The 115,343-nt window shown below is 37.9% G+C and carries 106 protein-coding genes and 4 pseudogenes (2 of these 110 running past the window's edge); 38 read left to right on the top strand and 72 right to left on the bottom strand.

From position 1 onward, the window contains the following. The 4 genes in view from ACYU0V_RS07375 to ACYU0V_RS07360 are tightly spaced (at most 18 nt apart) and all read right to left on the bottom strand, a layout consistent with a single transcriptional unit that may run on beyond the window. Positions 1–1,074, bottom strand: partial view of a molybdopterin-dependent oxidoreductase gene (locus tag ACYU0V_RS07375; protein WP_461849603.1) — the 5' portion only. Its footprint begins 1,707 nt before the window's first position; 1,074 of the gene's 2,781 nt are visible here — the first part of the coding sequence; the start codon lies at positions 1,072–1,074; its stop codon lies beyond the left edge, outside the window. A gap of 18 nt (positions 1,075–1,092) precedes the next feature. Next, positions 1,093–2,715 (bottom strand): nitrite reductase small subunit NirD, encoded by a 1,623-nt coding sequence (nirD, locus tag ACYU0V_RS07370; RefSeq protein WP_461849601.1) that lies wholly within the window; start codon positions 2,713–2,715, stop codon positions 1,093–1,095. A gap of 12 nt (positions 2,716–2,727) precedes the next feature. Next, positions 2,728–5,274 carry a nitrite reductase large subunit NirB gene (gene nirB, locus ACYU0V_RS07365; protein WP_461849600.1) on the bottom strand — a complete coding sequence of 849 codons (2,547 nt, stop codon included), beginning with the start codon at positions 5,272–5,274 and terminating at the stop codon, positions 2,728–2,730. Positions 5,275–5,285: 11 nt separating this feature from the next. Further along, the gene (locus tag ACYU0V_RS07360) at positions 5,286–5,627 is read right to left on the bottom strand and encodes a hypothetical protein (RefSeq protein ID WP_068557134.1); all 342 of its coding nucleotides are present in this window, start codon (positions 5,625–5,627) and stop codon (positions 5,286–5,288) included. A gap of 384 nt (positions 5,628–6,011) precedes the next feature. Between ACYU0V_RS07360 and ACYU0V_RS07355 the strand changes: the two genes are divergently transcribed. Both ACYU0V_RS07355 and ACYU0V_RS07350 read left to right on the top strand, forming a co-directional pair. Further along, complete coding sequence (locus ACYU0V_RS07355; protein ID WP_002115726.1) at positions 6,012–6,602, top strand: ANTAR domain-containing response regulator; 591 nt, start codon at positions 6,012–6,014, stop codon at positions 6,600–6,602. After that, on the top strand, positions 6,603–7,625 hold the full coding sequence (locus ACYU0V_RS07350) for an ABC transporter substrate-binding protein (protein ID WP_461849597.1): 1,023 nt from the start codon (positions 6,603–6,605) through the stop codon (positions 7,623–7,625). Between the two features lie 5 nt (positions 7,626–7,630). Here the strand turns inward: ACYU0V_RS07350 and ACYU0V_RS07345 are convergent, their stop codons facing one another. Then, the gene (locus ACYU0V_RS07345; RefSeq protein WP_101664809.1) at positions 7,631–7,717 is read right to left on the bottom strand and encodes a hypothetical protein; all 87 of its coding nucleotides are present in this window, start codon (positions 7,715–7,717) and stop codon (positions 7,631–7,633) included. Positions 7,718–8,418: 701 nt separating this feature from the next. Here ACYU0V_RS07345 and ACYU0V_RS07340 point away from each other — a divergent pair. Next, positions 8,419–10,608 carry a TonB-dependent receptor gene (locus ACYU0V_RS07340; protein ID WP_104074388.1) on the top strand — a complete coding sequence of 730 codons (2,190 nt, stop codon included), beginning with the start codon at positions 8,419–8,421 and terminating at the stop codon, positions 10,606–10,608. A 368-nt stretch (positions 10,609–10,976) separates the two neighbouring features. Here ACYU0V_RS07340 and ACYU0V_RS07335 read toward each other — a convergent pair whose 3' ends face one another. Genes ACYU0V_RS07335 through ACYU0V_RS07300 form a run of 8 tightly spaced genes read right to left on the bottom strand, consistent with a single transcriptional unit; the run spans position 10,977 to position 21,506 of the window. After that, positions 10,977–11,600 carry a GNAT family N-acetyltransferase gene (locus tag ACYU0V_RS07335; RefSeq protein WP_104074387.1) on the bottom strand — a complete coding sequence of 208 codons (624 nt, stop codon included), beginning with the start codon at positions 11,598–11,600 and terminating at the stop codon, positions 10,977–10,979. A gap of 21 nt (positions 11,601–11,621) precedes the next feature. After that, the gene (locus ACYU0V_RS07330) at positions 11,622–12,248 is read right to left on the bottom strand and encodes an RraA family protein (protein ID WP_104074386.1); all 627 of its coding nucleotides are present in this window, start codon (positions 12,246–12,248) and stop codon (positions 11,622–11,624) included. Beyond that, positions 12,233–13,111 carry a (2Fe-2S)-binding protein gene (locus ACYU0V_RS07325; protein ID WP_063099020.1) on the bottom strand — a complete coding sequence of 293 codons (879 nt, stop codon included), beginning with the start codon at positions 13,109–13,111 and terminating at the stop codon, positions 12,233–12,235. Before ACYU0V_RS07325 ends, ACYU0V_RS07330 begins: the two co-directional genes overlap by 16 nt. Beyond that, positions 13,089–14,999, bottom strand: a complete 1,911-nt coding sequence (locus tag ACYU0V_RS07320; protein WP_063099021.1) for an IucA/IucC family protein — start codon at positions 14,997–14,999, stop codon at positions 13,089–13,091. The genes ACYU0V_RS07325 and ACYU0V_RS07320 overlap by 23 nt, the downstream gene beginning before the upstream one ends. Before the next feature lie 12 nt (positions 15,000–15,011). Continuing rightward, positions 15,012–16,847 carry an IucA/IucC family protein gene (locus ACYU0V_RS07315; RefSeq protein WP_461849594.1) on the bottom strand — a complete coding sequence of 612 codons (1,836 nt, stop codon included), beginning with the start codon at positions 16,845–16,847 and terminating at the stop codon, positions 15,012–15,014. 11 nt (positions 16,848–16,858) lie between these two features. Next, entirely contained in the window at positions 16,859–18,310 is a 1,452-nt protein-coding gene (locus tag ACYU0V_RS07310; protein ID WP_104074384.1) for a DHA2 family efflux MFS transporter permease subunit, read from the bottom strand. 15 nt (positions 18,311–18,325) lie between these two features. Next, positions 18,326–19,723: a lysine N(6)-hydroxylase/L-ornithine N(5)-oxygenase family protein gene (locus ACYU0V_RS07305; protein WP_151283583.1), complete on the bottom strand. Its 1,398-nt coding sequence runs from the start codon at positions 19,721–19,723 to the stop codon at positions 18,326–18,328. After that, entirely contained in the window at positions 19,716–21,506 is a 1,791-nt protein-coding gene (locus ACYU0V_RS07300; protein ID WP_461849592.1) for an IucA/IucC family protein, read from the bottom strand. Before ACYU0V_RS07300 ends, ACYU0V_RS07305 begins: the two co-directional genes overlap by 8 nt. 265 nt (positions 21,507–21,771) lie before the next feature. On the opposite strand from ACYU0V_RS07300, the pseudogene ACYU0V_RS07295 reads away from it, so the two are divergent. The 6 genes and pseudogenes from ACYU0V_RS07295 to accC form a co-directional block, all read left to right on the top strand. Further along, positions 21,772–22,044 (top strand): annotated as a pseudogene (locus tag ACYU0V_RS07295) (HpcH/HpaI aldolase family protein); the annotation flags it as partial. Between the two features lie 154 nt (positions 22,045–22,198). Beyond that, positions 22,199–24,469 carry a TonB-dependent receptor gene (locus ACYU0V_RS07290; protein WP_461849591.1) on the top strand — a complete coding sequence of 757 codons (2,271 nt, stop codon included), beginning with the start codon at positions 22,199–22,201 and terminating at the stop codon, positions 24,467–24,469. A gap of 267 nt (positions 24,470–24,736) precedes the next feature. Next, positions 24,737–26,062: a Y-family DNA polymerase gene (locus ACYU0V_RS07285; protein ID WP_461849589.1), complete on the top strand. Its 1,326-nt coding sequence runs from the start codon at positions 24,737–24,739 to the stop codon at positions 26,060–26,062. A 235-nt stretch (positions 26,063–26,297) separates the two neighbouring features. Then, positions 26,298–26,753: a type II 3-dehydroquinate dehydratase gene (gene aroQ / locus ACYU0V_RS07280; RefSeq protein ID WP_461849587.1), complete on the top strand. Its 456-nt coding sequence runs from the start codon at positions 26,298–26,300 to the stop codon at positions 26,751–26,753. Between the two features lie 17 nt (positions 26,754–26,770). Then, positions 26,771–27,190: an acetyl-CoA carboxylase biotin carboxyl carrier protein gene (gene accB, locus ACYU0V_RS07275; protein WP_000354611.1), complete on the top strand. Its 420-nt coding sequence runs from the start codon at positions 26,771–26,773 to the stop codon at positions 27,188–27,190. A gap of 17 nt (positions 27,191–27,207) precedes the next feature. Continuing rightward, entirely contained in the window at positions 27,208–28,575 is a 1,368-nt protein-coding gene (gene accC, locus ACYU0V_RS07270; RefSeq protein WP_002115704.1) for an acetyl-CoA carboxylase biotin carboxylase subunit, read from the top strand. 47 nt (positions 28,576–28,622) lie between these two features. On the opposite strand, the gene ACYU0V_RS07265 is transcribed toward accC, so the two are convergent. The 6 genes from ACYU0V_RS07265 to ACYU0V_RS07240 all read right to left on the bottom strand — a co-directional run bounded on the left by ACYU0V_RS07265 (position 28,623) and on the right by ACYU0V_RS07240 (position 35,809). Next, positions 28,623–29,126 (bottom strand): hypothetical protein, encoded by a 504-nt coding sequence (locus ACYU0V_RS07265; RefSeq protein WP_002115710.1) that lies wholly within the window; start codon positions 29,124–29,126, stop codon positions 28,623–28,625. Positions 29,127–29,281: 155 nt separating this feature from the next. Then, positions 29,282–30,448 (bottom strand): MFS transporter, encoded by a 1,167-nt coding sequence (locus ACYU0V_RS07260; RefSeq protein ID WP_461849581.1) that lies wholly within the window; start codon positions 30,446–30,448, stop codon positions 29,282–29,284. Positions 30,449–31,020: 572 nt separating this feature from the next. Then, the gene (locus ACYU0V_RS07255; protein ID WP_461849580.1) at positions 31,021–32,049 is read right to left on the bottom strand and encodes a Csu type fimbrial protein; all 1,029 of its coding nucleotides are present in this window, start codon (positions 32,047–32,049) and stop codon (positions 31,021–31,023) included. Next, the gene (locus tag ACYU0V_RS07250; protein WP_461849915.1) at positions 32,040–34,448 is read right to left on the bottom strand and encodes a fimbria/pilus outer membrane usher protein; all 2,409 of its coding nucleotides are present in this window, start codon (positions 34,446–34,448) and stop codon (positions 32,040–32,042) included. Before ACYU0V_RS07250 ends, ACYU0V_RS07255 begins: the two co-directional genes overlap by 10 nt. A 40-nt stretch (positions 34,449–34,488) precedes the next feature. Continuing rightward, positions 34,489–35,196, bottom strand: coding sequence for a fimbrial biogenesis chaperone (locus tag ACYU0V_RS07245; protein ID WP_032063415.1), 708 nt, complete (start codon positions 35,194–35,196; stop codon positions 34,489–34,491). An 82-nt stretch (positions 35,197–35,278) separates the two neighbouring features. After that, positions 35,279–35,809, bottom strand: a complete 531-nt coding sequence (locus ACYU0V_RS07240; RefSeq protein ID WP_060466594.1) for a Csu type fimbrial protein — start codon at positions 35,807–35,809, stop codon at positions 35,279–35,281. A gap of 682 nt (positions 35,810–36,491) precedes the next feature. Between ACYU0V_RS07240 and ACYU0V_RS07235 the strand changes: the two genes are divergently transcribed. The 3 genes from ACYU0V_RS07235 (at position 36,492) to ACYU0V_RS07225 (ending at position 39,989) form a co-directional block, all read left to right on the top strand. Continuing rightward, positions 36,492–38,165 (top strand): FMN-binding glutamate synthase family protein, encoded by a 1,674-nt coding sequence (locus tag ACYU0V_RS07235; protein ID WP_461849579.1) that lies wholly within the window; start codon positions 36,492–36,494, stop codon positions 38,163–38,165. Between the two features lie 211 nt (positions 38,166–38,376). Continuing rightward, entirely contained in the window at positions 38,377–39,432 is a 1,056-nt protein-coding gene (locus tag ACYU0V_RS07230) for a linear amide C-N hydrolase (protein WP_174723368.1), read from the top strand. Between the two features lie 65 nt (positions 39,433–39,497). Beyond that, entirely contained in the window at positions 39,498–39,989 is a 492-nt protein-coding gene (locus tag ACYU0V_RS07225; RefSeq protein ID WP_174723370.1) for a hypothetical protein, read from the top strand. 56 nt (positions 39,990–40,045) lie between these two features. On the opposite strand, the gene ACYU0V_RS07220 is transcribed toward ACYU0V_RS07225, so the two are convergent. The 5 genes from ACYU0V_RS07220 to ACYU0V_RS07200 form a co-directional block, all read right to left on the bottom strand. Continuing rightward, a complete protein-coding gene (locus ACYU0V_RS07220) occupies positions 40,046–41,074 on the bottom strand; it encodes an alpha/beta hydrolase (RefSeq protein WP_002115207.1) in 1,029 nt (342 codons plus the stop codon). Next, the gene (locus tag ACYU0V_RS07215; protein WP_461849578.1) at positions 41,074–42,198 is read right to left on the bottom strand and encodes a YdcF family protein; all 1,125 of its coding nucleotides are present in this window, start codon (positions 42,196–42,198) and stop codon (positions 41,074–41,076) included. Before ACYU0V_RS07215 ends, ACYU0V_RS07220 begins: the two co-directional genes overlap by 1 nt. 4 nt (positions 42,199–42,202) lie before the next feature. After that, on the bottom strand, positions 42,203–43,237 hold the full coding sequence (gene murB / locus ACYU0V_RS07210) for a UDP-N-acetylmuramate dehydrogenase (RefSeq protein ID WP_461849577.1): 1,035 nt from the start codon (positions 43,235–43,237) through the stop codon (positions 42,203–42,205). 18 nt (positions 43,238–43,255) lie between these two features. After that, positions 43,256–43,759: a low molecular weight protein-tyrosine-phosphatase gene (locus tag ACYU0V_RS07205; protein WP_461849576.1), complete on the bottom strand. Its 504-nt coding sequence runs from the start codon at positions 43,757–43,759 to the stop codon at positions 43,256–43,258. Positions 43,760–44,016: 257 nt separating this feature from the next. Beyond that, positions 44,017–44,244, bottom strand: coding sequence for a tautomerase family protein (locus ACYU0V_RS07200; RefSeq protein ID WP_002115197.1), 228 nt, complete (start codon positions 44,242–44,244; stop codon positions 44,017–44,019). 62 nt (positions 44,245–44,306) lie between these two features. Between ACYU0V_RS07200 and ACYU0V_RS07195 the strand changes: the two genes are divergently transcribed. Further along, complete coding sequence (locus tag ACYU0V_RS07195; RefSeq protein ID WP_002115170.1) at positions 44,307–44,774, top strand: winged helix-turn-helix transcriptional regulator; 468 nt, start codon at positions 44,307–44,309, stop codon at positions 44,772–44,774. Between the two features lie 280 nt (positions 44,775–45,054). On the opposite strand, the gene ACYU0V_RS07190 is transcribed toward ACYU0V_RS07195, so the two are convergent. From ACYU0V_RS07190 to ACYU0V_RS07180, 3 genes are all read right to left on the bottom strand, one after another. Continuing rightward, positions 45,055–45,603, bottom strand: a complete 549-nt coding sequence (locus ACYU0V_RS07190) for a cysteine hydrolase family protein (RefSeq protein ID WP_461849574.1) — start codon at positions 45,601–45,603, stop codon at positions 45,055–45,057. A 231-nt stretch (positions 45,604–45,834) separates the two neighbouring features. Next, entirely contained in the window at positions 45,835–46,065 is a 231-nt protein-coding gene (locus ACYU0V_RS07185; RefSeq protein ID WP_069124276.1) for a hypothetical protein, read from the bottom strand. Between the two features lie 289 nt (positions 46,066–46,354). Beyond that, positions 46,355–46,684, bottom strand: coding sequence for a YcgJ family protein (locus ACYU0V_RS07180; protein WP_213032085.1), 330 nt, complete (start codon positions 46,682–46,684; stop codon positions 46,355–46,357). A gap of 340 nt (positions 46,685–47,024) precedes the next feature. Here ACYU0V_RS07180 and ACYU0V_RS07175 point away from each other — a divergent pair, with 340 nt between their 5' ends. Together ACYU0V_RS07175 and ACYU0V_RS07170 are read left to right on the top strand one after the other, a co-directional pair. Then, positions 47,025–48,182: an iron-containing alcohol dehydrogenase gene (locus ACYU0V_RS07175; protein ID WP_174723376.1), complete on the top strand. Its 1,158-nt coding sequence runs from the start codon at positions 47,025–47,027 to the stop codon at positions 48,180–48,182. Then, positions 48,182–48,616 carry an acyl-CoA thioesterase gene (locus ACYU0V_RS07170; RefSeq protein ID WP_039761880.1) on the top strand — a complete coding sequence of 145 codons (435 nt, stop codon included), beginning with the start codon at positions 48,182–48,184 and terminating at the stop codon, positions 48,614–48,616. Before ACYU0V_RS07175 ends, ACYU0V_RS07170 begins: the two co-directional genes overlap by 1 nt. Positions 48,617–48,664: 48 nt before the next feature. Here the strand turns inward: ACYU0V_RS07170 and ACYU0V_RS07165 are convergent, their stop codons facing one another. The 6 genes from ACYU0V_RS07165 to amvA form a co-directional block, all read right to left on the bottom strand. Continuing rightward, complete coding sequence (locus ACYU0V_RS07165) at positions 48,665–50,893, bottom strand: phosphocholine-specific phospholipase C (protein ID WP_461849572.1); 2,229 nt, start codon at positions 50,891–50,893, stop codon at positions 48,665–48,667. A 26-nt stretch (positions 50,894–50,919) separates the two neighbouring features. Then, the gene (locus tag ACYU0V_RS07160) at positions 50,920–51,072 is read right to left on the bottom strand and encodes a hypothetical protein (protein WP_417890558.1); all 153 of its coding nucleotides are present in this window, start codon (positions 51,070–51,072) and stop codon (positions 50,920–50,922) included. A gap of 145 nt (positions 51,073–51,217) precedes the next feature. Beyond that, the gene (locus tag ACYU0V_RS07155; protein ID WP_461849571.1) at positions 51,218–53,371 is read right to left on the bottom strand and encodes a DNA polymerase III subunit gamma/tau; all 2,154 of its coding nucleotides are present in this window, start codon (positions 53,369–53,371) and stop codon (positions 51,218–51,220) included. A gap of 123 nt (positions 53,372–53,494) precedes the next feature. Continuing rightward, the gene (gene cpaB / locus ACYU0V_RS07150; protein WP_000739695.1) at positions 53,495–54,109 is read right to left on the bottom strand and encodes a metalloprotease secretion chaperone CpaB; all 615 of its coding nucleotides are present in this window, start codon (positions 54,107–54,109) and stop codon (positions 53,495–53,497) included. Between the two features lie 22 nt (positions 54,110–54,131). Next, positions 54,132–55,913, bottom strand: coding sequence for a metalloendopeptidase CpaA (cpaA, locus tag ACYU0V_RS07145; protein WP_461849570.1), 1,782 nt, complete (start codon positions 55,911–55,913; stop codon positions 54,132–54,134). Positions 55,914–56,169: 256 nt separating this feature from the next. Further along, the gene (amvA, locus tag ACYU0V_RS07140; protein WP_461849568.1) at positions 56,170–57,648 is read right to left on the bottom strand and encodes a multidrug efflux MFS transporter AmvA; all 1,479 of its coding nucleotides are present in this window, start codon (positions 57,646–57,648) and stop codon (positions 56,170–56,172) included. Positions 57,649–57,773: 125 nt separating this feature from the next. Between amvA and ACYU0V_RS07135 the strand changes: the two genes are divergently transcribed. After that, entirely contained in the window at positions 57,774–58,352 is a 579-nt protein-coding gene (locus tag ACYU0V_RS07135) for a TetR family transcriptional regulator (RefSeq protein ID WP_262739983.1), read from the top strand. A 47-nt stretch (positions 58,353–58,399) separates the two neighbouring features. Here ACYU0V_RS07135 and ACYU0V_RS07130 read toward each other — a convergent pair whose 3' ends face one another. The 3 genes from ACYU0V_RS07130 to ACYU0V_RS07120 all read right to left on the bottom strand — a co-directional run bounded on the left by ACYU0V_RS07130 (position 58,400) and on the right by ACYU0V_RS07120 (position 62,051). Then, entirely contained in the window at positions 58,400–59,659 is a 1,260-nt protein-coding gene (locus tag ACYU0V_RS07130; RefSeq protein ID WP_461849566.1) for a serine hydrolase domain-containing protein, read from the bottom strand. A gap of 71 nt (positions 59,660–59,730) precedes the next feature. Then, complete coding sequence (locus ACYU0V_RS07125; RefSeq protein WP_202744449.1) at positions 59,731–60,585, bottom strand: MaoC family dehydratase; 855 nt, start codon at positions 60,583–60,585, stop codon at positions 59,731–59,733. Positions 60,586–60,659: 74 nt separating this feature from the next. After that, positions 60,660–62,051 carry a 3-oxoacyl-ACP reductase gene (locus tag ACYU0V_RS07120; protein ID WP_461849564.1) on the bottom strand — a complete coding sequence of 464 codons (1,392 nt, stop codon included), beginning with the start codon at positions 62,049–62,051 and terminating at the stop codon, positions 60,660–60,662. A 235-nt stretch (positions 62,052–62,286) separates the two neighbouring features. Between ACYU0V_RS07120 and ACYU0V_RS07115 the strand changes: the two genes are divergently transcribed. Then, on the top strand, positions 62,287–63,855 hold the full coding sequence (locus tag ACYU0V_RS07115; RefSeq protein ID WP_057062874.1) for an acetyl-CoA C-acetyltransferase: 1,569 nt from the start codon (positions 62,287–62,289) through the stop codon (positions 63,853–63,855). 64 nt (positions 63,856–63,919) lie between these two features. Here the strand turns inward: ACYU0V_RS07115 and aceI are convergent, their stop codons facing one another. Continuing rightward, entirely contained in the window at positions 63,920–64,354 is a 435-nt protein-coding gene (aceI, locus tag ACYU0V_RS07110) for a chlorhexidine efflux PACE transporter AceI (RefSeq protein WP_068562773.1), read from the bottom strand. 90 nt (positions 64,355–64,444) lie between these two features. On the opposite strand from aceI, the gene aceR reads away from it, so the two are divergent. The 3 genes from aceR to leuE all read left to right on the top strand — a co-directional run bounded on the left by aceR (position 64,445) and on the right by leuE (position 67,182). Continuing rightward, positions 64,445–65,338: an HTH-type transcriptional regulator AceR gene (gene aceR / locus ACYU0V_RS07105; protein WP_068556951.1), complete on the top strand. Its 894-nt coding sequence runs from the start codon at positions 64,445–64,447 to the stop codon at positions 65,336–65,338. A gap of 130 nt (positions 65,339–65,468) precedes the next feature. Next, positions 65,469–66,458, top strand: a complete 990-nt coding sequence (gene tal, locus ACYU0V_RS07100; RefSeq protein ID WP_017387331.1) for a transaldolase — start codon at positions 65,469–65,471, stop codon at positions 66,456–66,458. Between the two features lie 73 nt (positions 66,459–66,531). Further along, on the top strand, positions 66,532–67,182 hold the full coding sequence (gene leuE, locus ACYU0V_RS07095) for a leucine efflux protein LeuE (protein ID WP_461849561.1): 651 nt from the start codon (positions 66,532–66,534) through the stop codon (positions 67,180–67,182). A 53-nt stretch (positions 67,183–67,235) separates the two neighbouring features. On the opposite strand, the gene ACYU0V_RS07090 is transcribed toward leuE, so the two are convergent. Next, positions 67,236–67,709: an Lrp/AsnC family transcriptional regulator gene (locus ACYU0V_RS07090; protein ID WP_046813037.1), complete on the bottom strand. Its 474-nt coding sequence runs from the start codon at positions 67,707–67,709 to the stop codon at positions 67,236–67,238. A gap of 186 nt (positions 67,710–67,895) precedes the next feature. On the opposite strand from ACYU0V_RS07090, the gene ACYU0V_RS07085 reads away from it, so the two are divergent. Beyond that, positions 67,896–69,074, top strand: coding sequence for a benzoate/H(+) symporter BenE family transporter (locus tag ACYU0V_RS07085; protein ID WP_461849559.1), 1,179 nt, complete (start codon positions 67,896–67,898; stop codon positions 69,072–69,074). A 57-nt stretch (positions 69,075–69,131) separates the two neighbouring features. On the opposite strand, the gene ACYU0V_RS07080 is transcribed toward ACYU0V_RS07085, so the two are convergent. The 3 genes from ACYU0V_RS07080 to ACYU0V_RS07070 all read right to left on the bottom strand — a co-directional run bounded on the left by ACYU0V_RS07080 (position 69,132) and on the right by ACYU0V_RS07070 (position 70,417). Then, positions 69,132–69,575, bottom strand: a complete 444-nt coding sequence (locus ACYU0V_RS07080) for an RDD family protein (RefSeq protein ID WP_167563389.1) — start codon at positions 69,573–69,575, stop codon at positions 69,132–69,134. A gap of 265 nt (positions 69,576–69,840) precedes the next feature. Then, on the bottom strand, positions 69,841–70,014 hold the full coding sequence (locus ACYU0V_RS07075) for a hypothetical protein (protein ID WP_075384142.1): 174 nt from the start codon (positions 70,012–70,014) through the stop codon (positions 69,841–69,843). Positions 70,015–70,189: 175 nt separating this feature from the next. Further along, positions 70,190–70,417 (bottom strand): hypothetical protein, encoded by a 228-nt coding sequence (locus ACYU0V_RS07070; RefSeq protein ID WP_017480910.1) that lies wholly within the window; start codon positions 70,415–70,417, stop codon positions 70,190–70,192. Between the two features lie 289 nt (positions 70,418–70,706). Between ACYU0V_RS07070 and ACYU0V_RS07065 the strand changes: the two genes are divergently transcribed. Together ACYU0V_RS07065 and ACYU0V_RS07060 are read left to right on the top strand one after the other, a co-directional pair. Further along, entirely contained in the window at positions 70,707–71,150 is a 444-nt protein-coding gene (locus ACYU0V_RS07065; RefSeq protein ID WP_002115225.1) for a universal stress protein, read from the top strand. 260 nt (positions 71,151–71,410) lie between these two features. After that, on the top strand, positions 71,411–72,997 hold the full coding sequence (locus tag ACYU0V_RS07060) for an ATP-binding cassette domain-containing protein (protein WP_461849556.1): 1,587 nt from the start codon (positions 71,411–71,413) through the stop codon (positions 72,995–72,997). A 65-nt stretch (positions 72,998–73,062) separates the two neighbouring features. On the opposite strand, the gene ACYU0V_RS07055 is transcribed toward ACYU0V_RS07060, so the two are convergent. The 3 genes and pseudogenes from ACYU0V_RS07055 to ACYU0V_RS07045 form a co-directional block, all read right to left on the bottom strand. Next, positions 73,063–73,491, bottom strand: a complete 429-nt coding sequence (locus tag ACYU0V_RS07055) for a DNA breaking-rejoining protein (protein ID WP_461849554.1) — start codon at positions 73,489–73,491, stop codon at positions 73,063–73,065. Positions 73,492–73,528: 37 nt separating this feature from the next. Then, positions 73,529–73,615, bottom strand: a pseudogene (locus tag ACYU0V_RS07050) (hypothetical protein); the annotation flags it as partial. A 57-nt stretch (positions 73,616–73,672) separates the two neighbouring features. Then, a pseudogene (locus ACYU0V_RS07045) lies at positions 73,673–74,790 on the bottom strand (OmpW/AlkL family protein). A gap of 379 nt (positions 74,791–75,169) precedes the next feature. Between ACYU0V_RS07045 and ACYU0V_RS07040 the strand changes: the two are divergent. Then, positions 75,170–75,676, top strand: a complete 507-nt coding sequence (locus tag ACYU0V_RS07040) for a GNAT family N-acetyltransferase (protein WP_461849552.1) — start codon at positions 75,170–75,172, stop codon at positions 75,674–75,676. A gap of 90 nt (positions 75,677–75,766) precedes the next feature. On the opposite strand, the gene ACYU0V_RS07035 is transcribed toward ACYU0V_RS07040, so the two are convergent. From ACYU0V_RS07035 to ACYU0V_RS07020, 4 genes are all read right to left on the bottom strand, one after another. Then, positions 75,767–76,129: a NirD/YgiW/YdeI family stress tolerance protein gene (locus tag ACYU0V_RS07035; RefSeq protein WP_119685180.1), complete on the bottom strand. Its 363-nt coding sequence runs from the start codon at positions 76,127–76,129 to the stop codon at positions 75,767–75,769. 246 nt (positions 76,130–76,375) lie between these two features. Next, the gene (locus tag ACYU0V_RS07030; RefSeq protein ID WP_017398397.1) at positions 76,376–76,663 is read right to left on the bottom strand and encodes a hypothetical protein; all 288 of its coding nucleotides are present in this window, start codon (positions 76,661–76,663) and stop codon (positions 76,376–76,378) included. A 275-nt stretch (positions 76,664–76,938) separates the two neighbouring features. Then, on the bottom strand, positions 76,939–77,070 hold the full coding sequence (locus ACYU0V_RS07025; protein ID WP_002114618.1) for a hypothetical protein: 132 nt from the start codon (positions 77,068–77,070) through the stop codon (positions 76,939–76,941). Positions 77,071–77,259: 189 nt separating this feature from the next. Beyond that, positions 77,260–78,129: a LysR family transcriptional regulator gene (locus ACYU0V_RS07020; protein ID WP_005073761.1), complete on the bottom strand. Its 870-nt coding sequence runs from the start codon at positions 78,127–78,129 to the stop codon at positions 77,260–77,262. 223 nt (positions 78,130–78,352) lie between these two features. Here ACYU0V_RS07020 and ACYU0V_RS07015 point away from each other — a divergent pair, with 223 nt between their 5' ends. After that, on the top strand, positions 78,353–79,207 hold the full coding sequence (locus tag ACYU0V_RS07015) for a DMT family transporter (protein ID WP_461849549.1): 855 nt from the start codon (positions 78,353–78,355) through the stop codon (positions 79,205–79,207). Between the two features lie 56 nt (positions 79,208–79,263). Here the strand turns inward: ACYU0V_RS07015 and ACYU0V_RS07010 are convergent, their stop codons facing one another. The 10 genes from ACYU0V_RS07010 to ACYU0V_RS06965 all read right to left on the bottom strand — a co-directional run bounded on the left by ACYU0V_RS07010 (position 79,264) and on the right by ACYU0V_RS06965 (position 85,524). Beyond that, positions 79,264–79,527: a hypothetical protein gene (locus ACYU0V_RS07010; RefSeq protein ID WP_044103454.1), complete on the bottom strand. Its 264-nt coding sequence runs from the start codon at positions 79,525–79,527 to the stop codon at positions 79,264–79,266. 162 nt (positions 79,528–79,689) lie between these two features. Beyond that, entirely contained in the window at positions 79,690–80,796 is a 1,107-nt protein-coding gene (locus ACYU0V_RS07005; RefSeq protein WP_461849547.1) for a minor capsid protein, read from the bottom strand. A 183-nt stretch (positions 80,797–80,979) separates the two neighbouring features. Further along, on the bottom strand, positions 80,980–81,222 hold the full coding sequence (locus tag ACYU0V_RS07000; RefSeq protein ID WP_063099110.1) for a hypothetical protein: 243 nt from the start codon (positions 81,220–81,222) through the stop codon (positions 80,980–80,982). Positions 81,223–81,793: 571 nt separating this feature from the next. After that, the gene (locus ACYU0V_RS06995) at positions 81,794–82,366 is read right to left on the bottom strand and encodes a lysozyme (RefSeq protein WP_174725754.1); all 573 of its coding nucleotides are present in this window, start codon (positions 82,364–82,366) and stop codon (positions 81,794–81,796) included. A 16-nt stretch (positions 82,367–82,382) separates the two neighbouring features. After that, positions 82,383–82,892, bottom strand: coding sequence for a hotdog fold domain-containing protein (locus ACYU0V_RS06990; RefSeq protein WP_174725752.1), 510 nt, complete (start codon positions 82,890–82,892; stop codon positions 82,383–82,385). 183 nt (positions 82,893–83,075) lie between these two features. After that, complete coding sequence (locus tag ACYU0V_RS06985; RefSeq protein ID WP_002114613.1) at positions 83,076–83,276, bottom strand: hypothetical protein; 201 nt, start codon at positions 83,274–83,276, stop codon at positions 83,076–83,078. Positions 83,277–83,462: 186 nt separating this feature from the next. Beyond that, complete coding sequence (locus ACYU0V_RS06980) at positions 83,463–83,921, bottom strand: hypothetical protein (RefSeq protein WP_199112818.1); 459 nt, start codon at positions 83,919–83,921, stop codon at positions 83,463–83,465. A gap of 307 nt (positions 83,922–84,228) precedes the next feature. Further along, positions 84,229–84,498, bottom strand: a complete 270-nt coding sequence (locus ACYU0V_RS06975; protein WP_017386729.1) for a hypothetical protein — start codon at positions 84,496–84,498, stop codon at positions 84,229–84,231. 269 nt (positions 84,499–84,767) lie between these two features. Continuing rightward, on the bottom strand, positions 84,768–85,142 hold the full coding sequence (locus tag ACYU0V_RS06970; RefSeq protein WP_005068687.1) for a TonB C-terminal domain-containing protein: 375 nt from the start codon (positions 85,140–85,142) through the stop codon (positions 84,768–84,770). 151 nt (positions 85,143–85,293) lie between these two features. Next, a complete protein-coding gene (locus tag ACYU0V_RS06965) occupies positions 85,294–85,524 on the bottom strand; it encodes a hypothetical protein (RefSeq protein WP_005068685.1) in 231 nt (76 codons plus the stop codon). Between the two features lie 265 nt (positions 85,525–85,789). Here ACYU0V_RS06965 and ACYU0V_RS06960 point away from each other — a divergent pair, with 265 nt between their 5' ends. Both ACYU0V_RS06960 and ACYU0V_RS06955 read left to right on the top strand, forming a co-directional pair. Further along, positions 85,790–86,512, top strand: a complete 723-nt coding sequence (locus ACYU0V_RS06960) for a type 1 glutamine amidotransferase (protein ID WP_461849543.1) — start codon at positions 85,790–85,792, stop codon at positions 86,510–86,512. Positions 86,513–86,625: 113 nt separating this feature from the next. Beyond that, positions 86,626–87,141: a hypothetical protein gene (locus tag ACYU0V_RS06955; RefSeq protein ID WP_461849541.1), complete on the top strand. Its 516-nt coding sequence runs from the start codon at positions 86,626–86,628 to the stop codon at positions 87,139–87,141. A gap of 60 nt (positions 87,142–87,201) precedes the next feature. On the opposite strand, the pseudogene ACYU0V_RS06950 reads toward ACYU0V_RS06955, so the two are convergent. The 10 genes and pseudogenes from ACYU0V_RS06950 to pepN all read right to left on the bottom strand — a co-directional run. Then, positions 87,202–87,342, bottom strand: a pseudogene (locus ACYU0V_RS06950) (TetR/AcrR family transcriptional regulator); the annotation flags it as partial. A gap of 14 nt (positions 87,343–87,356) precedes the next feature. Then, positions 87,357–87,914: a chorismate mutase gene (locus ACYU0V_RS06945; protein WP_461849539.1), complete on the bottom strand. Its 558-nt coding sequence runs from the start codon at positions 87,912–87,914 to the stop codon at positions 87,357–87,359. 77 nt (positions 87,915–87,991) lie between these two features. Further along, positions 87,992–88,675, bottom strand: coding sequence for an SDR family NAD(P)-dependent oxidoreductase (locus tag ACYU0V_RS06940; RefSeq protein ID WP_461849537.1), 684 nt, complete (start codon positions 88,673–88,675; stop codon positions 87,992–87,994). A gap of 9 nt (positions 88,676–88,684) precedes the next feature. Then, positions 88,685–89,446, bottom strand: a complete 762-nt coding sequence (locus ACYU0V_RS06935; protein ID WP_461849535.1) for an SDR family NAD(P)-dependent oxidoreductase — start codon at positions 89,444–89,446, stop codon at positions 88,685–88,687. 7 nt (positions 89,447–89,453) lie between these two features. Beyond that, positions 89,454–90,140, bottom strand: a complete 687-nt coding sequence (locus tag ACYU0V_RS06930) for a glutathione S-transferase (RefSeq protein WP_461849534.1) — start codon at positions 90,138–90,140, stop codon at positions 89,454–89,456. Between the two features lie 226 nt (positions 90,141–90,366). Then, the gene (locus ACYU0V_RS06925) at positions 90,367–91,389 is read right to left on the bottom strand and encodes a Csu type fimbrial protein (protein WP_342063809.1); all 1,023 of its coding nucleotides are present in this window, start codon (positions 91,387–91,389) and stop codon (positions 90,367–90,369) included. Continuing rightward, the gene (locus ACYU0V_RS06920) at positions 91,380–93,839 is read right to left on the bottom strand and encodes a fimbria/pilus outer membrane usher protein (protein ID WP_461849532.1); all 2,460 of its coding nucleotides are present in this window, start codon (positions 93,837–93,839) and stop codon (positions 91,380–91,382) included. The genes ACYU0V_RS06925 and ACYU0V_RS06920 overlap by 10 nt, the downstream gene beginning before the upstream one ends. Positions 93,840–93,848: 9 nt before the next feature. Beyond that, positions 93,849–94,553: a fimbrial biogenesis chaperone gene (locus ACYU0V_RS06915; protein ID WP_032052243.1), complete on the bottom strand. Its 705-nt coding sequence runs from the start codon at positions 94,551–94,553 to the stop codon at positions 93,849–93,851. Positions 94,554–94,626: 73 nt separating this feature from the next. Further along, positions 94,627–95,157 carry a Csu type fimbrial protein gene (locus tag ACYU0V_RS06910; RefSeq protein ID WP_017385393.1) on the bottom strand — a complete coding sequence of 177 codons (531 nt, stop codon included), beginning with the start codon at positions 95,155–95,157 and terminating at the stop codon, positions 94,627–94,629. A 584-nt stretch (positions 95,158–95,741) separates the two neighbouring features. Further along, positions 95,742–98,348 (bottom strand): aminopeptidase N, encoded by a 2,607-nt coding sequence (gene pepN / locus ACYU0V_RS06905; protein WP_461849530.1) that lies wholly within the window; start codon positions 98,346–98,348, stop codon positions 95,742–95,744. 318 nt (positions 98,349–98,666) lie between these two features. Between pepN and ACYU0V_RS06900 the strand changes: the two genes are divergently transcribed. The 3 genes from ACYU0V_RS06900 to thiM all read left to right on the top strand — a co-directional run bounded on the left by ACYU0V_RS06900 (position 98,667) and on the right by thiM (position 101,096). Continuing rightward, positions 98,667–98,924 carry a hypothetical protein gene (locus tag ACYU0V_RS06900; protein WP_005068647.1) on the top strand — a complete coding sequence of 86 codons (258 nt, stop codon included), beginning with the start codon at positions 98,667–98,669 and terminating at the stop codon, positions 98,922–98,924. A gap of 151 nt (positions 98,925–99,075) precedes the next feature. Beyond that, positions 99,076–100,233: a hypothetical protein gene (locus tag ACYU0V_RS06895; RefSeq protein ID WP_005073708.1), complete on the top strand. Its 1,158-nt coding sequence runs from the start codon at positions 99,076–99,078 to the stop codon at positions 100,231–100,233. Positions 100,234–100,268: 35 nt separating this feature from the next. Beyond that, on the top strand, positions 100,269–101,096 hold the full coding sequence (gene thiM / locus ACYU0V_RS06890) for a hydroxyethylthiazole kinase (RefSeq protein WP_005068641.1): 828 nt from the start codon (positions 100,269–100,271) through the stop codon (positions 101,094–101,096). Positions 101,097–101,218: 122 nt separating this feature from the next. Here thiM and ACYU0V_RS06885 read toward each other — a convergent pair whose 3' ends face one another. Both ACYU0V_RS06885 and ACYU0V_RS06880 read right to left on the bottom strand, forming a co-directional pair. Next, positions 101,219–101,578 carry a 5-carboxymethyl-2-hydroxymuconate Delta-isomerase gene (locus tag ACYU0V_RS06885; protein ID WP_005068638.1) on the bottom strand — a complete coding sequence of 120 codons (360 nt, stop codon included), beginning with the start codon at positions 101,576–101,578 and terminating at the stop codon, positions 101,219–101,221. Positions 101,579–101,621: 43 nt separating this feature from the next. Further along, positions 101,622–103,334: an AAA family ATPase gene (locus tag ACYU0V_RS06880; protein WP_032004767.1), complete on the bottom strand. Its 1,713-nt coding sequence runs from the start codon at positions 103,332–103,334 to the stop codon at positions 101,622–101,624. A gap of 230 nt (positions 103,335–103,564) precedes the next feature. On the opposite strand from ACYU0V_RS06880, the gene mdh reads away from it, so the two are divergent. Further along, on the top strand, positions 103,565–104,737 hold the full coding sequence (mdh, locus tag ACYU0V_RS06875; RefSeq protein WP_005068634.1) for an iron-dependent methanol dehydrogenase: 1,173 nt from the start codon (positions 103,565–103,567) through the stop codon (positions 104,735–104,737). A 195-nt stretch (positions 104,738–104,932) separates the two neighbouring features. Further along, entirely contained in the window at positions 104,933–105,904 is a 972-nt protein-coding gene (locus tag ACYU0V_RS06870; RefSeq protein ID WP_461849528.1) for an alpha/beta hydrolase, read from the top strand. Here the strand turns inward: ACYU0V_RS06870 and ACYU0V_RS06865 are convergent. After that, positions 105,897–107,087, bottom strand: coding sequence for a helix-turn-helix domain-containing protein (locus tag ACYU0V_RS06865; RefSeq protein ID WP_086265955.1), 1,191 nt, complete (start codon positions 107,085–107,087; stop codon positions 105,897–105,899). The two genes, ACYU0V_RS06870 and ACYU0V_RS06865, sit on opposite strands and share 8 nt — an antisense overlap. Before the next feature lie 142 nt (positions 107,088–107,229). Between ACYU0V_RS06865 and exaC the strand changes: the two genes are divergently transcribed. The 6 genes from exaC (at position 107,230) to ACYU0V_RS06835 (ending at position 113,798) form a co-directional block, all read left to right on the top strand. After that, positions 107,230–108,741, top strand: coding sequence for an acetaldehyde dehydrogenase ExaC (exaC, locus tag ACYU0V_RS06860; protein WP_002119354.1), 1,512 nt, complete (start codon positions 107,230–107,232; stop codon positions 108,739–108,741). 220 nt (positions 108,742–108,961) lie between these two features. Beyond that, the gene (gene eat / locus ACYU0V_RS06855) at positions 108,962–110,398 is read left to right on the top strand and encodes an ethanolamine permease (RefSeq protein WP_461849525.1); all 1,437 of its coding nucleotides are present in this window, start codon (positions 108,962–108,964) and stop codon (positions 110,396–110,398) included. Positions 110,399–110,412: 14 nt separating this feature from the next. Beyond that, positions 110,413–111,798, top strand: a complete 1,386-nt coding sequence (locus ACYU0V_RS06850; protein WP_461849523.1) for an ethanolamine ammonia-lyase subunit EutB — start codon at positions 110,413–110,415, stop codon at positions 111,796–111,798. Between the two features lie 10 nt (positions 111,799–111,808). After that, positions 111,809–112,624 carry an ethanolamine ammonia-lyase subunit EutC gene (gene eutC / locus ACYU0V_RS06845; RefSeq protein ID WP_461849521.1) on the top strand — a complete coding sequence of 272 codons (816 nt, stop codon included), beginning with the start codon at positions 111,809–111,811 and terminating at the stop codon, positions 112,622–112,624. A 166-nt stretch (positions 112,625–112,790) separates the two neighbouring features. Next, a complete protein-coding gene (locus tag ACYU0V_RS06840) occupies positions 112,791–113,513 on the top strand; it encodes a glutamine amidotransferase (RefSeq protein ID WP_057062406.1) in 723 nt (240 codons plus the stop codon). A gap of 171 nt (positions 113,514–113,684) precedes the next feature. Beyond that, on the top strand, positions 113,685–113,798 hold the full coding sequence (locus tag ACYU0V_RS06835) for a hypothetical protein (RefSeq protein ID WP_227556118.1): 114 nt from the start codon (positions 113,685–113,687) through the stop codon (positions 113,796–113,798). A gap of 114 nt (positions 113,799–113,912) precedes the next feature. On the opposite strand, the gene ACYU0V_RS06830 is transcribed toward ACYU0V_RS06835, so the two are convergent. After that, positions 113,913–115,343: the 3' portion of a glutamine--tRNA ligase/YqeY domain fusion protein gene (locus tag ACYU0V_RS06830; protein WP_461849518.1), read on the bottom strand. 297 nt of this gene lie beyond the right edge of the window; the window shows 1,431 of its 1,728 coding nt (coding positions 298–1,728); its start codon lies off the right edge, out of view — the gene reads right to left on this strand; the stop codon is at positions 113,913–113,915.

The raw sequence follows: 115,343 nt of genomic DNA, 5'->3' as shown, positions 1-115,343 counted from the left end.
TTCTCGGCCACCCATGGCATTGGGCTGACCTGTCATCGAAAATGGTGCAGCGCCGAGCTTACCAATTTTGCCTGTTAGTAAATGACAATTAATAATACTGTTGGCCTTATTTACGCCCTGACTTGATTGATTCACACCCATTGAAAATAGCGTGATTACTTTTTCAGTCTGTGCAAATTTTTCAAAAAACTGCTGTAATTTATCGAGTGCAATACCTGTACGCTTTGCCACATATTCAATATCGGCTTCTGGCTGACTGCTTGCCAAAACTCCTTGCAAACCTTCGGTATAAGCATCAACAAAAGCCTGATCGGCATGACCATTTTGATATAAATATTGAAATAGACCGTTGAACAATGCGACATCTTGGCCCGGTAAAATCGGTAAATGTAAATCCGCTTGTTCACAGGTACTGGTAAAACGTGGGTCAATTACCACCACAAACATATCGGGATTGTGGCTTTTAGCCTGCATAATCCGCTGATACAGCACAGGATGGCACCATGCGGTATTGGAACCGACCAATACCACCATATCTGCATGTTCAAAATCTTCATAACTTGCAGGCACAATATCTTCACCGAAACTCCGTTTGTGACCTGCCACCGCAGATGACATGCAAAGGCGTGAGTTGGTATCAATATTTGCAGTACCCAAATAGCCTTTTACAAACTTATTCACCACATAATAGTCTTCAGTCAAAAGCTGACCTGAAACATAAAATGCAATGCTGTCACGACCATATTGATCGATACAAGATTGGAATTTATCAGCAATTTTATTGATTGCCGCATCCCATGTCGTTACCACTCGATCAGCTTTGCGCCCCATCATTGGTTGTAAAACACGTGTTTCTAACCCTAAAGTATCCGCAAGACGGCTACCTTTAATACATAAGCGTCCAAAGTTGGAAGGATGCTCAGCATCCCCCTCAACTTGCACCACAGGTCCTTGAGATTTTTGTTGGACGTTTACGCTAACACCACAACCTACACCACAATATGGACATGTTGTTTTAGTGTTTTTTGCAACATGATCGGAGCTATCGACTTCAACGCTTGGAATACTATTCATAACTGCTCCTTTCCCTATTTAGCCTGCATTTTTTAATGCAAAATCTCGACCAAATAGCAGTTTATTTCTGAATGAAGAAACAGGTGTTTGATCTGCAATTAACTCTGCATACCACATGCCATCTTCAGTATCACCAAACAGTACTGCACCGATTACCCGATCGCTTTGAATGATAATACGCTTATAAATCTGGCGTTTTTCATCGTTCAGGATAATGTCTTCATAATCATCTTTCGGTTCAAAATTACCAGCCGAGAATACATCGACACCACTGACTTTTAACTGAGTCGGCACAGTTGGTGCTTTAAAAGTTAAGCTGCCGTGCTCTGCTAAATGGGTCGCACAAATAAAAGCTTGCCCCCACAGTGGTTCAACCAAACCGAAAGTTTGACCACGGTGTTCAATACACTCACCTACCGCGTAAATACTTGGGTCAAATGTTTGCATGGTATCATTCACTAATACACCACGGTTACAACGTAATCCTGCACTTTGGGCCAAAGCAATATTCGGACGAATACCTACAGCAAATACCACAAGGTCTGCGTCTAAAACTGTGCCATCTTTCAACCGAATTTGCTTCACATGCCCATTTTCATCACCAATTAATGCTTCAGTATTGGCTTCGGTAATGATTTGAATGCCTTTTTGCTCAATGCTATGACGTAATAACTGGCTCGCACGACCATCAAGTTGACGTTCCATAATACGGTCCATCAAATGCAATACTGTGACATTCATACCGCGTTGTTTTAAACCATACGCCGCTTCTAAACCGAGTAAACCGCCACCAATCACCACTGCATTGGTTTTTGAATCGCAGTATTCAATCATGGTGTTGACGTCATAAATATCGCGGAAAGTTAACACACCCTTTAAGTCAACACCTTGAACTGGTGGAATAAATGGTGCCGAGCCTGTTGCCAGAATCAAACGATCATAATCAACTGTCCGACCTTTTTCGGTGTAAACCACTTTACGTGGGCGATCAATTTTTACGGCTTTATCACCGGCAATAAATTTAATGCCTTTATCGTCATACCACTTTGGTGGATGCAACATAATGTCTTCAATGGTTTTTTCACCCGATAAAACCGGAGACAACATAATACGGTTATAGTTCCCCCATGGTTCTTCACCAATCACCGTAACTTCATAACGGTCTGGCGCCATATCAAGTAAATCTTCTAGACAACGCATCCCTGCCAAACCATTCCCGATCAGCACCAGTTTAAGTTTGTCTTGTGATACACCTGTATTGGTAATATAAGTTTTTTGCGGCACCGCGTTGACCCAGACACGACCATCAACAATTTTGCTCGGATAAACTGCCAATTTTTGGTCTTTATCTTCTAAACAACGGCCCGTAGCTAAACTGAAATGTTGTTTATAGATTGGAGATGCAACGACGCGTTCGCCTTGTAAATCACCAATAATCCCACGGCTCATCACATTCGCTTGGCTAAACGGATCTTTATTGCTCAGTACATAAACACGTTTTTCATGCCCCACACGGAAGATTGCAACCGCTTGACTGCCCACTAGCGCTCCTGCACCAGTGTTTGGGGTTAAATCATCGAGTGCACACACATCAATCCATTGATCATCAGGAAGCATATTTTTGTCTTGTACAATATTCATATAAGTTCTCCTTTATGCTTCAACCATTGGAATACGGTCTTCTGAACGTTCAGCTTCAGTTAATGGGCGAATTTGACCACGTTCAGTTGTAAATTGAATGTGTGGATCGGCCTGTTCATTTGCTCCTGCGTTGATATACGTTTGGAAGCGTTTACGAACTTCAGGATTTTCCACCGCAGTACGCCATTCGTCTTGATATGTGCCAATGATGTGTTCCATACGGCGCTCAAGCTCGGCAGCCAAACCAAGTGAATCATCCACCACTACAGATTTAAGGTAATCTAAGCCGCCTTCCATGTTGTCGCGCCATACACTCGTACGTTGTAAACGGTCTGCTGTTTGGATGTAGAACATATAGAAACGGTCGATGTAACGGATGAGCGTTGCTTTATCAAGGTCAGATGCAAGTAACTCTGCATGACGTGGTTTCATACCACCGTTACCACATACATAAAGGTTCCAACCTTTTTCGGTCGCGATAATACCAACGTCTTTACCTTGCGCTTCCGCACACTCACGAGTACAGCCAGACACTGCCATTTTTAATTTATGCGGTGAACGTAAACCTTTGTAGCGGTTTTCAAGCTCAATCGCTAAACCAACTGAGTTGTCTACCCCGTAACGGCACCATGTGCTACCTACACAAGATTTCACGGTACGCAATGATTTACCGTAAGCATGACCAGACTCGAAGCCCGCAGCATTCAGCTCTTCCCAAATGAATGGAAGCTCGTGAACTTGCGCACCGAACATGTCAACACGTTGACCGCCAGTAATTTTGGTATACAAGTTATATTTCTTCGCAATTTGACCAATCGCGATTAAACCATCTGGAGTCACTTCACCACCAGCCATACGCGGTACAACCGAGTAAGAACCGTCTTTTTGGATATTACCCAAATAGTAGTCATTACTGTCTTGTAAGCCTGCATGGCTTGGCTCAAGGACGAAATCGTTCCAGCAAGATGCCAGAATATTTGCGGCAGCAGGTTTACATATATCGCATCCTAGACCATGACCATGTTGATGAATCAAATCATCAAAAGTTTTGATTTCATTGATACGAACCAAGTGATACAACTCTTGACGCGAGTACGGGAAGTGTTCGCAAATGTGGTTATTTACAGTTACACCTTGACGTTGTAACTCTGACTTCAACACTTGTGTCACTAATGGTGCACAGCCACCACAGGCTGTTGCTGCTTTGGTGCATTTCTTTAATGCACCTAAAGAGGTCGAACCATCGCTAATTGCTTGGCAGATGTCTGCTTTTGATACGTTGTTACATGAACAAATGGTTGCGCTGTCTGGAAGTAAATCTACACCGCTACCACCAGACTTACCTGCTGATTGTTCAAAACCAGGCATAATCAAGCTTTCAGGAACCTCAGGTAAAGCCAGACCGTTTAACATCATTTGTAAAAGATCGTTGTATTCTTTGGCATCACCCACCAAAACCGCACCCAGCAATTTGGTTTTATCTGCATTTACAACTATCTTTTTATAAACCAGTGCATGCTCATCTGCATAGAAATAGCTTAATGCACCCGGAGTCATGGCATGCGCATCACCTACAGAAGCAACGTCCACACCCATCAACTTCAACTTGGTGCTCATGTCTGCACCGGCGAAGCAATTACACTCTTCATCTAAAATGTGTTTTGCTGCAATACGCGCCATGTCATAGCCCGGTGCAACCAAACCATAAATTTTATTTTGCCAAAGCGCACATTCACCAATGGCATAAATATTGTTATCTGAAGTTTGGCAATAATCATTAATGACGATACCGCCACGCTCACCAATCGCCAAACCACTGTTACGCGCAAGTTCATCACGTGGACGGATCCCCGCAGAGAATAAAATGACATCTGCTTCAAGCTCGCTACCATCTGCAAATTTCATTACATGTGTAGTGCTGTTGCCACATTCGATAGATTGTGTCGCTTTTTGTGTATGAACTTTTACACCAAGGTCTTCAATTTTACGGCGTAAAACTTTACCGCCCAAATCATCAATTTGAACTGCCATTAAACGTGGCGCAAACTCAACAACATGTGTTTCTAAATCTAAATCACGTAAAGCTTTTGCAGCTTCAAGTCCAAGTAAACCACCACCAATGACTACGCCTGTTTTTGCATTAAGACTCGCTGCACGAATCGCGTCTAAGTCTTCAATGGTACGATAAACAAAACAGTTTTCGCGGTCATTGCCCGGAATGGGTGGAACGAATGCATACGAACCTGTTGCCAATACCAATTTGTCATAGCTGATGACATCACCATGATTGGTTGTAACTGTTTGCGCAGCTGTATCAATTGCTGTGGCTTTGGTGTTTAAACGTAAGTCAATGCCATGTGCATCAGCAAAGTCAAAACGAGCTAAAGATAAATCTTTTGCCGATTTCCCTGAGAAATATTCGGTTAAATGTACACGGTCATACGCGATACGAGGTTCTTCCGCGAGAATCGTGATTTCCAGTTCATCATCTGCTTTTTCTAAAATGGCTTCGATGAATTTGTGGCCCACCATACCATGACCAATCATTACCAATTTCATAGTGTTTCTCCTCAAATCACGTTGCTTTTAAGCTGCGTTATTGTGTTCTCAAATAGACATTGTTTTTTTGCCTTGTGTTCTACCGAGAAGCGAATCAATCTCACAAAGCATGTAGCTGCTTGGAATCCATTTTTCCCACTCGTTAATGACACCCAATGCACAGCAAAGTCATAAAAAGAAATAAAAAAAGCGAGCCCCCTCATAGAGAAGGCTCGCATCGCTGGAACTGAAAAATTAGATAATTCAGATGTAACTTTTTTATGCAATAAAAATAAAGACATGGCCTTCACTCCGACTGAACGTAAATTCTTTGTGTGCACAGTTGCACTCACAAATTCGATCAGAACGGACATCGTTGGCCGTCTTTAAAACTTATGGTCGTCTTCGACCTGTAATTAAGTAAGCATTTTGCATGCCAATTCTTATATAAATTTAATTTAAAAATTTTTTATTTTTAATTTCATATAGATATAATTTCGCCAGCTATCTTATAAAAATAATGTCTTATTCTATTTGCCCCATCGCTGTACACTTAAATGCTTAAGATAAAAATATGTCTTGCCACAAAATGAATCGTATTTTTGCACCAAGACTGACCACATTCATTCTTTAGCTTGCTGAAATGCCACTTAAACTGGATTTTTTGTTTAGTTTTGGATGGCACTAATCTTGCTTAAAACCTCATAACAAAAAACGCGTCGAATTGGCGCATTTTCTTAGCCTGATTTTCTGAACTTATGCCAAAACTCAAAATAGCCCTTATTGATGATGATCATGCGCGAGCAGACTATATAAGAAAAAGTCTGCTTGAAAATGATTTTGAAGTGGTCGCTTGCCTTACTTTGGACCATTTAAATATTTTTCGTCTCGAGCATTTACAAGCCGATGTGATCTTGCTCGATATGGATCATCCTCATCGTGACATTATTGAAAGTTGTGTGAGTAGCTATGACCTACCGACTGTCCTGTTTACTAAAAATTCAGATAAAGACACCATCAAACAAGCCATCGATGCGGGAGTAACGGCTTATATTGTAGATGGCATAGACCCTGCCCGTTTACATACCATTTTAGAAATCTCGATTGAGCAATATAAAAAGCACAAAAAACTCGAAGGTGATTTAAAAGAGGCTCAAACAAAACTGGCTGATCGTAAAGATGTTGAAAAGGCCAAAGTATTACTCATGCAACTGCATGGCTTACCTGAAGATACAGCTTTCCAACTTCTTAGAAAAAATGCCATGAGTCACCGTATAACGATTGGAGAAATGGCACGGCGGTTACTTGATGCCCAAAAATTACTCAACAATCAACTAAAGGATGAATAAATGAGCACATTAGAAAAGACTCAATTACAACTCGGCTATATTCCTTTGCTTGATTGTCTTGCATTGCTTTGGGCAAAACAAAGAGGCTTCTTTGAGGAAGTCGGTTTAGACGTCACTTTAGTTAAAGAAGCATCTTGGGCAAGTCTTCGAGACCGTCTTGCTTTTGGTCTATTAGATGCAGCGCATTGCTTATCTGCAATGTTACCTGCAGCGGCTGTAGGCACAGATCAAATTGGCACGCCACTGCAAACATCACTGGTTTTAAGTGAAAATCGTGCTTTCATTAGCTTAAGTCAAAAACTTACTCATCAACTTGCAATTCAAAAAAATGATACGGCCCAAGTAACAGCGCAAAAAGTGGCAAGCTATCTTGAACAAGGACATTCTCTTTCCTTAGCACATGTATTTAAGCATTCTATTCACCATTATTGTTTAAGAGAATGGCTCGCTTTAGCAAATCCTGAACTTGCACAATCTATCCAGCTTAAAACATTACCACCACCTTATATGGTCGAAGCATTAGACAAACATGTGATTGATGGTTTTTGTGTCGGAGAACCTTGGAATACTCAAGGCGAGCTTTTAGGCTTAAGTAAAATGATTTGCTCAAGTCAAAACATTATTCCACCTGTGGCTGATAAGGTTCTAGCCGTAACTCAAGAATGGGCTGAACAGCATCCACAAACACTGGTTGCACTCACCACGGCAATTATGAAAGCCCAACAAGAATTGAGTGAGTTAGACGATTTTGCTCCAATTTTAAAATTATTAGTCGAGTTTGGAATTGTGCGCTTCCATTGTTCAGAAGAAGTACATGTCGACAAATACTATATGATTCAGGATATTGTCCGTCATTTAGTAAAAGAAAGTGCTCTTCCAAAAGTTGAAGACTTTTATTGGCTGCTCGAGCAAATGCAAAAATGGGATGAACTTCAACTCGACCAAGCACAAATCACAAGCTTGGGTGCTCAATGCATTAATCTTGAGGCTTATGAACAAGCTAAACATCGCTATCGTTCATAACTTTTCTACTCATCAAATCGCCATAAAAAAAAGCTGTCTTTTATGACAAAGACAGCTTGAAAGACCCATAAGACAAAATGCGAAACACGCATTACTATACTTTTAGAATCAATCGATTCATTGAAAATATAGCGCTTATGGAAATGATCATATCTATCTAAGCGTATCATTTTCAGACATTTTCATATCAATAACTGCCACTTGATCAAAATCCCCCTCTTTCTTAATCATTCTTACAATTCAAACTAATAGCCAACATGTGCACCTCGTCCTGTTGACGTTGCTGTAAATTATTTGGCTTATGAATCGCAGTAGTTGCTGAGGTTTGCGGAAACTAAACAGCTTTGAACCATGCTCATGGCGATACTTATATCAGTAAAAAATTTGAATTATATAAATAATAAAAAAGCTGATGATAAGCGAAATTTAAATACTCAGCACCAGCTTTTAGCTAAAATCAATTAATAATTAAAAGTATGACTCAAACCAAAGGTATGCCCTTAGGTCCGCATACTAGATACTGGTGAAAAGGTAATTTCTGACTGCTGGCTATAAACCGTGTGATAGTCTTTATTCCACACGTTATAAATTCCAAAATCCACTCGCCCCTTATAAGCTGGAAAATTCACTAGGGCGTCCATAATCGCATAACCCTGTATTTTTAGGGGGGGCTTACCATGTTAAATAACCAATAAAGATTTTATATCCATAATAGTAATGACTACTATTTACATCTGTAATGATAATGAATACTATTTGCATCAATATTAATACTTACTAATTGGGTATAACAATGCGCTTGTCACACTTCAGTCTTTGCTTCCTTACAACAGCAATTTGTACCCATCTTTATGCCGATGATTCAATTAAAATAACTACTGAATCACAAAATGCTGAAGCTAAACTTCCGACAATTGTGATAACAGCGACACGTACACCCAAAAGCATTGCTGAAATTGCAGGAACAGTTCAGACCATTTCTGCTGATGAAATTGCGCAACAGGCTGGTCCAGGTCGTAAAGTTGCAGATGTTTTGACACAACTAGTTCCCTCTTTAGCACCAAGCAGTGGAACGAGTAGTAATTATGGTCAAACTATGCGTGGACGTAATGTACTGGTGATGATTGATGGCGTATCACAAACGGGTTCACGTGATGTAGCCCGTCAGTTGAATAGTATTAGCCCAAATATGATTGATCATATTGAGATAGTTTCAGGTGCGACCAGTATCTATGGTTCAGGTGCGACTGGCGGAATTATTAATATTATTACCAAACGTGCTGACAAGTCTAAGCCTGTTAGCTTTCAAACAAAATTAGGTGTGACATCGGCCGATAATTTCCGCAGTGACAGCCTGGCTTATCAAGTTGGCCAAACGGCTTCATTTTCAAATGATAAAGTCGACGGTTTTCTTGGCATAGACTATACCAATCGAGGTTCTCAATTTGATGGTAATGGAGATCGTATTTCATTAAGCCCTTGGCAGGGTAGCACTATGGATACTGACACTATTGATGTGAATGGTCGTGTAAACTTTAATTTAACAGATAATCAGACTCTTAGTTTTGGTACTCAGTACTATAAAGATGAACAAGATACAGAATATGGGCCTGATTATTCTTATTTGCTCACAAAAACAGATCCATCTTACAAAGCTGTCAAAGGTTGGAGCTTAGATAATCAGCCGTTTACTGAACGTTATGCTTTTAATACACAGTACCAAAATCAGGATTTCTTAGGTCAAGTTCTGAATGTGGAAGCGTACTATCGAAAGGAGAAGTCACGCTTTGTCCCTTATGGTTATTCAGCTGATGGTGTTAGTGTAAAGCAAAGTCAATCAAATGTGGATTATGCAGGTATTCGTTCAACTTTACAGTCTGATCTTATTGTTGCTGATCGTGATTTAAAACTAACTTATGGCTTAGACTATGACTGGGAAAAAGATCATCAGTGGGCAGACTACTATACACCAAGCAATAATGGTTTAGTTTATACCCCAACTGGAGAAAAACAAGGCTCAGGACCAGATACTGAAATTCAGAATATTGGTACCTTTATACAAGGGGACTATGCAGTAACAGATCAGCTTAATATTCAAGCTGGAGTGCGTTACCAATATGTTCAAGCGGACACAGACAGCTATTTAACTGCACGTAAGCCGTATACATTAATGGCTGCAGACTCTACAGATTCAGATAAATTCCTGTTTAACCTAGGTGCTGTCTATAAACTCACTGATGCTCAGCAAGTCTATGCTAACTTTTCACAAGGCTACAGTTATCCAGATGTGCAACGTGTATTACGTGATGTTGCAGCATATACCTTAACTACGTCTGGTATCGCTCCGATCACTGTGAATAGCTATGAACTAGGCTGGCGCTTGAACCAAGATAAAGGTTTAAATTTGGGCCTAACAGGTTTTTATAATACTTCTGATAAAGTCGTTCAATTTAACTCGGATCGTTCTGTAAATGTTGTTGATACCGACCAGCGAATTTATGGGGCTGAAGCAACAGTAAGTTACCCATTCATGGAAAATTATAAGGTAGGTGGGACTTTAGGTTATACAAGAGGCCAGTACAAGGATGGAGCCAATAATTGGCATGAGTTAAATGCTTTTGCAGTTTCACCAATGAAAGGTACGTTGTTTGCCGAATGGAATAATACGGCAGGCTATGGTGTACGTGCTCAAATGCTTGCGATCAAAGGAACTGATAAAGCTTATAAAGACGATCTAGAGTTAAAATCAGCTGGACTGAGTGATAGTAATAGCGCAGCAGAGATTAAAGGTTATACAACCATGGATGTATTAGCACATTTCCCTGTGGCGAAAGGTCGTGTGGACTTTGGTGTCTATAATCTATGGGGAAATCAATATAAAACTGTATTCGCTCAACAAGCAGCAGTAACCAATGCTAACTCATTGCTAGCAATCCCAGCCGAAGGTCGTACTTTTGTGCTAAGTTATACTATAAATTATTAAATTTAGAACTGGGAGGGACTGTTCTAAATTTTCTAAAATTAACGTAATATGCCTTATTATTTAATAAAAAGTCCAACCCTAGTGTCTGGACTTTTTTAATGATTTGTCACGTTTAACGGTTAATTATCAATCAATTTTTCACAATTTCATGTAGCCTCTCTTATTCTATTAGAGAGAAATACAGATATTAAAATTCGAATTTTTTAACAGTCTGAGTTAGGTTTTCCCAAAAAAACTTGCCCCTCATTCTTTAATTGATCATGGATTAAGATGGTATGTAGGAGCATATGATTATGAAAAATGATGCTATATATCAAACTGGTCCTGACTATTTGAGATAAAAAATTAAGTTGTTGATTTATTATATTTTACTGTACTCTCATTTCTGATTCATTTAGTCCATCACGTTGCCGATAACTTCCACAGCGTGAGTAAAATTCATTTCGATAACAATGATATAGAACTGCTGTTTTTTCTAACATCTTTATTTTTTTCTGCGCTTGGTAAGCGATATCTTCTGCAATATAGGCATAAGATTTTACATTTTCATCCGGTTCCCCCACAATTTTACTGGCAGCTGTATTTTCAAAAATAAAATAACTCATCATACGCATGACAGCTCTGAAATGCCCTTGCCCAAGCACATGTTTTTCACCAAATAAAATATGCCACCCAAGATCAGAGTCATCAGCATCATAATAAAGCGCCAGTCGATCGCGCTTGGCTTCATATATCTCAAGATAACCGACGTCTGTATGTTCAATCGTAATAATAAATAACCGCTGATGATCATCACAAATCATCTTTTCAAAATAAACTGCCAGTTCAAGCTCTGGTTTATTCAACTGCCATTGGGGAATCACATGAGGTTCATGCATCCATTTATACAATAATGGAAAATCCTGCGGAAGTTGCACGGCTCTTAATCCATAAGCTACTCCTCTTTCCTCGTAATGGAACTCATCCAACAGCTGTGAAGATAATGTCATCATAAATATTTACTCAATTCAATTTCATGCAGATACAGTAAAGTGGTAATAATCCTGTGCTGAATGTTCGCTAAAAAACTGATCCCGTTTCTGCCGTTCTTGGATTTCCATTTGCTGAAACTTCTCAAGATGATGACGGGCAATATCCGGACTCAAAATAAATACACCATCAGCATCTCCAACCATTAAGTCGCCAGGGGAAATACAGGTATCTCGCACCTTTATTTTCTGGTCAAACTCCACTACACACTCTCCCTGCTGACGTGTAGTCAGACAACTGACTGATGAAGCAAAAACGGGGACTTTCATGTTTCTTAAAGCAGTTACATCCGTTACAGCACCCAATATCACTACAGCGGCAAGCTGATGATATATGGCAGCGCGATGTCTCTGTTCTCCCCAACAGGCACGATGTTCCAACTGACGTGCATCAATGACCAGTACATCACCCGGTTGGCTGTTCAGCAAAGCCTGACGCAGTGCCATACCATTGACTGAATGCAATGTAGCCGTACGCACTCGGCCCACTGCATGCCCAATTTGGTTAATCGCATGAATCTGTGGTAAATGCCCTTGGTCCAATACATGACCAATGGTTGAACTGGCAATACCTGCATAGCTCTGGATTAAATTATTTAACTGGTCTTGCATGAGTATTTACCTCTGTGTTTATCCTGTCTCAGTAATGGACAGCTTGCACAATATTCTTTCTGTGCTTCAGGTAACTGAAAATAAAAGCAGCATTTTTTACGTTGGTAGGTGGTGGACGATTGCTGCCGACTCTGATCCAGTAAATAAAATGGGTTCTGTTTTAGACCCAGATCAGCTGCAGGTAAATCTATCAAAAACTGCCGTTGAAACTGGATACGACTGAGTAAGGCTTGGTTCCCTCCTTTTCTGTTCATCATGTCGTAAAATTGCAGAATCCGTAATGCAGTATTTTCCCACAACAAAAATTTCTGTACTTTCCCTATACGGGCGAGGACATCAAACAACTTTTGCAGGTCATCCAGCATGAATCGCACATATCCTTCAAAAGATTGCTGTTTTCTACTGATTCCATGCTGTAATTGAGGCAGATTAATCAGGTGCAGTGTTCTGTCCCAATACCAGTCAGGAGGCAATACTGTGGAAATACAAGATATTTCCCATGGCAAATCAATTTCCTCAGAAGTCACGGCATAAAAATATGGAAATAATAAAGGAACAGCCCAGTATTTAATGAACATGGATGTAGCGCAGGTTAAGTTCACTGCACCCACACGGGAACCAAAATCATTTAATGCTGTCAGACATGTAGAGGGATTTAGCAGATCTGTAAAACTCAGTATCTGCGGGCCCTCTACAGGCAGCACATCAAATTGAATATTCAGGCGTTCAGCCAGCAACTGCCTAAGTACTGGTATATCAGATTCTGTCATTTTAAAATCAGACCCAATATTCAATACTGTAATCTTTGACTGCACGCCTGAGTTTTCTCTATTCATGAAGTTAAAGAACACTCCTGAATACATTCGGCACAGTTCCCATACTGCTTGGCATACTTCCCACCCGATTATCTTGCTCAAGTAGGGGACGGATCAGTTGCTTATATGGCCACAACTCACTATCAAACAGGATAAGTTTTAATTCAGCGCGGGCTGTATCCGTAAATGGCACATCATCCAGTGCTTGCTGTAATTGCTGAGCCAATACGCGCCATAAATCCACCGAGTCAATCTGATAGAACTCTGCAACAGTTTCCAAGATACTCGCCAAATTGACCTGTATACCGAGTGTTTGCAGATAGAGAATCAAACTTTTCACACTGTCGTGATACAATGTAATACGAAAATCATGTGGACTCAGGTACTCCGGATCAGGCAGACCCTGCTGCTGCATCCACGGCTGATAAATACGGACAGAATCATGGTCACGGAGCATGAAACCAGCGAATTGCCCGTGTTCTAGTACAATACAAATATTTTGGCCATGAATTTCGCCCATCAGACCAAGACGGAACAGGCGCAAATTCACCTCAAAGAAATCACGGCATAATGCAGCAAAAGTATTGCAGATATGCTGTGGTGTGATCGTTAAATTCTGCCATTTTAGAATCAAATCAAATACACATCCCTGCCCATCCATCAGTTGCCCTAAGCTAGCCATAGGAATAATCTGATAAGGTGCTTGTAACAACTCAGCAGGAATTCTACGGCGCTGTGCAGCGAGATGCATCGGCCGTTCATTGAACAGCATTAAATTATCTGGCGTTAAATTATCCTGTTGGTCTGGAAGATATGCCCACCATTGATTTTCATCGCATAACCACAGACGTCTCTTCAGTACCTCATCTTTTTGCTTAGCAAGCTGCAATAATTGCTGATTTTTTTGCCCATTGATCATTTTTACAATCGGCAAAAAACGCAATGAACCCAAAGACTTAACTGCAAGTGGTAATTTTAGACTATCCTGTGGCTGTGTCACTGAAAGAAGACTTCTTAGTGACGAACTGGCGTACCAGCCGCTAGACTGGAACGCTAAAGGGATAATATCCTTATGGTGCAACTCTTCAGAAAATTTGTCGGACAGCACATGCTTGAACTGCCACGCATGTAGGGGAATTGCTAAATAGCTATCCCCCAGCGCTTTTTCATCGCACTCCTGTTTCAATATCAGGAACTGTTCCGCATTCAGAAAAATACGTGCAGGTTGCTGCCTGCTGATCTCAGTAATATCCTTCCCATAGACCAACTTTTCTTTATTTACTGCAACCCAGTGAACATTCATATCCTGAGCAAATTCAGGACTGAAATACTGATATTCATCGGGACTAAAACCGTCCTTTAATTTGGCCAGCGGATGATAGGGACGATCCCGCAAAGCAGCATACTGCTCAAGCTGTATAAATAAGTCTGCGGGATGCTGAGTTAACCATTCTGAGAAGGACAATTGATGTTGCTGAGACAATTCTGCATGCAACATTGCCTGTTTTAAATCTGCACGAAAATCTGCCAGTTTTGATGTATTAGCAGAGTTGAAGCAGTGTAATTGCTGCATGAAGTCAAATAGCTGCAATGCACTTAGTTTCTGAACATGATAATCCTGTGCTTCGTTCAAGCTAAGCTTACAGATTGATGCTCCAACATACATCTGCCAACGCTGTTTCAAACCCTGTTTCAGCGGTAGAATCAAACACTCAGTCTGTGCAGAATTAAATAAAACTGCAAAATGCTCTCCAGCTGTATAACTGTCAAAAATTGTTTCAAGTCCACGCTGAAACCTTTGTGTACATAGTCGTTGAGCCTCATCCTTTGTTAGGATCTCCGATTCTGAAATATATTGCTCAGCAAGTAGACTATTAACCAAATCCATCAATATCTCCTGCCCTGAAACGGCAGGTGAAAACACCATGGTATTCATTTATTTATCCCCCTAAACAGGCTGACGGAAATGGAACAGAGGGTTATTTACATAACGCATCTGTACATCACCATCACCGAATAAGCGACGGCGGGTTAGCGATTCAATACAATATTGCTCTGCAAAGACATCAAACACCGCATAGCGTGACTGGTGTTCAGGATATTGCTGCTGAAAATGATGAATAATATCTGCTGCTTTTTGCCAGAAGACCTGTTCACTAAAGCCAAGCTGCTGTTGTAGTGTTATCGCGATATCACTCAATGCAACAAAAAATAGACAAGCGCAACTAAAATCCCGCACCGCATTTAGGTCATCCGTGAGAATAAATGACATGCGATTAGCTTTCGCATGTTCCGCAGGTAATGCATGCAAGGCAGGAAAAGCTTCTGGATGGGTCAGATGATCAGGACTGAAGCGGACCCCATCATGAAAATCCTTTAAAATGATTCGTACTGGCCAGCCATTACGATGAACCAAAATAATATTTTGCCCATGCGATTCAGTTCCAATTCCTTCAGCAAAGAGTAAATATAGAATTGGCTGAATGACCACAGACAGCAATTGCCCAACCCATGCATCCACACCATACTGATCCAGCCAAGGTGCGATCAGTAACTTCCCATCCTTCTGGACATGACCAATTCCATTCAGAGGAATAGCATCTTCACCAGATTTTAGATACTGCTGAACACTTTCACGCCACAAACTGGCAATAGTTCCATATGCCTGTTTGGCATGTGATTTAGGTAGACGAGTGAAATCCACTGCTGAGGCATGTACTTCACCAAGAATATCAAAATCCAATTTTTGGGCAATTTCACTGTTCTTTTTTAAACCCTGTAGCCAATCTGTAATTAACGGCCCATTCATTGCTGTATGTGTCGCCAATATCCGTGAACTTGAGGTATTTGTCAGACTCATGGACAATTTGATATAAGGCTTTTCAGGATGTTGTAAATTGGTCAGTGTTCTCAGTGACTGCTGAGCAATATAGGCATATTCGCCTCGTCCCAAATAAACAATCTTCTGTTCAGCAATTTCCTTAAAGAACACATGCACAATAGTATTTTCCCATTGCCATGGATGAACGGGTAACCAAATATACTCATCTGCATTTTTTTGCTGACCCAAAACCTTTGTAAACTCTTTCTGATCCTGTTCAGTCAACTGCTGCTGCAGGAAATCATCCGCATTTAAATGACTGGATGCATTATGGGAAAATATGGACTGATGTACTGCAATCCATACCAGATGGATAGGTTGTGCATATTCCACCCCATATTTCAGATTATCCTGCAGATTAAAACCCACTCGGGATTTATAGCAAGGATGATAGGGATGACCATCCATCAGATAGGTTTCCAGCACATCATAACTATATTGTGCTGCTGGTAGTACATACTCATTCTGGCAGTGCTGAGACTGCACATCATGAATAAAAGTTCGCTTCAACTCACTGATAAAACCATCAATCTGGGCTGCCTGTGGAATACTTCGGATAACCTCATCAATGACTAAATTCAATTGTGCAACCGTTTTCTGTCCCTGATGATCCTCACGGATGACATCTGTAGCATTCATGCGTACTAGGCCAAAACTGAGATGTCGCTGTCCTGCAGCTATATAACGTACCGATTGCCTTTGTGAATTGATCACATCTATATAAAAAACACCATCCTCAAACTGGGCTGGAATCACCTCTTCATAAATCAATGCCTGTAGCAATTGTTTAATCACACGCTGTTCAACTTTTTTCATCGTGGCTTGATCAGGTTGCTGCCAAGCCAAAGTACTTGTATTCACAGAATGTGTGGTCGTGGAAAGTGCTGGATGTAAATTGCCCATTATTTTTACCTTTATTGATTTTGGACCAAAACGTCCGCTTGCTTTTGACTCGGAAACCTCCATGCCGCGGGTAATGCCAACAGCATTACGCCTGCACAGATCAAAAACAGTTCCCGTATCGCATGAATTTGAGCAATTGCGGGTTCTGGTAAATATGGAATATTGTGTGTACGAATTTGCAGATAGAGTGCAGCAACCACGACAGCAATTGCAGCGCAAATCCGGCGCAGTAAGTTATTAACAGCGGCTCCCTGAGTCACCAGTTCTTGATCTTCCAGACTATTTAATCCAGCTGTTGTCGCTGGCATATAGGACAAACCAAATCCCAGCCCGTGCAAGATCATACAAAACATCAGGGATATAACATGTGTACCTGGAATCAATGCCAAACCAGCGAATGCAGCAACAGTCAACAGAAGACCAAAACAAATTAATTGCCGGGCGCCATGTTGATCGAGATATTTACCCGCCCATTGACTACATAGACTGGTGGTCAGCGCACTACTCATCAGGATCAGCCCTGTCCACACTGGACTGAGCTTTAAAGTATTTTGTAACAGCAGTGGAATCAGGAGTAAGGTAATGAATAGTCCGATAGTATGTACAACTGAAATAATCACACTGTAGTTAAAACCACTACTGGTAAATAGTTGCCAGTCAATTAAAGCATTGGGCTTATTACGACTAAACCAGAAAAAGCCACAACATGCCGCAATGCCTGTACTGAACAACAATAGAAACTCAGACGTTTGGATGTCACTCAGCTGCTGGATTTTGCTCAAGCTGAGCAGCAACGCTACAATACCCACAGCAAGCAGTACAAAACCACTCCAGTCAAAACGAAGCAATTTCACATTAGTCTGCTGTGACGGCAACCACCTTAACCCCATCACTAATGCAAAGATCGCCAGCGGAACATTCAATAAAAATAACACCTGCCAGTTCCACCACACCAAAACCAGTGCACCCAGCATGGGTCCGCATGCCAAAGTCAGCATGATCATGGCACCCCATAACCCTGTAGCAGCACCCCGCTGCGCAGGCGGAGTTACCATAAATATAATTCCCAGAGACAATGGGATCATCAATCCACTTGAAAAGCCTTGTAAAGCACGAACCAGCAGTACAGTTCCAAAATGCCCTGCAAAAGCACCATACAGCGAGCTCAAACCAAAAACTGTCAGCGCAGTCAGATATACCTGACGTTTACCAAATCGCTGACTCAAATAACCTGTAAGCAATAGACTCAGGCTCATACTCAGCAGAAAAATAACCATGACCCAGCTAACTGCTGTTTCATTAATCTGAAAATCATGCATCAACTGAGGAATAGCGGGGTTAAAACTACTGTTGTTTATGCTGACGGTGCCAGTCCCCAACATCACACAGATCATCACCCAACGTTGTAACCCTGTAGATACAGGATTTTCTGCTTGCAACAGTGATTGTGGCTGTTCAGCCATCTCCTGTCCCCTGTGTTATTTGCTCATGACTTTTAAATACTGATCATCGGTTTTCCCAGAGGGACGCGGCATGACTGTATTTGTTCGGGAGTTATTTATCTTGAATTCAGTCGTCAAGGCATGACTATCCAGCTGAAAATCCTGAAAGCCTTGTTTCCCATCTACATCAAAATAGTTTTCTTTCAGAATCTGATTGGCAATCCGTGCGGAACGAAATGCACCCAAGCCCAGATCTGGAGTTCCAACGCCATGGTGTTGGAGACTGGTATTTTGTATATAGATCTCACCATCCCCTTGATACTGCAGTTGATGATGCTCACTAATTTTCCAGCGTTGCTGGGTATCTAATACAATCCCGTCCTTTAACTTATTCAGGAAAGTCTGTGCAGGATATTGATAACCCGTTGCTGCAATCACGGTACTTGCCCGAAGTTTCAACACCTGCTGTTGCTGAGTCTGTAAAAATTCAAGTTGAATATTATTCGGCCCATGTAACTGTGCATTCTCCAACTGATAGTTGCCGGCAATAGTCACATAGGTATCCGCTTGTCCAATACTACGGTGATAAAGGCGCTCATAGATTTCCTGAATAGTTCTGCTACTGATGCCCTTGTACAAGTGGGCCTGCGCAGTTGGCAAAGTATCTTTGAGAGCTTCTGGTAAATGGTAGAAATAACGCATGTAATCTGGACTGAAGCTTTCCAGACCCAATGGTGTATTTTCCATGGGTGAAAAACCTGCAGAGCGGGTCAACCAATACAAATGGAATTTGGGCTTACCTGTTTCTGATGAAATCTGCTGATCAAATAAATTAATAAAAATTTCCGCTGCAGACTGACCAGAGCCAATCAGTACCACATTGCCAGAAAGATTATCGGTACACTGCTGTAGATAGCTGGAAGAATGCAGACAAGATGCAGTTTGCTCTGAAATTGTTTGTAAGGGTTTGGGTAATCGCGGCACCGTTCCCACCCCCAATACCAGTTTACGGGTCTGATGAATGGACAATCGTCCACACTGTTCAGCAATCACCTGAAAACCGCCAGAGATTGGAGCAACGTCCACCACTCGATGACCAAAATGTAGATCATGCAACTGCTGCACCACCCACTGGCAATAATGGTTGTATTCTTTGCGCGGAATATACAAATTCTCACGAAAGTAAAACTTATAGAGGCGTTGCTGTGCCTTTAAATAGTTCAGAAAGCTATAAGGGCTTGTCGGCTCAACCAGACTGACCAAATCGGCCATAAAAGGGACCTGCAACATCGCACCTGGCAGCTGTAATCCTGCATGCCAGTCAAAATTTTCCCGTTTTTCAAAGAAACAATATTTCAATGAAGCATGCTGATTCACCAACGCAGCAAGACTTAGATTAAAGGGCCCCAGACCAACACCTATGAAATCAAGCATAGTCGGCCTCCTCAATGACTTGTCTAACATAGAGTGGATTTTTTAAATCAACATAGATTGATTGCTGAGAAATATCAGCTTGTAACTCATCCAGCTCATACAGACGTGTCATCATATTGCCTTTATAAGGAAAAGTTTCATGATGTAAAACAGTCTTTAATAAATTGCTTTCAGGATATTTCTGATAGGCCTGCAACAAGTAGGATTGCAGCATTTCTATTAATTGTTGCTCCTGAACGGCGCCAGTCATACCTATGGCATTAATCAGACCGAATAAGGTATTACCAATAAAGTAATAACGGAAACGTTCATCTACCAGTGACAATGGGCATACTGCCTGACCATCTGTTGCCAATGTCGGATAATGTTTCAAAATTTCTGTGGCAAGCTCACGGATATAGTAAAATCCTTGATTATCCCTAAACCATACTGTTTTAGGCATACCCTGTTCCAGTTCAATCAAGGTATTCTGTTGATGTGCTTCAAAAGCCATTCCATATTCATGATACAACTCCATCAACGGTAGAATGGTCATTTCCAGGAAGCGATCAAACCACAGCAAGGCAACTTGTGACTGAGATTGACCTGTTTGTTTTGAAATATCTGCAAAAATTTCACTGAAACGATTTTTTGCCAATATAGGATGATCCTGACACAATGAAGCAATACAAGTCACATCATCACTGACCTTAAATGGATTTTCACGCAAAATACAGATGGTTTCATCCAGCACTTGACCACCAAATTTCAATGCAATCCAAGCAGGATCACTCAAAGCCTGAAGGTTCGGATTTCGCTGCCTGAATTCACTTAGACAATCATCATGCCACAGTTGATAACTCAACAAACCACGGTGGCATTCCTTATACAGATTGACCCGAACTGAATTAGTCACAGCCACAGTCATTGATGCCTTGAACATCCAAGGTGATTGCTCACTGTACAGCGTACGCACTGAAGTTGTTGCTTTGACATCCCAGCCTAACGCGCCAAAATCAATCAATTTCTCTTCATGTAGAAGCTGTTGATACCAGTCCTTATCCTTTAGATAACGTGCCTGCCATGGATGTAAAGGCAACAAGGCATATTCAGAAAACTGAGCTATTTTTGCTCGGTGGAACGCATTGAAATATGGTTCTAAATCATGTTTGAACTGTGTAGGAATATCAATTTTATGTGCATTATCCGAAGCAATATGTTCTGGGTGCACATATAGAAATTGCATTTTGAAGGTATTCTGTGTTTCAGGTGAAAAAATCTTCCAGTCATCTTGTACAAAACCCTGTCGGCTTTTGGGTGAAGGATGCATGCTGTGGCCAAGTACCAATGCCTGTTCACTCTGAATAAAATTTTGCTGTTTTGCTATAATCTGATCAAAATTTGGTTCACGATGACTGAGAAATTGCTGCAGTGCTTTGTGACTCTGAATCCAACATTCCAGCAATGAAGATGCATCAAGCTGCTGAGCTTTGGATTGTTCAATTAAATTTTCCAGTAGATTTGACGCAATATTTACAGGACTAAGTGCCAAATATTGACCTTCCCGCTCGACCCACGGCAAGTCAGCAAAACGGTGCCGCCCTACCTGACTAAAATACTCAATCGGTGCATAAAGAAACCCATTGATTGCATGTAAAGGGATACTCAGTAAAACTTTGCCCTTACCTCTTTCTGTCAAATGAGGAGATTGTTCTGTTAAAGAGAGAAAACGTCCATGACCTGTTTCTTGTAAATATGAGTTCACTAAATGCTGCAAGGCAATTTTATTTGTGATTGATCTCATCAGGATTACTCTGTGGAGGGATAAATACCTACGGAGAATATCCATATTTAATTGCAAATACAAATGATAATTATTATTATTAATATTCAATAATAAAAAAATTACATTTTATCAGCAAATTTCAATTTTATTCGTAAATTAAAATCAAACATAATAAAAAGTTAAGCCTTAAATATCCTAAAATACTAATCAATATAAAATTGAATTAGATGAATTTATCTTAATTAAACGTGATATAAGTCACGGTTATTTTATGATTTTTAACAAAGGTATCGATATTATTCTTGAGGGTGCTGCCGACCTTTCTCAATCTATGGGACTGCCGTGGCAATCCAGTCATCCAAAAGTGAAAGAAAAAGTTCAAGAGATGTATGCTAAGACTAGAAATAGTCAAAAACATTTCTGTGCTATTCCTCGAAAGTCAGAGGATATTGCAGCGTGGAAACAACAATCCGTTCTGCTTTTTGTGCTTGGTGATGACCGTAGCATTATTCGTCGTGCCCATCAAAATCACCTAAATGCTTTTAAAGAAATCTAATCACTATTCAATTTTTTGGGGGAATAGACACCTACTCCCCTAATTCATTGAATAAATTTCAAATATATTATTTTTAAGCAATTAATCATATTGTTAATTACAATGATTCTCATTTATAATTCGCTCAATTTAAAATCACTCTCAGGGCGAGACAATGGGAAATAAGATAAAAAGTCACAAACTTTTTACCAGGAAGTCTGAAGTAAAAAATATCATTCCACTCCTTTCACTTGGTGGGGCCATCTTTCTCTCAAACTCGGCCTTTGCAGCCTCAACCTCTGAGACAACAGATGTTGAAAAAAAGCCTGAGGCACTTCCTACAATTACAATTACCGCTTCACGCGCAGATGAACTTTCTACTTCTGCCAAGCAAGTCACCAAACTAGATGAAAAACAAATTGAACTTTTAAGAAATGGTTCATCTGGCAGTATTGCAACTGTTTTAGCAAAAGCCGTACCGGGCCTATCAGACTCAAGCCGAACCATTACCGATTATGGTCAAACTTTACGTGGTCGTAATGCTCTCATCTTGGTCGATGGCGTTCCAATAAACCTGACACGCGACACATCAAGAGGACTTTCAGCAATTGACCCTGAAAGCATTGCCAACATTGAAGTGATTCGAGGCAGTAACGCAATTTATGGTGGCGGTGCTTCTGGCGGTATTATTTCAATTACTACGAAAGCGGCTGGTGGCGAACCTACAGCAAAAACAGTCGTTGGGCTTCAAACACCTTTAACAAATTTCCGTTCTAATGCTTTAAGTGGCGATATTCATCAATATTTCACAGGCAGCTTTAACGCTTTTGACTATGCGCTCGACTTTGGTTACCAACGTATTGGTAGTCCGTACGATGCAAGTGGTGACCGTGTTGCACCGGAACCAAGTCAAGGCGATTTATATGATGCCGATGCTTACAGCGTAGGTGGTAAACTTGGTTACCATATTGATGACAACCAATACCTACAGTTTGCTGCAAACTATTATAATGCCGAGCAAGACTCAGATTATGCATCTGACCCAAGCGTTAAGAATGCTCCTGCTGGAACTGTACCAGCAAAAGCCATTAAAGGCTTAAAGCTTAAAGACCAGACTAAAAACGAAAACCAAATCTACAATTTAACCTATAAACATAAGGACTTTTTTGGCAATAAGATTGATGCTCAAATTTATTACCGCGACTTCTTTACACGTTTTTCACCATTTGATGCACGAAAAAATCCGAATCGGGGTGGAAACGTAGATCAGATCTATCAAGAAAATAACATACTCGGTAGCCGTTTAACTGTTACCACACCACTTGAGTTTTTAGGTGATACATCCCTAGTTTGGGGTGGTGACTTTAGCCGTGAAAAAAGCGAAATGCCTTTAGATACTTTCAATCCTGATATTTATGACCAATCTGGTGGCCTAGATTTTGTAAAAACTGGTAAGCTCATTTATTTACCTGAACTTACCACACAAAGTGTTGGTGGCTTTGTACAGTTAAAACATCGCTTTAATGATCAATGGTCGGCTGAAGCAGGTACACGCTATGAAGATAGCTATGCCCAAATTGATAGTTTTATTCCATTATCACAATTTGATCCTAAAACACAATCATATAAGCCAAACCCTTATGTATATCAAGGTGGGAAAGTAAAAGCTGATGCATGGTTATACAATGCCAATTTGACTTTCTCTCCAAATGACCAGCACTCGATTTATGCATCGTTTAATCAAGGTTTCCAATTACCTGATGTGGGTGTGATTATTCGTAATGCAGATAATACTGATAAGAAAAAAAATTATGAATTATCATCTTCATTTTTAGAACCTGTAAAAGTTGATAACTATGAGTTGGGCTGGAAAGGGAACTTCAATAACTTTTCATCAAGCTTAGCAGTCTTCCACTCTACTTCTGATCTAGGCGCTGTGCAGTCTTTCAGCAATGGTCTGGCACTTACTAGAACCAAAGAAAAAGTTAGTGGTGTTGAAGCAACTTTTGACTATCTTGACGATGCTAATGTTTGGGGAACTGGTGGTAGTGTTACGTGGATGAAAGGTCGCGAAAAACCGCAAGATGGTGCTGAACAAGACATGACGGGCTTCCGTATTCCACCATTAAAACTCACAGGTTATATTTCTTATAGCCCAACGGAAACTTGGACCAACCGTCTACAAGCGACTTACTTCGGTTCAAAAGATTACCGTTTAAATGATGCTACTATCACTGGTCGTGCTGATGTAAAAACCTATACAACAGCAGATTTAATCAGTAGCTTTGCGCTTAACAAAAAAGACACTGTGACGATTGGTTTAGAGAATATGTTTAACCGCAAGTACTACCCTCTCTATAGCCAATTATTAAGATCTGGTACTAACACTAGCCATTTAGTAGCAAATGGTGCAACGCTGAAAGTTTCTTATAGCCATAAATGGTAATCAAAAACTGACATTCAATGTGTCACAAAAAGGAGATCAATACGGTCTCCTTTTTTTATTAAAAATATTAAATCCTTATCTATTTTTTCCATGGTTAACCTAAGTTAAACCCACAGAACCACCCTAGTATTCTGCTAAAAATTTTGTTAACTTGATTTTGTTACATATTCAAGATGCAACTTTTTCATCCAACACTTCCTCCCACTGTGTTTATGAAAACAATATCAATATGTAGTTTTACCAATATTCTTAATGGGGCAAATCATAATGGAAATCTCACACCGCGAAATTTACGCGCTCGTAGACATTAATAATTGTTATGTGAGTTGTGAGCGACTATTTAATCCCAAACTTATTGACCTACCAGTTGTAGTACTTTCTAATAACGACGGATGTGTTGTATCACGTAGTGAAGAAGCAAAAAATATGGGTATCAAAATGGGTATTCCATGGTATCAAATCGAACAAGAAGCTCTTCAAGCAGGTGTACACGTCTATTCAAGCAACTACACTTTGTATGCTGAAATGTCACGTCGCTTTTTTTCAGTTCTTGGTGAGTTTTTCTCGCCCGATGATTTAGAAGCTTATTCTATAGATGAATGTTTTATTCGCCTTACCCCTTACCTTCAATCTCTAGATATTCATTCTTATTGTGTCAAAGTCGTAGAAACCTTAGAAGAATGGTTAAGCTTACCCTGTTGTATTGGCATCGGATATTCAAAAACTCAAGCAAAATTAGCCAATCACTATGCTAAAAAAATTAGAAGCTTTAATAGAATTTGTAATTTCACCACTTTAGATCCTCTGCTTCTTGAAGACCTCATGCAACACACTTCAGTCAAAGAAGTCTGGGGAATTGGCTATCAATTAGTCAAACAATTACGGAGTTATGAGATTTATTCATGCTTAGACTTAACTTTTGCCAATGAGCATCATCTAGCAAAAGCTTTTTCTGTGGTTATGGCGCGTACCATTCGTGAGCTAAAAGGCCAATCCTGTATTCAACTCGACGATCCTGCAATTGTCACCAAACGAATTTTAGCATCACGTAGTTTTGCTCAAGCTTTGTCCAGCATTGAAATTATTAAGCAAGCACTTATTTTTCATCTCAACCGTGCTCATCGCCGTTTAATGAAACAAGAACAGCTCTGTGCCTGCGTTCAAGTCTTGCTTTATGAAAAAATAGATAAACCACCTTATAAAAAAGCATCTTCTCAAGCGATAGGCTTAAATTATGCAACAGATGATTTATGCATATTAACAAAAGCAGCCATGCAGCAAATTGATGTTTTATATAAAGAAAATAAAAAATATATAAAGATTGGAGTTTTATTTTGTGGTTTGCATCCTCGTCAACATCACATTGATGATTTATGGCAACCTCTTGAGTTGATTCAGCAAAGACAACAATTAATGCAAACGCTCAGCACAGTTCGTAACCGATTTGGCAGTCACTATTTACAAGTCGGTTATCATTCCCGTAATCCATCTTGGCACATGAAACAATGTCACCGTTCAAAAAATTATCTAACTCGATGGAATGAGCTATTAGTGATTGGAGAGAACTCTATAACCGTTACACAAAATACATGAACTGTTTTTGTCAATTCAGTTTAAAATAAGCTCCATTAAATTACTTGAAATTTTGTCATTTTTTAACATTGCTAAATCATCGCAAAATTTACAATATATAAGCCGAATTTGGTATACCCTTTCTGCGACGATGAAAACAAATTATAAAAAAATTGTAGAAACATATGCCATAATAAGCAAACTTTGCAGACATCTTGCAAAGAATATTTGCAACTTTAGAGCTGGAGCAATCTGAATGAGTTCGACCATTTTGGTGATTCATGGACCGAATTTGAATTTGCTGGGAAAACGCGAACCAGAAGTATATGGTCATCTTACCTTAGATGATATTAACCAACAACTTATTAGCCAAGCTCAACAAGCTTCAATCACATTAGATACTTTTCAAAGCAACTGGGAAGGTGCCATTGTTGATCGTATTCATCAAGCACAAACTGAAGGCGTAGAACTTATTATTATCAACCCTGCAGCCCTCACCCATACTTCAGTTGCTCTACGCGATGCCCTACTTGGCGTTGCCATTCCATTTATTGAAGTACATTTGTCGAATGTCCATACAAGAGAGACATTCAGACATCATTCTTATTTATCTGATAAAGCAATTGGCGTGATTTGTGGTTTAGGTGCAAAAGGCTATCGTTTTGCACTCAATTACGCTATTGAAAAAATTCAACCATCTAACCCAAACTAGTTTAGGAATAGTCGCCCATGGATATCCGCAAAATTAAGAAACTCATCGATTTAATGATTGAGTCTGACTTGCAAGCGATCGAAGTTAAAGAAGGTGATCAATCAATCGCTTTAACTCGTCGCAATCCTGTCGTTGCTGCGGCTGGTGTAGCACTTCCGGCTGCTCCTGTTGCAGAAGCACCAGTTGCAAAAACACCGCGTGGAGCAGTTGAAACTTCTCCAATGGTTGGCGTGTTCTACGCTGCTCCAAGCCCAGGTGAAGCACCATTTGTTAAAGTAGGCCAAACAGTATCTGCTGGTGAAACTTTGGGTATTATTGAAGCAATGAAAATCATGAACCCAATTGAAGCAACTCAAAGTGGCGTGATCGAAGAAATTTTAGTGAAAAATGGTGAAGTTATCCAATTCGGTCAACCTTTATTCCGTTATCGCGCGTAATTACCCCGGGGACGTCTATGTTGCAAAAAGTTTTAATTGCAAACCGTGGTGAAATCGCTTTACGTATTACCCGGGCTTGTAAAACATTAGGAATCAAGACTGTTGGTATCTATTCAGATGCCGACAAGGATTTGATGCATTTACGTTTTGTTGATGAAGCAGTATGTATTGGTCCGGGCGCAAGTAGTGATAGCTATTTAAATATCCCGGCAATTATTACTGCTGCAGAAATTACCGGTGCTGATGCTATTCACCCGGGTTATGGTTTCCTTTCAGAAAATGCTGAGTTTGCTGAAATTGTAGAAAGTTCAGGCTTTACTTTTATTGGTCCACGTCCAGAACATATCCGCCTTATGGGGAATAAAGTTTCTGCGATTGTTGCCATGAAAAAAGCTGGCGTACCTACTGTACCAGGTTGCGACCATGCAGTAACCATCCACAATGCCTTGGCAGAAGCGAAAGAAATCGGCTTCCCGCTTATTGTTAAAGCGGCTTCTGGTGGTGGTGGTCGTGGTATGCGTATTGTTGAGCGTGTAGATACACTACTTGAATCAGTTCAAGCAGCGCAGCGCGATGCAGAAATGTGGTTCGGTGATGATACCGTTTACATGGAACGCTTCTTACAAAAACCTCGCCATGTCGAAGTTCAAGTTCTTGGTGATGGTAATGGTCATGCAATTCACTTATATGACCGCGACTGTTCATTACAACGCCGCCATCAAAAAGTACTAGAAGAAGCACCTGCACCAAACCTACCAGAGCAAGCTCGAGCTGATATTTTAGAAGCTTGTGTTCATGCTTGTCAGTTGATGCAGTATCGTGGTGCTGGTACGTTTGAATTCTTATTTGAAGACGGTGAATTCTTCTTCATTGAAATGAATACTCGTGTTCAGGTAGAGCACCCTGTAACTGAAATGGTTACTGGTGTCGATATTATTGAACAACAGTTACGCATTGCTGGTGGCCTAGGACTAGAGCTTCAACAAGAAGATATCAAAGTTCAAGGACATGCAATTGAATGCCGTATCAATGCAGAAGATCCAACAACATTCTTACCTTCACCAGGTAAAATTGAAAGTTTCTATGCGCCAGGCGGCGCTGGTATTCGTTTAGATTCTCATATCTACCCAGAATACAGCATTCCACCTTACTATGACTCTATGATTGCTAAACTGATTTCTCATGGTAAAGACCGTGAAACTTCAATTGCTCGTATGCGTCAAGCGCTAGATGAAATGATCCTTACGGGAATTAAAACAAATATTCCTCTACATAAAGATCTTATTTTGCAAGATAAAAGCTTCTGCTCTCAAGCAATGGATATCCATTACCTTGAAAAACACTTGTTAAAGCAAGTCGAAGAAAAGAAAGCTGAAACTGCATAATAAAAAAAGCCTCTTATTTTTAAGAGGCTTTTTTTATATCTATAATTTTATGGTAATACCCGACGTAAAGTCGCAAAGCACTGCTCACCTTTAGCTGTTGAACAGAAATTGATTGTATGGTCGTTTTTCCATTGTACAAAATACTGTGAGACATCACCTGTTTGGTCTTGTTTCTGACCAGAGCAATCTACTTTATTATTGTCAAATTTAATTTGCATTACTAAAGCGGCTAGCTGCTCTTTAGGGTCATCAGATGGTTGATATTCATAGATACCATAAGACCATTCCTGACCGCTTTTGATCACTACATCATTACTACTACGAAAGTTATAATATTCCACACATTTCTTATTATTTGGAATTTCCATTCCCCACAATCCCATAATTTCAGGGCGCGTAACAATACGTATAGCATTAGGATTACTTGCAGTCCGAACGGGTTGTTCAGCTGGCTGTTGAGTAGCCGTTTCTGCCACAGCTAAACCAGAACAAGCCCACAATAATCCAATAATATAAATATTTTTCATAGATTTATTAATCATTAAACGCATGAAGTTAAGTTAGCATATTTTTTGACAAAATCACTGCTCCATAACCATATAAAAACAATATTTTTCAACTGTAACGTGTCACAACAAGTCATCAAACAATTTTATATTTACTTGCTTTTTTCAATATAAATTCTGTGTTTTGCATTATCTCAAGCTTAGGTGGTTAAAGAATCGACCTGTTTCGGAAGCCACTTTACAAAGCACAAACCTAAGAGCACAACCACACTGGCACACATAAAGATGAGTTCACCAGAAAAAGTTTTCCAGAAATGCCCAGCCAGAACACTACCAAAAGCTACACCTAACCCCCACATGGTGCTATAAAGTGCTTGTCCACGCCCTTGCTGTCCAGCAGAGAAGTTTTGAAAAATAACTCTCATTGCAATCAAGTGAAATAAACCAAAACTAAAGGCATGTAAACACTGCGCAAAAAGTTGAACAATAAAATAATGTGAAAATACTGCAACTAGCATCCAACGTATACTCGTCACCAGCAGACACACAACGACTAAACTGCACCACGAAAAGCGTTGAAAAATCTTTGAGGCAATTGAAAACATAAAAATTTCAGCAAAAACGCCCATGGCCCATAAAAATCCAATTTCAGTCGTACTGAAATTCAAAGATTTCAGAAAATTACTATAAAAACTATAAAAAGGCGCATGTGAAAAAAGTAGAATAAATTCAATTGCAAAAAATGCAGCCACTGTTGGGCGCTTAAGAACAGGAAGTAAAGGTTCTAAATATTTTTGGGAAGTAGGCGCGCTATCAGGTTCGCGGATTGTGAAAGACCAAATAAACGCTAGTGACGCGATAATTAATAGTAAAATTGGAAGCATTGAAATATGCACTATTTCTAAAATAGCCCCAATAGTGAATACCCCAACAATAAACCCAACCGATCCCCACTTACGAATTTTGCCGTAAAGTTTAGCTTTTTGATCACCCAACCAAAATAAAGTCACTCCCTCAAATTGAGCTAAAATCGCATTTTGAAAGAAACTAAAAATAAGCATAAGCAAAGCAACTGATTGAAAAGTATTTGGAACTATAAAAATAGCTAACCATATACAAGATTCCATCCAAGTTGCTATCCGAACAAGCAACATTCGCTTACCAGATTTATCAGCAATCCACCCCCAAACTAAAGGTGCAAAAAAACGTGTTACAATCGCAATTGATGATAAAACACCAATTTCTTGATAATTAAATCCCTGATCTTGGAGATATAAATTCCAATACGGCATGAATGTGCCAACAATGGAATAGTAGAAAAAGTAAAATCCACCGAGTCGAGTTTGGATAGTAAGTGGTTGAAACAATTTACAAACCTTTGTATTTTCATGAGGTTAAAATTCGGGATAGCTGTCACACATATAGACATTTGTCTTTAGTACTACTAAGCATCCACAAATTTCAATTCGTAGATTCACCGAATAAAATACAATTAAACATATCAGAGCATCTCAGCCTTTCAATTTTAACACTTTGTTTTCCAATACAAATAATTAAATGATTGATAAGACAAAATAAAGAAAGAAATGAGAACTGTAATTTAATTTGTACAATCTGTTAACTTGTGTAAAAATACATTTAATATTCACAAGGTATATATTTATCAGATGTTTTTTCTTATTTTTTTAATTTGTCTTTTTCTGTTTTTACTCATCCTGAAACAACATTATCGCTAACCACTTATCACCCCTACTTTTTTTAAACTTATCTGCTTCTTTTAAATTAGAACAATTAAACATCAAATTCTATAAATAAGGCCCCTTTTAAACTACATCTTTAAGTCGAGCCTAGCTTAAATATCAATTTTAAAAACTAATTATTATTCATCTCCGCCACTCAAAACATTGGTAAAATATCCAATCTTAGAATCAAAAAATTCTTAATAAGTTACTGTAACAACGATCGTATCTGAGTAATTACCCGGAGCTGTTGCAATAGTGGTACCTTGCGGAATTTTTCCATAGACATTTGTACCCTGAGAACTGCCCGAACCTGTTTTAGAAACACCTCCAGAACCTCCAACTGCGCTTACACCACCAGTAGTATCCCATACCGTACTATAATTCGAGTTCTGATATAACTGATACTGAATGTACTGACCACTACCATTTGCCATCTGCCTAAAACCACCGGCAATACGGTTATTTCCATCCCCCAAATAAATACTATATGGCAGTCCATTATTACAGGTCGTATTCACCACTCCTTGAGCTGTATAATCACGAGTAGTCTTACCAATATCATTAATATTTCCAAAATCGACATTTGATGTTGAATCTATTTGACACAAACTTGGCACAACATAATTAGCAGTTATGGTGGTATTACCCGAGTCCCAACCTCCACCACCATCACCTTCGCACACTGTGCTAGAGCTTGCTTGCATGTCCCAAAATAGCTGAACCGTACCCGTATAGGTTCCTTTAGGATATGCCATGAGCGAACCCGTACGAGCTGGTACTTTTATATTTACTGAGTAACTTATAACATTCTTTGAAGAGACGGTTTTCACAGGCCCATACCAGACATTCGCATTTTGATTAGTGGTAGAAGAGCCAGCCCCACCTACACTTGCAGTTACCGTATAGGGTAATGAAACATTATTATTACTACTCGTGGTTCCAGTAAAAACGGTCTTCATACACATATAACCTGAAATTTCTGGTGTTGAACGTGCTCCATAACAACGTATTGTCCCAGTGTATGTCAATACTGCATCATTGTTAATTGTTGCAGCAGTGTATGTATATGTGCCAGAATTTGGCGCTGTAGCTGTGCAATCTGCATGGGCAGAGTTAAAAAATGTAAAGATCAGGCATAGCAAACCCGTTCCCAAAAAATATTTCAGGATAAATGAAAGTGCTCTAAATGTTGTCGGTTGGTTAAAGCTAGCAATATTTATCGACATACATAAGGCCCCAATTTTTTAGCACTGTATTGCTTATTTTCATACGCAAAAACAACTTGGCATGAACCATGATCCAGAAGATCAACTTCAAGTTTGTTTTGCTTCAATAGGTTTGGAATAAATACTTCGCCGTCGTAACCAACTATTCCATCTTGCTGACTATTAATTTGAACGGCATAACCCGGCATTAACGGTGAGTTGTTTTGATCAACCAGTTTCACTAACCCTGAAATGACCTTATGAGCACCGAAGTCAACCAAGGTTCCTTGGCGGTAACCTACAAACGCTGTCTGATTCGTAGAGCTAACTTCCCACTCTAAAGGTAAATATGATGGGTCTAGGTAGATATGATGAGACATGTAGGGTCTTAAATTCGCAATTAAGAATCGGCCAGACTTGTCAGTTTCTCCCAAATTAACACCACCATTTAGAATTTGGCTTTGCGGCCCTGCATTAGTTACGACCGCATAGCCGTCTCCAATTTCATTGGCCGCAAAGATACGTCCCGCTGCCGCAACCAGTGAACCTGTTGCTGAAAGTGCAACCTGATCGTTATCTCCAAATCGGTTATAGCGTCCTGTCAGGTAAGCTGCTCGGGCACGGTAAGAGGCATAAATTGAAGCATTATTCTCCTGCGCATCCTGATCACGTTCAACATAACCGCCCCAGCCAAACGAACCAATTTGTGGATCAGTAAATCCATTGATTTCTTGTCTATAGGTTGCTTTACCACTATCACTAGAAACACTCGTGATCGCATTCACTTTACTGGACGGGGTATATCTCAGCGCAAAGTAAACTCCATAGTCCTTGTGGTTTTCATAATCTTTATAAGCTGATGCATAAAAACCCCAGTTCTTGTCCAGACTTCCACTTAAACTGGTAGACAGTAATTTATAGGAGTTATCGCTATATTTAATCTGGTTATAACCCAGATAAACCCCGTAACCTGCATAAAAGTTATAATTAATCCCTGCCCTAAAAATCTCATCTGCCAGTGCGCTGTAGTTCAGGTAGTTCTGCGGTTCAGAAGTCATCTGGTTATCTTTTAAATATCTCACTTGAGACACACGGGCTAGGTCAAAGTAGTTATCGAATACTTTGCGGTAACTGGTGTTAAAGGAAATATTCTTGCTAATACGCCCTTCTAAACCGACTAAAGCAGAATAACCGTTTTCATCTTTATACTGGCTCGCTGCAATGTCGGCATTGATCACACCAATACCCAAAACATTTTTGGCAAATCCTGTGCCGAGATTCGACATGCCATCTGTCGAAGCCTCTGCACCACCGCTTAAGGTCAGTGAGTTACTGTAGCCGTATCGGATCGCACCTGAGGCAAAGGTGGCATCATCATAATCGTTTGAATACAGCCCATAGTTATAACGTGGAACCCCCACATCTACTGAAAACTCATTAATGCCTTGTGCCAGAATCTTGGATGAAAAATAGTACGGCTTTTTGGTAATGCTCTGCTGTCCCGTTGCATCGGTAGTCACAAGGGTGACTTCATTTCCTGAAATAAACGGAAGCTGTTTAATATCAAATGGGCCTGATGGCACTAACCCTGAATAAATCTTTTGTTGATTGACGTATAAATCTAATGTTGAAGGCAGTGCTGCCGAGCCGGAAAATTGTGGTAGCGCCGAAGTGACAATATCCCCGCGTTGACTATAAGCACTCGACCATTGGAAACCAGCCAGACGGACACTGTTTCCCCAATCCGGGCTATTGGAAATAAAGTCACCTAGGGTATATATCCTGATCTTTTCAGGGTCGACATATTGCCACTTAGTTTCCAGTCGTACCCACTTTTCATGGCTATAACTATTTTCATTACTACCGTTATATAAAACGCCTGATGAGAAGTTACCAATTGCACTGTTAAAAATCCCTTCTGCCGTACCTGAGAAAACGTTCTCGTAATTGGTTATGGTGTTATACAGACTGTAATTCAGAATGGCCGCATTTAAAGGTTTCATCTTTAGCAATTGTGGGCTAGTGATCTGCTGACTACTTAAATCAACTGAGTAACCCGTTAACATGTTCGATGGAACTTTTAAGTTTAAAGACTGCTCATTTTCCAGATATTTAAACTGGATTCCGTTTAGATCATTAATACACACCCACTGGTTATCTGGGATATGTGCATCCATTTTTAATCTTAAAGTTTTTAAATCACGTGAGCGGATATATAGCTTTCTATCTTGATCCTGCCGCACCGATATTAAATCTTTAGAAGCATTTGAATTAACAGAGATATTTAAAAATAGCTGTATATATCCCTGATCAGAACCAAAGGCCTGATGAGCAGAATTCGTAACTTCTGGAATACTTGGTAAGACAGCATTGGTACTATCTTGTAATGATTCAGCAGCGGCATGAATCGGCAAGTACATAACACATAAGGCACTTACGATATATTTCATATGTGCCTCTTTAAAGAGATGTTTGCTTACCGTTAATATTTAATGAAATATTATATTTATGATCTGCTTGAAATTTAAAATCAGGACTAATATTAAAATTTCTCGCTTTCCCGGCAAGAATATAACCATTCACGGTGTTTACTTTAATGGGATAGCTTTTATTTGCTGTTGTATCCACAAGTATTAAGTTATTTAAAAGCGCATGTCGATTACCAACATTACTTATAGTGAGATAAGCGTTATTTTGTTCTTGTTGTATTGACCAATTCAGTTTAGTAATCGCATCTTTATTGACGACAAATACAGGTAATGACGAACGTAGTAGTACGTTAACGCCTTGATCAGCTTTACGACTATCAATTGGTTTTGGTAACTCATCAATAATAATACGATAAGTTTTTTCACCAGAAATAGGCTCTGGGTTAATTCTAACTACACGTAAGTTATAAGAGTCACTAGGTTGTAGTTTTAAAAATGGCGGACTAATTACAATCTCATCCGTAGGGATTAACTGATCTTGACCAGCATTTTGTCTCCACTCAAATACACGCACCTGCAAATCAGCACTTTCATTTGACTGGTTATATAAACTAATGGAAGATGCAGCCTGATCACTCAATATTTCAACACTAACAGGTGAAAGGCGGATTGATGCTGCATTTAGCATACTAGGCAAAAATAACAATAAGCTTGTAACAACAAAGATATTTTTTTTCATGATTTGCCCAGAACTACTTTTCTCAAATTGAGCTAGCTCTTTTAAAAAGAGCTAGCGATGACGCAACTAAACTTATTAAAAATTAATAAGTCACTGTTACAGTCACAGTGTCAACATAGCTACCCGCACTTGGTAAAGTTGAACCAGCAGGAATACGACCATAAACATTAATTGTTTGTGGCGCACCAGTACCATTACCACTATATGCAGTGGTTGCAATACCGATCGCTGTTGCACGATTAGTGTCAGAGTAAAGGTTGTAAGGAATATATTCGTTGCTTGAAGCACCACCAATCATATTACGTTGAGAAGATTGCGCGTTTTTACCGCCATCAAAAGCCAGAGTCCATGGCACAGTGTTGTTACATAACACTTTAATTGCAGTTCCACCTGTCGTTGTAGTATCTGCATCTACGTTGTTTGCAAGCGAACTTAACGTACCAAAATCTAAAATTGCATTTGAGGTAGTACCAGTTGCAGAAGTATTGAGAACACAACTATTTGCAATTGTTGCTTTAACAGTTAATGTACCGGCGGCATTTGCGGCATTTGCAGCATTAATAGACATTGAACCCATAGCAATTGCTGATAAACAAATGAGAGACTTATTCATGGTTAAAAACCTTTTTACATTACGCCAATAAAATTAATAGATGTAAAAACTAGCCTTCCCCATCACAATCACTAGCTTTTCTGATTGTTTTTTCAAAGCATTATTTTTTTACTCTATTTAGGGCGCATAATACAAAAAAACAACAAAATCACTAACAGGACTTTCATTCTAAATATCAATTAATAATTCAACTTCTGATGAATTTCTCAATTATAAAATTTTCTAAGGTTTATCATACCTTTTATATCAATTTTTGATACTTTCATTCAACTTTTATTAGTTTTTCTAAAAAAAATATAAATTTTCATTAGTTAAAGTTTACCATCACTTTTAGTATTTTATATTTTTTTAATATTTGGTCAAAAAAACTAGAACAAAAAGTAAGCGCCTGATTATTCTATATATTTTAAATGAATAAGAAAATAATACTTTATGAATAAGAAATCTAAGTGCTTTATCACACTTTTAGAATTTTTTTAAAGATTTCAGTAATTAAACACAAGTGTTCGCCAACAATAGCATGTGTTGCCATCTCAACTATTTCTAAAAATTAAATGAAAAATTAAACCCAATAATCTTTGGATTTTGTTATACCGTCCTTAAGCTAACAATTCCATACTTGTGGTTTTAGTTCCTTCTTGGCAAGGTATGTATCAGTAAAACATTAGGAATTTGTTCCAATATGGCGAGTCCAGCACAAATCATCCGACATAAATTTCTCAATACATTCTTTTCACGCCATTCTCTTTGGTTTTTATGTATTTTTACTGCGCTCAGCATCACATGGTTTCGAACCGTATATACCCCGCATAGTATCTATTATTTTATTTCTGATACTCTCCTTAATGGTTTATGGGTAGTTACAGGCGCCTTAAGCCTATTAGGCCTCTATGATGTTTTACAGAATAAACATTCAATTTTAAGAAATTACCCAATTATGGGACACTTTCGTTTTTTGTTTGAAGATATACGCCCCGAAATTCGTCAATACTTTATTGAAGCGGATCAAGATGCTCTACCTTTTTCTCGCATGCAACGAAGCTTAGTTTATCAACGTGCTAAAAACGAAAATGCAGATAAACCTTTTGGCTCAATTATTGATGTCTATCAAGAGAATTACCGCTTTATTGTCCACTCAATAAGCCCTTGCCCACCAGCTGATCCAAAGAGCTTCCGCATTCAGGTGGGTAATGCACAATGCCTTCAACCCTATAGTGCATCCATTATGAATATCTCTGCCATGAGCTTTGGTAGTTTAAGTGCCAATGCAATTCGAGCACTCAATAAAGGAGCGCAATTAGGTGGGTTTTATCACGATACTGGTGAAGGTAGCTTAAGCCCTTATCATCTCGAAAATGGTGGAGATATTGTTTGGCAAATTGCCAGTGGTTATTTTGGTTGCCGTACCCTAGATGGAAAATTTGACGAGCAAAAATTTGCTAAACAATCTCAATTGCCACAGATCAAAATGATCGAATTAAAGCTTTCACAAGGTGCAAAACCGGGCCATGGCGGTATCTTACCTAAGCATAAAATTACCGAAGAAATTGCCCAAATTCGTGGCGTTTCACGCGATCATGATTGTATTTCTCCTGCTAAGCATTCTAGTTTTTCTACCCCCATTGAAATGATGCATTTCTTACAGAAGCTGCGAAAATTATCTGGCGGCAAGCCAGTTGGTTTTAAACTGTGTATTGGCCAACCTTGGCAATTCATGAGTATTGTTAAAGCAATGCTTGAAACAAAAATTGTTCCCGACTTTATTGTTGTGGATGGTTCTGAAGGTGGTACTGGTGCAGCACCAATTGAGTTTAGTGACAATATTGGTACCCCATTACGAGAGGGCTTACGCTTTGTCCATAATACTCTTGTCGGTGCAGGACTAAGAGATCAAGTTAAAATTGGCGCAAGTGGTAAAATCATTAGTGCTTTTGATATCGCTAGCACTTTTGCACTCGGTGCAGACTGGGTTAATTCAGCACGTGGTTTCATGTTTGCAGTTGGATGTATTCAGGCACAAAGCTGCCACACCAACCAATGCCCTGTGGGTGTAGCGACTCAAGACAAAGATCGTCAAAAAGCAATTGATGTACCGACTAAATCAGAACGAGTATTTAATTTTCATAAAAATACCTTGCATGCATTATCAGAAATGATTGCTGCAGCAGGTTTACGCCATCCTTCTGATATTAAAGCTCATCATTTGGCTCAACGAGTAAATGACCGTGAAATTAAGAACTATGCTCAGTTGCATTTTTTCTTGAAAGAAGGTGAACTTTTACAATCTGAACTTAATAATGACGATGATAATTTTTATTATCGGATGTGGAACATGGCCGATGCCAATCATTTTTAATTTATATTAATTTTTATAATTTGAGCATTACATTTATAGTGTGATGCTCTTCCATATTTAAAACTAATATGTGATTTTTGCTTAAATTTCACTCCCCTTTTAATTTGTATTTAATAGATTTTTCACCTAATATAAAAGTATAAATAACGTACACATTTTAATTTTATTTAATAAAAATTTTTTAATGCTTATAACAAGAAGGTACCTCATCATGTTGAAAAAAACATTCATCTCTTCTTTTGTTGCAATCGCTGTAGGCTTAAGTAGCTATGCTGTTGCTTGTACACGTGCCGTATATTTAGGTAATAACCAACATATTATTACTGCTCGCTCAATGGACTGGAAGGTTGATACAGGTACCAACTTATGGATTATGCCAAGCGGGGTTAGCCGTGACGGTAGCGCTGGTCCCAACTCAATAAAATGGACGTCGAAATATGGAAGTGTAATTGCTACAGGTTATGAAGTTTCCACAACAGATGGAATGAATGAAGCAGGTTTGGTTGCTAATATTTTATGGTTAGTAGAGTCTGAATACCCAGATGCAAAAAAGACAGATAAGCCTTTATTAAGTATTGCAGCATGGGCTCAATATGTACTTGATAATTTTGCAACTGTAGATGAAGCCGTTAAGGCCTTAGAAAAAGACCCCTACACTATTATTACCGACAATGTTCCCGGTGAAACACGGCTCACCACCTTACATTTATCTATTTCTGATAAAACAGGTGATAGCGCAATTATTGAATATATTGGTGGAAAACAAGTGATTCACCATAGCCGAAGCTATCAGGTCATGACCAATTCACCTACTTTCGATAAACAACTTGCACTTGTTGAATATTGGAAGCAAATTGGCGGAACGATTATGCTTCCCGGTACGAACAGAGCATCTGATCGCTTTGCACGTGCATCGTTTTACATTAATGCTATTCCTAAAAATGATAATACAAAACAAGCACAAGCTTCTGTATTTAGTGTGATTCGCAATGCATCTGTTCCCTATGGCTTAAATACTCAAGAAGAACCTAATATTTCCTCGACTCGTTGGCGAACTGTTGCCGACCACAAACAAATGCTCTACTTTTTTGAATCCGCTCTCTCACCCAATGTATTTTGGGTTGACTTAAAAAAGATTAACTTTAAAGATGGCAAAACACGTAGACTTGATTTAGGGCCTGATCAAAGCCATATCTATGCAGGTGATGCCACCTCTTTCTTTAAAACTACAAAACCATTTGTATTTTTAGGTCCAACTACGCGTTAATTTATGTCAAAATTTATTACTCTTAACATAAATAATATTAAACATACGATCTTGGAATTTATACGATGAAGAAATCTCTACTCTTATTGGGTTCATGTCTACTTACTGCAGCTTGTAGCACCACACAGGTTAGTACACCAGCTCCTAAAGAGGTAAAGACAGCTGGTCAGCTAAACTGCTTACCAACTGAACTATGCCCAAGTTTATTGGTTAAATGGAATGAAAATCAAAAAAATCAGCTTCGAGTAGATGTTCATTTAAGTAGTAGTTATAACTTTTATGATATTAACGCTTTAACCTTTGATATTGATGGCAAACGATTCAATTACGAACCAGCTCAAGCCACTGAAAAGACAAATGTGAGCCGATTAGTACCTAAACATTCAACCACTTACTTTGTTATTCCAAGTCAATTCCTACAAGAATTTAAAAATGCTCAAAATGTGAATGTTTTAATCAAAACAGATAAAGGAACAATCGAGCGCAATATGTATAGTCCACAAAAGCAGTCTTCGGTTTATAAAAACTTTATGCAGCTTTATCAAAATTCAAAATAAACTACAAAGATTAAATAATGCATCTATCTAGAATTTTGGATAGATGCATTATTTTTCTAATAATAAAAATGTTTTGGCTTTGCATGCAAAAAGGCTGGAATCAATCCTGTTAATGCCGCACGTATATCTGCACGTTCATTAATTAATTGATGAGAGCCTTCTTCAAGCATTAACAACGTTTGGAGTCTAAATTTACGACGAATAAATTCAATGTTGTAACGCCAATCAACTGTCTGATCGAGAGCACCTTGTGCAAGCCAGACCGGGATACGGCAAGCAGGTCGCTCTTCCATTTCTTGCATCCATTTTGACATTGCCAAAATCCAATCCATACCCATCATTCGAGGTTGCAAAGGATCCTTTAAACGAATAAAACGCAAAAATTCAGGATTATGATTATTACGTCTAAAATGCCTTGGTACCTGACGTTTAATACGGCGAATAATGCCTAATCCAACGGGGTTATGCCACCACGCAGTTTTTGCAGGGCGAATTAACGGAGAAAGCAAAAGTACTCGATCTACAATCGGATCTTGGCGTTTTTCAGCATATTCTAATAAGTGATGCATCCAAATTGCTCCACCCGTACTTTGACCAATACCGACCCATGGTTTAGGTAACTGATCTGCATGTTTCACATATTGATAAACAGCCATCAAAACTTGCTGGTAATGATCAAAGTTTTTAATGCTGGCTGGTGAACCATCACTTAATCCATGCCCCGGCAAATCATAAGTAATGATACTAAAGCCCTGCTCAAGAATTTCACGAATGATTGGCTGGTAAATACCACTATGCTCAAGATAACCATGCAATAGACAAACTGTACCTTGTATTTTTTCTACTTTAGGTTTGAAAACTTGCACATGCAAACGAAATAACGGCATTTGAACATAGCCTTGCCAATGGTCACATTCAAGTAAATGTAAACCATACAATTTGCGATAGGCTAGCAAATCACGAGAAGGTTCTTCTAATGTATTTAAATTAAGTGGACTCAAAACCTGCGGCGTAAGATCACGATTAGGAACCGGTAAATCTAATTGTTTTAATACGGCAGGATTGAGAAATGGAATATCTGACATTAAGGAACCTCTCGACAATCACTTGAGCCAAACAACATGTCACGAATTGTCGCAAGTAATTCATAATTTGCACGGCGGCTATGATCGTAATTTTGTACACTTGGTTGCCAACGTGTCAGTGGAGTTGGCATTGGAGCTACAACAGGAATAGTTTCTATACCATTTAAAGCAAACAGTCGGCGTGTACGTGGCATGTGATATTCATCTGTAACCAACATGACCGTAGGTGCACCGCCTTTTTTCTGAAGCAATAAAGAGCTAAAGCGAGTATTTTCACATGTATTCATACTACGCTTTTCTAATAGCTTTGCATCAACACCGCGCTCTTTTAACCAAGCTTGCATATAAGGTGCTTCTACACCGCTAAGCACAATAGGCAGATGATTTTGTTTTTCAACTTCTAAAGTTTTTTCTAATCGCAAACGCGTATAGCCATTAACTACAATATCCTTACCATTTTTATCTAAGGTTAATCCGCCCCCCAACACAACAATTGCATAAGGTTCTGATAACTTTTTAGGTTGTGCAGGCAATGGATTTTTACGCACATACTCGACTTGTTGTTCAGGTTCACTGACAGCGTCTTGATGCTCTGGCACCACAGGTTTTCTGGCTAAAAACTCGGTATATTGTTCAGTAAGCGCTTTATTTTCAGAACTATTAATAAAGAGTGCTTCATCAACCGGACTACTCGCTTCGTCTGCAGCATCAATTTCTGAGTTTTTAGCGACTAAAGGAACCGTTACAGAGGCTGCTTGTTCTTCTGAATCCTGTTCCTTTTCTTCTAAAAGAATAATTTGCTGTAAGGCTTTATAATTCTCTTGAATATAGGTCAGATCAGATGTCTTTTTTTCACGTAACGCTTGCTCTGTCAGTTTTAAATAAGCCTGACGAGCAATCCATAAATTCGAACCCGGCTCTAAATTATCATGCTCACTTAATGCGGCTTGTCTCTGGCTTTCAGCTGCGACTTGATTAACATCAACAGGTACAAAATAGTTAAGCCCAGCTACAATAAGTTTTGAATAAAATGGTGAATATAAAAAAAACACGAAACAGCCTAATAGTACAAATAGTACGGTGACTACTTGTACTAAACGTACCATTAAGTGTACTTTTGGCATAAAATTATTCCGTATGATTTTCAATTAAACCTAAACTGTTATAAAGCACAGGCTCTGGTTCTAACATAATATGGAAACGCTGATCAACATCATGTTGAACAGCCTGATAAGTTTTCCTTACATCAGCTAGAGATGCATTGGCATAATTCACCAGAACTAATGCCTGTTTATGGAACATCCCTACCATATCGAGTTGCTTCCCTTTCCAACCCGCCTGATCAATTAACCATCCTGCTGCAATTTTAACGTTTCCGTTAGCTTGAGGATAATGTGGAATTGTTGAGAATTGTGTGATTAAACGTTCAAACTCTTGAGGTTTAACAATCGGATTTTTAAAGAAACTCCCGACATTTGGATATTCTTTTGGATCAGGGAGTTTACTTTGGCGGATATGGATGACCTGATTTTGTAAATTTTCGGCAGTCTGATTGTCTCCAACTGCTTGTTTCAAATCGCCGTAGTTTAGTTTTAAGTGCGGCTGTTTAAGCAATTTAAAAGTGACATGCGTGATAATGTAACGGTTCGGATCATCTTTAAAAATACTATGGCGGTAAGCAAAATGGCAGTCAGCCGCTAAAATTGTCTGAGTTTGCTTGAATTTACGGTCATACACTTGTACTGACTCAATAAACTCACCTACCTCTACCCCATACGCACCAATGTTTTGTACGGGTGAAGCACCGACTAAGCCTGGAATAAGGGCTAAATTTTGCAAACCAAACCAGTTCTGTTCAGTGCTGTATAAAACAAAATCATGCCAGACTTGGCCTGCGCCTACTTTAACTCGCACAAAATCATGATCGTTTGATAAAACTTCAATTCCCTGAATATCAAGATGAATCACCAAAGCATTGATCTGCTGCGGCAATAACATATTACTACCGCCCGATAGTACAAGTACATTTAACTGATGCTGCTCAGCAAACTCTAAAGCTGCTTTAATATCTTGAATATTGCCAACTTTAGTATAGTGAGAAACAGTTGCATCTAAACTTAAAGTATTGAATGGCTTAAGCTGTACTTGATTCTGAATTTGCATTGTATTGAAAACCTATTCTTAAACATTCAATTGTTTTTTTAAAATATTAACCCACGCCAAACTACTGGACTCACATTGATTGAGTACACGTTCAAAACCATCAGCACCGCCATAATAAGGATCAGGCAACGCTTGTTGTGGATATTGGGGATCATGCTCACTCATTAAAGCTACTTTTGCACGAATTTGGTCTGCGCCAAATTGAGAAACGGCTCTTTGCAACACGTCATGAATATCATCAAAATTTTGATGATCCATTGCCAAAATCAAATCAAACTCTAAAAAGTCTTGGGTTGAAAGTTGTCTTGCACGTAAAGATGATAGGTCATAGCCCCTTTTCTGAGCATGCAACTGACTACGCTGATCTGGCGATTTATTTGGATGATAATTACTCGTTCCAGCTGAATCGACAACCACATTGAGTTGATGTGCGTCACAATAATGTCTGAAAACCACCTCAGCCGTGGGAGAACGGCAAATATTTCCTAAACAGACACATAACACCTTATATTGTGTTTCCATTAGAAATTACTTCCAAACATTTGAATTACATAAAAATAAACAGGGTCATGCACAATCTTAACAGACTATAAGTTTGTGAGAACCGAATTGACCATTGTGACTTGTTGCATTTTGTCAAAACTCACTTGGGTTGAAAAGGAAAATAATGTTTATCAATAGATTAAAAGTTGATAAATCAGACGATAAATTAGCTAATCTTGTACTTCTTGTTGTAATTAAATAAAAGTAAAGCCCTAATTTATAGGGCTTTACAAACATCACTTTGATGCAGTGATTAATTCAATCATTTCCTTTGTTGGTCTTAAGCTGCCTAACTGCCAATGTTCAGGAGGATGCTCATCAATTCTTATCCAGACATGTTCTCGAAAAGCAGGATTTCCCTTTCCTTCTATTTCTACAAATAAGTCCGTTATTCGCTTGAAAAGCTCAGCCTTACTATCTTTATCTAGTAAACCTTCTATAGTTTGTATATTTATAAATGGCATAATGCTACCTGAATCAAAGCTAGGTCTAAATTATAGACTCATACTAATTGGAGCTTCCACTGATGTCAAATCAAATTATTCCAGATCATAAATTTCCAGTAGATGTATGTGGGATCTTCAAAATTACAGAAATATTAAATGACAGATGGACGATTCTATTGTTAAGAGAAGCCTTCTATGGGGTAACAAAATTTAATGATTTTTTAGAAAATACAGGCATATCAAAGCAAATTTTATCTAATCGTCTAAAGCATCTCATCCAATTAGAAATATTTGAATTATCAATTTATAAAGAAGTTGGTGAGCGAGAACGTAAAGAATACTTACTTACTAAAAAAGGCAAAAGTCTAAATATTGTTTTACTGGCCATGCTTGAATCTGGCGGTAATTTCATTGAATCTGGTAAAGATGTGGTGAAAGTTTTTAATAAGAGTACTGATGATGAACTTAAATTAAAACTTGTTGATCCTTCTAATCAAGTTATAGATTTTAAGAATTTGGAACTTAAGCTCATTCATTGCAAAAAATAAATTTTTATAAATTAGCTACTCTGATCATAAAGTCCTCAGTATGCTTTTATAAAGAAATAAAAAAAGCCTACTCTTTCAAGTAGGCTTTCCCCTTATGACTTTTGCGCTGATCATTCAGGTTTATTGTTGTTTAAAGCAACAGAAGGATCTTACAGAAATACTTAAGAATAAAAAAGCCCTTCCAATAACAGTTATTTAATAAAGCCTTCTGTACTGCGCCCTTCTAAGGCTACACAGCCTCTTCAAAAGAAGCACTTGGCTTTACCGTTTTGTTTCTAAATTAAAACTCATCTATAAACTCTTCTGTAGTTATTACATTAGCAAAAGCATTGTTTAAAATTTGGTTATGGTGATCAATTATACGCTGAGCACTTAAATGCATAGAATCAAATGTAGTATGTGCATCTGAGATTAAAGTTACTTTATATCCCACTTCTGAAGCGGCTCTAATAGTAGAGTCGATACAATACTCAGTTTTCATACCAGTGACTATGACTTGATCAACATCAAGTTTTTCTAACCAATCTTTTAGAACAGTGCCCTTAAAACTGCTAGGGTATATTTTCTCAATGACAGTATCTATATCCGGATTAAAAAATAATTCTGCTATCAATTGCGTATTAGAACCATCTGGATCTAATGGAGTACCTTTTGCTCCAACGTGACGGATAAAAATAACTGGTCTCTTATTTAAGCGCTGATACTCAATAAGCTCACGAATATTTGAAAGTACACTTTGATGGTTATATGGCTTTAGCTCTCCTTTGAATAGGCCATTTTGCATATCAATAACGAGTAAAGCTGATTTTGATTTATGACTTTTATCCATAATCTTTCTCTGTAAAAAACCAATAATGTGCAGAGAAAAATAAACCCAGCCATTATTGGCTGGGTTTGGTTATCTTATTAAGTCGCTCTAATAAAAAATCACACGCAGCCTTTTCTGTAGGTCGTGGTGGTTGTATTGATTTTCTTTAGTAAACAGTTCATGAATTAAACTTGCTCATCATTAAAGCGCAAATAAACATACCATAGTTTTTTCTCAAAAAACAAAGCTTATTTACTTAACTGAATGTAAGTACTTATAGGCTCCTTTTTCGTTACTCTCAAGTTTAATGACTGCATCCGTTTCGTCATTTAGTGTCAGGTTAAATACTTTTTCACCATCATATGAAATTTGGTGGCCCATACGAAACTCTGAATCAAGTGACTCAAGAATAATAAAATTTCCTTCATTGTTCGAAGCAATATAGTAAGTGTTGTTCCGATGAACATATCTAATTGTGTACATCACTATTTAAATTCCACCTAAAAATTATGTTTTTTCTTAATAATAAAAAGATCCTTTTTTCCTTCCCAATCAGAAAAGATCCTACCGAAAACTAAACCCTCCCTTATTAATTATTCACCCTGATCACTTAGTATTTTTTCACCCTATACTATTAAATTGATATTACAGAAATACTTAATAATAAAAAACCCCACCATTAGTCGATAGTTAGCGGGGTCTTTTGCGATTTAATTTTACTTTGATAGACTCATCTATCAGAGATATTTACCTCATTTCTGCAATAGAAAAATCATTTATTTTTGAAAAGCTTATTTGTCATAGTTCTATCAATTTTACTGCGATGCCCATTCTCAAAGTATCGATCAACATGGCATAGTTTTGTTTTAGTATCACAGAACACACCATTTGAGAGCGTAAACGCTGAAGTATCAAAATCACCTTGAGAGAAGGCTCTATTCGCTTTATAAGTGCCTAAGTATTTAGCTGTAAGCTTTTTAGAAACACCTTTTTTGTCAGCACAAATATATTTGTCACAAATTACACCTTTTGTAGGCGAATATACGCTAGAGCTGGTTTTCGCGATTGCTGCCGAGCTAAGCATCAAACACGTACATCCCATAATACTAAGAAAAGTTTTAGAAATTTTCACTTTTTAGAACCGATAAAATTATAAATTGTTAAGGCATTATATAAATTAGAAGCTTGCCAGAAAATCTACAGAACCCTATAAATAACAAAAAGCCCACTTTTCGACGAGCGTTTAAATATCTTGGTAATCCTCACTTACATCTCGGACCCTACATTGCAAAAAGTATTTATCTATGGGTGGCACAAGGCTTAAGAAAAGTATAGTCACGTCAGAACTACTTTATTTTAAAGTTTCTTATGCTAACTTATTTGGAGATTGAATCTTATAGAACCATTCAACAATAATGTTCAAAAATAAGGAAATAATGTATATGAGCCATTTTCAATTTCAAACTGTTCCAAATATCATCTCTGGCTTAGGCTCTATACAAGAATTACAGAATGTTTTGTCGTCAAATGCTTACCGTAAGTTATTGCTAGTCACCGATGCAGGCATGGTTAAAAATCAATTACACCATCCCATGCTGCAAATTTTAGATAACCTCAACATTGAATATGTCATCTATGCTGATGTGCAAGCTGATCCACCTGAACAAGTAGTACTAGATGCAGCCAATTACGCTAAACAGCAAAATGTTGATGTCATTATTGGTTTTGGTGGTGGTAGTTCTCTAGATGTTGCAAAAGTTATTGCTTTACTCGCCCACCCTAACCAGACTCAAAGTTTGCAAGAGATGTACGGCGTAAACCAAGTCACCACAGCTCGCCTACCCCTTATTTTAATTCCTACTACAGCCGGTACAGGCTCAGAAGTAACGCCAATCTCAATTGTCACTACAGGTGAGACGACAAAGATGGGGATTGTCTCTCCAGTACTGTACGCCGACACTGCGATTCTTGATGCTACTTTTACTCAAAACCTTCCAGCACATATTACCGCTGCAACAGGTATTGATGCGATGGTACATGCTATTGAGGCATATACCTCTAAACATAAAAAAAATATTTATACGGATATTTTAGCCAAGCATGCTTTGAAGTTGTTAAATCATAACTTACCAAAAGTTCTTAAAGATGGTAATGATTTAGAAGCACGTCAAAACATGCTGTTCGGTTCAATGCTCGCAGGTCAAGCGTTTGCAAACTCGCCTGTTGCTGCTGTGCATGCTTTAGCTTATCCACTGGGTGGACATTTTCATTTGTCGCATGGGCATACCAACGCCTTAGTGTTGGTTGAAGTATTAAAATTTAATGCGCCCAATGCAAAAAAATACTATGCAGAGCTTATGCAATGGCTCGATCCATACAGCAATGGCAGCACTGATGGCTTGTGTGATCTGTTTATTGACCACATGCAGAACCACTTAGACCGTAGTGGCTTGACCTTAAAACTTAGAGATTTGGGTATTGATGAATCCAGTTTACCCCGACTTGCTCAAGATGCCATGTTGCAAACCCGCTTACTACAAAATAACCCACGTGACATGACAGAAGCCGCTGCTTTGGCAATTTATCAGGCGATTCATTGATGACTAAACCAGTTTTAAAAACCCGTGATCAATTTAAGTTCTTTTTAGACATTCAAACGCGTTGGGCAGATAACGATATTTATGGTCATGTGAATAATGTGACTTATTATAGCTACTTTGATACAGCGGCCAATGCTTTGCTCATCCAAAAAACAGGGTTTGATATTCATGAAGCAAAAGCAATTGGCTTAGTGGTCGATTCAGCTTGTAGTTTTCTTCAGGAATTATCATTTCCAGAAATTATTCAAGTAGGTGTTGCGATTGGTAAAATCGGTACGACTTCATTGCGCTATGAATTGGCAATCTTTAAACAAGGTCAGGACCAAGCCTCAGCTCAAGGACATTTTGTACATGTTTTTGTTGATCGCGAAACGCGTAAGACTGTGCCAATTTCCGAGACAGTTCGTGAGGTTTTAGAGAATTTCTTATTATAAAAAATGAGGCAAAAAGAAAATACACAGCTCTTTTTGCCTCATTTTAGCTTACATCATTGCAGGGTCACTAAAGGAATCTTCACCCGTTTCGACTCGACCAGCAAAACGTCGGTAATAATATGGATCACTCTGACTGGTGATTTCAAAATCATACCAATGCCCTACATCGGCCAAAGCCCAATGCTGCTTAACAACCTGTCCCGCTTTTACGGTAAGTTGTAACGGCGCATCTTGTCGATATGCACACGGTTTTACCGTCAATATTGCATCCTTAGTACCATCATTCATAAGTTCGACATAAACATCACCATTGGCAATGTCATAGCACACTCGAATTTCAGGTTTAACGCCACTATCAACAATACGTTGAGTATCCCCTTTGAAATGACGATGATAGCCATTTGGACCAAGTACCCATAGGTCATAACGACCTAAATTATCTTTTAAAGCGTCCCATACATCATCTAGAGTCTTATTCGGCTCGACAATATAACGCTTAGGAATTCGGTCTAAGTTGAGCTTGTCATAAACATGAAAAACCGCAGCTTGCGTACCCGTATTAGAGAAAATCAATTGCACTTTGCCATCAGTATTACAGCGTGCGCTGGTGTGTAGCTCGTAAGGTAACGCACGTGAAAGACGTATACCACTTTGCTGAATCGGTAACTTTGTATCCGTGGGTACAGGCACAGCTGGTAAAGCTTCTTGATTTTCTCTTAACTCATCTGCTTGCACACGTGTTTGTTTACCATTCAGCTGAGGTAAAACATCTGCATTTGGTGTTTTAAAGTTAAATGCACTAGTTAAATCACCACACACTGCACGGCGATATGGACTGATATTCGGCTCTTTAACCCCAAAACGTTTTTCTAAAAACATGAGCACTGAAGTATGGTCAAACACTTGCGAGTTCACCCAACCACCACGGCTCCATGGGGAAATCACATATAACGGAACACGAGGGCCCGGACCATAAACGCGTCCATCAGGTGTTGGCTGTGAATGGCTTCCCTCAGGTGCAGTATGATCAAAATATTCGTCCTGCATATCGGCACTACTTAATGTCGATTTACCCGCGTACTGGCCGTTTTTAAGTCGAGATGGCGCTGATGGCGATGGCATATGGTCAAAGTAACCATCATTTTCATCAAAGTTGATAAGTAGCGCAGTTTTACTCCACACCTCTGGTACAGCAGTTAATGCATCAATAATTTCTTGAATAAACCAAGCTCCTTGAACTGGGCTTGAAGGGTCTGGATGTTCGCAATAAATCGATGGCGCATTAATCCAAGAGACTTGAGGTAACTTCCCTTCACGAATGTCGCGTTTAAAAGCATCAAGATATTCTTCTGGTTTATTGCCCGGCAATGTATTTGCAATGCCCTTATATAATGGATTTTTGGCATTATCAGTTGCAGCATCATAGGCTTTATACGGTAGTTTTTGACCCGTATCAGCATACGGTTTATTCGGTTCGCCGCCACTTGAAACAGGATAACCAGATGCAATATTAGCCTTTCTAAACGAACGAAATGCACCCAACATATTATCGCCCCATTCATCTGGCATATTTTGATAACAAATCCAACTTACCCCTGCTTCTTCTAAGCGTTCGGCATAAGTTTTCCATGTATAACCACGGTCTGCCGTCGCTGGGTTACCATCAATCCAGTCCCACTCATTGTTTACAAATGAACGCTTGGTCGGTGTTGCACCATTTGTACCCGTTAAATGATAAGAACGGTTTGCATCTGTTCCAGTGTGCATAGAGCAATGGTAGGCATCACAAATCGTAAAAGCATTCGCAAGCGCAAACTGATATGGAATTTCTTTTTCTTTAAAATAACCCATTGAGATATCAGTTTTATGAGTTGGCCAGTTCGCCATGCGCCCATTGTCCCAAGCCAGCTGACTGTCGTTCCAAGTATGTGGCGTACCATCTGCACGCTGTGCATTATTGGCTGTACCATCTAAGTGAAAAGGCGTTAAAACTTGCCCATTACTTCTAAGCTGCTCCCAAACACGGCGGCCACTTGGCAAAGGAATCGTAAAACGATCGGCAAACCCTCGGACGCCTTTTAATGTTCCGAAGTAATGGTCAAAAGATCGGTTTTCCTGCATTAAAATAATAACGTGCTCGACATCCTGAATGGTTCCAGTTTTATTATTTGCAGGAATTGCTAAAGCTTTTTGAATACTAGATGGGAAAGTTGCCAATGCCGCAGCACCAAAACCCATATTTAAAGAGTAATTTAAAAATTTACGACGTGTAATCATGATCAGGTTCTTTTTATTATTTAAGTTTATGGAGCACAGCGCATTACAGGCTTTTTACCTGTATCTGGTGTATTTGAATTATCATTTGCCGAGTCGTTACAACCACTCAGCAGAATCGCGCCGATTAATAAAAAATATGAATATTTAAAACTATTTATTCCAGTGTATTGCCTTTTCATGACGATATATAGTCCATTTAAAATCTAAAATGGCTAACATAGAAAAGTACAATGACAGTGACATGACCCAAATATTTCAATCCAGTGAAAAATATGAAAAGTCTATTATTTTCATATTCTGCACCAGATCAAAAATCAGATGAATTTAAGGCTTTAATTGAATATTTTGTAGTTCGCCATCAAAAGTTTCTATGAGACTCTTAATAACTGGCTGTTGCTGTAATAGCTCAACTGCTCTATGAAAGGCTTTTTCTTTACGTGCACTTTGAATGGTATAGGGGGTAGATGTATTCAAAGCACCATATTCAACTGTAAATTGAGTATTCGGCCATTGCTCATTTAATGCATCAATAAGGCCTTGTTGTAATTGGGTCAGCATATTTTCATATTCTTGAGGAATATGGAAAATAGTATTACCACCAATTTCACCAGTCATCACACCATGTTGAGCAAGTTCTTGAACGGCTGGGGAAAGCTGACTATTTCTAAACCAATATTCCCACTTTTCAAGTGTCCACTCGCCTTCTAAAACTTGAGCAGAAAGCTTCAAAATATCCTGAGGCATCAATTGCGCGTTATCAGTTGCACTAGACTCTTTGATAACTGTAGCAGTTTCAACAACCACTTCGGCTTGCACCAATGTTTGCTGCTCAATAACAGATTCAGAAACCAAATCATGAGTTACAGGTGCATCTTGACCCAGAGAAAATTCAGTATCAGATGTTTCAAACAAACCTTGCGGCTCAGCAGTAAATGTTGGCTCAGATTCAGTTTGTTTGGCTTGGGTTTCAGCCTGAACATGTACTGCCTTTTGTTCTGGTACTGGAATGAAATCTTCCTCTAGAACACTAATCGTTTCTTGAACAGGTACTGACTCAAGCCCAATCAGCTCATGATGGTTTGGGTCAAATACCATTAAATCCTGATTAGACTGCGGTTCAGGTTCAGGTTCAGGTTCAGGTTCAGGTTCAGGTTCAGGTTCAGGTTCAGGTTCAGGTTCAGGTTCAGGTTCAGGTTCAGGTTCAGGTTCAGGTTCAGGTTCAGGTTCAGGTTCAGGTTCAGGTTCAACCATAGCGGGTTGGCTAATAACTTCAACAGGCTGAACAGTACTTACAGGTGTAATCTCCTGAGCAGTTTGCTGAACTTGTTGATTTAGCCCTACCACTGCTTGCTCATTTTGTTGAACAGGCTCTGAAACTAAAATTTCATTTGGTGCTAAAGGACGGAAAGCCAATAAGCGTAAAATACACATTTCAAAACCTTGCTCTTGCGTTACGGCAAGTTGCAAGTCTGAACGGCCTTTACATGCGATTTGATAGTAAAGCTGCAAATCTTGAGCAGAAATTAACTTAGAAAGTTGAAGAATTTTGGCATTAATTTCTTCACTATACTTTAAGCCAAGCTCTGGTAAATACTGTAATAAAGCTAACTCATGTAATGTTGAAATGAGCTGATCAAGCACTAACGATACATCTAAGGCTTGATATCTAAATTGGAGTAATAACTGACTCACTTTTTCACGTTGGTTTTGATGAACCGCTAAAATCAAATCATAAATGATCGTACGGTCAATCAAGCCAAGCATTTCTTTCACATCTTGGTGATGTATAGAACCCTGGCCATAAGCTATAGCTTGGTCAGTTAATGATAGCGCATCACGCAGCGAACCCTGAGCAGATTCAGCAATTTGCCAAATTGCATCTTGATCAGCAGTAATCTGTTCTTTTTCAAGAATAGCGCCAAGGTGTTTGGTAATTTCATCTACCGCTAAAGGTCGTAAAGTAAATTGTAAACAACGTGAAATAACCGTAATTGGTAGCTTTTGCGGATCAGTCGTTGCAAATAGAAACTTAACGTGTTCTGGTGGTTCTTCTAGTGTTTTTAATAACGCATTAAAAGAATGCGTAGAAAGCATATGTACTTCGTCAATCAGGTAAACTTTAAAACGACCTTGCGTTGGCGCATAAGGAACATTATCTAAAAGTTCACGCGTATCTTCTACTTTTGTTCTTGAAGCAGCATCAATTTCGATTAAATCAATAAAACGGCCTTCATTTACCGCCTTGCAGGTTGCACAGACTTCACATGGTGTAGCAGTCACACCTGTTTCACAGTTCAAACACTTGGCTAAAATACGGGCGATTGTAGTTTTACCTACACCACGCGTTCCTGTAAATAAATAAGCATGGTGAAGACGACCGCGTTCCAATGCACTACTTAATGCACGAGAAACATGGTTTTGTCCCACTAACTCATTGAAATTACGTGGACGGTATTTTCTAGCAAGTACTTGATACATGTATGCTCCTTGTTACAGGCATAAGCATACTTTGTTTTTAAAAGAGTGTGAACGCATAAAGCTCATATCCGTACAGATAAACTGCGAACTGACTTCTTTTCCCTACCAAAATCATTTATTCCTCTATGGATGATCATGATGTAACTCCTGATCTGTAACACCCTCATCCATAGTTTGCACCAACCCGACACCATCTTTAATTTCAGCTGAATAATTTCCTTTCTCGGTAAAAATTTGCATGATTGTATAGTGGTCTTTTTGACTTTGAGTAATAGTAAAAAAATTCTGGTTCGGATCGCCTTGGTCAAATCTACCAGTCCATCGAACAATATCCTGATCAACAGGTTCGATCTCTACAATTTTCCCTGTACGATTAATGCCATATTCCAACATCTGAAATTTAACAGTGTCCCCGACTTTTTTAAGTTCGATCACATTTGGATCATATTTAATGACCATACCTTTAGCATTTTTAAGCAGGGGAAAATTAGCTTTAGAATGCAATTGATCTTTTTCTATTTCATTAAAAACAATTTGTTGCTGAGACAACCTTTCTTTTTCTGACGGACTCAAATTCAGAATATTTTGACTCTCTATCATTTTTGCCCCAGATTGTTGCCGACTTTCTGGAGAGAACGTTAAAGCAGAAGAACTTTGCTGTGAAAAAGCAAACCAGACTAAAACTGCTAACGCCACACAAGCGATAGCAGTTCCTATTAACAACTTATTTTTCTTCATTATTTACAGCTAAAAATAGAGATTAGTTATATAGAGAAATTTTTTGTGCGTTCAGGTTAATCACACTAACCGCATCAATTTTTCCTTCTTCACCCAAACGAACACCATATTTAGGATTGTAAAGGTATGGACTAGAATAAAAATTAATATTATTGCCACCCATTGCAGTACTACCTAAGGGATGAGCAAAACCTGAACCAATATTGGTTGAACCATTATGGTACAGGCCAAGATTGTGCCCGACTTCATGACGCATAGCTGCAAAAGAACAACCTGCAATATCATTTGCACCAATCATGTTATATGCAGAAGCATTAATCCAAGCCCAGCCACAACCGCCATCCCCTGGTTCATTACCTTGATAATAAACACCGTCTGCCAATACACGTTTACGCTCATTCTGTACCGTCGTGTCATCTCGTCCAGTCGAGATTGCTTCTTTTAAAGTAGTAGCTGGGATTTTATAAGTTAAATAGCCCACATCTCTTAAGTAAAAACGTGCATTTGAATTTTCAGCGGTTAAGTTTGTTAAATTTACGCCTTCAATCATTCTAAGTTTTGCTGCACTCTCACCTAAAATTGAGTTTACTTCTGGGCTAGAAACCAACAACATATCAATTGTATAACTATCTACTGTCCAACCTTGAGCGGTGTAGATAAAACGGCGGTTTTCACCATTTTTAATTGCTGTCGACAAACCATTAGCAGCATTAATATAGGTGTCGGCCGATGCATTCGACACAATAACCACCTTATCTCCGACTTGAGCTTGAGCTGGTAGCTGCAAGGTCGGCTGCCAATTGGATGTAGACAGTTTTACCTTTAAAGTGGGTTGGGTCATATTCGGTAAAATTGCAGGAATTGTTGCCGTTGAATCAATCACTTTTGTTGGTGAAGAGATGAGCTGCCAATAGCCTTTGTCGCTTATATACATAAACTCATATTGATCACCTGTTTTAAGGGTTAAGGTCGCTTGGCTATTAACATTGGTATTATTAATTTTTGCAGACCAAGTTGCAGTAGACTTGATAATAATCCTATCCCGATCATTTGCAGTGGTAGGTAAAGTGAAATTAGAAACCCAATTTCCATCTCCAAATGCAATTTCGGTAAGTGGGTTATTTACTGCTGCTAAAGATGTTCCAATTTGCTGAACATTTAGCTTCTGAGGTTTTATATATTCTGGCACCCATTTTCCTAAAGCAGAATAATATTTAAACCAATATTCAGAACCATTTTTTAATGTAAAACTGCTCGGGAATAGTAAGTTGGTTTTATCAATATCCGAACTTACACTTGCTGTAGAAACAACTTGTACGGTTGTTCCGTCACGCACATCACTTGGTAAAGCAATGGTTTGTGCCCATTTGCCATCTTGAATAAGTACTTTTTGCATGGTTGCAGTCGTTAACGGTATTAACTCATAGTTAGCCCCAGTAGTAGGACTAACCGTTGCTAGCTGAGCAATCCATTTATTTTGACTGCTATTAAAAATGAATTGATAGATATCTCCGCTATTTATCTTCAACACTTCTAACGGAATATTCGTATTAGAGGTGTCTAAATAACTACTATAAGCAGCACTAGAACGAATTGTAATTTTGTCTGAATTATTAGCATTTGTTGGTAAAGTGAGGTTTTTGACCCAATTCCCATTAGCTAAAGAAAACTCTAAATCTGAATAACCCGTCGGAATTGATCCACTATTATTATTCTGATTTGGTGAGAGTACGGTTGCAGCATATACAAGTGAAGATGCAACAATTGCACCAATAATAAGTGATGTTTTTAATTTAAAATTCACAATAGCCTCTTTTATTTGTTTTTAGATTTTCGAATAGCAGGTTAACAAACCATTTTTTTGCAGTCAATTTTCAAATCATTAATTTTTTATTAAATTTCAATAAGATGATGTTTGAATCATTTTGAAATAAAAACATGAAATTTATTAAATAATAGTTTGTTTATGAGAATTAAATAACTAAATTGAATATAAAGAAAATATTAAAAAGACATTTGAGGGTAAAAAGAAAGATAAATCTCTCTTTTTACCCTTTATTTTAGTTTACTTTCTTAGGAAAACTAAACCAGACAAATACAGTTAACAGGAAGAAACAAATGGCTGAGATAGTAAGCACCCAACTATGTGCATAGCTAAAAGCTTGCTGCGCAACCGCAACTAATTGCTCTCCTAAAGGTTTTTCAAGGTTAGACGCTAATTGCATGGTTTCTCCAATCGAGATACTCGCTTTTTCAATTAAGTCCGTTGGGAGCTGTTCTGGCAAAATAATTGAACGACTATAAAACCAAGATAACATTAACCCGAAAATAGCGACGCCCAAACCAGCACCAAGCTCATAGGCCATACCTTCAATCGCACCTGCTGCACTTGCTTTTTGTGGTGGAACAGATGACATAATCGCAGCAGTTGAAGCCAGTAAGGCAATCTCAATACTAAAGCCTAAAAAGACCATACACGTCCACGCTAAAAAGTGATCGGTCGAAAAGTTAAGCTGAGCAAGCCCCCATAGACTAAATCCACTTATTAAAATACCAACAGTAGAAACAAGTCTAAGTCCCCATTTATTTAAACAGATTCCGGCTAATGGACCACCTAAACTAATCGCGATCATAAATGGAATAATAAACATGGCTGCCTGTAATGGAGAAAACCCATGCACAAACTGCAACTCTTGAGACAAGAGTAATTCAAAACCAACCAAAGCAATCATGGAAACAACTGCCATCACAATGCTGGTAGAAATCACTGGATGTTTAAACAATTCCAGATCAATCATTGGCGTCGTAGCTCTTTTTTGGCTTCGAATGAAGTGGATTAAAGTACTTATGCCTACCACAAACATCACGACTGTAAGTACCGAGAAGTTATACATCGCCGATTTGATTGAATAGATCAGGCTTAAAATGGCTACAACCAAGATTAAAGCTTGTCCTAAATTAATTGGCTGATCAGTCTTCTGTTGTTGTTTAGGAATGATCATTACAATCATAACCAGAACCACTAAAATAATCGGGATATTGATAAGGAATACTGCTCCCCAATGGAAGTGTTCCAACACAAATCCACCCACTAATGGACCAAAAGCTGCTCCGCCACCACCCACTGTAGACCAAAGACCAAGTGCAAAATTTCTCTGCTTTTCTTCGGTAAAGGCATTACGGATGCCGGATAAAGTGGCAGGAATAAGCATCGCTGCCCCTAGCCCTAAGACAGCACGAGAAGCAATTAAGGCATAGGCAGTTGGAGAAAAAGCCGCAGCTAACGAACCAACACCAAAAACTGCTGTTCCAATAAATAATAATTTTTTAAAGCCAATACGATCACCGAGTGCACCCATCGGTAAAATCAAACCCGCCATAATCAGTGAATAAATATCAATGACCCATAAAAGCTGATTGGCAGTTAAATTTAATGCTGCACTTAAAGATGGTGTTGCAACATGCATCACCGTTGCATCAATCGTAACGGGTAAATAAATAAGGACGATAATTGTCAGGATTAACCATTTTTTTTGCATAACGCTCTTCAATATCCAAAACTTGGACATGTGTTCAAATCATGGTTATTATATACACAATTGGACACTTGTCCAACTTTTAGTTTTAATGTAATTTGTGTCGAATTCAGTCAGGTGAAAGAAACATGGCCTATCTTAATCGCGATCAACGCAGAGAAATGATTCTGCAAGCTGCCATGCAAGTTGCTTTGGCTGAAGGTTTTACTGCCATGACGGTACGTAGAATCGCAACGGAAGCACAAACCTCAACCGGACAAGTTCATCACCATTTCTCTTCGGCATCTCATTTAAAAGCTGAAGCTTTTTTAAAGCTGATGGAACAGCTTGATGAAATTGAAAAAACCCTAGAAACAACTAGCCAATTTCAAAGGGTCTTCATCCTATTGGGCGCAGAAAACATCGACAGACTTCAGCCCTACTTACGTTTATGGAATGAAGCTGAACTCTTGATTGAGCAAGATGTTGAAATACAAAAAGCGTATAACCTTGCCATGCAAAGTTGGCATGAAACAATTGTGCAAGCGATTGAGTGTGGACAAAAAGAAGGCGAATTTAAAAATAGATCAAATTCCACAGACATTGCATGGCGACTCATTGCTTTTGTTTGCGGCTTAGAAGGTATTTATAAACTTGGTTTACAAGGTTTAGCTGAGGAAGATTTCAAGCGCCATACCGAAGCGATTATTCGCCTAGAATTGTTATAAATGTATAAGCTGGCATTGATTAAAATGCCAGCTTTAAAATACTAAAATTAGAACCAGCCTTTACGACCTTTTAAAATTTGATCGGTACAACGTAAGGCTTCTTGAGTCAGCCCCCACAAACGATAATCGCCTGTGATTGAACCAATTTGGAAGTTATGGGTGTAAGCAAAGCTGAGGTCGCGCTCAGGGTCACACCATGCGCCTGAACCATTGTAACCAATGTGTCCAAAGCCATTTTTAGCGCGTTTACCCATGGTAATAATGCGGTGATAGCCTAAACGCCAATTCATCGGAATTGGCATAACACGATCACGTGCATAACTTTGAATGGTACTAAGCTCTTTAAATACTTCTGGGCGAATGATTTGCTGTCCGTCCCATTCACCTTGATTTGCCAGCATCGCATAAATTTTAGCAAGACTATTTGCAGTAAATGTGCCGTTTGCTGCTGGAATGACTGCTTGCAACCCCTCGTCACTAAAGAAACTAAGATGTTTCATTCCTTTTGGAATCATTGCATCTTGAAAATCTTGAGGGTCTTGTCCAGTCCAAGTAATCATTTTTTCAGAGAGTGAGCTCTTGCGCTTCTGTGGCTTTTTAGGTTTTTCAACTTGAGTAGACGCTGGTTTTTCTGGTTTTGGTTGAATTATTAAACGTGCTACACGTTCCAACTCATTTGCAGGCGTTCCAAAATATGCCCCATCTAACTGTAACGGTTCAACAAGATAATTGCGCATGAGTTGATCTAAAGATTGACCAGTTGCTTTTTCAAGTACACCACCCACAAGCCAACCAAATGTTAAAGCTTGATAAGCATTACTCTCTCCTGCAAGGAATCTTGGCTTAGTCGCCGCGACCACATCTAACATATGTGACCAGCCGAGCATTTCTCGCGCACTTTCGATGATATTTCGCACATCAAACATGCCGCTTTGATGGCTTAGCACATGACGCAATGTCATTTGCTCTTTTCCATTTTGAGCAAACTCAGGCCAATAAGTAGAAATTGGTTTGTCGTATTCTAAAAAACCTTCACTTACTAAAATATGCGCTAAAGTTGCAAGTATGCCCTTACCTGTAGAATAGCAAACTGCCAATGTATCAGGTTGCCAAGCTTCAGTTTGTGATTTTAGACCGGTGTAGATATCTACAACTTTCTGACCTCTAAAATAAACCGCTAAAGCAGCTCCACCTTGTCCCGTTCTAGCATCTTGAAGACGGCTAAACTGGTGTGCTAAATCAATAAAACGTTCATCCAAAATACCATGATAGTTATGGGTATCGGCCAGTAAAATCTCTTTAATCACATGAAGTTCCTTGCATTTTTTGTTATTTTGCTCAAAAGCAGCCCAAACCTCTGTTCAGGCTGCTGATATTTTTATAATGCTTTTACTGTTCCTGCAACATGCGGTTTTTGGGATTTCGCATTACGAATCAAGAAATCAGTCTTTTTATCTGTATTGGCAGTTAAAAACTCAACTTTTGATGGCAAGAACATTGGCAGCTTAAACCACACATCTGCTTCATAAGCATTTGGTAATTCAAGGTTTGCTAATGCTTTAGCTTTGCTCCACATACCATGCGCAATGGCTTGCTTAAAGCCAAATGCTTTTGCAGTAATGGCATGAATGTGAATTAAATTAAAATCACCAGACACTTTCGCATAACGGCGACCTGTGTTTTCTAAAATATTCCACTCTGCCTTTGGAACATAAACTGGTGCTTGTTCTTCTTTGGCTTTCTCACCTACTCTTTTCTCGACTTTTTGGCGAGATAAATAAGTCGTTAAACCTTCCATCACCACTTCATTGCCAACTTTTGCCGTGGTAATAAAGTCAAACTGAACACCTTTATCATGCGGTTTTAGTTCCCCAAACTTACATGACAGAGTGAGTTTTTCAGTTACACCAATTGGTCTGGTTTGTTTAATCTGGTTACGGATATGCACTAAACCTAAAATTGGAAATGGAAAGGCTTCTGCTGTCATCATGTGCATTTGCAAACTTTGAGAAAGCACCGCCAAATAAATTGCGGGTACAAAGCCATTATTTTGAAAGCCACATACTTCGTTATAAGCTTTGAGGTGATTCTGATCAATTTCTAAAGTATCTACCACATATTCAACTTGCGGTAATATTTTTGGACCTTTCGGCTTTTTAAAAATTAAACCTTGCACAACTTTTGGATAAGCCAATGCCGCTTTTGGTAGCTGGCTAAAATGACGAGTATTCATACCTAACCTTTTATAATTTATAGATTCTTGAATAAAAAAGGGATGCACAAGCACCCCTATTTAGCTAAAAGTGCTTAAGCGCCCAACAAGCTTTGACCACATACACGCACAACGTTGCCATTTACCCCTGTAGAAGCAGTTGATGCAAACCATGCAATCGTTTCTGCTACATCAACAGGTAAACCACCTTGTTGCATTGAGTTCATACGGCGACCAGCTTCGCGAATTGCAAATGGAATCGCAGCAGTCATTTGAGTCTCGATAAAACCAGGTGCTACTGCGTTAATGGTAATACCATTTTTTAAGATAGGCGCAGTAAATTTCACTAGACCAATCACACCAGCTTTTGACGCAGCATAGTTCGTTTGACCAAGGTTACCAGCAATACCACTAATTGATGATACACAAACAATACGGCCATTTGCATTTAGACCATCGTTTTCTAACAAGTAGTCATTTACACGTTCAGCAGCAGACAAGTTAATGTTAATTACCAAGTCCCAAAGCTCTGGCTTCATGTTTGCCAAAGTTTTGTCACGTGTAATACCTGCGTTATGAACAATAATATCTAACCCGCCTTGTTTTGCTGCAGCAGCTTTAATTTTTTCACCTGCATCGGCAGCTGTAATGTCGATTGCCAATGTAGAACCGCCAATGTCAGCAGCTACACGGTCAAGGTCAGCTTGTTGTTGTGGTACGTCTAGACAAATAACATGCGCACCGTCACGCGCCAACACATGTGCAATTGCCTCACCAATACCTCGGCTTGCACCAGTTACTAACGCAGTTTTACCAGCAAGCGGTTTTGCCCAATCAATATCAACTACATCTGCTTTAGATACACGAATCACTTGACCAGATACATAAGCCGAACGTGGAGAAAGCAAGAAACGTAGAGTTGATTCAAGGTTTGCAGCAGCACCGTCATCTACATAAACAACTTGAGCGGTAATACCCTTTTTAAATTCTTTACCTACAGATTTAATAAAGCCTTCAAGTGCGCGCTGAGCAATTGCTTGTTTTACAGTTTTTGCAGTTTCAGGAGTTGTACCAATCACAATCACTCGACCAGAAGTCGCAACTTGACGTGCAATCGGGTTAAAGAATTTATAAAGTTCATTTAACTGTTCTGAGTTTTGAATACCAGATGCATCAAATACAACTGCTTTGAATTTTGATTCTTTATCGCCTGCATTGAATGGACGTAAATTTAAACCAACTTTTGCAGCTTCTTGTTGCAAAGCAACGTTATTGCCTACATAGCTATCTGCATGAACATTGCTAAGTACTTGTGCAATCGCACCAGACAATACACTTGACGGCGCTGCGCCAACCAATACTGCACCATTCACTACTGGCTGAGCACTTTCAAAACGCTCTAATACAACTGGCGATGGTAAACCCAGATTTTTAACAACGAATTTACCAATAGGAGATTGTGTAAATGCTTGGTATTGATCAGTCATGATTATTATCTCTCAAAGAAATGAATTTTCTACGACAGGCTTCATTATGTTATGAGATGGATAGAAACAATATGAAAGCAGTCGTTCATTAGAGTTACTCCAAATCATACTTGACTTCATCTTTGGATGTCTTGACCTGAATGCTATCTACAATGTCATTCTAGTCAATACAGGTCTATTTGAATTGTGTTAAGGTAGCTTACAAGAATATCGTTATTATGCTTGGAAAAGCCTTATGAGCAAAACAACTCAAGAAAATCCAGCAGTCGAGAATTCTGCTCAGGAAAAAGTGTCAAATACATCAAAGTCGGCTTCTAACACGGCTAAGCGTAACAGCACTACTCCTAAAGCAGCAACTAATACATCAAAAACGACACGTACTCGTTCAACGACTGCACCTGCACGTAGCCCTCGTACCAAGAGCGCTGCTTCAGAAACCTCGTCTACATCTTCAAATGTAGCTGCAGCACCAAAAGCAACAAAAACCAAAACTTCTGTTCAACAGGATAAAACCATGAGCCAAAACACTGTTCGCCGCGTTGCAATTATTGGTGGCAACCGTATTCCATTTGCACGTTCAAATACTGCTTATTTCAAAGCGTCAAATTCTGACATGCTGACAGCAGCATTGAATGGTTTGGTTGAACGCTTTAACTTACAAGGTAAGCGTATTGGTGAAGTCGTTGCTGGTGCTGTGTTAAAACACAGCCGTGACTTTAATATGACTCGCGAAGTTGTATTGAGCACAGATCTTGCTCCTGAAACTCCTGCTTATGACATTCAAATTGCTTGTGGTACAGGTTTACAAGCAGCTTTTGTTGTTGCAAACAAAATTGCACTTGGTCAAATCGATGTAGGTATTGCAGGTGGTGTAGACACCACTTCTGATGCACCAATTGCTGTAGGTGATGGTTTACGTAAAGTTTTACTTGAACTCAATGTAGCTAAAACGGGTAAAGACCGTCTTAAAGCTTTAACAAAAATTGATTTTAAAAAGCTTCTTGATGCACCAAGCAATGGTGAACCACGTACTGGCCTTTCAATGGGTGAGCACCAAGCCATCACTGCTTTAGAATGGGGTATCACTCGCGAAGCACAAGATGAGTTAGCTGCTAGCAGCCATCAAAAACTTGCTGCTGCTTATGAGCGTGGTTTCTTTGATGACTTAATGACTCCATTCTTAGGTCTTAACCGTGACAACAACTTACGCGCAGACAGCACAGTTGAAAAACTTGCTAAATTGAAGCCAGTTTTCGGTAAAGGCGAAACTGCGACAATGACAGCTGGTAACTCAACTCCGTTAACTGACGGTGCTTCTGTTGTCTTGCTTGCTTCTGAAGAGTGGGCAAAAGAAAACGGTCATGAAGTTTTAGCTTACCTTTCTTTCTCTGAAACAGCAGCTGTTGACTTCATTGGTAAAAATGGCCCTAAAGAAGGCTTATTAATGGCTCCTGCCTATGCAGTACCTCGTATGCTTAAACGTGCGAATCTTAAACTTCAAGATTTTGATTTCTACGAAATTCATGAAGCATTCGCATCTCAAGTATTGTCTACATTGAAAGCTTGGGAAGATGAAAAATTCTGTAAAGAACGTCTTGGTTTAGATGCACCTTTGGGTTCAATTGACCGTTCTAAACTTAACGTAAATGGTTCATCTTTAGGTGCAGGCCATCCATTTGCTGCAACTGGTGGTCGTATCTTAGCAACTGCTGCTAAATTGATTAATCAAAAAGGTTCAGGTCGTGCATTAATCTCTATCTGTACAGCAGGTGGTGAAGGTGTGGTTGCGATTGTAGAAAAATAATTTCTATAACGCCCTAACAAAATAAGCACCCATTTGGGTGCTTATTTCATTTCAATATATTAGCTTAATGAAGTGATGCAGCTTTGGCATCTGGGAAAAATTTATCTTCAATATGGTCATAACACCACTGGAAAATAAAGGTATAAACCAAAATACATAAGGTTAAACCAATATCTAAAATAAGTGCATCAATGACAGTCATCTGGAGCATATATGCAATCATTGGTACAGTTGCAAGCAACAACCCACCTTCAAAACCAATCGCATGTAAAATCCGCACAGGGATCGTTCTTTCCCAATTATATTTATGCTCTACTTTTTCAAAATAGTGGTTAAAAATCATATTCCAGAAAACTGAAACCACTGCCATAAACACACCGAGTGTTCCTGTTACTTCCATCGGCATATCAAAAATAAAACTTAATGCAATCGCAATGATGACCAATAAAATTCCTTCATAACTGATTGCATGAATGAGTCTTCTCTTGGAAATCAACATTTTTAAATACTCAATAATAACTTGGATAATGTGCATTTTATTTTTATAATATTGATTAATCCAATCAGGTTCTTTCAGTTTTTTTGACAGATGAACATTAATCAAGAACAACTACTCATGTTTCAAGCCGTGATTGAGACCGGCTCTTTTTCTGCAGCAGCGCGTAAACTTGGCAAAGTTCCTTCGGCTGTAAGCATGTCTATTGCCAATTTAGAGATTGATCTGGACTTAACTCTATTCAACCGCAAAGGCCGCGAACCTATCCCTACTGACGAAGCACGGGTTTTATATGAAAAGACCTCTCAGCTTTTGATTGAGATGAACCAGTGGAAACAGCATGCCCACGCCTTAAGTACAGGGTTAGAAGCTAATTTAACTATTGTGATTGTGTCTGAACTTTTACACACCAATTGGACAGACTATATTTGTCTTCTAGAGAGCCGTTTTCCAGACCTACAAATTAATATTGTCTCTGCCCCTCAAGAAGATGCACTCCAAATGTTATTAGACGGGTCGGCCCAACTTGCACTGATGTTTGAACGCGAGCACCTAGATAACAGAGAACAATTTGTAGAGCTTAAACGTGAGGCCTTAATTCCAGTTATTTCAAACAACCATCCTTTAGCAAGCCAAAATCAGGTTTCTTATGAGCAGATCCTCACTACACGACAAATTGTAGTTGCAAGCCGAGATGAGACTTTAAAACCAGAATTACTTTTTTCGAAACATTATTGGCGCACCGATAACCACCACTCCGCTTGTTTAATGATCTTGCGCAATTTGGGTTGGGGTGTACTTCCTCAAGAAATGTTTAAAGAAAACCCAGAATTAAAAAATAAACTTAAAGTATTGGATTTATTAGATTTCACTCCCCGATTTGAATATTATGTCGACTTGGTATGGAGTCGAGAAAGTGAGCTTGGTGCCGCTGCTAGATTTTTGATTGAACATATCCGTAAGCAACGAATGCAACCACTGCCTTAAAAATATTTCAAATTAGATGCAGAACCTAAACGTTTTTCTTTGAAATATAACAATTGATATATCGACAGCATGAATAGACTTTGTGCTATAAAGAAAACATAAGATTTATTACTGAAGATGTTGAATATCAATGACTCATACAGCACTTGACCAATTAAAAACATTAACGACCGTTGTTGCCGACAGTAGTGACCTTGATGCAATTCGTAAATTCCGTCCATTAGACGCAACGACTAATCCTTCATTGATTACGGCAGCAGCAGAACAACCAGAAAGCAAAGAGCTGATTGAAGATGCTTATTATCAAGCCAAAGAAGAAGGCTATAGCAACGATGAGTTAATCGAAAGAACCATTGATATTTTAACCGTAAAATTTGGTGTAGAAATTTTAAAACTGATTGAAGGCCGTGTTTCTACAGAAGTCGATGCTGCCCTTTCATATGACACTGAAGCAACCATTAAAAAAGCGCATGAATTATGTGAACTTTACAAAGGTTATGGTATTGATCAGTCACGTATTCTGATTAAAATTGCATCGACTTGGGAAGGTATCCAAGCTGCCAAAGTGCTCGAAGCTGAAGGAATTGCTTGTAACCTCACTCTCCTTTTCGGTTTACATCAAGCCCAAGCGTGTGCAGATGCAAAAGTGACTTTAATCTCACCATTTGTAGGCCGTATTTTAGACTGGTACAAAAAAGCTGAAGGTGTAGACGCTTACCCAATCGAAAAAGATCCAGGCGTAGTTTCAGTTAAGAAAATCTATACCTATTACAAACAGCAAAACATTCCAACTCAAGTGATGGGTGCGAGCTTCCGTAGTATAGATCAAGTGCTTGGTCTAGCTGGATGTGATTTACTGACAATCTCGCCAAGCTTACTTACCCAGCTTGAGCAAGATACCCGTACAGTTGATGCGGCCCTTGATGCATCTCAAGCAAAACAAGCAGAAGCGATTGTTAGACCAGCTCAAGATGAGCAAAGTTTTAAAGATGAACTTAACCATGACTTAATGGCATTCCAGCTTTTACAAGGTGGTGTCGATGGCTTTATTAAAGCACGTGACCAATTAAGCCTTTTGTTACGTCAGTCTTTTGGAATTGATGCGGAAATAAAATCTTAAAAAACTGCACTTTTCATACAAAATTGCCGATTTTTGTTATCATGACAAAAATCGGTTTTTTATTGGGTTTCTCGTGTTCGGCATAACAGATTTAACAACATATATTATTGGTACATTCCTAATTGTGTTATTGCCAGGACCCAATTCTCTTTATGTGATGTCAATCGCTTCGCGCTACGGGATTAAAACCGGATATATGGGTGCATTCGGTATTTTCACCGGTGACCTTATTTTAATGCTGTGTACAGTGCTTGGTGCTGCGTCTCTACTCAAGGCATTACCATGGGTATTTGTCATTCTTAAATTAACAGGTGCACTTTATTTATCTTATTTAGGTTTTAAACTGTTGCAAGGCAGTATTCAACGCTGGAAACAACGTAATCAAACTCAACCAGAAATGGCTGATTTACCTGCTTTAGATAAAATTCATCCTTATAAAACAGCACTCAGTATTAGTTTACTCAACCCTAAAGCGATTTTATTTTTCCTCTCTTTCTTTGTTCAATTTGTTGAACCAGATTATGCTTATCCTGCTCTGAGCTTTTTAATTTTAGCAATTATTTTACAGATCATTAGCTTTAGTTATTTAACTGCATTAATCTTCTCTGGAATTAAACTCTCGGCATTTTTTAAAGAGAACCATAAAATTGCAGCAAGCGGTATCTTTTTAGTAGGAATTCTATTTTTTGGATTTGGTTTAAAACTAGCAACCTCAACGATTTAATTATTTTTACTCTAATAAGTTTTTGCATTGGAAAGTTAAAACATCATGAACTGCTAAAAGTCCAGCATGCCATCTGTTTTAACTTCATTAAGTACAAAAAAAGTTCTGACTTGTCTTACTCCAGGTAAGGCAATAATCTTTTCACTATGAAATCGGTTAAAAGCAGCTAAATCTTTAACACGAATTTTTAGAAAATAATCGACTTCTCCCGCCACCAGATAACACTCTAAAACATTTTCCAAATCACCCGATGCTTGTTCAAATGCTTGAAAGCTGTCAGGGGTTGAACGGTCCAAAACCACACCAACTAACACCACAGTACCACGTTGAACCGTATTAGGATTGATCCGAGCACGGACATCTAAGATTGCTCCAATCTTAAAAAGACGCTGAGTATGATTCCAACAAGATGATGTACTAATACCTACAAGTTTTGCCAATTCAGCATTACTTAAACGCCCATTCTCTTGTAAGGCGCGCATAATTTTCAGTTCTAATGGTGTTAAATTTTCGGCTTTCTCTTCCATAAAACAATATTCTTGATTCATTGTTATTTATAAAATAAATAATAGCATTATTTGATAATTTAAAAAGATTATTTATTTTTCAACCTAAAAATAGAAAGCACCTTCTTAAAAAAAATTGTTAAATTCACCCCAACTGGAAGCAATGGCAGAAGCCTATTAATTTTTCTTGGATTTAGAACACGTATCATGCAAAAAATTCTTCAAGATTTTTCAATTCCAGCAGTATTTGCTGGTTTTATTACCTTTCTCATTGGTATTAGTGTTTCGGCCGTTTTAGTGATTCAGGCGGCTCAAGCTTTAGGTGCTTCACCTGAACAAATCACTTCATGGTTTTGGGCTTTGGGTTTGGGTATTGGCTTATCAGGACTCATTCTTTCTTGGAAATTTAAATATCCTGTAGCGACTGCGTGGTCAACCGCTGGTCTTGCTTTAATTATGGCAACAGGTAGTGGATATAGTTTAAATGAAGCGATTGGTGCTTTTTTAGTTGGTGGTTTATTAACAACTATTTTAGGCTTTTCAGGTATTTTTCAAAAAGCGCTGTCCTACATCCCTCAAAGTTTAACAAGTGCCATGCTGGCAGGCGTCCTACTCAAATTTGGTATTTCACTTTTCGCAAGTTTGCAAAATGATTGGGCATTTGTTTTGTCCTTACTTAGCATTTATGTCATTACAAAAAGATTATGGCCGCGTTATAGCATTGTATTTACTGTAATTGCTGGTATTGCCCTATGCCCTATCTTTTTAGAATTTCATATGCCTACAATTCAGTGGTCTTTAGCAAAACCTGTTTGGATTAGTCCTGACTTTAGCTGGTCAGCACTTTTGGGGTTAGCACTACCATTATTTGTAATTAGTATGGCTTCTCAATATTTACCAGGTATTGCCATGATCAAAAGTTATGGCTACAAACCACATGTGAATCAACTCATTGGCTGGACAGGTTTAACCCAAGTTGTGTTTGCACCGTTTGGCTGTTATAGCGTCAATATTGCTGCGATTAGTGCCGCTGTAAGCTTAGACGACCAAGTTCATCCTGACCCAAGCAAACGCTATATTGCAGGTATAAGCTGTGGTTTTTTCTACATCTTAATGGGATTGTTTGCTGCAACACTCACAAGTTTATTGATGTCTTTTCCACATATTTTTATTGTAGCTTTAGCGGGTATTGCATTACTTGGTACGATCAGCCACAACATTGCGATTGCTTTTGCTCAAATTGAAGAACGTGAAGCTGCATTATTAACCTTTTTATGTAGTGCTTCGGGTATTCAATTCTTCGGAATCGGCTCAGCATTTTGGGGATTGGTTGTCGGAATTATTGTATTTATTGTTCTCAAATTTAAAGCCAAAAAAAGCGAATAAAAAAAGCGTTCATAGCCCCCTATTTTCAATGCTATGAACGCTTTTTAGTATAGTTTCTTATAACTCTCTTACTACGACTGATTTTGCCATTTTGTCGTGCCAGCCTTGTTTTTTAGCGTCAAATGCCACCCAAAAAAGACCAATACCAAATACTAAAATTGATGGAATATAGCCAATATATCGAATAATGCTCTGCATGACTGTGAGCTTATTACCTGTTTTTTCATCTAAAACTTTTAATCGCATCAAACGTTTGCCAGGTGTACCTGCAAAATACAACCAACATAAAACTGAATACAAGAAAGGAAATGCGTAGTTCACAATCAGATCAAACCAATAATTTTGTGGCTTACTACTTAAGCCTGTAGCAAATACTAGGTCGTAATCTCCCCGATAAAAAATCCATGCGGCTGGAATAATTGCTAAACAAAGAATAAGACTATCAATAATCATTGCGCCAAATCTTAACCAGAACCCTGCATACTCATACTTATAAGTCATGCCTACCTCACTTTGTTATTGTTTAATAGCTAAAATGGTCTTACTACTTTACTTTTATCCTAAATGAAACTTTTTTATTTTTAAATACTTAAATGAAATTAAAATATTCTAATCAGATATTTTTTTGTAATTACTTTGATCAAATAATGGCTATTAAATATTCAATTAGGATAAAAAATAATTTAATTTTTAAAACTGACATTTTTTATGTCAGTTATATTTAAATAATTTTATAAATAGATTAAATTACAAATAAATATTATATTTATTTCCAAAATAAAACATCTATTTTAAACTCTTTTTTTAATAAAAGTGCTGCAAATAACAGACCTAATCCAATAATAATTAAAAAAACACTTAAACTGATTACTCCACCAATAATAGCTAGGGTGCCTAATATAGCTAAAATATAAAATATAATTACACTGAATGTTGGCATTTCAATTTATTCCACTACTTAAAATAAAAGCAATTTATTCTATCGAGTTTATAAACGATTGCTGTTTTCAAATGTTGATTACACTATTAATTTGTATCTTCATACAATAATCATGTTATTAAACTTATTTAATGTTACTTTAGTTTAATAGAGAGTGATGAAATTCACATAACTTTTATTTGATTTCAAAGTAATGCTTTTCAGTCACAAGTTTAATTTTTAGGTTTTTATATAAGCGTTCTTTTGAATCTTCTAGTGAAGGTACAACTTTTTCTGCAAATTTATCTTCAGTCATCAGTCTGGCATATGTTTTGTAACCAATAATTAACTTTTGCGGTTCATTACCTGTTTGACGGAATTCTTCAATGAGTTTATTGACTTTCTTTGCTGTTAAATCTGCCATCTTCCTTAGTCCCCCCTTAATTCACTATTTTGTTATACGGCTTCTTTGTGACAGAAATATGAACCGTAATTTTTTGTAATTTTCATGTAAATATTAATAATTATAGGTCTATAGCTTACCTACCAGTTCAAAACTAGCAAAGTAATCAACTCAATTATTTGATTTATATTTATTTTATTTAATTTCAATTACTTTTAATTGAATAGATGTCTCCAAAGAATGAAATATGTTAATCTTTAATTAATAAAGCTTCATACATATAACAACTGTAAATAAGAGGAATAAGATCATGAATTACCAACATATTATTGTACCAGTAGACGGTTCTGAGATTTCTTTAGCAGCAGCTCGACAAGCAGCTCATATTGCAAAAGCATTTGGTAGTAAATTGACCGCCATTAGTTTGGTTGCGGTAGATCCTTTTAGTGGCGTAGATTTTTATTACATCTCACCTGTTGTAAAAGATTATTTTGTTGAAGCACGTGCTAATGCAGAAAAAACTCTCGCAAAAGTTAAAGCTTTATGTGCTGAAGAAGGCATTGATGCAGAGACTCAAATCATCCAAGGTGAAATTTCTTCAGATGGTATTTTGAAAGCCGTAGAAGACTTAGGTTCTGATTTGATTGTGATTGGTTCGCATGGTCGTAAAGGTTTCCAAAAACTAATTTTGGGTAGCTTTGCTCAAGATGTTTTAAATAGCACCAAGATTCAAGTTTTAGTCGTAAAAGAGTAAAATACTTGAAAGATAAAAGCCCAATCCTATGATTGGGTTTTTTAATAAAATAACTTATAGAAATTTTACACCCACTAAAAAACTCTATAGAATAGTTCACTATTCCATCAATTTCGTGAGTCACGCCAATGAAGTAAGTCTTTTTTCTCATCAATTTTTTCTTTTTTTGATGTGCAAAATAGACTATTTTTGTGATTTACCGTCTCTATTAAAAATTATCATTCTCCTATTTTGTACATCCTGTATTTATGAGGTTTTTTATGACTCAGCAGGCATGTGTAATATCGCAACTTACCTTAGAGTTCCCTTCAAAGGTAATGTTTAAGCATCTAAATTTTAGTCTTGAATCGAATCAGGTCTCTGCCCTAATTGGTCGTAATGGCCAAGGCAAATCTTTGCTTATGCAAATGTTAAATGAGACGCTTGCATTAGATTCAGTTGTTACATCAGGGCAAATATCTTGGCATGTAAAACATGCGTATTTACCTCAATTGCATCGTTTGACAGCACTTACAATTGCTGAAGCCTTAGATATTTTAGTTATTTACGACGCTTTTAAAAGAGTTGAACAAGGTAATGCCGACTTCGATGATTATGATTTATTGGAAGGTAAATGGGACCTGCCCATTTTATGGAACAACTTCTTACAATCAGCTGGTCTACCAACAGATTTAGATTTCCCAGTTAAAAATTTAAGTGAAGGCCAAAAAACCAAGTTGGCTTTAAGCTGTTTATTTTTAAAATCAGACCACTATCTATTACTTGATGAGCCTAGTAATCATCTAGATCAGGAATGTAGACAATGGTTAATCGATCATTTAAAAAAACATCCGGCAGGTAGTCTTATCATTAGCCATGATCGGAATTTATTAAATGAAGTCGACCATATTTATCATTTAAATGAACATGGCCTCCATCACACTACCGGAAACTATGAAAAATTTTATGGGCAGTATCAAACCAATATTGCAGCTCTAGAGCAATCTATTCAACAGAACCAACGTGAAGTTAAACACATGAAGCAAAAGCAACATGATGTATTAATGAAAGCTCAAAAACGTGAGCGTGCTGGCAATAAATTAAGAGAATCAAATTCTCAAGCCAAAATTTTGCTCGACTTTAAAAAGGAACAAGCAGGCCAAAGCATTGCTACTATACAGTCTCAACATCAACGTCAAATTTCGAACAGTCAAAATGATTTAAAAGATAAGAAATTGCTTCTCGAAACGGTTAAACCTCAACAGTTTTTCTTCCCGTCTTTTCATAAGAAATCTGGTGAAATTCTGCGGATTAAAAAATTAAAACTAAAACATGGTACTCAAAACCCTATCGATCTAGCTGTACAAGCAGCTCAAAAAATTCACATAAAAGGACAAAATGGTATTGGAAAATCAACTTTACTTAAGGCAATTCATGCACAGAACAATCAACCCTGTGACAGCATTCACCTATCTGTAGAGTGTTTCTATCTAGACCAGAACTTTAGCTTTTTATGCGATGAAATGACTGTTATTGAAAATTTAACTCAAATGAATAATGAACTTTCAGAACTCGAATGGAGAAATTTGCTAGGTCAACTTCGAATCCGCGGTGATAAAGGTACTCAACTATTGTCTCAGTTAAGTGGTGGTGAAAAATTAAAAGTAGCTTTATTAGCCCTTAGCCAGATAAAACCTAGACCAGAACTTCTGTTATTAGATGAACCCGAAAATCATTTGGATATTGAATCTAGAGAGTTACTTGCTAATGCTCTTCAAAGTTATGAAGGTGCAGTATTGCTCGTTTCACACGATCAACTGTTTGTTGAAAGCTCGGGCATTAATGAGTCATTTTCCTTAACGAAATAGTTAGTAATATACCAGTTTTCAAATTTACTAGTTCTCATTTGAGAGCTAGTAAATTTCATCAGTTATTATTTTTTTACGTTATTTAATAATTCGAGATCTAAATTATATTTGACAGTTTTATTTTTACGAGCACTATTACGCATTTGATAAACCTGAATAATATAATCACCATCGGTTGGTAAAATAAGTTCTCCTTTAAAACCTACGGTTGAGCCAATCAATAATGCGTTATCTTTACCAGGCTTTGTACCGGGTGCAAAAATATTAATGTATGCTAAATTACCAAGGCTATTAATATTAAATTTTAATATTTGGCTCTTTTTTGCATAAATTCTATACCGCACATCATTGTAGCCCTGAAATTGTCCAGTTAAAGTGGTATGCGGTGTACCTTGTAAAAAATTAACTTTTTGCTCAATATTTTTTGCGTAGATAGTAAATGAAGTAGCTGAAATGAGCGTGGATAGTAATAATGTTTTAATGATTTTTCTCAATTTATTGACCCTCGAAATTATTTTTACAATGATTATATTAAAAATTATTTTTATAAAATTTTAATTTATGTATGAGTTTAATAAGTAATAGTTGTTTTTTATAACCAGTAACAAATAAAGTATCTCAAAGATTTAAATATTAAATAACTTTGAGATACCTATTATTTAAAAAGTAAAAATACTAGAACCGATACCCTACCCCTAAATAGGTAATCAACGGATCAATATCAACTTTGGTGGTTGCATGTATTAAGCGAGTTCCCGTATTTTGATTGACTACATCAATTTGTGCTTTGTTGTTTAGTTTTGCATAAGATACAGAAGCAACCGTATACCATGAGTCATTAAAATCATAGGTAAAACCAGCAGTAAAAATAGGGGCTATTGCATCATCTGTATCGACATTAACTACCATTTTCCCGCTTGACTCTTTTCGATCTAAAGCCGCTCCAGCTTTGCCATCCAATACATTTTGAATCATATGACCAGCAGAGACTAAATCAGAGTGAATTCCATCATTAAGTTTAATGTCATTAAAATGAGCATACATTAAGCCCGCACCAATATAAGGTCTAAACTTATTTACTCCACTTCTACCAAATTGATATTGTGCTTCTATCGTTGGTGTCCTGTCCACGCTCGAATAGATGCAGCTTTAGATTTATTTCCTAAGTTAGTAATTGGAATCGCTTGACCGAGCGTAAAGCCGTCAGGGAATAGATATTGAACTAGTCCATTAGGAGACATGGCGACTCCACTTAATGGTGCTAAGATTTCACCTTTACCTTTTATATCAACTTTAGGTGGGATACCGCCAATAAATTGTAAAGACACATTGTCATTCAGATAATAGTTAAAAGTTAATCCCAGTGTATCAACATCATCAACTTCTAGTCCCGCATCTTGCTGCTGCCAGCTTTCCAATCCCTCAATTCGGGCTGTACCAGCAACATCAGCTAGAATATTCCCATTACCGTCTGTAAGTTGATCTTGGATTTCGGGTTGAGCTAAAAACTCAGTAAGAGATTCTTTTAAATTCCAAACCTGTCCTCCCATATCAGTCATAGTAGCATTGGGATCAATTGAGTTTAAAAAGCTTGTTGTTGAAATAGTACCAACTTTAGCTACGGACTCATTTTTAACAGCGGTATTAATATTAAACGGATTAGCTTTACCTTGTGGCATTACATGTAACCAACCAGCAGAGACAGAGAATCTTTTAAATTCCTGCGCATAACTCATGCTTGTGATTACAGATAATGAGCTCAATATTGCTATTTTTATTACTCTTTTTTTCATTTTTATTCCATCCTAGAAATATATTGCTGATTTTGCAATATATGTATGGAATATAGTCAAGTTGACTTTTTTATCAATCAGTATATTTTTTAAACACAATTAATTTAGATAAATCTATCAATATATCTCATTAATTACATGAAATAGTTATCTAATTTTTCTGACGAATGACATAATTAAAATTAAAAAAAATTTAACAAATGGTAAAATAAAGAAATAGAAGTAGCCTATATAGACTAGCTGTTGTGACTGAGTTATTTAAATTAGAATCTAATTTGATATTTAATTTTCCTTAGTGGATATTTCTATAAAACCAATGAAAGGATCTTGCCTAAAAAGTTAAACCATATAACTAATCAATAAAATGGAAGAGTTTTTAATGAATATTATTATTCATGATGAGCAAGACAAAGATATTGAAGCCATTGAGAAATTAACAAAAGCAGCTTTTCAAAATGCTGAGCACACAAGTCATACCGAGCATTTTATTGTTAATAGTCTAAGAGATCACGGACAACTTACTATTTCTCTAGTTGCAATTGAAGATGAGTCTATAATTGGACATATTGCTATTTCTCCGGTTGAGATTAGCTCAGGCGAAATAGGTTGGTATGGTTTAGGTCCTCTCTCGGTTCATCCAAATAAACAAGGATGCGGTGTTGGTTCCCTTCTGATGAAGGAATCACTAGAAAAATTAAAACAACTTGGCGCTCAAGGATGTGTTTTATTAGGTGATCCAAATTATTACAGCCGATTTGGTTTTAAAAATTATCCTGAGCTAATTTTGTCTGATGTACCAAGTGAATATTTTCAGGCTCTAACTTTCTCGGGCAATATTCCAAAAGCAAATGTCAAATACCATGAGGCTTTTAATGCGACGCAATAATAAAAACTTACTATCTTCAAAAGAAAACTCCTAAAAATAGGAGTTTTCTTTTTCATTGGTTTTGAACAAAATTTACTTAAATATCAGCTTTTATTTAACACGCTCAATTTGGAAAACTTCAATATCGGTAGGCTTAACTCTATGCTTATCTACCTCACCAACAACACGTACTTTATCACCTGCTTTTAGTTCAAGAGGTTTCCATAAGTCATCATCGATATCAATTATGATTGAACCAGTTGCGTCTTTTAACTCAAAATGATCCCCAGCAATATGCTTTACGATCGTACCAGTTAAAGTTACTCCAGATTCATCAGCCAAAGTTTTTACTTTGGATACTGTAACTACATTTTTTGTTGCCTCTTTTAATAAAGCAGCATCTGGTTTAGCCATCACAGCACTACTTCCTAATAAAGCAAATCCAGCCAATGTTGTTAAAAGTATTTTTTTCATGACGATTACCTACTTTTTAATATTCTTAGTTATATAAACAAATTCTTTTAAAGTTATAGATTTAGCTTTTGTGGCTTTTTGTATCTTATTAGGGTCTTTGTTTAATGAGAATAAATAGTAACATTAAAAAATTCTTTAAGTTCTCTTTTCCAACAACTATTTTATGGCCTTTATTTTTTCGTGAATTTACTTAAGAAAGCTTTTTCTTAAGTAAATTAAACTCAGCATTTAAATATCACTTCATTGTTAAGCAACAAGTTGTCCTAAATTCAATAAAATATTTATGGCTTCTGTCTCGTCCTCGGTTTGCATAACAATCATTCTGTCATAAGAAATTCCACCAACCTCAATATAAATTTTTGGATGTGGAAGCTGAGGGATATAGACTTTTAGTGGTTGATAAAGAGCAAGAAGATAACCAAATGAATCATAAGGATAATGATCATCTTTTAATGTCTTCTTTATAACAACATAGTTGTTCAATATATTTAAAATAAAACCATATTCATTTTCAGAATGAAATTTAGCGTCCATACTTACCTCCTTGATTAGTTAATATTTTTATAATCAAACTTAAAGGTTAAATTTCTGATCTGAGGAGATTTGAACCAATTTATTTTAAATATAGAGTTCTATTTAAAATAATGAGTTTCTAATTTAAATATATTTAAAACCAAGTGTATTAGTCAACATATTTTGAACAGCACCATTAAAAATAAATATTTTGTGTTACAAATCACGCTTTAAGACAAAAATAAAAAGATATAAAAAAAACCCATCTTACGATGGGCTTTGAGCATTCAACTAGATTATGAATCTTTATCCATTGAATGAGGAGTTGTGGTTTTATCTTGCTGTTTTGTGTCGTTTTCACCTTGGCAAGCACTCACACTCAAAGAAATAAAGGCGGCTAAACCCAAGGTCGCTATAATTTTTGTCATGTTTCACCTCATGAATTGTTTAGATTGATGAGTTAATAAATACTTTTTATTAGTTTTACGATCAGCATAGGTTTCTAGGCTTTTTTGTAGATTTAGCGCAAAAATGTAAAGCTATTTAGTTTTGACTTTAAGCGCTCATTTAAATTTAACTCAACAAGTTCAAAGCCGAGCACCTAACATAAACTTAAATTAAATATTAACTGAATGCCTGAGCGTTTTGAGGAGTAAGTCATATAAGTGATCTACAGCTTTAGACTCCAAAGATGCCCGACTCCGATAAACAGCGACCTCCATAGGTTCTAAAGGTCCTAGGCCATGATCAGCACTTAAAATAGTTAAATGCTCAGGCGCACTACACTGTGTGAACACGGCAATTGCTAAACCACTTTCCACCGCTGCAATTTGACCAGCTAAACTTGAACTGTTGTATACCACCCGATAACGGCGTCCCTGTAAGGCCAATGAATTAATAGCGCTCTTTTTGGCTTGACTAGTACTTTCATAAACTGCAATTGGGAGTGGATCTTCTCGCCAGAGTTCAAACTGTGGAGAGCCTACCCACACCATTGGTTCATGAAATAAAAGTGTTCCTTGACGAGCGTTATCTCTCGAAATTAATGCCAAGTCTATATCCCCAGTTTCTACCCGTGGTATTAACGAAGTAGACTGCTCACAAATTAATTCAATTTCAACACCTCCATAACGTGGAGCAAAACGCTTAAGTACAGGTGTTAAATATTTCGCTGCATAATCATCGGGCACCCCAAGGCGTATACGCCCCTTCAGCTCATCTCCGTGAAATGCCATTTGGGCTTCTGCATGTAAGTCAAGAATACGGCGCGCATAACCTAAAAGTAGCTGTCCTTGAGACGTTAATTCAATTTGTCGGTGTGTTCGTATTAAAAGTTGGCAATGTAGAGCTTCTTCAAGTTTTTTTAGTTGCATGCTAACAGCTGACTGTGACCGATATAACTCAGGTGCTGCGTTTGATAACGAGCCTGTATCTACTACGGTGACAAAACACTTTAGCCAATCAATCTGTAAATTTTTTAAAGTCATTAGAATTTATCTATTCGATTTTCAAATAGTATATAAAAGAATTATGCGCTTTTCTTTATTTATTGTCTCTTTCATACTGAACTTATAAGAAGTTAAAACAGTTCATTTTTAAACGTCCCTAACGATGAATTGATTAACAACTGAATAACTCGTTAATCACTGTCCTTACTAACCATTTTATCACTTCGTATTTCTTAGGTATTACGCACTAGGAGGAGGTTTTATGCGCCTAAATAAACAGATGCTTGCGTCACAAAGTGCGACATCCACTTTCGTTTTACTGTGGGGAAGTGCTGCGATTTTTACTCGATGGGGGCTCGACAGTGCCTCACCTATAGCATTATTAATTCTGCGTTTTGCCACAGCTTTGTTCGTTCTGTTGTTAATTGCTATTTTTAGAAAAAGACTTTTACCTAAGTATGGATCTCGAAAGCAAGTTTTATTAACTGGACTACTGATTATTGCAGGTTATTCAATTTGTTATTTTAAAGCCATGGCTCACGGAGTCACCCCTGGTTTAATGGCCACAATCATGGGAATACAGCCAATCTTGACGCTTTGTCTTTTAGAAAAGAATTTACAAAAAGAGAGATTATTAGGTCTATTGATTGCTTTAGCCGGACTCATACTTTTAGTGTGGAAAAGCTTAACTATGTCTTTTATCGCTCCAATCGGAATATTCTTTGCCTTAGCAGCACTGATCTGTATCACTTTTGGTGCCATCATGCAAAAAAACATTCAACAAGCCCCTACAGATATTTTACCGCTCCAATATGTAGTTAGCCTTCTAGTTTGTTTATTTATAGTTCCATTTGAACATTTTGAAATAACGTGGAATTCACAACTCATTATTTCGGTGTTATTCCTTGGAATTTTAATTTCTGTGGTTGCTCAACTTTTACTTTACCGTCTTCTAAATCAGGGCAATCTTGTAAATGTAACAAGCCTATTTTATTTAGTCCCTGTTGTTACTGCACTTTTAGATTTTTTAATTTTAAAAAACAAGTTGCCGCTTGCAGGCTTAATAGGAATGATTGCAATTTTAATAGGCTTAACGCTTGTATTTAAAAAGAAATAACTCATTTAAGGTACATTATAAAACCCTCGACTGAGGGCTTTATGCTGAGTTAAAGACTAGTCTAAACTTTTCCAATCTTTACCAATTTGAGCTAATGCTGGCAGTTCATCGCTATTAAAAACATTAGAATTACGATCAATAGCAAATCGATAGATGGGCACAGAATCAGCTTGAGTTTTTTTATAGAAGCTGAAATTTTCAGTAATATGGTAATTGCCGGCTTCTGTAGATTTTACAGCCGTTCCTGATGGAATATGGATATAACTTTCACATTCCACTTCAACATTATTTCCATCAAGATCTTGGTAGGAAAATTTCATATTCTCATCCTTTTTAAATTTTTATGATTGAGAAAAACTTAACATGCTATCTGACAAGATTAGGGAAACTTTTTTCAACTAATTGTTTAAGTGTGTATATTTAGTTAAAACTAAAAAAGCTGTTCAAGATAAAAATTCTATTTCTAGTACTTCTACTCTCTCTCACAATCCCAATAGTTTAAAAGCTCGTTCATCAAGTTCTTTAAGCTCCTCAAGTGTATACAACCGTCCTTCTGGGTCAAAAAACTTATCAAAGTCAAATTGCCCTTCTTTATATAGTTGATATCTTTTAGGCCCTAACCACTCTTTTTGAAAAAAATCATCTGTTAGTTTAAAAAACTCTTTAAATGACATATTTGCATCTAATTGGCCAATTAATTGTTCACGTTCATTTTTAGGAATATCCCTAAATTTTCTCTCATCCATAATGAAGGCTCGGCTACCGACTAGCTGACCATCTTCATGAGTTGGAACTAGAATACTGCGGCAATGAGGATGCAAAGGCGGAACTTTTTTTGTAGGATCATTGATATTCCACACACTACTATCAAGGGCTGCACATATTTTGGAGGTTCTGCCATCAAGAACACTTACAAATCTGACATATTCAAACTTTAACTGTTTATAGCTGTTTAAATAGGCCTGATTGGATATATGACTTCGAATCGTACGCACAGTTCGTTCAATATCAATCTTAGAGCTATTTAGTAGTCCATCTTCATATTTAAGGCGTTTAGTTCCTAGAATCCTTTGAATAATTTGTTGATTCGTCGCTCCAGTATTGAGGCCATCCCGAATCGCATACTCAACTCTTTGACGGGCTACCTCGGCAATTGTAGAAAGTAACTCATCCACCAATGCTCCACCTGCTAAAGGAACACGTTTAGCAGCTTTATAGAGCTGTTCACCTTTTAATTCTTTATGTTTGCCACCAAAAACTTTTGACATATATTTGGCTTCATAGACAGCCAATGCCACAGCAGAGATGGTAGAAGTTTCAATGAGCATATTGTTAGTAGTATTAAACCACTGAGAAATCAGTGCACGTATCTCTTTTAATGTAGCTGTTGAGTAAAGCCCACCCGCCAATGCGGTTTTTTCCTTTTCATTTAGCTCATCTAACAGGTGACTTAGTTTAGTAAGCATGTTAACTGTTTCGGAATTAAACAAATTAAGAAGTTCATTGACCGATCTTGAAGATGCTCGATATAGATAAGCTTGATGTTGAGTCAGAACATCAAAAAGTGATTTCTGATGAAGATTAACCATAAAAATTACCTCTACAGAATTGCCCTTTTTATTATTTTCTATTTGTTTGTCTTACCTTATGTAATTTGCTTATTATTAATATCTCTAGAATAAGTTATGACTAACAAGTGTACCTACGTAAAGTTATTTAGCTAACAGCTTATCCTTGTAATTTATATCTTTATAAACTTGTCTCGTATCTAACTACACACTCTCTTTAATGCTGAGTAAAACAGCATTACTCGGAATATTTTTAAGTATTTTCTTTTGTTGTTTTCGCCATTCTTTATGAAATTTTTTATCAGATTGTTCGGAAAAACTATCTCTATGCTTCTGACAATCAGTATCTTCTAAATTTGGTGATTGTATACATGGCCAATTGTTTAATTGAGGTGTTAAAACCGCATTACTCATCAATGATAGTTCTTTTAATCTAATTAAATTCATATTTACTTCCTTGCTTATATCTGGCTCCTGATGTCTTCAATATGTTCAAAACTTTATATTGAACCTTTAAAAGATAGCTATTGTTTTATTTCCTAAGCCAATCAGAACCTACACAAATACCACATCCATAAAAATGCAAAGTGCAAGTTTTGTGTATTGATTTACCAATGATGTAACTTGCTATACGCCTGAATAAAATAAGTTTAAATAGAATAAAAAAGCTATTTATAAGGTTTTCTTCTCTGCTCCCTTAAATTCAGTTATACTGTTCTTAGTATGAGATGAGCCTTATATAGTTCATTGGTAGATCAATGAATGACTAAGCCCTTCGCTTTCGAGCAAGGGCTTTTTTAATGCGTGTAATTTGGAAAAATTACTTTGATCTGACTCAGCAATTCAAGCCTTGGTTTGCCTTTACTGAACAGGTCTGTTAGATTGGTCTTGTTCATCAACTCCTATTGTCGATGAATACTGAAGCCTGATTCGTAGCATCAGGCTTTTTTTTATGCCTAGATTTTATTAAAGATCGGAACGGCTTTTCTGATAAAAGCCTATAAAAATTAAAAAGACTCTACGATCCTAAAAATAATTTCTTTTCAATAGCGCGGCGTCTAACCAATCCAGCCAAACGCTTACCGCCTGCGTTTACCCATACATCAAATTGGTTTGCGGCCCCTTTGTAATCACCTGAATTTAATTTTTTTAATAAGGTCGATTTTTTAAAGGCTCCTGCCCCGATGTTATAACTTAGTGAGACTAATGCGTCGAATTGATTTTGCTTTAAAGGAACTTTTACAGCGCCATTGACTGCACGCTCAAATATTTTCAAATCATGCTGCATATATGCTTTGGCCTGCTCAAGAGTACATGTGTCACCTTTTTGAACGCTCAAACCGTTTGGGTATCTGGTTGTGCCATAACCAATGCTCCAGACACCTACGCCATCATCATAAGCACTGAGTCTTAATCCTTCAAAATTACAAATATGATTTACCCATTCCTGACTCAGAAACATCTCATCTACCGCAAAACCAATTTCCTCATCGCCATTGTCTGTTGCGGTAGCAATCGGACTATTTATAGCGGCACGTGACCGAGACTTGGTAGTAAAAAGCTTGCAAAGATAATCCAATATTTTTTGCATCTAATCCTCTGTCATCTTACTTTTTCTCTGTAACCCAAAGTGTAATATACCCTTGAACTACAGGCTGTCCATCTGCTCTATAGGCATTTACTTTTATTTGCATATCGCCAACTTTCCATTCTTCATCAATTGTTGCGACGACTTTAATATCAGAATCGGCTTTGGCGACATAATTTACGTTCATGCTTTTAGGTAGCCATCTTAAATGTTGAGGAATAGATGCTTCGGTTAGTACACCCATAACAAATTCTAATCCATTACATATGGCGATAACGTGAACTGTTCCTATGTGATTTTCGACTGATTTATTCTTTTTGATGAAAGCTTCACACACGTCAGCATCTAGTTTTTGAATAATTGGATTTACTGTTTGAAAATATGGAGCAACACGGCTAACAACTTTTGACAACAACGTTAATCCACCTGGTATTGCTTTCAATGTTCTAAAAGCGAGCAAAACGTCATTAATTGGTGGTACAGCGTTATGTTTGATTTGGTTGGCAAATTTATAAATATAATTACTCATAGTTTTACTTCTGGCTGAGAATAAGAATTTAATAAATATATAGCCTCATATCTCTAGACTCATTGCTTAACTTTCATGTTTTTTAAGTCATTAATGATAATTTTTGAATAACATCTAGGGTTTGTTGTTGTTCAACCAAATACACTAGAAATTAAAATGCCCAATATAAAATTGGGCTATAGATTATTCTTCGACTTCTATGGGATCGCCATCTTCAGGTCGAATATGTCGCTCACCATCATCTGCCGGATCGACACTAGAGCCATCTTTGGTAATACTGTTATACAACTCATCCTCTTTTTTATCATCGATAAATTCTTCATCTGCAAAATCAAGAGGCTCTTCATCATCATCAAAATTTAAGGGTTTTTCTTCATCTATCATGAGATTTATCCTTTACTTCACTTGTGTCATTCCATGCTCAAATAATTAACAGATACATTCAACATGAAACAATCATCATTTATGTAACAGACACTTTAAGATACATATAACAAAGAAAACCGCCCTCAAAGGCGGCTCTTAAGCTCTAAATTGTTAGAGATAATTGGCTTATTACTTTTATATATTTTAAGAAGGTAGTTTATTATTTTTAATATAATCATCTGATTTAAAATAATTAACAATCATTTCTGCATTTTCTTCTTTTACAGGTAAAGTAGTTACCGGAATATTTTCATTTCCCATACTAAAGCCTTGAGGGACCAACTGAGAAATAGGAGGAAATTTGGCTTTACCTCCATCAGTGATTCTTTCAATAAATCCTGCAAGCCATAAAATAAACTCACCTTCATTATCAAACTTAGGCATAAGACTAAAATCAATTTTTACCGAGCATTGCTCGATAGGCTTGGTTAAGCAGTCTTCAAAATTAATAAAATTATACTTTAATTTGAATTCAGTACCTTTTATCGCATTACGAATAAGCCCAATCAAACAATTTAAATTTTCTATTACATCATCAGAAAACAAGTTGTCATTTTTAATTTTTTTATAAACCTTATCTGCTATAGCTAGATATTTTGGCATCTTAACCTCCTATCTTCTCATGCGTATATTTATATACTTCTTTAAACTATTATTTTTTTATGTAAGATAGGGTAAAACTCATCAACTAAATGTAAGAAATACAAGGTTTTTGAAAGTTAATAGTAAATTACTTATCAAAAACATTTAAAAATGCGAAACATGCAACATAAAACACCAAAATAAAAGAAGATTTTGAAAAATTTTCTTTCAATTTATTTTTATAGATGAGCAATACTTCCAATACTAACTTACCATCCATTTAAGATGAAGCATGCTTATATAAGATATTAATTTACTAAGATATTTTTTAATTTTTATTGTTTTCAAGGTGATTCAAAATACTACTAATTTTTAAAAACAAATACCCGAAAAGTAGTCCATTAAATATAATAAAAAGACCAACAGTAACCATTTCTTTAGACCACACTTGAATAATGTCTAAATTATCATTTCGAGTTTCAACTTGCCCGTATGACAAAATAAAAGCCAAGCCTAAGACAATTCCAAACAAAATCACAACCCATGCTACAACTGATGTAGTCTTACTTTCTTTAAAAGATTTCTTCACTTCACTCATAATTTTTCTTGATAAATTTCTAGATTTACATATTCTTTTATATTAATTCGCTATGTATTTAAAGTTTTATTTCTTTAACTTTTTGATAAAAATGTTATTAATTTTTATATTTTGTTTATCAAAAAATATTAATTAGTATATTTAATATTTCTGTAACCTCAAAATTTTAAAGTAAATAGTATTAAAGATATTTACAACAAAGGGGCGAATTTAATATAAATAAATGAAAATCCTTTAAATCCGCTCCTCATGTTTAGTAAGATCTTATTTTATTTTACCTGAAATTTAATATTGAATTTTCTTGCTTGTTTTCTTACTTCCGGATTAGATGGTAAAACAAATGGACTTGAACGCCAGATAGCTTTTTCAATACTTGTTTTAAATTTTTGCTCTTCTTTATCTAAAAAGATAATTTGCTCAATTTCGCCAGTATCCGTTAAAAAGACTTTAACGCTTGCACTCATACCTGTAGAAGACTTGGGAATATCCCATGTTTTATAAATTTTCTTTTGATATTGTTTTTTATATTTTTCAGCCTCTGAAATAATTTTATTATCTGCCACTGGCGCAGGAGTGACTTGTTTGTGACCTGTAGCACACCCAACTAACAAAAATAAAGAAGCAACAATAGTGAAGTTTTTCATTTAAAATACCTTATTTTCAATAACTAAAATTTAACAGTTTAGAGTTTAAAAAACCACCCAAAAGGTTGTATTAATCATTAATTATTATGAGTTAGCAAAGGTGTGAGGCCACCTTTGCTCTTCCCTTTTTTTAGTTAATATTTTATTTTCATTAAAAAGGAACTTCATAACGAAAATTTAGATTTGAATTTTCTGATATATTTATATTATAGACATCTCGATCAGTGAAAATCCCATGTTCAGGTGTTTTAAAACTATTAAAAGCTTTATTCTCTGGAACTATTGGAGGTTTATTCAAATAATTTTCTTGAGAATTATATGGAGATGAAGCACAGCCAATCAGCCCAAAACCCAATAAAGATATAACTAAAAATGTCTTCATAAATTTTGTCCACTTTGATAAAAGCTACACAATTTAACAAATTGAACTGCCATTGTCACATCAGAATAATTTAGTTTAACTTAACAATAAATATATCGTATGTATTTAAAAAACAAATATTAATTTTAACTTCGATAAAAACAAATAAAGCTGGCCCATATAAGTTTTCAAAACTGGATGTATTAAAGGCCCTATTCTACTTTTAATATTTCCTTGATTTTTAACCAATGATCGACCTATTAATGTTTAGATTTTAAGGATTGTTATGCGGCTACATTTTATTGTTCATGAAGATTTTGAAGCGCCTGGCGCATATGAAATTTGGGGCAAAATGAATAACTTCAAAATTACCTATTCAAGACTGTATTTAAATGAAGTTTTGCCAACTTCTGTTGAAGATATCGACTTTTTTATTGTAATGGGTGGCCCACAAAGTCCCGATACTACATTAGATATGTGCCCTCACTTTAATTCATTAGCCGAACAAGTAATCATTAAAAAAGCAATTGAAGCAAATAAAGTGGTTATTGGGGTATGCCTAGGATCTCAATTGATCGGTGAAGCTTTGGGCGCCAAATTTGAACATAGCCCTGAGCGAGAAATTGGTAAGTTTCCAATTATGCTTACAGAATATGGAATAACACATTCTAAGTTTTCTCACTTAGGAAAAATGACCGAAGTTGGCCATTGGCATAACGACATGCCAGGCTTAACTCCCAACGCAAAAATTATTGCTTTTAGCGCAGGGTGCCCACGACAGATTATTGAATATTCCAAATTAGTTTATGGCCTACAATGTCATATGGAATTAACTTCAGAAGTAGTTGAATTACTGATTCAACATTCAGAAGTCGAGTTAAATGATGCTCACAATTATAAATTTGTGAATACTCGTGAAGAATTACGGAAGCATGACTATCAAGAAATGAATCAAAACCTCTTTATTTTTCTGGATAAATTGAAAGAAGAATATTCAAATGGATCTTAAAAAAATGAGTGTAAAAAGCCTTTTTAAATTGGCTTTTACACTCCGCTACAGATCTTATTATTTACCAGTTGATCAAGCATACTTGAAGTCAAACCTTCAAAAATTAAATTTTAATGTTACAATACAGTGGTTTACTCAATTTCAATTGGACTCCCAAAGAAATGAATAGATTTTTATTAACTTTTTTATCTTTAAATATTGGGCTTTTTTCTTCTTCCACTTTTGCTAAAACAAACACATTTCAAACCAAACAAGAATATAACCGCCCTAGATTTAATCAGCATAAAAGTATGCTTGAAGTAAATGCTAACACTCAGAACCATCAGCTGACTGAACAACAAAATTCATTTAATTCTCCTCATTCTCAAAACGTAGATTTTTTTGAAATTGCAAAACAATATCAAGAAAATGAAGCAAAGCCTTCTTCGTTTACTGATGAAACAGTGAATATGAGCGATCATGAGCGTAGTCTTTATTACATTAGACATCATGATAATGTGGGTATTCAAAGAGAAATTCGTGGTCAACAGTTTAAATCGCTAAAACAACAGCGAGATAAAGGTGTTATTTCTAATGATGTATATAAAGAAAAGGTCTACAAAATCTTAAATCAACCTAACTTTAAATAAGTTTGAAGCCCTCCTCGGAGGGCTTTTTTATAAGAATTAAACCTTAGAGTACTAACCAATCTAAGCGAGCGTCGACATAAAATATTCTAATAATTTATCTCTTTCATCGATCTTATTTGCACTTAAAAGCTGAATCATTGCCCCATCAATCACAAACAAAAACATGTAGGCATCTTCGACTGTAGCGGTAACTTTTACGGTTATAATTATTGTTTTCAGTCTTTTAACTTAATTTTATTTAGTGCCACACATAAAGCTTTTTTGTCAGCGTCTTTAAGTTGAGGATGCTGAACAGGCCACATATAGCTACAGCCATGAGGCTCTTTGTTATGATTTTTCTTAAGTTCATAAGCGATATTTTTTAGAAGCTCAGTGTTTAGAGAACTAATTTTTAAACGTACTTCAGATAAATCTTGCGGCTTCCAATTGCTTTCTGGACTCGATAACCAATCTGCGCGATAGCGATACTGAATGGCCTTGGCAACATTCATTTGCGTCACAATAAATGGCTTTACTGTTTCGCTATTTAAACCTAAAGATTCGGCTTCAGAAAGTGATTGATCCAGAACTTTCTTTTCTTGAGTTAAATCTTCAATAGGTAAATGCTGCTCTGCTTTATAACCTGCTACATCTTTCATATAAGCTAAACGCTCGTTAACTAAACGAGCAGTTTGAGTGTATTGTGAAGCTTGCGCGAGTGAAGAAAAACACATAAAAGCTGCCAAGGTCGACACTACTTGAACAGCTCGCTGAAAACTCTTTATATTCACCATTTAAAACCTACTGAAGTTATTGTTCTGTCGTCATTCCAGCTCAGTACTGTATTTCAAGAACATGTGAAAGTAAAACTTCAAGATAGGCTGAGTTCTTGGCTCCATGCAGAATCAGGTTGCTGATAGATGTGTTGGCATACTTGCTTGAGAGATGAGGTAAAGTGCTGGTTTTGCCCCTCCCATTTTTCAATCATGCAATAACTAACATGAATGCCTTTAGGTTGAAACTCTCTGGCTAAGGACTGTGCTAAAGCACGGATGCTTGCAAACATGCTTTGGCTTAACACATCGTAATGGGTCGAATGATTAGAGGGTGCGCCAAGAAAAATAACTGTGCCCCGCTGTTGTTTAAGCATAGGTTTAATCACAGCTTGAGCGACACTTACTGCACTTAAACCTGTGGTCTGCCAACTGTGTTCAATCTCTTCTAAAGATAAAGCTTCAATATTGGGCGAAGATGAAAAACTCGGCTGAAATACACAGAGTTCAATGGTATGCCCGTGTTTTGAAATATAACGCAATAAGCATTTTAAGTGATCTGCATTCACTAAATTTAAATGTACTGCTGTCACGCCATCATTTACAGAATGGACCTGCATATTTTGCACGGTTGAATCATGCACAACTTGATAAAGATGTAATGGAAAATGTGCATTTTTATCTAGAATTACAAAATCACGCTCAATCAGTTGAAGGTCATGACCAGCCACTACAACACAGCCCTGCTTTTTTTGAAATTTTTGGAATATTTTTTTTAGCATTTTAGTCTCTCAAAATTTTTCTTGATATGGGCGTAAATCCAACTCATGTGTCCAGAGCTGAGGTGTTTGTTGGTAAAGCATCCAATAATTTTCTGCAACTGCATCAATATTAAGTCCGCCAGTGCCACGCGTAAGACGAGCTAACCGCCCCAGACCAAATAATGCTTTATTCACTCTATCGCCATCGACCATACCATCAATAATCACATGAGCAATATGTATGCTTTGTGGCTTATAGATTTGGGCTAGATTTAAGGCATAAGCTCTTAAGGCAGATTTTCCCATCGTAAAAGCTGCGAAAAAAGGTTTGCCGCGTAGAGACGCACTCGCTCCAGTAAAAATAAGCGTACCGTGATTTTGATCTTTAAAGATTTTTAGACAGCTTTGAGAAACTAAATAGGCCGATAAAAAAGTGGATTGCCACATTTGAGTAAAAAATGACAATGGGCTGCGTAAAAAAATGGAAGGAATATTTCCTCCCACATTATGAATGACAGCAGTAATACGCTCATTTTGACTTGTAATAGTGTCAAACAAGGCCTGTACTTGGTGTATATCTTCTGCATCTAAACGAAACGCGACAACCTCTCCACCATTGGAATGAATTTGAGCAGCCACTGCTTCAATTTTCTGGAAAGTACGTCCAGCAATATAGACTTTTAAGCCTTCTTTGGCGAAAAGACGACACACCGCTGCACCAATACCTTGTGATGCCCCGACGCCAATAACAACCGCACAATCTTGTTTTTTATCTAGTGTTGCTGATGTCATAGACATTTCACCCTGTTTGTTTTTTATACCATAATGCAATAAACGGACGATTCAAAATTTCTTTACTAAATTTTTTACTGGTGCGGATCACTTCACCGAGTTGAGCAACTACAGCAATGTCTGCAATGGTTTGGCTGTTTCCAACTAACCATTCACTTTGTGACAAAACCTGCTCAATACGGTCGAGATGTCGGATAAATTCTTCTTCAACATTTTCAGCTTTCATACGTCCTAAGCCTTGAAAGAATAGCTGCGTTTTTAACTCGGCTAAAATAAAACCTTTTACCAATGGTTTTTCATAAGCTGGACGACCAATGCTACTAATGCGACTCGCTTCTTCTAAAGCTTCCGAATCATTTACTCTTAAATATACTTCATAAAAATAAAGAGACTCATCTGCCCAATCTTCCCAAAGTTCAGCAAGAGCTTTTTGATTTGGATCTTCAGGGTAAAGCCGAGGTGTGTCTGGAAAGGCTTCATCTAGATAGCGCGCGATTCGAGTACTGTCTTGAATCCGTTGCCCGTTATGATCAATGACAGGTACTTTACCCACCTTACTTAGCAGAGGAACTTTCGCTCCAAGAATGCCGTTGTAGTTAACTGTGTCAAATGAAATTCCTTTAAATTTCAGAACTCTTGAAATTTTTTGACAAAATGGAGAAATTTCCCATTGATGCAAAATAATATTCGACATTTATTCACCTTTATTTTTAATTGCCTTTTATCTAGTTCTTTTTTAGAACTAATCAATAAATATACAGAATGCTTTTTTAAGTCAAACTATTTTTGATGACGAACAAGTTCCGAAAGCTAAGAATTATTTGATTTTTATTATTTATATCTTAACAATTTTTAAGCAATATACTTTGAATTATAGGGAGCTCTGCTATAAAAAGAGCTCCACATATAAATTTGAAAGATTAATAAGTCACCGTAACGACAACACTATCAGAATAGACACCAGGTCTACTTGCAATGGCAGTACCTTGAGGAATCTTCCCATAAACTGTAGTCGTTTGAGCACTGCCTGTACCTGTTTTTGAGACTCCTCCTGTTCCCCCAACATTGGTTACGCCTCCCGTGGCATCCCATACCGTACTATAGTTAGAATCTTTATATAGCTGATAGGGAATAAATTCATTATTACTATTGCTCATACGCCTAAAACCCCCAGCTATACGGTTATTGCCGTCCCCTAAATAAATACTGTATGGCGTTCCAAAGTTACAGGTCGTATTCACGGCCCCTTGCGCTGTGTAATCACGCTTAGTCGTACCAATGTCATTAATATCGCCGAAATCTACAGTTGAGGTTGAGTTTAATTGACACAAACTTGGTACTACAAAGTTCGCAGTTAAAGTTACACTTCCAGAGTCCCAGCTGAGTAGATCACCTAAACATAACACCGCTAGAAGATCCATATCCCAAAATAGTTGAACCGTAGCTGTATAGGTCCCTTGAGGGTAGGCAATGAGCGATCCTGTACGTGCGGGTACTTTTACATTTACCGAGTAATTAAGAATATTATTTGAAGCAAGTGTTACCACTGGACCATACCAAACATTGGAGGTTTGGTTGGTGGTAGAGGAACCTGCCCCACCTACAGTTGCAGTGACCGTATATGGTAAAGTTACACTATTATTCGCAGTGGTTGCTCCTGTAAATACTGTCTTCATACACATAAATGGAGATATCTGAGGTATTATTCCTCCATTCGTGCAAGTAATTGTTCCTGAAAGGTTTACGGTTGCATCACTATTAATATTTGCTGCTGTGTAGATAAAAGTGTTATTTGTGGTTCCACTTACCGTACAAGCTGCATGTGCCGGACTAAAAAATGCATAAACAAGATAAAATAAGCAAATGCCTACAAAATACTTTAAAAACAATGGAAAAAACTTATAGCTCTCTATTTGAGCCTTATTCATAATATTTAATGACATACATAAGGTCCCAATTTTTTAGTTGAGTACTGATTACTGTTATATATGAAGTCAACTTGGCAGGAGCCATGATCTAGAAGATCAACTTCAAGTTTGTTTTGCTTTAATAGGTTTGGAATAAACACTTCACCGTCATACCCAACCATCCCATCTTGCTGACCATTAATTCGAACCCTATAACCCGGCATTAACGGTGAATTATTTTCATCAACCAGTTTCACTAATCCAGAAATGACCTGATGAGCACCGAAGTCAACCAAAGTTCCTTGACGGTAACCCACGACTGTTTTTTGATCTGTAGATTTAACATTCCAATTCAGAGGAAGATACGATGGATCTAAATAAATATGGTTCACTTGATATGGCATGAGACTAGGAATCAGAAATCTTCCAGACTTATCGGTTTCTCCCAAATTGACCCCGCCATTTATAATTTGGCTTTGTGGTCCGGCATTAGTTACGACCGCATAGCCGTCTCCAATTTCATTGGCCGCAAAGATACGTCCCGCTGCCGCAACCAATGATCCTGTCGCCGAAACTGCAACCTGATCATTATCTCCAAATCGGTTATAGCGTCCTGTCAGGTAAGCAGCACGGGCACGGTAAGAGGCATAAATCGAGGCATTATTTTCATGTGCATCCTGATCTCGCTCAACATAACCACCCCAGCCAAATGAACCAATTTGTGGTTCTGATAATCCGAATATTTCTTGACGATACCGTAGGCTACCGCTGTCACTAGATACACTCGTGATCGCATTCACTTTACTGGACGGGGTATATCTCAGCGCAAAGTAAATACCATAGTCCTTATGGTTTTCATAATCTTTATAAGCTGACGCATAAAAGCCCCAGTTCTTGTCCAGACTTCCACTTAAATTGGTAGACAGTAACTTGTAAGAGTTGTCGCTATATTTAATCTGGTTATAGCCCAGATAAACCCCATAGCCTGCATAAAAGTTATAGTTAATCCCTGCCCTGAAAATCTCATCTGCCAATGCGCTGTAGTTCAGGTAGTTCTGTGACTCGGCATTAATCTGGTTATCTTTTAAATATCTCACTTGAGACACACGGGCTAGGTCAAAATAGTTATTAAATACTTTGCGGTAACTGGTGTTAAATGAAATGTTCTTACTGATGCGCCCTTCCAAACCCAGCAAGGCAGAATAGCCGTTTTCATCTTTATACTGGCTCGCTGCAATGTCGGCATTGATCACGCCAATCCCCAAAACATTTTTGGCAAATCCTGTGCCGAGATTCGACAGGCCATCTGTTGAAGCCTCTGCACCACCGCTTAAGGTCAGTGAGTTACTGTAGCCGTATCGGATCGCACCTGATGCAAAGGTGGCATCATCATAATCGTTTGAATAGAGTCCATAGTTGTAGCGTGGAACCCCCACATCTACTGAAAACTCATTAATGCCTTTTGCCAGAATCTTCGATGAAAAATAGTACGGCTTTTTGGTAATGCTCTGCTGACCCGTTGCATCGGTAGTCACCAGTGTGACTTCATTTCCTGAAATAAACGGAAGCTGTTTAATATCAAATGGACCTGATGGCACTAACCCCGAATAAATCTTTTGCTGGTTGACGTATAAATCCAAGGTTGAAGGCAGTGCTGCCGAGCCGGAGAATTGCGGGAGTGCCGAAGTGACAATATCACCGCGTTGACTATAAGCACTCGACCATTGGAAACCAGCCAGACGGACACTGCTTCCCCAGTCAGGACTATTGGAAATAAAGTCCCCTAGGGTATATATCCTGATCTTCTCAGGGTCGACATATTGCCACTTAGTTTCCAGTCGTACCCACTTTTCATGGCTATAGCTAGTTTCATTACTACCGTTATATAAAACCCCTGAAGAAAAGTTACCAATTGCACTGTTAAAAATACCCTCAGCCGTACCTGAGAAAACATTCTCATCATTGGTTATGGTGTTATACAGACTGTAATTCAGAATGGCTGCGTTTAAAGGTTTCATCTTTAGCAAATTCGGGCTAGTGATCTGCTGACCATTGAGGTCCACTGCATAGCCTGTCAACATATCCGATGGAACTTTTAAGTTTAAAGACTGCTCATTCTCTAGATATTTAAACTGGATTCCGTTTAGATCATTAATACACACCCACTGGTTATCTGGGATATGTTCATCCATTTTTATTCTTAATTTTTTTAAAGTACCAGATCGAATATATAGTTTCCCATCCTTAGATTGCTTTACAGCCACCAAATCTTCAGAAGCATTTGAGTTAATCGAAATATTTAAAAATAGATGAATGAAATTAAGATCTTGCTCCTGCTCATTCGTTCCTACTTTTGTATATTTACTATCGTTACCTACAGATTTAGGAACACTGGGAACTGCAGTATTCGTATAATCTAGTAACTGTTCGGCAAAAGAATATGCAGGAAAATACGCAACACATAAGACACCTATAATGTATTTCATATAAGCCTCTTAAAGTGTGGTTTTCTTACCATTAACTGTTAGAGATACGCTGTATTTATGATTTGGTTGGTAGGTAAAGTTACTAATCGAGTAACTTTTCGACTTCTCCGCAAGAATATAACCATTCACAGTATTTACTTTAATGGGATAACTTTTATTGGCAGTTGTATCAACAAGCGTTAGACTATTTAACAGCGCATGTCGGTTACCTATATTGCTAATATTTAAAGAAGGTGTGTTCTGGTTAACATCAATTTTCCAACTCAGTTTGGTAATCGCATCTTTATTGACGACAAATACAGGTAATGATGAGCGAAGTAATACATTTACTCCCTGAGCTGCTTTACGGCTATCAATTGGTTTGGGTAACTCATCAATAATAATACGATAAGTTTTTTCACCAGAAATAGGTTCCGGGTTAATTCTAACTACACGTAAGTTATAAGAGTCACTAGGTTGTAGTTTTAAAAATGGTGGACTAACTACAATCTCATCCGTAGGGATTAATTGATCTTGCCCAGCATTTTGTCTCCACTCAAATACACGCACCTGCAAATCAGCGCTTTCATTTGACTGGTTATATAAACTAATTGAAGCAGCATTTTGATTACTTAATATTTCTACATTTACAGGTGAAAGACGGATTGTTGCGGCGTTAATAGAGCTAGATAAAGATAAGAATAATCCCGTAATAATAAAAATATTTTTTTTCATGATTTGCTCAAATATAACTTTTTTAATGTATTAGCCCTTTCAAAAGGGCTAACGTAATTCTAATTTATGCAAATTAATAAGTTACCGTTACAGTCACACTGTCAACATAGCTACCTGCACTTGGTAAAGTTGTTCCTGCAGGAATACGACCATATACATTTACAGTTTGAACATTACCCGTTCCGGTTCCACTGTAGGCTGTCGTTGCAATACCAATTGCTGTGGCACGTCCCGTGTCAGAGAAAAGGTTGTAAGGAATATATTCGTTGCTAGTCGCCCCGCCGATCATGCGACGTTGGGTTGATAAAACATTCTGACCACCATCAAATGACAAAGTCCATGGCACAGTATTATTACAAAGGACTTTAATTGAGGTACCACCAGTTGTTGTGGTATCTGCATCAACATTGCCAGCAAGTGAACTTAATGTACCAAAATCTAAAACGGCATTTGTTGTCGTGCCAGTTGCAGAGGTATTCAATACACAACTATTCGTTACTGTTGCTCTAACAGTTAATGTACCTGTTGCTGTAGCTGCATTTGCCGCATTGAGAGAAAATACTCCTGCAACAACTGCTGATAAATAAATAAAAGTCTTTTTCATGGCCAAAACCTTTTAAACTAAATTATCGAATTAATAGATATAAAAAATTTAACCCTTATTCTTACAATCATTTTTATTTGACTGCTCTTTTAAAGCTTATTTTTTTATCCTACTTTCCAACATAATACATAAAAATAAATAAAATGCATGTTCACGTTATTATTTTAATTTCTAATCAATAAAACAAATTTACCTAAACCTATCTTACGGATACAAAAAAACAATAATTACAAAATTTAAGTTTTTGATTTAAATAATTTTAATAAAATTTAAAAAAAATTTATTTATTTAAATTTAAATAAATATGTCAAAAAATTATCAAACTTTATGAAATTAAATTCTATTTACATAAGTACTTAGTTATTTCCTGACTATACTTTTAATGGTAATTTTATATTATTACTTAAAAGTTTATCTCCAACAAAGTATTCAAGATTATAATTTATATAAAAATAAAATGATAAAACTTGATCTACACATGAACTATAACAAGGATAGTTTTATTTATTTTAAATCTTGAAGAGCTATGAGATATAAAAAAATAAAGGCCTCTTTAGAGACCTTTATTTAGTAAGTTTAAATAATTAAACGCTCAGCATGCTATTTAAGGTTTCAGAAACATTTTTCGATTTCACTTTAGGCTGCAATGCTTTTAAAGCTTGTTGTACTTGAGTGCGCTGAGGCTCTGCAAGCGTATACCAGCGAGATAACACCTGTAACAGACGTGAACCTAAAATCGGGTTTTTCTCGTCAAGATATTCTGCAAGGTTAATAAAGTGAGCGACACCAAAGCCCCAAGTATTTTCAGGATTATTTGATAATCCGCCACTTACCGCACGAATACGGTTTGGAGTTGTTAAATCATAGTCGGGATGTTGAGTTAAGTACTCGATTGTTTCTGTTGTGGCATTTGGGTTTGCAGCTTGAATCATAAACCACTGATCTAAAGACAAGGCTTCATCTTTAAAGCGGTCATAGAAATCAGCAAGTGCCTCTTGAGCTTGAGGCGCATTTTGCCAAACCAATACACGTAGCGCACCTAAACGCTCAGACATATTGCCTGTGTTTTGGTATTGAACATGCGCTAATTCAAATGCACTTTGATCACCCTGACGAGCCATCATCATCAACATGATATTTTTTAATGCACGTACACCCATGGCTAAAGAGAATTCTTTTTGCAAGTCTGGGTCAAGTGTAAAGTAGGTATCTTTCCAAAACGCACCCAACTCTTGTGCCAAACGATTCAGTAAAGCTTCACGTTTTACATGAATATCGGCTGGTGCATAGTTCTGATCAATACGACTACCCAAATAACCTTCACTTGGAACATCAAACAAACGTGATGCTAAAAGCGGGTCGCGGCCAACCAACTCAGGCAATGTGCTTTGAATAGCTTGAATGTAAGCATCTGCAGAATGGTCTTCTAGCAAAATACGTTCAAGTAAGGTTTGTGTTGCTTGCCACTGGTTGAAACCGTTTGTTTCATGTTGAATTAAGAATGCTAATTCTTCATCACTGTAATCAAATACCAGATTTACAGGTGCAGAGAAATTACGTAGTAGTGAAACAACAGGTTGCTCAGTTACCCCTGTAAATTCAATGGTTGCCTCATCTTGGTCAAACAAATACACGCCATCTTTAACATCATTTACGAATAGGCTTTCACTGTGCAATGTATATTGCTCCCCTGTTTTAGCGTTAAAAAGCGCTAAAGCAACAGGAATTGGAACAGCTTTTAAATTCGGATATTTAGGATGCGCTTTTAGGCTTTGTTTAAAGCTTAAACGATAAGTTTGCGCTGCTGCATCATATTCACCTTTTGCTTCAAGTTTTGGCGTACCTGGTTGGTTATACCAAGTTAAAAATGCAGATAAATCGACACCTGAACCTGCAGATAATGCAGCAACCCAGTCTTCTACTGTTACGGCTTGTCCATCATGACGGCGGAAATATTCATCGGTTCCTTGACGGTATTTTTCTTTACCGAGTAAGGTCGACATCATGCGGTTAATTTCCGCACCTTTTTCATAGACTGTCGCTGTATAGAAGTTATTAATTTCTACAAAGTGATCTGGGCGTGGTGGATGCGATAATGGACCAGCATCTTCCGGGAATTGATGCGATTTAAGTACAGCGACATCATCAATACGTTGAACCGCAGCAGATTGTAAATCTTCAGAGAAAGACTGGTCACGGAAAACCGTTAAACCTTCTTTTAAGCACAGCTGGAACCAGTCACGGCACGTAATACGGTTGCCTGTCCAGTTATGGAAATATTCATGCGCAATTACAGACTGTACTCGCATAATCGCTGCGTCAGTTGTATATTCTTCATCGGCAAGCACACATGAAGTATTAAAGATATTTAAACCTTTATTTTCCATTGCACCCATGTTGAACTGGCTCACCGCAACAATCATATAGTTGTCGAGGTCATAAGCACGGCCGTAGTGTTCTTCATCCCAACGCATTGAATGCTTTAAGGCTTCCATCGCGATATGGCATTTTGGAATATCTTTCTCAATGGCATAGATTTCTAAAGCAACATCACGCCCTTCCGAAGTCGTATAACGATCTTTAAGAACAGCTAAATCACCAATAACACAAGCAAACAAATAGCTTGGTTTTTTAGTCGGATCTTGCCAGATCGCAAAGTGGCGGTTTTCACCTACCTCACCTGTTTCAAGCAAATTACCATTGGCAAGTAACACTGGATATTTTTTGTCTGCTTCTACACGTGTCGTAAAGACTGAAAGTACATCTGGACGGTCTGGATAGAAGGTGATTTTACGGAAGCCTTCAGGTTCATTCTGGGTTACAAACAACTCATCTGCTTTATATAAACCTTCAAGCTGAGTATTGGTTTCTGGATGAATAATCACTTGAGTCTGCAAAATGACTTCATCTGGTGCATCAGTGATCACCAGTTGTTCACTGTCGAGTGAATATTGTGCAGGAGTAAGATCTTGACCATTGAGCTGAATAGATTGCAACTCAAGATCACGACCTAATAACACCAAGTCCCCAGCTGTTTGACGCTTCATGACTAATGTTGAATCAACAATTGTTTTGTCATCATATACTTGAATATCAAGATTAATGGATTCAACCAAGAATGAAGGTTTTTGATAATCTTTTAAATAAACTGTTTGATCTGCCTGAACTGGAGGCTGCGCCGCAATATTCATCTTTATTCCTTATATACTTTTCGGAAACCGTAGTACGAATTTTATGAACTTGATCATATACATTCATACATACCGTGTTTGTTTACCTTTATAAAATTAATGGGACTTCATTTATACATTTCAAATTAGAATCGTCTTTTATTAGCACAGATTAGACCAAATTTACGATAATCGTTGCTTATATAATCAATCTATACAATAAAAATAAAACAACTTCAGCTTTTAACATTTTTTAGAGTCAGCTTACATTTTGGGCATGGTTCTTGCCTTCATTAATACACCAATATAAATATTTCAATCAGAACAAGAGGTGTCAGTATGGAATTAAAAGCACATTTTCATCGTTTAGAAAATATTAAAGCAATTCATGATCTAGACGCAGCAGGACTCGATCACCATGTGATTGCGGTGTTTTTATCTGCGGAAGGTATTTCTATTACAGCTCAGGAGGTAACCTCTATCGTCAATACTTATGATGCTTTAGGTAAAGTAAAATTACCAAGTAAAAAAGTGCAGGCACTTATTAATGCCAAAAAGCTTGGACAGAATGATGAGAGCTTGCCGTGCCCTGTTTAATTTTAAATTTTAACCTCTTATGAAAACCTAAAGTTAAAACAAAGACTTTAGGTTTTCTATTTTTGCACCAAACAAAAAGACAATCTCAGCTATCGGCAATGTGGCTGTGTATAATAAGTCAGTCATGATAGATTTAAGCGTTCGGAGCAAAATGGTCTTACAAATTCTACAGAAACAGCTAGATGAAAGTAGCCATTGTCCTCTCTGCCAAGCGTCAATGTATTGGGTAGATGCCGAGCAATTTGAACAAGACATTCAGTTTCATGAATGCAGTCATTGTCAGCACCGTGTTTTTAAAGACACAAAAATGACTTGCCATTGTGAAACATGCACAAAACAACGAAAAAAGCTTTTACAGCAAACACGCCTACAAGAACAACGCCAGTTTAAGTCAAAAGAGCAACCACAACGTAGTCTGGAACAGCTCAGTTTTTTGCATAAACTTTTTTTACTTAGCCTGCTCGATGACTATGCACGAGACGATATTGCTCATGACGAATACATTCACTGGGACAAAATTAAATATCAGTCCATTACACCAAACTGGATGTTTCAAAACTATCTGATTAAGCAACTCCATAAAGATGGAATTTTAAACGCTCAAGACCAAGCTGATGAACCTCAGTGCTTTTATTTAAACATTCGCTTGGATGGTTATAGTGACCCAAGTTTATTTAGTGTAGCCCAGCAACTACGCCACTGGTTTTATGAAAATTTAAGTCTTGGTATTCCATTTCGTAGTGCCGATGAAGTAAAAGACGTACTTTTTCAGGTGCTCTATCAAGAGATTATTCAGTTTATGCAGTTCTATTGTCGAACTTGGGGCATTCAAATTGCAGGAAGCTCTAATTTCCAAACTTTTTGTTATCGCTTAATGGATTCACTAGCAATTGGGCAGATTTATTATTTAATTCAAACCGCACTCGAGTATCTTTATAAACAGAAAGCCCTACAGCCGCGTAATGAAAAATTTATTAACACCAATTTGTTGAAGAAAACCTTAGAGCAATATCGCGAGAGAGCCTTAGCTGAAAAGTGGGAAACCTCAATGTTGCCTCGTCCTCACAATATTCCCTACAGTAAAATGAGTTATATTTTACTTAACCGCTTCTTAGGTTACGACGAACAAATCTTTGTACAACCTGTCTGGAAAGCATGGCGAAAAATTGAACCTCGATTAAACTTTTATTCAGTTAAACGTTGTATGCACTGTGGTTCAAACGATTTAAGTGTTGATTATGATGCGGCAGATTATGTTTCTTTAATTTGCCAAAGATGTAAGCATCAAGATCATTATTTTACTCACTAAATCTACAATTACTTTGGCTTAATAAGGATAATAACATGACATCAGCATCGACTTTGATTGAGCAGGTAATTGACGCTTGGCAAAACATGCAGGCAAAGACGCCTCTTGTGCAATGCATTACCAATAGCGTCGCGGCCAACTATACAGCCAATGTTTTACTTGCTTCTGGTGCTTCACCTGCCATGATCGATAATCCTTATGAAGCAGAAAGTTTTACCAAAATTTCATCGGCTTTAAGCATCAATTTAGGCACCCCGACTTCAGAGCAAATGCAAGCCATGCAAATATCTGCCAAGACTGCACAGCTCAATGGCATTCCATGGGTGCTTGATCCAGTCGGCTATGGCCCAATTTTAGCTTGGCGTAGTCAAATGACAGACGAGCTTTTACAGTTCAAGCCAAGCATTATTCGTGGTAATGCTTCAGAAATTAGTACACTTGCAGGCAACCAAGTTCAATCTAAAGGTGTCGATAGTACTCTAAGTAGTGATCAAGCCTATCAACAGGCTTATACACTATTAGCACATGCGGACTGTATCGCTATTTCAGGTGAGTCAGATTATATTTTATCTAAAGAATTAGACGTCTTTATTCAAGTGAACGGCGGAAGTCCTTTACAACCAAAAATTACTGCAACAGGCTGTGCTTTAGGTGCGTTAACTGCAGCATATAGCGCTGTGACGACGCCAACCATTGCTGCTCTTTCAGCTCATGTTCATTTTGCGATTGCAGGTAAACTTGCTGCAAATCAAGCGCAAACTATGGGAAGTTTTAGCACCATCTTTATGGATTACATCCACATGCTAGATGACAACTTGATTGAGCAATATGCAGATATTAAGCTTTTAGAGATACTGGCATAATCTAGGTTATGCCTATATCACGCTAGACTCACTTTAAAAGTAAGTAGATTTCTGTCCATTCGATAGCACTACTTTTACATAGTGCTAATCGCTATTCTTGATCGAAATTGCGCTTTTTAGTGTTATACAACTTGCTTGAAATAATCTTCTCTTGGCATATCGACAAGCTCAACGCACAATTGAATTTCTTTATTAAACTCTTGTTGTAGATATTTTTTATTACTAAGCACCGCTAATAACTGCTCACCCATAAGCTGTTTTTGTTCAGCCGTTCTTCCCGACAAAATATAGACCTTTGCATGAATATAAGCCTGTTCGGCTCCCAAGCCTATTAGGAAAACATCATCTTTACGCGCACGGCTTTTAATGTCTTCTGGACTAAATAGCTCTGTTTCAATCAGTGTGGTATTAATTTCTTCAAGTAATTGTTTTGCGTTTAATCCAGTTAAATTTTCTGAATAATCAACTACAACGTGCGGCATAGCCACCTCAATTTATATAATAAGTCATTAAGCGAATTAAACTTTATTCAATAAATAATAAAGCTAATCGGACCTGATCATATCCCATTCGAGGACTGGTTGCTTCAACAATTGGTCTTAGTTTGATCGAACCATCATCAGAAAAATGATCTGGATTTTGGCGCTTTTTCAGCTTCTTATAAATTTTACGAATTTCTTCGACCACTTCTTCACCTGGATGAGCAACCGAAATATCTAGCTTTTGCTCTTTATGAAGTCGAGCCAAGTGATTAATAATTGTCGCTGGGGTTAAACCACGTTCATGCGCGATGTCTTCAATTTCATAGCCTTCTTCAAACAAAACACGTGTCTCATCTAAAGTTGCCGTAGCGTAATTTTGCTTGCCACCTTTTGCGAGTTTCTTCTCATTACGAGAAATCTCGGTTTCATTCAAGGTGCCGCCACAGTGACGAATAAACGCTTTATGCTGAGCCGTTAAATCTACATCTGCAAAGTTATCTTCGGCTTCTTTTGAAAGCTCTTGGAAACGGCGATCCGCTTTGACAGCTAAACTATCTAGCTCTAAAGCTTGCTCGTTAATACCTAATAATTTTAGACCAGTTAAAGATTTTAAGCGTGACAATGCAACATAACCCTGACCTTTTTCAAAGGTGTTCATGAGGTTAATTTCAGCCGCTTCTAAAGTCATCCCTTGGCTTTTATGAATAGTAATCGCCCACGCTAAACGAAGCGGAATTTGCTGAAAACTTGCAATCACTTTACCTGCTTCGTTTTCGACTGACCACGTTTCAGGAGCAACCAGCAAAGTCGTGCCATCAGTCAGTTTTACTTTCGGCAGTAAGCCATTTTCGTCATCTTCCTCAAAGCCAATGACTTCACCCAAACTTCCGTTGATATAGCCCATATCAAAATTGTTTTTGACAAACATGACTTTGGCATGCTTTTTAAGTGTGAGTTCTTCTGGCGCACGCACTGAAGATTTTAAAGTTTCTAATAATTTTTCATTACCATCTAAAACAGCATTGAATTGATGCCCTTCATTATCAATTTCATTTAAGTGCTGATAATTGATGTTGTCGACATCCATATTATGCGTATAAAGACGAGTAAAGGTGTCACCAATATCATGCGAGCGTGATTGACGCAGTGCTTGTAAATGATCTGGTTGAATATTTTGCGCACGAATCGCGTTTAAAATCTGGTTCAGAATTTCATCGTCTTGACGGTGCTGTTCTGTTAAATAGCATACGCGGAATTTAGCTTCGACCCATGCATCTGACATAAAGCAGAACTTATCACGGTTGGCTTCACCATTACGACCTACAGGCGGTAACTGGAAGAAATCTCCAGCCACAATGACTTGAATACCACCGAATGCTTCATCGCTTTCTTTAAAATATTTTAGAACCTGATTGACCAGATTAAGCTGCTTCGCATGTAGCATCGAGATTTCATCAATCACAAGAACTTGCGCATTTTCAAGGTGTTCCTTGAGATATTTACGCTCTTTCATGCGTTTTAGATCATCGTCAGTTAACAGATCTTTAATGCCAATGCCAGCCCATGTATGAATGGTCATACCGTTCATATGTGTTGCTGCAATACCTGTAGACGCCGTAATTGCCACAGGCACTTTACGTGCTTTGAGGTATTGGATGTACTGATTAAGTGTATAGGTTTTCCCTGCACCAGCCGAACCGGTTAAAAAGACATTTTCACCTGCTTTAAGCAGTTTAAGCGCAGTTTCCTGTTTCATAATCTCATATGTACATCTTCAACAGCCCATAGCTTAACGATTTTCCCGAAAAAATTAAATGAATGTGCCAAACTTTCTAAAAAGTACTTATAAATCAAAAATTAAAAGCAAAATAACATTTGGTAGGTTTTTGGTAGGTAGGAAAATAAACTTCACATCACAATACTAAGGCCATGGTGAGGCTCACCTGTAATAACAAACAATGGATTTATGGAAGAAGGAATCACTCCATGGCTTTTAAAAATATTGCAGATCAAACAAACGGTTTTTATATTCCATGCGTATCACTCTTTGGACCAGGATGTGCTAAAGAAATTGGTACAAAGGCACAAAACCTCGGCGCAAAAAAAGCATTAATTGTGACCGATGAAGGCTTATTTAAATTTGGTGTTGCAGATCTTATCGCGAACTATTTAACTGAAGCAGGCGTTGCAAGCCATATATTCCCAGGTGCAGAACCTAACCCAACCGATATTAATGTTCATAACGGTGTAAATGCCTATAACGAAAATGGCTGTGACTTTATTGTGTCTTTAGGTGGCGGTTCATCTCACGACTGTGCAAAAGGGATTGGTTTAGTCACTGCGGGTGGTGGTCATATTCGTGACTACGAAGGCATCGATAAAAGTAAAGTACCGATGACGCCATTGATTGCAGTGAACACCACAGCTGGGACTGCATCTGAAATGACTCGTTTCTGTATTATCACCAATACCGATACTCACGTAAAAATGGCGATTGTTGACTGGCGTTGTACTCCCCTCATTGCCATTGATGACCCGAAACTCATGATTGCAAAACCGGCTGGTTTAACCGCTGCAACAGGTATGGATGCATTAACCCATGCAGTTGAAGCATATGTTTCTACGGCGGCAAATCCAATTACTGATGCGTGTGCAGAAAAAGCGATTACGATGATTAGTCAATGGTTGCAACCTGCTGTCGCAAATGGTGAAAACATCGAAGCACGTGATGCGATGAGCTATGCACAGTACTTGGCGGGCATGGCATTTAACAACGCATCTTTAGGTTATGTTCACGCAATGGCGCACCAGTTAGGCGGTTTCTACAACCTACCTCACGGCGTATGTAATGCAATCTTGTTACCACATGTTTGTGAATTTAACTTAATTGCTTGCCCAGATCGCTACGCAAAAATCGCGGAGTTAATGGGTGTAAAAACTCACGGACTCACCGTAACAGAAGCTGCCTATGCCGCAATTGATGCCATTCGCAAACTGTCTTCATCGATTGGTATTCCATCTGGTTTAACCGAGCTTGGGGTAAAAACCGAAGACCTTGCGGTGATGGCCGATAATGCTCAAAAAGATGCATGTATGCTCACCAACCCTCGCAAAGCAAATCATGCGCAAGTTGTGGAGATTTTTAAAGCAGCACTTTAATACCGATGTAATGGCATATCCCTCTAGTAAGTCAAATCCCTCCGACCGTTGACTTACTTTTTTGGGGAATACTTAGCTCCAGCGGTATTCCCTTTTTTTAGAACCTATACTCCAACCTTTTCCAAACCTGATTGACAATTCGCCCATTTCATTGAAGGATACTCTGCATGTCTTAATTACAATAGCTCGATAAAAATGAATACATCTTTAGCTAATCAAACTTATGTTCCAGATATTTTAGGCACAGGTTACGAACAGCTCACACTTAGTTTTCCTGATGATTATGAAGGGAAAGTTGTAGCCACCTTAGTGCGTAAAAAAGCCGCTCAATCTACTCAAAAAGCCGTACTATATATTCATGGTTTTTTAGATTATTTCTTTCAAACCGAAATGGCTGAGCAATTCAATGCTCATGGTTACGACTTCTATGCACTTGATTTAAGAAAATATGGCCGCTCAAAGCTGCCTCATCAAATTTTCTATAATGTGCTTGATTTAAATGAATACGACGCCGAAATTACACAAGCATTAGAGATTATTGCCAAAGAACAGCACACCCAAGTCTTGCTTGCAGGCCACTCTACTGGTGGCTTAACGGCAACGCTTTATGCTGCCCATAACCCAAACCACCCTCTAATTAAAGCGCTATGGGCAAATAGTCCGTTTTATGACTTCAATTTAAGTCTAGTCGAAAAGAAATTTGGTATTCCAGTACTTAGTCGAGTAGGAAAATATCTGCCAAAAGTTAAATTCCCAAGTCAATTAAACAAGTGGTACACCGCGAGCCTTCACAAACAGCTCAAGGGCGAATGGGACTTTAATCTGGACTGGAAACCTACCTCTGCCCCGACAGTTCAACTCAGCTTTCTACATGCAATTCATACAGCACAAAAAGAAATACATCGCGGGGTTAAACTCAATGTTCCCGCGCTGATTATGCATTCTCATCAGACTAAAAACCCTAAAAAATGGGGAGCAGATGCGACTCAAAGCGATGTAATTTTAGACGTTAAAGACATTGAAAAATTTGGTAAAAAAATTAAAGGTGATGTCTCTTTAGTCTCTATTCACAATGGGTTACATGATTTAGTCCTTTCGGCCCAGCCAGTACGAGAACAAGTCTATCAACAATTGTTCCAGTGGCTGGATCAAAAATTACTTAACTAAGCTTAGGTGAGTCAAGGTATTTCACCAGCAGTTGATGCGCAGGATGCTCACTCGGTAAAAGCTCCATAAGGCGTTCTACCGCATCAATTGCTTCAGGGAAATGAGCTAGATGCTTTAACAGTAAATCTGTTTCTTGGGTTTTAAAAATTGCATCGCTTAAACGTGATTCAAGGCAGTCGCGCCATGCGCATAAAAATGGACTTTCAGTTTTTGCCAGAAACACGCCTGTGTAAAGCTGCAAAGCAGATGCGGCATATCCTGCATCGAGTGCCTGTTCAGCTTGTAAGAAATCAGCTTCAACGTGTACAAGTAACCGATACGGGCGTGAACCAAGTAAACCTCCCAGAATATCTCGTAGTTGAGACATTTCAGCTTTAAGTGTGCCCATGCTGACTTTACGTTCGCCGTAGAGCGCCTGATAAAGATGCTCTAAAGTTAAACCATGCGGACATAAGGCCAATATGGTTAAAATTTCAATTTGACGCGGCGTTAATAACAAGCTTTTGCCGTTAAATTTAACTTGCGGCGTCGAAAATGCCCGGATGTGTAAATGGTGACGCTGCTGCTCTAGCAAAGCAGACTGAATAATGGATGCACAACGTTCAGCAGCCAGAATTCCTAAACTATTATGGTTCTTCCATGTGGTTGATAGATCAACGACGCCTAACGTCTGTTTTGAATATGGGTCGATAATCGGTGCGGCATAACACACCCAATCATGAATCGACTCCATGTAATGTTCATTAGAAAAAACACAGCTTGATTGTTGAGTTTTTAAAGATAAAGCCAAGGCATTGGTGCCAACAAATTCTTCACGCCATTGACCACCCTGTACAAAATGTACACGCTCAGCAGCACTTTGCATTTGAGCACTTGGTGCCGTCCAGATAATCGTACTGCCAATATCACCGACAGCAATCACCATAGAAGATTGCTCTGCAATATGACGTAAGTCGTCGGCACATTGGCTTAAAGCCATATCTAAAGCATTTTGTGAAGCAGATTTTTTTTCGACTAATGGAGCCGCAAAACGCTCTTTAGGAATCGCAGCAGAAGCTGATCGTTCCCACGAACTTGCGATACTTTGGCCGAGTTTGGCAGCATTTTGAGGAGAGAGACTATTTTGCGTGCGCAGTTGATCAATCAACGTCCGTTGCTGCAATAAATCCTTTTTTGTGAACATTTGTAAATTCCTTATATATCCACATTTCTATTCCAACCTTTCTCCAACCTTCTTCTTTATATCCTAATTATACAAAGTACGAAAGTACCTACTGACAGGGTTCTTGTTAGTCTTTAGTCCTAAAAAGCAAAGGAATATTTATATGCGCTATATCGATCCAAATCAACCAGGCTCAAAAGTTCAATTTAAATCACAATATGAAAATTTTATTGGCGGTGAATGGGTGGCACCTATAAAAGGTGCATATTTTGACAATGTATCTCCTGTTGATGGAAAAGCTTTCACACGTATTCCCCGTTCTAGTGCCGAAGATATTGAGCTCGCTCTAGATGCAGCACACAAAGCGAAAGCAACATGGAATAAAGCATCACCGACGGTACGCTCAAATATACTTTTAAAAATTGCTGATCGTTTAGAAGCAAATCTTGAAATGCTTGCTGTTGCTGAAACTTGGGATAATGGTAAAGCGGTACGTGAAACTTTAGCAGCCGACCTTCCGCTCGCGATCGACCATTTCCGTTATTTCGCTGGATGTATTCGTGCTCAAGAAGGCGGCATCTCTGAAATTGATGAAGATACTATTGCTTACCATTTCCATGAACCACTAGGTGTAGTTGGTCAAATCATTCCGTGGAACTTCCCGATTTTGATGGCAGCATGGAAACTTGCACCTGCTTTAGCAGCAGGTAACTGTGTGGTAATTAAGCCAGCTGAACAAACGCCAGTGGGTATTTTGTTGGTCGCTGAACTGATCCAAGATATTTTACCGCCGGGTGTCCTCAATATTGTGAATGGTTTCGGTTCAGAAGTCGGCCGTCCTTTAGCAACAAATCCACGTATTGCTAAAATCGCGTTCACAGGATCAACTCAAACTGGACAAATGGTGATGCAATATGCGACCGAAAATATTATTCCAGTTACCTTAGAACTTGGCGGTAAGTCACCAAACCTTTTCTTTGAAGATATCATGGATAAAGAAGATGATTTCTTAGAAAAAACGCTTGAAGGTTTTGCCATGTTTGCCTTAAACCAAGGTGAAGTATGTACTTGCCCTTCTCGTGCTTTAGTACAAGAAAGCATTGCTGATCAGTTCTTGGAGATGGCTGTCGAACGTGTAAAACGTATTAAAACTGGCCATCCTCTTGATACAGAAACGATGATTGGTGCTCAAGCATCTTTGCAACAACAAGAGAAAATCTTACGTTGTATTAACACGGGTCGTGAAGAAGGTGCAGAACTCTTACTTGGCGGTAGTGGTCGTAAAGAAGTAGGCGATGGTTACTATGTCGATCCAACTATTTTTAAAGGTCACAATGGCATGCAAGTTTTCCAAGAGGAAATTTTTGGGCCTGTACTTGCTGTGACAACGTTCAAAGACTTTGACGATGCAATCAAAATTGCCAATGACACCATGTATGGTTTAGGTGCTGGCGTTTGGTCACGTTCAGCACATATTTCTTACCGTGCGGGTCGTGCTATTGAAGCGGGTCGTGTCTGGACAAACTGCTATAACATCTACCCTGCACATGCTGCATTTGGTGGTTACAAGAAGTCTGGTATTGGCCGTGAAAACCATAAGATGATGCTAGATCACTATCAACAAACTAAAAACTTGTTGGTGAGTTATTCAACTAAACCAATGGGCTTCTTCTAAGTTTCGCACCAAGTTGATACCAAGCTATCAACACTACGAAGAAATAAGATACCTAATTATATAAGAAGCCAGTAATTTAGATTACTGGCTTCTTTATTCCCGATTGTTAAGATTGAATTTTTATCATTTAGAACAAAAAAGTTCCATCTACTCCCTGAGGCGCTTCATTTAGGCATTGCTTTTGCATTAATTCATACAAATCCACTCGCAGGAGTATTGTATGAATCAACCAGAAACAGCTTCCGTTATTTCCTCAAAGTCAGAAGTCTCGTCAGCAGAATATTTTGCTCAGCGTCAACTTAAACAAGGTACCGTTGGTTGGTTACTCCTGATTGGTTTAGGCGTAGCGTATGTGATATCAGGTGATTTTGCTGGCTGGAACTTCGGCATAGCCCAAGGCGGCTGGGGTGGTATGTTTATTGCCACTGCACTCGCTGCAATCATGTACCTATGTCTATGTCTTTCTATGTCAGAAATGTCCACCATGATGCCGACAGCAGGCGGCGGTTATAGTTTTGCGCGTGCTGCTTTTGGTCCTTTTGGAGGCTATTTAACAGGAACAGCTATTTTAATTGAATACGCAATTGCTCCTGCGGCGATTGCCGTATTTATTGGCGGTTATTGCGAATCTCTATTTGGCATTAATGGCTGGATGATTTACCTCGCCTGCTACGCCATTTTTATGGGTATACACCTCAAAGGTGCGGGCGAAGCCTTAAAAATTATGTTTGCAATTACACTTGTCGCAGCAGTTGCTCTGGTTGTGTTTATTGTGGCAATGATTCCACATTTTAATACACAAAATTTATTTGATATTCCAGTTAGTACAGGTGTTGGCGCAAGCCTTTTTTTACCTCATGGCTATTTGGGCATCTGGGCCGCAGTTCCTTTTGCTATCTGGTTTTTTCTTGCAGTTGAAGGTGTTCCATTAGCAGCAGAAGAAGCAAAAGATCCAGCTAAATCTCTTCCACGCGGTTTAATCGGTGCAATGCTCATCTTAACGGCGTTTGCTATGCTCATTTTATTCTTAGGTGCAGGTGCAGCGGGTGCAAGTACTTTACAAAACTCTGGCGCTCCCCTCGTCGATGTTCTGATTAAAGTGTATGGCACCAACACTTGGCTTGCGACTTTTGTTAACTTTGTGGGTTTAGCAGGTTTAATCGCGAGTTTCTTTTCAATTATCTATGCCTATTCGCGTCAAATTTTTGCACTCTCTCGTGCTGGCTACTTACCTACTTCACTCTCTTTAACCAATAAAAATAAAGCCCCTTATCTCGCAATTATTATTCCGGGTATTATCGGGTTCGTGCTTTCACTCACCAAAGAAGGCGATTCACTGATTTTAATAGCGGTTTTTGGTGCCACCATTTCCTATGTGTTGATTCTTTTATCCCACATCAAGCTACGCCTATCTAAACCCGACATGCCTCGTCCTTATAAGACTCCTGGAGGAATCGTTACTTCAAGTATTGCCTTAGTTCTAGCAGTCGCTGCTGTGGTTGCAGGCTTTGTTGTTAATCCGAAAGTTTGGTTTATTGCTGCCGCTATTTATGTCGTATTTATTGCTTACTTTTTACTCTATAGCCGTTATCATTTAGTTAAAGGTACACCAGAAGAAGAGTTTGCAAATATTAAAGCCGCAGAACAAGAACTATAAAAAAGGATTCAACTATGAGTTATCGCAATATTGTCGCCAATCAACAGTATCACTTTGCTGACTTGAAGACCTTAATGGCAAAAGCAACGCCGTTACGTTCTGGCGATGAATTAGCAGGTGTAGCGGCCAGAGACGCAACCGAACATGTTGCGACACAAATGACTTTGGCCGATGTACCACTTAAAACCTTTTTAAATGAAGTTGTAGTCGATTACGAAACTGATGAAATTACACGACTAATTATCGATGAACATGATCTGGCAGCCTTTGCCCCTATTTCACACTTTACAGTAGGCGATTTTCGAAATTGGTTACTTGGAGAAGAAGCCACTGCACAAAGCTTAAAAGCATTAGCACCAGGTTTAACTCCAGAAATGGTAGCTGCTGTCAGCAAAATTATGCGCAATCAAGATTTAATTTATGTCGCCAGCAAATGTGAAGTGGTCACCCAATTTCGCAATACAATCGGTTTAAAAGGTCATCTTTCTACCCGTTTACAACCCAATCACCCGACCGATGATGTGCTCGGTATTTCTGCCAGTATTTTAGATGGTTTAATGTATGGCAATGGCGATGCCGTAATTGGCATTAACCCCGCCACAGATAATCTTCATAATTTGTCAGAGCTACTAAAATTACTTGATCATGTCATTCAGGAATATCAAATTCCGACACAATCTTGTGTACTCACCCATATCAGCTCAGGTATTCAACTGGCTGAAAAAAATGTGCCGATTGATTTAATGTTTCAATCAATCGCTGGTACCCAGCTGGCAAATGAAGGATTTGGAATTTCACTCGATTTACTACAAGAAGGATATGAAGCCACACTTGCACTCAAGCGCGGAACCATTGGACAAAATGTTATGTACTTTGAAACGGGTCAAGGCAGTGCCTTATCCAGCAATGCACATCACGGTGTTGATCAGCAAACATTAGAGACTCGTGCCTATGCAGTCGCCCGTAAATACAATCCGCTTTTAGTAAATACAGTCGTTGGCTTTATTGGTCCCGAATATCTTTTTAACGGCAAACAAATTATACGTGCAGGCCTAGAAGATCATTTTTGCGGCAAGTTACTCGGAGTACCAATGGGCTGCGACATTTGTTACACCAACCATGCCGATGCCGACCAAAACGATATGGATGTTCTCCTTACTCTATTTGGCGCCGCGGGCATTAACTTCATTATGGGAATTCCGGGTTCAGATGATGTCATGCTCAATTATCAAACGACCTCGTTTCATGATGCCCTCTATTTAAGACAACTCCTCGGTTTAAAACCCGCTCCTGAGTTTTCAGCTTGGCTTGAACAGCAAGGTATTTTTAAACAGCAAAACTCTCAAATTTGTTGGGCAGACCACATGCCCGACCAATTCTCTCGTCTGCTCATGAACTAGGGAGAACGCCATGAAACTGAAGCGTGATATTCAATATCCATCTTCTACTCATCAAGACCAGTGGGAAAAACTCAAACAGTTTACCGATGCCCGTATTGCTCTGGGCCGTGCAGGTTGTAGCATCCCTACACAAGCCTTACTTGAGTTTCAGTTGTCTCATGCACAAGCAAAAGATGCGGTTTATCAAGATATGGATATTTCCTATTTATCTGAACAATTAGCGCAAAGACAGCTGCAAAGTCTTCATGTCCACAGCAACGCACCTAATAAGGAAATCTATCTTAAACGTCCAGATTTAGGACGTCAGCTTTCAAACCTATCAAAAGAAGCCTTAATTAAGAAGTATGCAGAAAATCCGCAACAATATGATGTTTGTATTGTGGTCGGTGATGGACTCTCAGCAAGAGCGATTGAAGCGAATGCTATTCCATTCATTACCGCGCTAAGTGAACAAGTTCAGCAAGAAAACTGGACTCTTGCACCCATTGCACTGGCAACAGGCAGTCGGGTTGCTTTAGGTGATGAGGTTGCTGAAATCTTTAAGGCACACATGCTTGTGATGCTCATTGGTGAGCGCCCAGGTTTAAGCTCTCCTGATAGTATGGGAATTTACTACACGTTGAATGCATATTCAGGGTGCCTCGATGCTAAACGTAATTGTATTTCTAATGTTCGCTCAGCAGGCTTAAGTATTCCTGTGGCAGTACAACGTTTAATGGCATTAATGAAAAAATCCAAACAACTTGGTTTCTCAGGAGTTAATCTAAAAGATGAGCATCAACTTTCAAATATAGAGTTTGAAGAAACTCAAAAGCTATTATTTTAAGCAATGGAATATACAAAGAGATTTATTGGAAAATAGATAATCCATTGCATAACGATATTATCTTAACGAAAAATATCAATTTTCAGGTATTGACGATTTATACAGATATTTTCTTCTTTATATTTATCGCTATACTCCACCTATTGATCTTCTATGAATCATTTGTATGAGCACAACAAACGCCTTCCCTAAAACTATTTATGCCATTCAGCATCTTGCTTTCGAAGACTTAGGTTCATTAGAAGATGTCTTTTATCAACTCGGATTTCGCGTTCGTTATTTTGAAGCAGGTGTAGATGATTTAACTGCTGCTTTTGCACACGATGGATTAACTATTATTTTAGGTGGCCCAATCGGGGTTTATGAAACTGAAGATTATCCATTTTTAAAAGATGAAATTGCTTTGCTTAAACAACGTTTAGCAGCAGATAAACCTACACTTGGTATTTGCTTAGGTGCACAGCTTATTGCTCATGCGCTTGGTGCAAAAGTATATGCAGGACATCAAAAAGAAATTGGCTGGGGTCCATTGAGCTTAAGTTTACGTCCTAATCAGGTATTATCTGCTTTGCTTAATAATGTCCATGTTCTACATTGGCATGGTGACACTTTCGACCTCCCTGAAAACGCGGTGTTATTAGCTAGTTCAGAGATTTATACCAATCAAGCATTTGAAGTTGGAAATAATATTCTCGCGTTGCAGTTTCATATTGAAACAACAGAAGAAAATTTTGAGAAATGGTTAATTGGCCATACATGCGAACTTCGTAATGCCAATATTTCGATTCAGAAACTTCGTGAAGAAAACTTGCAATATGCCCAAGCACTTGAACATGCGGCATTTGAGATTATTCAAAAATTCTTAAAAAGAATTGGTTATAGCGGTTAATAAATAAAATTATCTTCAATCTAATAATTAATCTATATATCTCAACAGAGCCAACTGCTTTTATATTAACCAAAAGATAGGGTAAAAACCTATCTTTTGGCACATTTTATATTCAACAAAGTCTACTGTTTTACTATACTTTTATTCACAAATATAAATAGTTAAATCATTATGGAAATCCTGAAATTTATTAAAAGCTTTAATACGGTGAATACCTATTTATCGCTCGCATCTATTCTTCTTATCATCATTGTTCTTTATTTCTACGTGGTTAATCCAGCTTAGCTTATTTGCCAAAGCACTATAAAGCATAATATACGTAAGAAAATAGATATAAAAAAGCCCAACTGAGTTGGGCTTTTTTATATCTGCTATTTGCTCAAAAATATTTTACGCGTCTTACTTTTTCTCAGGCTTGAAGCTATCTTTTAAATCAAGAATACGGTTAAACACTGGTTTTTCAGGTGAATGATCATGTTGATCAGCAACAAAATAGCCTTCACGCTCAAATTGGAAACGATCTTCAGGATTCGCTTGTGCCAAAGCTGGCTCAATGACAGCTTGTACCACTTTTAATGATTCAGGATTAAGATTTGCCAAGAAGTCATCATCTGCATCAGGTGCAGCTTCAGTAAACAAACGATCGTAAATACGCACTTCAGCAGGAATCCCTTTAGTTGCAGATACCCAGTGAATCACACCTTTAACCTTACGGCCTTCCGGATTCTTTCCTAGAGTTTCAGGGTCAATTGAACATTTCAGTTCAATCACTTCACCATTTACATCTTTAATGACTTCATCACATTTAATCACGTAAGCATGGCGTAAACGCACTTCACCGTCAGGAATTAAACGTTTAAAGCCCTTTGGCGGTACTTCTTCAAAATCTTTACGATCAATATAGATTTCCTTGGTTAAAGGAATCACACGATCACCCATATCAACATTAGGATGGCGAGCATGCGTAAGATCCATATCTTCAGGTAAATTAGTTAAAGTCACTTTAAGTGGACTTAAAACAGCCATACCACGCGCAGCAGTATTTTCTAAAGATTGACGAATACAGAACTCAAGCATTGCAACATCAACAATACCGTCAGTTTTTGACACGCCTACACGCTTACAAAAATCACGTAAGCCTTCAGGAGTAAAACCACGACGGCGCATACCGACTACGGTTGGCATACGTGGGTCATCCCAACCATTTACATACGCACCTTCCACCAATTTACGTAATTTACGTTTTGACGTAATGGTGTAATCCACGTTTAAACGTGAAGATTCGTACTGATGTGGAACAGCTTTAGATTTTACTTTTTCAACAATCCAGTCATAAAACGGACGGTGATCTTGGAATTCTAATGTACAAAGCGAATGGGTAATTCCTTCAATGGCATCAGACAATGGATGAGCATAGTCATACATTGGGTAGATTTTCCATTTATCGCCAGTTTGATGATGCTCTGAATGCAATACGCGATATAAAATCGGATCACGCATATGTACATTTGTACTTGCCATATCAATCTTGGCACGTAAAACCGCTTCACCCTCTTTAAACTCACCGCTACGCATTTTTTCAAAGCGAGCAAGATTCTCTTCAATAGAAGCATCACGGTATGGAGAATTTTTACCTGGCTCAACAAAGCTACCACGGTTTAACTTAATTTCTTCTGGAGATTGTAAATCTACATATGCATCGCCTTGTTCAATAAGTTGAACTGCCCATGCATATAATTGATCAAAATAACCCGATGCATAGCGTGGTTCACCATTCCAGTTAAAACCAAGCCATTTCACATCGTTAGCAATACCGTCAACATACTCTTG

This window comes from Acinetobacter sp. X9 (genome assembly GCF_054889255.1).
The sequence above is the reverse complement of the archived record's forward strand: the minus strand, read 5'-3'. Positions and strand labels throughout refer to the sequence as shown.

What these genes read in the sequence shown, in the direction of transcription:
- nirD (WP_461849601.1), bottom strand. Translation starts at nt 2,715, where the DNA reads ATGAATATTGTACAAGACAAAAATATGCTTCCTGATGATCAATGGATT.
- nirB (WP_461849600.1), bottom strand. Translation starts at nt 5,274, where the DNA reads ATGAAATTGGTAATGATTGGTCATGGTATGGTGGGCCACAAATTCATC.
- ACYU0V_RS07360 (WP_068557134.1), bottom strand. Translation starts at nt 5,627, where the DNA reads ATGTCCGTTCTGATCGAATTTGTGAGTGCAACTGTGCACACAAAGAAT.
- ACYU0V_RS07355 (WP_002115726.1), top strand. Translation starts at nt 6,012, where the DNA reads ATGCCAAAACTCAAAATAGCCCTTATTGATGATGATCATGCGCGAGCA.
- ACYU0V_RS07350 (WP_461849597.1), top strand. Translation starts at nt 6,603, where the DNA reads ATGAGCACATTAGAAAAGACTCAATTACAACTCGGCTATATTCCTTTG.
- ACYU0V_RS07345 (WP_101664809.1), bottom strand. Translation starts at nt 7,717, where the DNA reads ATGCGTGTTTCGCATTTTGTCTTATGGGTCTTTCAAGCTGTCTTTGTC.
- ACYU0V_RS07340 (WP_104074388.1), top strand. Translation starts at nt 8,419, where the DNA reads ATGCGCTTGTCACACTTCAGTCTTTGCTTCCTTACAACAGCAATTTGT.
- ACYU0V_RS07335 (WP_104074387.1), bottom strand. Translation starts at nt 11,600, where the DNA reads ATGATGACATTATCTTCACAGCTGTTGGATGAGTTCCATTACGAGGAA.
- ACYU0V_RS07330 (WP_104074386.1), bottom strand. Translation starts at nt 12,248, where the DNA reads ATGCAAGACCAGTTAAATAATTTAATCCAGAGCTATGCAGGTATTGCC.
- ACYU0V_RS07325 (WP_063099020.1), bottom strand. Translation starts at nt 13,111, where the DNA reads ATGTATTCAGGAGTGTTCTTTAACTTCATGAATAGAGAAAACTCAGGC.
- ACYU0V_RS07320 (WP_063099021.1), bottom strand. Translation starts at nt 14,999, where the DNA reads ATGAATACCATGGTGTTTTCACCTGCCGTTTCAGGGCAGGAGATATTG.
- ACYU0V_RS07315 (WP_461849594.1), bottom strand. Translation starts at nt 16,847, where the DNA reads ATGGGCAATTTACATCCAGCACTTTCCACGACCACACATTCTGTGAAT.
- ACYU0V_RS07310 (WP_104074384.1), bottom strand. Translation starts at nt 18,310, where the DNA reads ATGGCTGAACAGCCACAATCACTGTTGCAAGCAGAAAATCCTGTATCT.
- ACYU0V_RS07305 (WP_151283583.1), bottom strand. Translation starts at nt 19,723, where the DNA reads ATGCTTGATTTCATAGGTGTTGGTCTGGGGCCCTTTAATCTAAGTCTT.
- ACYU0V_RS07300 (WP_461849592.1), bottom strand. Translation starts at nt 21,506, where the DNA reads ATGAGATCAATCACAAATAAAATTGCCTTGCAGCATTTAGTGAACTCA.
- ACYU0V_RS07290 (WP_461849591.1), top strand. Translation starts at nt 22,199, where the DNA reads ATGGGAAATAAGATAAAAAGTCACAAACTTTTTACCAGGAAGTCTGAA.
- ACYU0V_RS07285 (WP_461849589.1), top strand. Translation starts at nt 24,737, where the DNA reads ATGGAAATCTCACACCGCGAAATTTACGCGCTCGTAGACATTAATAAT.
- aroQ (WP_461849587.1), top strand. Translation starts at nt 26,298, where the DNA reads ATGAGTTCGACCATTTTGGTGATTCATGGACCGAATTTGAATTTGCTG.
- accB (WP_000354611.1), top strand. Translation starts at nt 26,771, where the DNA reads ATGGATATCCGCAAAATTAAGAAACTCATCGATTTAATGATTGAGTCT.
- accC (WP_002115704.1), top strand. Translation starts at nt 27,208, where the DNA reads ATGTTGCAAAAAGTTTTAATTGCAAACCGTGGTGAAATCGCTTTACGT.
- ACYU0V_RS07265 (WP_002115710.1), bottom strand. Translation starts at nt 29,126, where the DNA reads ATGCGTTTAATGATTAATAAATCTATGAAAAATATTTATATTATTGGA.
- ACYU0V_RS07255 (WP_461849580.1), bottom strand. Translation starts at nt 32,049, where the DNA reads ATGTCGATAAATATTGCTAGCTTTAACCAACCGACAACATTTAGAGCA.
- ACYU0V_RS07250 (WP_461849915.1), bottom strand. Translation starts at nt 34,448, where the DNA reads ATGTACTTGCCGATTCATGCCGCTGCTGAATCATTACAAGATAGTACC.
- ACYU0V_RS07245 (WP_032063415.1), bottom strand. Translation starts at nt 35,196, where the DNA reads ATGAAAAAAAATATCTTTGTTGTTACAAGCTTATTGTTATTTTTGCCT.
- ACYU0V_RS07240 (WP_060466594.1), bottom strand. Translation starts at nt 35,809, where the DNA reads ATGAATAAGTCTCTCATTTGTTTATCAGCAATTGCTATGGGTTCAATG.
- ACYU0V_RS07235 (WP_461849579.1), top strand. Translation starts at nt 36,492, where the DNA reads ATGGCGAGTCCAGCACAAATCATCCGACATAAATTTCTCAATACATTC.
- ACYU0V_RS07230 (WP_174723368.1), top strand. Translation starts at nt 38,377, where the DNA reads ATGTTGAAAAAAACATTCATCTCTTCTTTTGTTGCAATCGCTGTAGGC.
- ACYU0V_RS07225 (WP_174723370.1), top strand. Translation starts at nt 39,498, where the DNA reads ATGAAGAAATCTCTACTCTTATTGGGTTCATGTCTACTTACTGCAGCT.
- ACYU0V_RS07220 (WP_002115207.1), bottom strand. Translation starts at nt 41,074, where the DNA reads ATGTCAGATATTCCATTTCTCAATCCTGCCGTATTAAAACAATTAGAT.
- ACYU0V_RS07215 (WP_461849578.1), bottom strand. Translation starts at nt 42,198, where the DNA reads ATGCCAAAAGTACACTTAATGGTACGTTTAGTACAAGTAGTCACCGTA.
- murB (WP_461849577.1), bottom strand. Translation starts at nt 43,237, where the DNA reads ATGCAAATTCAGAATCAAGTACAGCTTAAGCCATTCAATACTTTAAGT.
- ACYU0V_RS07205 (WP_461849576.1), bottom strand. Translation starts at nt 43,759, where the DNA reads ATGGAAACACAATATAAGGTGTTATGTGTCTGTTTAGGAAATATTTGC.
- ACYU0V_RS07200 (WP_002115197.1), bottom strand. Translation starts at nt 44,244, where the DNA reads ATGCCATTTATAAATATACAAACTATAGAAGGTTTACTAGATAAAGAT.
- ACYU0V_RS07195 (WP_002115170.1), top strand. Translation starts at nt 44,307, where the DNA reads ATGTCAAATCAAATTATTCCAGATCATAAATTTCCAGTAGATGTATGT.
- ACYU0V_RS07190 (WP_461849574.1), bottom strand. Translation starts at nt 45,603, where the DNA reads ATGGATAAAAGTCATAAATCAAAATCAGCTTTACTCGTTATTGATATG.
- ACYU0V_RS07185 (WP_069124276.1), bottom strand. Translation starts at nt 46,065, where the DNA reads ATGTACACAATTAGATATGTTCATCGGAACAACACTTACTATATTGCT.
- ACYU0V_RS07180 (WP_213032085.1), bottom strand. Translation starts at nt 46,684, where the DNA reads ATGGGATGTACGTGTTTGATGCTTAGCTCGGCAGCAATCGCGAAAACC.
- ACYU0V_RS07175 (WP_174723376.1), top strand. Translation starts at nt 47,025, where the DNA reads ATGAGCCATTTTCAATTTCAAACTGTTCCAAATATCATCTCTGGCTTA.
- ACYU0V_RS07170 (WP_039761880.1), top strand. Translation starts at nt 48,182, where the DNA reads ATGACTAAACCAGTTTTAAAAACCCGTGATCAATTTAAGTTCTTTTTA.
- ACYU0V_RS07165 (WP_461849572.1), bottom strand. Translation starts at nt 50,893, where the DNA reads ATGATTACACGTCGTAAATTTTTAAATTACTCTTTAAATATGGGTTTT.
- ACYU0V_RS07160 (WP_417890558.1), bottom strand. Translation starts at nt 51,072, where the DNA reads ATGAAAAGGCAATACACTGGAATAAATAGTTTTAAATATTCATATTTT.
- ACYU0V_RS07155 (WP_461849571.1), bottom strand. Translation starts at nt 53,371, where the DNA reads ATGTATCAAGTACTTGCTAGAAAATACCGTCCACGTAATTTCAATGAG.
- cpaB (WP_000739695.1), bottom strand. Translation starts at nt 54,109, where the DNA reads ATGAAGAAAAATAAGTTGTTAATAGGAACTGCTATCGCTTGTGTGGCG.
- amvA (WP_461849568.1), bottom strand. Translation starts at nt 57,648, where the DNA reads ATGCAAAAAAAATGGTTAATCCTGACAATTATCGTCCTTATTTATTTA.
- ACYU0V_RS07135 (WP_262739983.1), top strand. Translation starts at nt 57,774, where the DNA reads ATGGCCTATCTTAATCGCGATCAACGCAGAGAAATGATTCTGCAAGCT.
- ACYU0V_RS07125 (WP_202744449.1), bottom strand. Translation starts at nt 60,585, where the DNA reads ATGAATACTCGTCATTTTAGCCAGCTACCAAAAGCGGCATTGGCTTAT.
- ACYU0V_RS07120 (WP_461849564.1), bottom strand. Translation starts at nt 62,051, where the DNA reads ATGACTGATCAATACCAAGCATTTACACAATCTCCTATTGGTAAATTC.
- ACYU0V_RS07115 (WP_057062874.1), top strand. Translation starts at nt 62,287, where the DNA reads ATGAGCAAAACAACTCAAGAAAATCCAGCAGTCGAGAATTCTGCTCAG.
- aceI (WP_068562773.1), bottom strand. Translation starts at nt 64,354, where the DNA reads ATGTTGATTTCCAAGAGAAGACTCATTCATGCAATCAGTTATGAAGGA.
- aceR (WP_068556951.1), top strand. Translation starts at nt 64,445, where the DNA reads ATGAACATTAATCAAGAACAACTACTCATGTTTCAAGCCGTGATTGAG.
- tal (WP_017387331.1), top strand. Translation starts at nt 65,469, where the DNA reads ATGACTCATACAGCACTTGACCAATTAAAAACATTAACGACCGTTGTT.
- ACYU0V_RS07090 (WP_046813037.1), bottom strand. Translation starts at nt 67,709, where the DNA reads ATGGAAGAGAAAGCCGAAAATTTAACACCATTAGAACTGAAAATTATG.
- ACYU0V_RS07085 (WP_461849559.1), top strand. Translation starts at nt 67,896, where the DNA reads ATGCAAAAAATTCTTCAAGATTTTTCAATTCCAGCAGTATTTGCTGGT.
- ACYU0V_RS07080 (WP_167563389.1), bottom strand. Translation starts at nt 69,575, where the DNA reads ATGACTTATAAGTATGAGTATGCAGGGTTCTGGTTAAGATTTGGCGCA.
- ACYU0V_RS07075 (WP_075384142.1), bottom strand. Translation starts at nt 70,014, where the DNA reads ATGCCAACATTCAGTGTAATTATATTTTATATTTTAGCTATATTAGGC.
- ACYU0V_RS07070 (WP_017480910.1), bottom strand. Translation starts at nt 70,417, where the DNA reads ATGGCAGATTTAACAGCAAAGAAAGTCAATAAACTCATTGAAGAATTC.
- ACYU0V_RS07065 (WP_002115225.1), top strand. Translation starts at nt 70,707, where the DNA reads ATGAATTACCAACATATTATTGTACCAGTAGACGGTTCTGAGATTTCT.
- ACYU0V_RS07060 (WP_461849556.1), top strand. Translation starts at nt 71,411, where the DNA reads ATGACTCAGCAGGCATGTGTAATATCGCAACTTACCTTAGAGTTCCCT.
- ACYU0V_RS07040 (WP_461849552.1), top strand. Translation starts at nt 75,170, where the DNA reads ATGAATATTATTATTCATGATGAGCAAGACAAAGATATTGAAGCCATT.
- ACYU0V_RS07035 (WP_119685180.1), bottom strand. Translation starts at nt 76,129, where the DNA reads ATGAAAAAAATACTTTTAACAACATTGGCTGGATTTGCTTTATTAGGA.
- ACYU0V_RS07030 (WP_017398397.1), bottom strand. Translation starts at nt 76,663, where the DNA reads ATGGACGCTAAATTTCATTCTGAAAATGAATATGGTTTTATTTTAAAT.
- ACYU0V_RS07025 (WP_002114618.1), bottom strand. Translation starts at nt 77,070, where the DNA reads ATGACAAAAATTATAGCGACCTTGGGTTTAGCCGCCTTTATTTCTTTG.
- ACYU0V_RS07020 (WP_005073761.1), bottom strand. Translation starts at nt 78,129, where the DNA reads ATGACTTTAAAAAATTTACAGATTGATTGGCTAAAGTGTTTTGTCACC.
- ACYU0V_RS07015 (WP_461849549.1), top strand. Translation starts at nt 78,353, where the DNA reads ATGCGCCTAAATAAACAGATGCTTGCGTCACAAAGTGCGACATCCACT.
- ACYU0V_RS07010 (WP_044103454.1), bottom strand. Translation starts at nt 79,527, where the DNA reads ATGAAATTTTCCTACCAAGATCTTGATGGAAATAATGTTGAAGTGGAA.
- ACYU0V_RS07005 (WP_461849547.1), bottom strand. Translation starts at nt 80,796, where the DNA reads ATGGTTAATCTTCATCAGAAATCACTTTTTGATGTTCTGACTCAACAT.
- ACYU0V_RS07000 (WP_063099110.1), bottom strand. Translation starts at nt 81,222, where the DNA reads ATGAATTTAATTAGATTAAAAGAACTATCATTGATGAGTAATGCGGTT.
- ACYU0V_RS06995 (WP_174725754.1), bottom strand. Translation starts at nt 82,366, where the DNA reads ATGCAAAAAATATTGGATTATCTTTGCAAGCTTTTTACTACCAAGTCT.
- ACYU0V_RS06990 (WP_174725752.1), bottom strand. Translation starts at nt 82,892, where the DNA reads ATGAGTAATTATATTTATAAATTTGCCAACCAAATCAAACATAACGCT.
- ACYU0V_RS06985 (WP_002114613.1), bottom strand. Translation starts at nt 83,276, where the DNA reads ATGATAGATGAAGAAAAACCCTTAAATTTTGATGATGATGAAGAGCCT.
- ACYU0V_RS06980 (WP_199112818.1), bottom strand. Translation starts at nt 83,921, where the DNA reads ATGCCAAAATATCTAGCTATAGCAGATAAGGTTTATAAAAAAATTAAA.
- ACYU0V_RS06975 (WP_017386729.1), bottom strand. Translation starts at nt 84,498, where the DNA reads ATGAGTGAAGTGAAGAAATCTTTTAAAGAAAGTAAGACTACATCAGTT.
- ACYU0V_RS06970 (WP_005068687.1), bottom strand. Translation starts at nt 85,142, where the DNA reads ATGAAAAACTTCACTATTGTTGCTTCTTTATTTTTGTTAGTTGGGTGT.
- ACYU0V_RS06965 (WP_005068685.1), bottom strand. Translation starts at nt 85,524, where the DNA reads ATGAAGACATTTTTAGTTATATCTTTATTGGGTTTTGGGCTGATTGGC.
- ACYU0V_RS06960 (WP_461849543.1), top strand. Translation starts at nt 85,790, where the DNA reads ATGCGGCTACATTTTATTGTTCATGAAGATTTTGAAGCGCCTGGCGCA.
- ACYU0V_RS06955 (WP_461849541.1), top strand. Translation starts at nt 86,626, where the DNA reads ATGTTACAATACAGTGGTTTACTCAATTTCAATTGGACTCCCAAAGAA.
- ACYU0V_RS06945 (WP_461849539.1), bottom strand. Translation starts at nt 87,914, where the DNA reads ATGGTGAATATAAAGAGTTTTCAGCGAGCTGTTCAAGTAGTGTCGACC.
- ACYU0V_RS06940 (WP_461849537.1), bottom strand. Translation starts at nt 88,675, where the DNA reads ATGCTAAAAAAAATATTCCAAAAATTTCAAAAAAAGCAGGGCTGTGTT.
- ACYU0V_RS06935 (WP_461849535.1), bottom strand. Translation starts at nt 89,446, where the DNA reads ATGACATCAGCAACACTAGATAAAAAACAAGATTGTGCGGTTGTTATT.
- ACYU0V_RS06930 (WP_461849534.1), bottom strand. Translation starts at nt 90,140, where the DNA reads ATGTCGAATATTATTTTGCATCAATGGGAAATTTCTCCATTTTGTCAA.
- ACYU0V_RS06925 (WP_342063809.1), bottom strand. Translation starts at nt 91,389, where the DNA reads ATGTCATTAAATATTATGAATAAGGCTCAAATAGAGAGCTATAAGTTT.
- ACYU0V_RS06920 (WP_461849532.1), bottom strand. Translation starts at nt 93,839, where the DNA reads ATGAAATACATTATAGGTGTCTTATGTGTTGCGTATTTTCCTGCATAT.
- ACYU0V_RS06915 (WP_032052243.1), bottom strand. Translation starts at nt 94,553, where the DNA reads ATGAAAAAAAATATTTTTATTATTACGGGATTATTCTTATCTTTATCT.
- ACYU0V_RS06910 (WP_017385393.1), bottom strand. Translation starts at nt 95,157, where the DNA reads ATGAAAAAGACTTTTATTTATTTATCAGCAGTTGTTGCAGGAGTATTT.
- pepN (WP_461849530.1), bottom strand. Translation starts at nt 98,348, where the DNA reads ATGAATATTGCGGCGCAGCCTCCAGTTCAGGCAGATCAAACAGTTTAT.
- ACYU0V_RS06900 (WP_005068647.1), top strand. Translation starts at nt 98,667, where the DNA reads ATGGAATTAAAAGCACATTTTCATCGTTTAGAAAATATTAAAGCAATT.
- ACYU0V_RS06895 (WP_005073708.1), top strand. Translation starts at nt 99,076, where the DNA reads ATGGTCTTACAAATTCTACAGAAACAGCTAGATGAAAGTAGCCATTGT.
- thiM (WP_005068641.1), top strand. Translation starts at nt 100,269, where the DNA reads ATGACATCAGCATCGACTTTGATTGAGCAGGTAATTGACGCTTGGCAA.
- ACYU0V_RS06885 (WP_005068638.1), bottom strand. Translation starts at nt 101,578, where the DNA reads ATGCCGCACGTTGTAGTTGATTATTCAGAAAATTTAACTGGATTAAAC.
- ACYU0V_RS06880 (WP_032004767.1), bottom strand. Translation starts at nt 103,334, where the DNA reads ATGAAACAGGAAACTGCGCTTAAACTGCTTAAAGCAGGTGAAAATGTC.
- mdh (WP_005068634.1), top strand. Translation starts at nt 103,565, where the DNA reads ATGGCTTTTAAAAATATTGCAGATCAAACAAACGGTTTTTATATTCCA.
- ACYU0V_RS06870 (WP_461849528.1), top strand. Translation starts at nt 104,933, where the DNA reads ATGAATACATCTTTAGCTAATCAAACTTATGTTCCAGATATTTTAGGC.
- ACYU0V_RS06865 (WP_086265955.1), bottom strand. Translation starts at nt 107,087, where the DNA reads ATGTTCACAAAAAAGGATTTATTGCAGCAACGGACGTTGATTGATCAA.
- exaC (WP_002119354.1), top strand. Translation starts at nt 107,230, where the DNA reads ATGCGCTATATCGATCCAAATCAACCAGGCTCAAAAGTTCAATTTAAA.
- eat (WP_461849525.1), top strand. Translation starts at nt 108,962, where the DNA reads ATGAATCAACCAGAAACAGCTTCCGTTATTTCCTCAAAGTCAGAAGTC.
- ACYU0V_RS06850 (WP_461849523.1), top strand. Translation starts at nt 110,413, where the DNA reads ATGAGTTATCGCAATATTGTCGCCAATCAACAGTATCACTTTGCTGAC.
- eutC (WP_461849521.1), top strand. Translation starts at nt 111,809, where the DNA reads ATGAAACTGAAGCGTGATATTCAATATCCATCTTCTACTCATCAAGAC.
- ACYU0V_RS06840 (WP_057062406.1), top strand. Translation starts at nt 112,791, where the DNA reads ATGAGCACAACAAACGCCTTCCCTAAAACTATTTATGCCATTCAGCAT.
- ACYU0V_RS06835 (WP_227556118.1), top strand. Translation starts at nt 113,685, where the DNA reads ATGGAAATCCTGAAATTTATTAAAAGCTTTAATACGGTGAATACCTAT.